The 115343-nt window shown below is 68.4% G+C and carries 98 protein-coding genes, 1 tRNA gene, 1 pseudogene and 1 riboswitch (2 of these 101 cut by a window edge); of the genes and pseudogenes, 36 read left to right on the top strand and 64 right to left on the bottom strand.

The genetic code is table 11. From position 1 onward, the window contains the following. Positions 1 to 862: the beginning of a non-ribosomal peptide synthetase gene (locus ROP_RS24245; protein WP_015888646.1), read on the bottom strand. 6968 nt of this gene lie to the left of the window's left edge; only the first 862 of its 7830 coding nucleotides appear in the window; it begins with the start codon at positions 860 to 862; its stop codon lies off the left edge, out of view. Positions 863 to 1040: 178 nt separating this feature from the next. Between ROP_RS24245 and ROP_RS24240 the strand changes: the two genes are divergently transcribed. The 3 genes from ROP_RS24240 to ROP_RS24230 are packed head-to-tail and all read left to right on the top strand — an operon-like array spanning position 1041 to position 4639. Further along, positions 1041 to 2183, top strand: coding sequence for an isochorismate synthase (locus ROP_RS24240; RefSeq protein ID WP_015888645.1), 1143 nt, complete (start codon positions 1041 to 1043; stop codon positions 2181 to 2183). Further along, on the top strand, positions 2180 to 2950 hold the full coding sequence (locus ROP_RS24235) for a 2,3-dihydro-2,3-dihydroxybenzoate dehydrogenase (RefSeq protein ID WP_015888644.1): 771 nt from the start codon (positions 2180 to 2182) through the stop codon (positions 2948 to 2950). The genes ROP_RS24240 and ROP_RS24235 overlap by 4 nt, the downstream gene beginning before the upstream one ends. Before the next feature lie 36 nt (positions 2951 to 2986). Then, complete coding sequence (locus ROP_RS24230) at positions 2987 to 4639, top strand: (2,3-dihydroxybenzoyl)adenylate synthase (RefSeq protein ID WP_015888643.1); 1653 nt, start codon at positions 2987 to 2989, stop codon at positions 4637 to 4639. Between the two features lie 10 nt (positions 4640 to 4649). Here ROP_RS24230 and ROP_RS24225 read toward each other — a convergent pair whose 3' ends face one another. The 3 genes from ROP_RS24225 to ROP_RS24215 are packed head-to-tail and all read right to left on the bottom strand — an operon-like array spanning position 4650 to position 6737. Further along, positions 4650 to 5456, bottom strand: a complete 807-nt coding sequence (locus ROP_RS24225) for an ABC transporter permease (protein WP_015888642.1) — start codon at positions 5454 to 5456, stop codon at positions 4650 to 4652. Next, a complete protein-coding gene (locus ROP_RS24220) occupies positions 5416 to 6261 on the bottom strand; it encodes an ABC transporter ATP-binding protein (protein ID WP_015888641.1) in 846 nt (281 codons plus the stop codon). Before ROP_RS24220 ends, ROP_RS24225 begins: the two co-directional genes overlap by 41 nt. Next, entirely contained in the window at positions 6258 to 6737 is a 480-nt protein-coding gene (locus ROP_RS24215; RefSeq protein WP_015888640.1) for a MarR family transcriptional regulator, read from the bottom strand. The genes ROP_RS24220 and ROP_RS24215 overlap by 4 nt, the downstream gene beginning before the upstream one ends. A gap of 92 nt (positions 6738 to 6829) precedes the next feature. On the opposite strand from ROP_RS24215, the gene ROP_RS24210 reads away from it, so the two are divergent. Beyond that, on the top strand, positions 6830 to 7579 hold the full coding sequence (locus ROP_RS24210) for an NRDE family protein (protein WP_015888639.1): 750 nt from the start codon (positions 6830 to 6832) through the stop codon (positions 7577 to 7579). Between the two features lie 28 nt (positions 7580 to 7607). Here the strand turns inward: ROP_RS24210 and ROP_RS24205 are convergent, their stop codons facing one another. The 3 genes from ROP_RS24205 to ROP_RS24195 all read right to left on the bottom strand — a co-directional run bounded on the left by ROP_RS24205 (position 7608) and on the right by ROP_RS24195 (position 10169). Continuing rightward, positions 7608 to 8021, bottom strand: coding sequence for an HIT family protein (locus tag ROP_RS24205; RefSeq protein ID WP_015888638.1), 414 nt, complete (start codon positions 8019 to 8021; stop codon positions 7608 to 7610). A gap of 74 nt (positions 8022 to 8095) precedes the next feature. Continuing rightward, the gene (gene purB / locus ROP_RS24200; RefSeq protein ID WP_015888637.1) at positions 8096 to 9517 is read right to left on the bottom strand and encodes an adenylosuccinate lyase; all 1422 of its coding nucleotides are present in this window, start codon (positions 9515 to 9517) and stop codon (positions 8096 to 8098) included. A gap of 22 nt (positions 9518 to 9539) precedes the next feature. After that, positions 9540 to 10169, bottom strand: a complete 630-nt coding sequence (locus ROP_RS24195) for a TetR/AcrR family transcriptional regulator (protein WP_015888636.1) — start codon at positions 10167 to 10169, stop codon at positions 9540 to 9542. Positions 10170 to 10434: 265 nt separating this feature from the next. Here ROP_RS24195 and ROP_RS24190 point away from each other — a divergent pair, with 265 nt between their 5' ends. Beyond that, a complete protein-coding gene (locus tag ROP_RS24190) occupies positions 10435 to 11097 on the top strand; it encodes an alpha/beta hydrolase (RefSeq protein WP_015888635.1) in 663 nt (220 codons plus the stop codon). On the opposite strand, the gene ROP_RS24185 is transcribed toward ROP_RS24190, so the two are convergent. From ROP_RS24185 to ROP_RS24160, 6 genes are all read right to left on the bottom strand, one after another. Further along, complete coding sequence (locus tag ROP_RS24185; RefSeq protein WP_015888634.1) at positions 11084 to 11764, bottom strand: DUF998 domain-containing protein; 681 nt, start codon at positions 11762 to 11764, stop codon at positions 11084 to 11086. The two genes, ROP_RS24190 and ROP_RS24185, sit on opposite strands and share 14 nt — an antisense overlap. Before the next feature lie 92 nt (positions 11765 to 11856). Continuing rightward, complete coding sequence (locus ROP_RS24180; protein WP_015888633.1) at positions 11857 to 12453, bottom strand: PepSY domain-containing protein; 597 nt, start codon at positions 12451 to 12453, stop codon at positions 11857 to 11859. A 105-nt stretch (positions 12454 to 12558) separates the two neighbouring features. Beyond that, a complete protein-coding gene (locus tag ROP_RS24175; RefSeq protein WP_015888632.1) occupies positions 12559 to 12978 on the bottom strand; it encodes a DUF1707 SHOCT-like domain-containing protein in 420 nt (139 codons plus the stop codon). Between the two features lie 56 nt (positions 12979 to 13034). Then, the gene (locus tag ROP_RS24170) at positions 13035 to 13322 is read right to left on the bottom strand and encodes a PLDc N-terminal domain-containing protein (protein ID WP_015888631.1); all 288 of its coding nucleotides are present in this window, start codon (positions 13320 to 13322) and stop codon (positions 13035 to 13037) included. A 91-nt stretch (positions 13323 to 13413) separates the two neighbouring features. Next, positions 13414 to 14580, bottom strand: a complete 1167-nt coding sequence (locus ROP_RS24165) for a pyridoxal phosphate-dependent aminotransferase (protein ID WP_015888630.1) — start codon at positions 14578 to 14580, stop codon at positions 13414 to 13416. 23 nt (positions 14581 to 14603) lie between these two features. Beyond that, positions 14604 to 15512: a LysR family transcriptional regulator gene (locus ROP_RS24160; RefSeq protein WP_015888629.1), complete on the bottom strand. Its 909-nt coding sequence runs from the start codon at positions 15510 to 15512 to the stop codon at positions 14604 to 14606. A gap of 131 nt (positions 15513 to 15643) precedes the next feature. On the opposite strand from ROP_RS24160, the gene ROP_RS24155 reads away from it, so the two are divergent. Together ROP_RS24155 and ROP_RS24150 are read left to right on the top strand one after the other, a co-directional pair. After that, a complete protein-coding gene (locus ROP_RS24155) occupies positions 15644 to 17032 on the top strand; it encodes an MFS transporter (RefSeq protein ID WP_015888628.1) in 1389 nt (462 codons plus the stop codon). Further along, positions 17029 to 17781, top strand: coding sequence for a 3-hydroxybutyrate dehydrogenase (locus ROP_RS24150; RefSeq protein ID WP_015888627.1), 753 nt, complete (start codon positions 17029 to 17031; stop codon positions 17779 to 17781). The genes ROP_RS24155 and ROP_RS24150 overlap by 4 nt, the downstream gene beginning before the upstream one ends. A gap of 68 nt (positions 17782 to 17849) precedes the next feature. On the opposite strand, the gene purD is transcribed toward ROP_RS24150, so the two are convergent. Then, a complete protein-coding gene (gene purD, locus ROP_RS24145) occupies positions 17850 to 19103 on the bottom strand; it encodes a phosphoribosylamine--glycine ligase (RefSeq protein WP_015888626.1) in 1254 nt (417 codons plus the stop codon). Positions 19104 to 19176: 73 nt separating this feature from the next. Beyond that, a complete protein-coding gene (locus ROP_RS24140) occupies positions 19177 to 20505 on the bottom strand; it encodes an FAD-dependent oxidoreductase (protein ID WP_015888625.1) in 1329 nt (442 codons plus the stop codon). Positions 20506 to 20694: 189 nt separating this feature from the next. Here ROP_RS24140 and ROP_RS24135 point away from each other — a divergent pair, with 189 nt between their 5' ends. After that, positions 20695 to 21855, top strand: a complete 1161-nt coding sequence (locus ROP_RS24135) for an ABC transporter substrate-binding protein (RefSeq protein ID WP_015888624.1) — start codon at positions 20695 to 20697, stop codon at positions 21853 to 21855. Positions 21856 to 21922: 67 nt separating this feature from the next. On the opposite strand, the gene ROP_RS24130 is transcribed toward ROP_RS24135, so the two are convergent. The 4 genes from ROP_RS24130 to ROP_RS24115 form a co-directional block, all read right to left on the bottom strand. After that, positions 21923 to 22717 (bottom strand): SDR family NAD(P)-dependent oxidoreductase, encoded by a 795-nt coding sequence (locus ROP_RS24130; RefSeq protein ID WP_015888623.1) that lies wholly within the window; start codon positions 22715 to 22717, stop codon positions 21923 to 21925. 53 nt (positions 22718 to 22770) lie between these two features. After that, complete coding sequence (locus tag ROP_RS24125; protein ID WP_015888622.1) at positions 22771 to 25308, bottom strand: branched-chain amino acid ABC transporter ATP-binding protein/permease; 2538 nt, start codon at positions 25306 to 25308, stop codon at positions 22771 to 22773. A gap of 5 nt (positions 25309 to 25313) precedes the next feature. Next, complete coding sequence (locus tag ROP_RS24120; protein WP_015888621.1) at positions 25314 to 26183, bottom strand: branched-chain amino acid ABC transporter permease; 870 nt, start codon at positions 26181 to 26183, stop codon at positions 25314 to 25316. Between the two features lie 109 nt (positions 26184 to 26292). Then, on the bottom strand, positions 26293 to 28221 hold the full coding sequence (locus ROP_RS24115) for an FAD-dependent oxidoreductase (RefSeq protein ID WP_015888620.1): 1929 nt from the start codon (positions 28219 to 28221) through the stop codon (positions 26293 to 26295). 111 nt (positions 28222 to 28332) lie between these two features. Here ROP_RS24115 and ROP_RS24110 point away from each other — a divergent pair, with 111 nt between their 5' ends. From ROP_RS24110 to ROP_RS24085, 6 genes are all read left to right on the top strand, one after another. Then, a complete protein-coding gene (locus ROP_RS24110) occupies positions 28333 to 29028 on the top strand; it encodes an alpha/beta fold hydrolase (RefSeq protein ID WP_015888619.1) in 696 nt (231 codons plus the stop codon). Positions 29029 to 29107: 79 nt separating this feature from the next. Then, positions 29108 to 30145 (top strand): ABC transporter substrate-binding protein, encoded by a 1038-nt coding sequence (locus ROP_RS24105; protein ID WP_015888618.1) that lies wholly within the window; start codon positions 29108 to 29110, stop codon positions 30143 to 30145. Next, positions 30142 to 30918 carry an SDR family NAD(P)-dependent oxidoreductase gene (locus ROP_RS24100; RefSeq protein WP_015888617.1) on the top strand — a complete coding sequence of 259 codons (777 nt, stop codon included), beginning with the start codon at positions 30142 to 30144 and terminating at the stop codon, positions 30916 to 30918. The genes ROP_RS24105 and ROP_RS24100 overlap by 4 nt, the downstream gene beginning before the upstream one ends. A 96-nt stretch (positions 30919 to 31014) precedes the next feature. Further along, positions 31015 to 32181, top strand: coding sequence for an ABC transporter ATP-binding protein (locus ROP_RS24095; protein WP_015888616.1), 1167 nt, complete (start codon positions 31015 to 31017; stop codon positions 32179 to 32181). Continuing rightward, positions 32181 to 33881 (top strand): ABC transporter permease, encoded by a 1701-nt coding sequence (locus tag ROP_RS24090; RefSeq protein ID WP_043825243.1) that lies wholly within the window; start codon positions 32181 to 32183, stop codon positions 33879 to 33881. Before ROP_RS24095 ends, ROP_RS24090 begins: the two co-directional genes overlap by 1 nt. 46 nt (positions 33882 to 33927) lie before the next feature. After that, positions 33928 to 34692 (top strand): SDR family NAD(P)-dependent oxidoreductase, encoded by a 765-nt coding sequence (locus ROP_RS24085; protein ID WP_015888614.1) that lies wholly within the window; start codon positions 33928 to 33930, stop codon positions 34690 to 34692. A gap of 81 nt (positions 34693 to 34773) precedes the next feature. On the opposite strand, the gene ROP_RS24080 is transcribed toward ROP_RS24085, so the two are convergent. From ROP_RS24080 to ROP_RS24010, 15 genes are all read right to left on the bottom strand, one after another. Beyond that, on the bottom strand, positions 34774 to 35805 hold the full coding sequence (locus ROP_RS24080) for an NADP-dependent oxidoreductase (protein ID WP_043826774.1): 1032 nt from the start codon (positions 35803 to 35805) through the stop codon (positions 34774 to 34776). Between the two features lie 15 nt (positions 35806 to 35820). Next, positions 35821 to 36837 (bottom strand): MBL fold metallo-hydrolase, encoded by a 1017-nt coding sequence (locus tag ROP_RS24075; protein ID WP_015888612.1) that lies wholly within the window; start codon positions 36835 to 36837, stop codon positions 35821 to 35823. After that, positions 36834 to 37169 carry an EthD family reductase gene (locus ROP_RS24070; RefSeq protein WP_043826773.1) on the bottom strand — a complete coding sequence of 112 codons (336 nt, stop codon included), beginning with the start codon at positions 37167 to 37169 and terminating at the stop codon, positions 36834 to 36836. Before ROP_RS24070 ends, ROP_RS24075 begins: the two co-directional genes overlap by 4 nt. Positions 37170 to 37244: 75 nt before the next feature. Next, on the bottom strand, positions 37245 to 37853 hold the full coding sequence (locus ROP_RS24065; RefSeq protein ID WP_015888610.1) for a TetR/AcrR family transcriptional regulator: 609 nt from the start codon (positions 37851 to 37853) through the stop codon (positions 37245 to 37247). A gap of 83 nt (positions 37854 to 37936) precedes the next feature. Continuing rightward, positions 37937 to 39439 carry a class I adenylate-forming enzyme family protein gene (locus ROP_RS24060; RefSeq protein WP_015888609.1) on the bottom strand — a complete coding sequence of 501 codons (1503 nt, stop codon included), beginning with the start codon at positions 39437 to 39439 and terminating at the stop codon, positions 37937 to 37939. A 72-nt stretch (positions 39440 to 39511) separates the two neighbouring features. Then, positions 39512 to 40558, bottom strand: coding sequence for an NAD(P)-dependent alcohol dehydrogenase (locus ROP_RS24055; protein WP_015888608.1), 1047 nt, complete (start codon positions 40556 to 40558; stop codon positions 39512 to 39514). 11 nt (positions 40559 to 40569) lie between these two features. Further along, the gene (locus ROP_RS24050) at positions 40570 to 41331 is read right to left on the bottom strand and encodes an SDR family NAD(P)-dependent oxidoreductase (protein ID WP_015888607.1); all 762 of its coding nucleotides are present in this window, start codon (positions 41329 to 41331) and stop codon (positions 40570 to 40572) included. 36 nt (positions 41332 to 41367) lie between these two features. Next, positions 41368 to 42129 (bottom strand): SDR family NAD(P)-dependent oxidoreductase, encoded by a 762-nt coding sequence (locus tag ROP_RS24045; RefSeq protein WP_015888606.1) that lies wholly within the window; start codon positions 42127 to 42129, stop codon positions 41368 to 41370. Further along, complete coding sequence (locus tag ROP_RS24040; RefSeq protein WP_015888605.1) at positions 42126 to 43328, bottom strand: acyl-CoA dehydrogenase family protein; 1203 nt, start codon at positions 43326 to 43328, stop codon at positions 42126 to 42128. Before ROP_RS24040 ends, ROP_RS24045 begins: the two co-directional genes overlap by 4 nt. Before the next feature lie 16 nt (positions 43329 to 43344). Next, a complete protein-coding gene (locus ROP_RS24035) occupies positions 43345 to 44307 on the bottom strand; it encodes a phosphotransferase family protein (RefSeq protein WP_015888604.1) in 963 nt (320 codons plus the stop codon). Next, entirely contained in the window at positions 44304 to 45509 is a 1206-nt protein-coding gene (locus ROP_RS24030) for an acyl-CoA dehydrogenase family protein (RefSeq protein WP_015888603.1), read from the bottom strand. Before ROP_RS24030 ends, ROP_RS24035 begins: the two co-directional genes overlap by 4 nt. A 9-nt stretch (positions 45510 to 45518) precedes the next feature. Then, a complete protein-coding gene (locus tag ROP_RS24025) occupies positions 45519 to 46667 on the bottom strand; it encodes a thiolase family protein (protein WP_015888602.1) in 1149 nt (382 codons plus the stop codon). After that, positions 46667 to 47044 carry a Zn-ribbon domain-containing OB-fold protein gene (locus ROP_RS24020; RefSeq protein WP_015888601.1) on the bottom strand — a complete coding sequence of 126 codons (378 nt, stop codon included), beginning with the start codon at positions 47042 to 47044 and terminating at the stop codon, positions 46667 to 46669. The genes ROP_RS24025 and ROP_RS24020 overlap by 1 nt, the downstream gene beginning before the upstream one ends. Before the next feature lie 37 nt (positions 47045 to 47081). After that, positions 47082 to 47870 carry an enoyl-CoA hydratase/isomerase family protein gene (locus tag ROP_RS24015; RefSeq protein ID WP_015888600.1) on the bottom strand — a complete coding sequence of 263 codons (789 nt, stop codon included), beginning with the start codon at positions 47868 to 47870 and terminating at the stop codon, positions 47082 to 47084. Between the two features lie 121 nt (positions 47871 to 47991). Further along, the gene (locus ROP_RS24010) at positions 47992 to 49131 is read right to left on the bottom strand and encodes an acyl-CoA dehydrogenase family protein (RefSeq protein WP_193384864.1); all 1140 of its coding nucleotides are present in this window, start codon (positions 49129 to 49131) and stop codon (positions 47992 to 47994) included. A 101-nt stretch (positions 49132 to 49232) separates the two neighbouring features. Here ROP_RS24010 and ROP_RS24005 point away from each other — a divergent pair, with 101 nt between their 5' ends. Further along, entirely contained in the window at positions 49233 to 49619 is a 387-nt protein-coding gene (locus tag ROP_RS24005) for a hypothetical protein (protein WP_015888598.1), read from the top strand. Continuing rightward, positions 49603 to 50001, top strand: a complete 399-nt coding sequence (locus ROP_RS24000) for a hypothetical protein (protein WP_015888597.1) — start codon at positions 49603 to 49605, stop codon at positions 49999 to 50001. Before ROP_RS24005 ends, ROP_RS24000 begins: the two co-directional genes overlap by 17 nt. A 56-nt stretch (positions 50002 to 50057) precedes the next feature. On the opposite strand, the gene ROP_RS23995 is transcribed toward ROP_RS24000, so the two are convergent. Together ROP_RS23995 and ROP_RS23990 are read right to left on the bottom strand one after the other, a co-directional pair. Further along, on the bottom strand, positions 50058 to 52166 hold the full coding sequence (locus ROP_RS23995) for an ArnT family glycosyltransferase (RefSeq protein ID WP_015888596.1): 2109 nt from the start codon (positions 52164 to 52166) through the stop codon (positions 50058 to 50060). After that, positions 52163 to 53416 carry a bifunctional glycosyltransferase family 2/GtrA family protein gene (locus ROP_RS23990; RefSeq protein WP_015888595.1) on the bottom strand — a complete coding sequence of 418 codons (1254 nt, stop codon included), beginning with the start codon at positions 53414 to 53416 and terminating at the stop codon, positions 52163 to 52165. The genes ROP_RS23995 and ROP_RS23990 overlap by 4 nt, the downstream gene beginning before the upstream one ends. A gap of 140 nt (positions 53417 to 53556) precedes the next feature. Here ROP_RS23990 and ROP_RS23985 point away from each other — a divergent pair, with 140 nt between their 5' ends. Continuing rightward, complete coding sequence (locus ROP_RS23985; protein WP_015888594.1) at positions 53557 to 53982, top strand: HIT family protein; 426 nt, start codon at positions 53557 to 53559, stop codon at positions 53980 to 53982. 3 nt (positions 53983 to 53985) lie between these two features. Here the strand turns inward: ROP_RS23985 and ROP_RS23980 are convergent, their stop codons facing one another. Both ROP_RS23980 and ROP_RS23975 read right to left on the bottom strand, forming a co-directional pair. Next, positions 53986 to 55368 carry a sensor histidine kinase gene (locus ROP_RS23980; RefSeq protein WP_043826772.1) on the bottom strand — a complete coding sequence of 461 codons (1383 nt, stop codon included), beginning with the start codon at positions 55366 to 55368 and terminating at the stop codon, positions 53986 to 53988. An 80-nt stretch (positions 55369 to 55448) separates the two neighbouring features. Then, complete coding sequence (locus ROP_RS23975; RefSeq protein ID WP_005561510.1) at positions 55449 to 56165, bottom strand: response regulator transcription factor; 717 nt, start codon at positions 56163 to 56165, stop codon at positions 55449 to 55451. 772 nt (positions 56166 to 56937) lie between these two features. Further along, a riboswitch (guanidine-III (ykkC-III) riboswitch) is annotated at positions 56938 to 56999 on the top strand. Positions 57000 to 57009: 10 nt separating this feature from the next. Here ROP_RS23975 and ROP_RS23960 point away from each other — a divergent pair. From ROP_RS23960 to ROP_RS40555, 4 genes and pseudogenes are all read left to right on the top strand, one after another. Then, complete coding sequence (locus tag ROP_RS23960; protein WP_009477809.1) at positions 57010 to 57324, top strand: DMT family transporter; 315 nt, start codon at positions 57010 to 57012, stop codon at positions 57322 to 57324. A gap of 46 nt (positions 57325 to 57370) precedes the next feature. Next, complete coding sequence (locus tag ROP_RS23955) at positions 57371 to 58177, top strand: hypothetical protein (protein ID WP_015888591.1); 807 nt, start codon at positions 57371 to 57373, stop codon at positions 58175 to 58177. 91 nt (positions 58178 to 58268) lie between these two features. Next, a complete protein-coding gene (locus tag ROP_RS23950; RefSeq protein ID WP_015888590.1) occupies positions 58269 to 58619 on the top strand; it encodes a hypothetical protein in 351 nt (116 codons plus the stop codon). A 55-nt stretch (positions 58620 to 58674) separates the two neighbouring features. Then, positions 58675 to 59818, top strand: a pseudogene (locus ROP_RS40555) (epoxide hydrolase family protein). A gap of 14 nt (positions 59819 to 59832) precedes the next feature. Here ROP_RS40555 and ROP_RS23935 read toward each other — a convergent pair. Both ROP_RS23935 and ROP_RS23930 read right to left on the bottom strand, forming a co-directional pair. Then, on the bottom strand, positions 59833 to 60063 hold the full coding sequence (locus ROP_RS23935; protein WP_015888587.1) for a hypothetical protein: 231 nt from the start codon (positions 60061 to 60063) through the stop codon (positions 59833 to 59835). Between the two features lie 255 nt (positions 60064 to 60318). Further along, complete coding sequence (locus ROP_RS23930) at positions 60319 to 60627, bottom strand: MerR family transcriptional regulator (protein WP_015888586.1); 309 nt, start codon at positions 60625 to 60627, stop codon at positions 60319 to 60321. 240 nt (positions 60628 to 60867) lie between these two features. On the opposite strand from ROP_RS23930, the gene ROP_RS23925 reads away from it, so the two are divergent. Continuing rightward, positions 60868 to 61251, top strand: a complete 384-nt coding sequence (locus tag ROP_RS23925; RefSeq protein ID WP_015888585.1) for a hypothetical protein — start codon at positions 60868 to 60870, stop codon at positions 61249 to 61251. An 11-nt stretch (positions 61252 to 61262) separates the two neighbouring features. Here the strand turns inward: ROP_RS23925 and ROP_RS23920 are convergent, their stop codons facing one another. Continuing rightward, positions 61263 to 61589 carry a MerR family transcriptional regulator gene (locus ROP_RS23920; protein WP_015888584.1) on the bottom strand — a complete coding sequence of 109 codons (327 nt, stop codon included), beginning with the start codon at positions 61587 to 61589 and terminating at the stop codon, positions 61263 to 61265. Positions 61590 to 61868: 279 nt separating this feature from the next. Between ROP_RS23920 and ROP_RS43550 the strand changes: the two genes are divergently transcribed. From ROP_RS43550 to ROP_RS23895, 6 genes are all read left to right on the top strand, one after another. Then, positions 61869 to 62012 carry a hypothetical protein gene (locus ROP_RS43550; RefSeq protein WP_043825229.1) on the top strand — a complete coding sequence of 48 codons (144 nt, stop codon included), beginning with the start codon at positions 61869 to 61871 and terminating at the stop codon, positions 62010 to 62012. Positions 62013 to 62061: 49 nt separating this feature from the next. Further along, a complete protein-coding gene (locus ROP_RS43545; protein ID WP_167315962.1) occupies positions 62062 to 62208 on the top strand; it encodes a hypothetical protein in 147 nt (48 codons plus the stop codon). 43 nt (positions 62209 to 62251) lie between these two features. After that, the gene (locus tag ROP_RS23910) at positions 62252 to 63109 is read left to right on the top strand and encodes a SigB/SigF/SigG family RNA polymerase sigma factor (protein ID WP_015888583.1); all 858 of its coding nucleotides are present in this window, start codon (positions 62252 to 62254) and stop codon (positions 63107 to 63109) included. A gap of 269 nt (positions 63110 to 63378) precedes the next feature. Beyond that, complete coding sequence (locus ROP_RS23905) at positions 63379 to 65271, top strand: glycoside hydrolase family 15 protein (protein WP_015888581.1); 1893 nt, start codon at positions 63379 to 63381, stop codon at positions 65269 to 65271. A gap of 43 nt (positions 65272 to 65314) precedes the next feature. Beyond that, the gene (locus tag ROP_RS23900) at positions 65315 to 65950 is read left to right on the top strand and encodes a TetR/AcrR family transcriptional regulator (protein ID WP_015888580.1); all 636 of its coding nucleotides are present in this window, start codon (positions 65315 to 65317) and stop codon (positions 65948 to 65950) included. A gap of 101 nt (positions 65951 to 66051) precedes the next feature. Continuing rightward, a complete protein-coding gene (locus ROP_RS23895) occupies positions 66052 to 67464 on the top strand; it encodes a lipase family protein (protein WP_015888579.1) in 1413 nt (470 codons plus the stop codon). A gap of 4 nt (positions 67465 to 67468) precedes the next feature. On the opposite strand, the gene ROP_RS23890 is transcribed toward ROP_RS23895, so the two are convergent. Together ROP_RS23890 and ROP_RS23885 are read right to left on the bottom strand one after the other, a co-directional pair. After that, complete coding sequence (locus tag ROP_RS23890; protein ID WP_015888578.1) at positions 67469 to 67675, bottom strand: RNA polymerase sigma factor; 207 nt, start codon at positions 67673 to 67675, stop codon at positions 67469 to 67471. Between the two features lie 143 nt (positions 67676 to 67818). Then, positions 67819 to 67893 (bottom strand) — tRNA-Thr (locus ROP_RS23885). 72 nt (positions 67894 to 67965) lie between these two features. Here ROP_RS23885 and ROP_RS23880 point away from each other — a divergent pair. Continuing rightward, complete coding sequence (locus ROP_RS23880; protein WP_015888577.1) at positions 67966 to 68346, top strand: nuclear transport factor 2 family protein; 381 nt, start codon at positions 67966 to 67968, stop codon at positions 68344 to 68346. 1 nt (position 68347) lies between these two features. Beyond that, complete coding sequence (locus tag ROP_RS23875; protein WP_015888576.1) at positions 68348 to 69787, top strand: threonine/serine ThrE exporter family protein; 1440 nt, start codon at positions 68348 to 68350, stop codon at positions 69785 to 69787. A gap of 109 nt (positions 69788 to 69896) precedes the next feature. Here ROP_RS23875 and ROP_RS23870 read toward each other — a convergent pair whose 3' ends face one another. The 5 genes from ROP_RS23870 to ROP_RS23850 form a co-directional block, all read right to left on the bottom strand. Further along, positions 69897 to 70148, bottom strand: coding sequence for an MbtH family protein (locus ROP_RS23870; protein WP_005244517.1), 252 nt, complete (start codon positions 70146 to 70148; stop codon positions 69897 to 69899). Continuing rightward, positions 70145 to 71491: a lysine N(6)-hydroxylase/L-ornithine N(5)-oxygenase family protein gene (locus ROP_RS23865; RefSeq protein WP_015888575.1), complete on the bottom strand. Its 1347-nt coding sequence runs from the start codon at positions 71489 to 71491 to the stop codon at positions 70145 to 70147. The genes ROP_RS23870 and ROP_RS23865 overlap by 4 nt, the downstream gene beginning before the upstream one ends. A 162-nt stretch (positions 71492 to 71653) precedes the next feature. Continuing rightward, entirely contained in the window at positions 71654 to 88408 is a 16755-nt protein-coding gene (locus ROP_RS23860) for a non-ribosomal peptide synthetase (RefSeq protein ID WP_043825226.1), read from the bottom strand. Positions 88409 to 88704: 296 nt separating this feature from the next. Next, positions 88705 to 89904 carry a sensor domain-containing diguanylate cyclase gene (locus ROP_RS23855; protein WP_015888573.1) on the bottom strand — a complete coding sequence of 400 codons (1200 nt, stop codon included), beginning with the start codon at positions 89902 to 89904 and terminating at the stop codon, positions 88705 to 88707. A gap of 40 nt (positions 89905 to 89944) precedes the next feature. After that, positions 89945 to 90748, bottom strand: coding sequence for an alpha/beta fold hydrolase (locus tag ROP_RS23850; RefSeq protein WP_015888572.1), 804 nt, complete (start codon positions 90746 to 90748; stop codon positions 89945 to 89947). Between the two features lie 110 nt (positions 90749 to 90858). Between ROP_RS23850 and ROP_RS23845 the strand changes: the two genes are divergently transcribed. After that, entirely contained in the window at positions 90859 to 91794 is a 936-nt protein-coding gene (locus tag ROP_RS23845; RefSeq protein ID WP_015888571.1) for a methionyl-tRNA formyltransferase, read from the top strand. 58 nt (positions 91795 to 91852) lie between these two features. Here the strand turns inward: ROP_RS23845 and ROP_RS23840 are convergent, their stop codons facing one another. Then, entirely contained in the window at positions 91853 to 93598 is a 1746-nt protein-coding gene (locus tag ROP_RS23840) for an ABC transporter ATP-binding protein (RefSeq protein WP_015888570.1), read from the bottom strand. After that, positions 93595 to 95298 (bottom strand): ABC transporter ATP-binding protein, encoded by a 1704-nt coding sequence (locus ROP_RS23835; protein WP_015888569.1) that lies wholly within the window; start codon positions 95296 to 95298, stop codon positions 93595 to 93597. Before ROP_RS23835 ends, ROP_RS23840 begins: the two co-directional genes overlap by 4 nt. A 167-nt stretch (positions 95299 to 95465) precedes the next feature. Here ROP_RS23835 and ROP_RS43535 point away from each other — a divergent pair, with 167 nt between their 5' ends. Both ROP_RS43535 and ROP_RS23830 read left to right on the top strand, forming a co-directional pair. Next, on the top strand, positions 95466 to 95639 hold the full coding sequence (locus ROP_RS43535) for a hypothetical protein (RefSeq protein WP_005244525.1): 174 nt from the start codon (positions 95466 to 95468) through the stop codon (positions 95637 to 95639). A 33-nt stretch (positions 95640 to 95672) separates the two neighbouring features. Then, positions 95673 to 97220 carry an alpha,alpha-trehalose-phosphate synthase (UDP-forming) gene (locus ROP_RS23830; protein ID WP_015888568.1) on the top strand — a complete coding sequence of 516 codons (1548 nt, stop codon included), beginning with the start codon at positions 95673 to 95675 and terminating at the stop codon, positions 97218 to 97220. Here ROP_RS23830 and ROP_RS23825 read toward each other — a convergent pair. The 13 genes from ROP_RS23825 to ROP_RS23765 form a co-directional block, all read right to left on the bottom strand. Beyond that, complete coding sequence (locus tag ROP_RS23825; RefSeq protein ID WP_015888567.1) at positions 97190 to 98200, bottom strand: NAD-dependent epimerase/dehydratase family protein; 1011 nt, start codon at positions 98198 to 98200, stop codon at positions 97190 to 97192. The genes ROP_RS23830 and ROP_RS23825 overlap by 31 nt on opposite strands. Positions 98201 to 98312: 112 nt before the next feature. Continuing rightward, a complete protein-coding gene (locus tag ROP_RS23820; RefSeq protein ID WP_015888566.1) occupies positions 98313 to 98831 on the bottom strand; it encodes a hypothetical protein in 519 nt (172 codons plus the stop codon). Beyond that, complete coding sequence (locus ROP_RS23815) at positions 98828 to 99571, bottom strand: hypothetical protein (RefSeq protein ID WP_015888565.1); 744 nt, start codon at positions 99569 to 99571, stop codon at positions 98828 to 98830. The genes ROP_RS23820 and ROP_RS23815 overlap by 4 nt, the downstream gene beginning before the upstream one ends. Then, entirely contained in the window at positions 99568 to 100983 is a 1416-nt protein-coding gene (locus ROP_RS23810; protein WP_015888564.1) for an MCE family protein, read from the bottom strand. Before ROP_RS23810 ends, ROP_RS23815 begins: the two co-directional genes overlap by 4 nt. Further along, positions 100980 to 102209: an MCE family protein gene (locus tag ROP_RS23805; protein WP_015888563.1), complete on the bottom strand. Its 1230-nt coding sequence runs from the start codon at positions 102207 to 102209 to the stop codon at positions 100980 to 100982. Before ROP_RS23805 ends, ROP_RS23810 begins: the two co-directional genes overlap by 4 nt. Beyond that, the gene (locus tag ROP_RS23800) at positions 102206 to 103498 is read right to left on the bottom strand and encodes an MCE family protein (RefSeq protein WP_015888562.1); all 1293 of its coding nucleotides are present in this window, start codon (positions 103496 to 103498) and stop codon (positions 102206 to 102208) included. Before ROP_RS23800 ends, ROP_RS23805 begins: the two co-directional genes overlap by 4 nt. After that, positions 103495 to 104550 (bottom strand): MCE family protein, encoded by a 1056-nt coding sequence (locus tag ROP_RS23795; RefSeq protein ID WP_015888561.1) that lies wholly within the window; start codon positions 104548 to 104550, stop codon positions 103495 to 103497. The genes ROP_RS23800 and ROP_RS23795 overlap by 4 nt, the downstream gene beginning before the upstream one ends. 2 nt (positions 104551 to 104552) lie before the next feature. After that, complete coding sequence (locus ROP_RS23790) at positions 104553 to 105575, bottom strand: MCE family protein (protein ID WP_015888560.1); 1023 nt, start codon at positions 105573 to 105575, stop codon at positions 104553 to 104555. Further along, a complete protein-coding gene (locus ROP_RS23785; protein WP_015888559.1) occupies positions 105572 to 106747 on the bottom strand; it encodes an MCE family protein in 1176 nt (391 codons plus the stop codon). Before ROP_RS23785 ends, ROP_RS23790 begins: the two co-directional genes overlap by 4 nt. A 12-nt stretch (positions 106748 to 106759) precedes the next feature. Further along, positions 106760 to 107611, bottom strand: coding sequence for an MlaE family ABC transporter permease (locus ROP_RS23780; protein WP_015888558.1), 852 nt, complete (start codon positions 107609 to 107611; stop codon positions 106760 to 106762). 20 nt (positions 107612 to 107631) lie between these two features. Beyond that, on the bottom strand, positions 107632 to 108396 hold the full coding sequence (locus tag ROP_RS23775; RefSeq protein ID WP_015888557.1) for an MlaE family ABC transporter permease: 765 nt from the start codon (positions 108394 to 108396) through the stop codon (positions 107632 to 107634). A gap of 576 nt (positions 108397 to 108972) precedes the next feature. After that, entirely contained in the window at positions 108973 to 109890 is a 918-nt protein-coding gene (locus tag ROP_RS23770) for a 3-oxoacyl-ACP reductase (RefSeq protein WP_043826769.1), read from the bottom strand. Positions 109891 to 109964: 74 nt separating this feature from the next. Then, on the bottom strand, positions 109965 to 110156 hold the full coding sequence (locus tag ROP_RS23765; protein WP_015888555.1) for a ferredoxin: 192 nt from the start codon (positions 110154 to 110156) through the stop codon (positions 109965 to 109967). Between the two features lie 247 nt (positions 110157 to 110403). Between ROP_RS23765 and ROP_RS23760 the strand changes: the two genes are divergently transcribed. From ROP_RS23760 to ROP_RS23750, 3 genes are read left to right on the top strand one after another with little or no spacing between them, the layout of a single operon-like run. Then, on the top strand, positions 110404 to 111585 hold the full coding sequence (locus ROP_RS23760; RefSeq protein WP_015888554.1) for an acyl-CoA dehydrogenase family protein: 1182 nt from the start codon (positions 110404 to 110406) through the stop codon (positions 111583 to 111585). A 10-nt stretch (positions 111586 to 111595) separates the two neighbouring features. After that, entirely contained in the window at positions 111596 to 112717 is a 1122-nt protein-coding gene (locus ROP_RS23755) for an acyl-CoA dehydrogenase family protein (protein WP_015888553.1), read from the top strand. After that, positions 112714 to 114285: a long-chain-fatty-acid--CoA ligase gene (locus ROP_RS23750; RefSeq protein ID WP_015888552.1), complete on the top strand. Its 1572-nt coding sequence runs from the start codon at positions 112714 to 112716 to the stop codon at positions 114283 to 114285. Before ROP_RS23755 ends, ROP_RS23750 begins: the two co-directional genes overlap by 4 nt. Before the next feature lie 36 nt (positions 114286 to 114321). Here the strand turns inward: ROP_RS23750 and ROP_RS23745 are convergent, their stop codons facing one another. Next, positions 114322 to 115343, bottom strand: partial view of an NAD(P)H-dependent flavin oxidoreductase gene (locus ROP_RS23745; protein ID WP_015888551.1) — the 3' portion only. Its footprint extends 94 nt past the window's final position; 1022 of the gene's 1116 nt are visible here — the last part of the coding sequence; the start codon falls outside the window, past its right edge; it ends in the stop codon at positions 114322 to 114324.

The following is a 115343-nucleotide window of genomic DNA, read 5'->3' as shown; positions in this document are numbered from 1 at the left end:
CGCTGCCGAGGCGGTTCATCACCGGGAAGCCGATGGTCAGGTCGGAACGGCCGGTGGCGGCGCGCAGGTAGGCGACGACGGTCGCGGTGACGACGTCGCCCCAACTCGCGGACATCGCCTTGCCGACCGCACTGAGACCCCGCTGCTGGTCGGCGGTGAGCGTCCACCGCACGGCGCGGGACCGGCGGGCGATCCCCCCGGACCCGTCGCTCGGGTTTTCGCTGTCCGCGCCGAGGAGAACGGCCTCGTCGACGTCGGACAGGTACCCGGACCAGAATTCGCGGTCCGCGGCGAACTCCGCGGTGTCCCGGTAGTCGAGTTCTTCCTGCACGACCGGCCCCACCGGGGTGAACTTCGACGCCGGCACGTCGTCGCCGCGCAGGTCCGCGGTGTAGCGTTCGGCGATCCGCCGGGAGAAGAGGCCGAAACCGTACGCGTCGATGACCAGATGATGGACGCAGAGATACACGACCACCCAGTCGTCGGCGAGAACGAGCAGTGCGGCACGCACACACGGGTCGGTGAGCGGATCGATGACGCCCGCGACGTCGTCGGCCATCCACTGCTGCGCGGCGGCCCACGGATCCGCGGAGTGGCTCAGATCGACGCGCACCGGTTCGGCGAGCGGGCGGGCTCCCGGATACTGGAACACCGTCCCGTCCGCTTCGACGCCGAACCCGGCGGTGAGAACCTCCGCGTCGTCGGCGGCGCCCCGCACGGCACGGGCGGCGGCGGCCAGGTCGACGGATCCGCGCAGTTCGATGCACTCCGCCGTGTTGAACACAGGGTTGTCCGGGGTCAACTGCTGGGCGAACCATACGCCCGACTGGGCGCGCGTCAAGGGCACTGCGGCGGTCGACATGAATTGACATCCTCTTCTTGGTGACGAATTCAACTGTCCGAATGGACATCACGGCCTGCAAAGCGAGCGCCGGGCGAATGGGAACAATACCAAAGGTTAGCCTTACCGTATAAGGTCTGGGTCGCGGTGCCCCCACCGCGACGAATGTCCGAGTTGTCCGTAATCGAGAGGTGATCACATGGAATCGACGGCCGTTGCCGAGTCCACAGAGACTCCGGCGGATCTACCGCCGGGCGCGCCGTTCGTCCTCTCCCGCCCGCACGGCACCGTGATCGCCGACGGCATCCGCACCGGTTTCGACTCCGCCCGCGACGCCGCCGCGGCCCTGAAGAGCGGCACCGTCACCTCGGTGGCCGGCGCGCTCGCCTTCGACCCGTCGCATCCCGCCGCCCTGGTCGCACCGCAGACGCTGCGTCATCACCCGGGACGCTGGACTCCCCGCCCGCAGACGGTTCCGCACGTGCACGCCGGTGCGTCGGTCCCCCCGGAGGACGAGCACCTCGACCGCGTCGCCGCCGCGATTTCCGTGCTGCGCGAACCCGAGGCCGCACTGCACAAGGTGGTGCTCGCCCGGTCGGTCGTACTGCACGCCGAAGAACCGCTGCACCCGCACACGCTGCTCGCCCGGCTCGTCGCGAACGACCTCGGCGGCAACGGCTTCAGCGTCGACCTGGGCGCCGCGGGCACCGGATGGTCGGGACGGCACCTCGTCGGCTCGAGCCCGGAGGTACTCATCCGCCGCCGCGGCGACACCGTGACCTGCCATCCTCTCGCCGGCTCGGCTCCCCGGCACGCCGACCCCGAGATCGACCGGCAGACAGCGGAGAATCTCGTCTCCTCGGAGAAGAACCTGCGTGAGCACGCCCTCGTCGTCGACGCACTGCGCGCGAGCCTCGAGCCGTTCTGCACCGAACTCGACATCCCCGACCGGCCCACCCTCACCAGCACACCGCAACTGTGGCACCTCGGCACACCCGTGGCGGGACGGCTGCGGGATCGCTCGGTGACCGCGCTGGATCTCGCCGTCGCCGTGCACCCGACACCGGCCGTCTGCGGCACCCCCACCGGCGCCGCGCGTGCGCTGATCGGCGAACTCGAGGGCGACCGCGGCTTCTACGCCGGCGCCGTGGGCTGGGCCGACGCCGACGGTGACGGCGAATGGATGGTCACCATCCGGTGCGCGCAGATCGACGCCGACGGCACCACCGTCACGGCCTACGCGGGCGGGGGCATCGTCGCCGCCTCCGAACCGGACGACGAACTCGCCGAGACCACAACCAAACTGGGCACCGTCCTCGCGGCACTGGGACTTCCCCGATGAGCGGCACGACACTGATCGTCGGGGCGGCGCAGGGTATCGGACGGGCCACGGCCGTCACCCTGTCGCGGTCCGGTCACCGCCTGGTGCTGCTCGATCGAGACGCCGAAGGCCTCGCCGCCACCGCCGCCCTGCTCGACACCCCTCCGCTCGGCACCGCCGTCACCGACATCCGCGATACCGCCGCGGTCACCGACACCGTCCGCCGGATCGAGGACGAGCACGGTCCCGTCACCGCCCTCGCGCACGTGGCCGGGGTGCTCGAGACCGGGTCGGTACTCGACGCCGATCCCGCGAGCTGGCAGCGCGTGTTCGACGTCAACGTCACGGGTCTGGTCAACGTGCTGCGCGCCGTCGGCACCGGAATGCGGGACCGCTCGGCCGGTTCCATAGTCGTGGTCGGCTCGAACGCCGCCGGCGTCCCCCGCACCGGGATGGGCGCGTACGGCGCGTCCAAGGCCGCCGTCGCGATGATCGTCCGGGTACTCGGCCTCGAGCTGGCCGAATACGGAATCCGCGCGAACATCGTCGCCCCCGGCTCGACGGACACCGCGATGCAGCGGTCGCTGTGGTCGGACCCCTCCGACGACACCGGGGCGCGCGGAGCGATCGACGGCGACCTGGGCTCGTTCAAGGTCGGCATCCCGCTGGGCCGCATCGCCGACGCCGCCGACATCGCCGACTCCGTCGAGTTCCTCCTGTCGGACCGGGCGCGACACATCACCATGCAGGCGCTCTACGTCGACGGCGGCGCTACCCTCCAAGCCTGACGGCCCCGAACAGCCATGCCCGTGAAAGGACTTTCGATGACCACGAGCGTTCGCGCTCCCCTGGAGACCACCACCGGCTATCCCGCCGAACTCGTCGCACGCTACCGTGCCGCCGGGTACTGGACGGACGAGACGTTCCAGCAGTTTCTGGGCGCCCGCGCCGAGCGATTCGGGGACGCGATCGCCGTGACCGGGCCGGACGCGTCCGGGTCCGACCGCGCCCTCACCTACCGCGAATTGTCCGACCGCGCCGACCGGCTCGCCGCCGGTCTGCAGTCGTCGGGGGTGCAGCCCGGCGACCGGGTGGTGGTGCAACTGCCGAACATCGTCGAGTACGTCGAGGTGATCTTCGCGGTCTTCCGGCTCGGCGCCCTGCCGGTGTTCGCGCTGCCCGCGCACCGCTCCCAGGAGATCTCCTACTTCTGCAGTTTCGCCGACGCGGCGGCCTACGTGATCACCGACACGCACGCCGGTTTCGACTACCGGGGCCTCGCCCGCGACGTAGTGTCGTCGGCGGCGAACCCGCCGCGGGTCATCGTGGCAGGCGACGCGGAGGAGTTCACCTCCCTCGACGAACTGCGGGCCTCGGAACCGATCTCGGACGCACCGGCGGCCGGTCCGGAATCCGTGGCGTTCCTGCAGCTCTCGGGCGGAACCACCGGGGTGTCGAAGCTGATCCCGCGCACCCATACCGACTACCTGTACTCGGTGCGCGAGTCGGACCGCATCTGCGGCATCGACGAAAACACCCGCCTGCTGGTCGCCCTCCCTGCGGCGCACAACTTCCCGATGAGCTCCCCGGGCATCCTCGGCGTGCTGCACGCCGGTGGCCGCGTGGTGCTCGCCCCGGATCCCAGTCCCGACACCGCGTTCGCGCTCATCGAGCGGGAGAGAGTCACGATCGCGTCGCTGGTCCCGCCGCTCGCGCTGGCGTGGCTGTCCGCCGCCGCCCGCACGGACCGGGACATCTCGAGCCTCGAGGTGCTGCAGGTCGGGGGCGCGAAGTTCAGCGCCGAGGCCGCCAAGCGGGTGCGTCCCGAACTCGGGTGCGCGCTGCAGCAGGTCTTCGGGATGGCCGAGGGACTGGTCAACTACACAAGGCTGGACGACCCGGAAGAGACGATCGTCACCACCCAGGGCAGGCCGATCAGCCCCGACGACGAGGTGCGGGTCGTCGACGACCAGGGTGCGCCCGTCCCGACCGGCACGTCCGGTCACCTGCTCACCCGCGGTCCGTACACCATCCGCGGCTACTACCGCGCCCCCGAACACAATTCGACCGCGTTCACCGAGGACGGTTTCTACCGCACCGGCGACATCGTCCGGCTCACCGACGACGGCTACCTCGTGGTCGAGGGCCGCGCGAAGGATCAGATCAACCGCGGCGGCGAGAAGGTGGCCGCCGAGGAGGTCGAGAATCACCTGCTCGCGCACCCAGCCGTCGCCGACGTCGCGGTGGTGTCGATGCCCGATCAGTATCTCGGCGAACGCAGTTGCGCGTTCGTCGTCGTCGCGGGCGAGCAGCCGAAGGCCGTCGAGCTCAAGAAGTTCGTCCGCGGCCGCGGACTCGCCGACTACAAGGTCCCCGACAAGGTCGTGTTCGTCGACGAGTTCCCGGTCACCGGTGTCGGCAAGATCAGCAAGTCGGAACTGCGCCGGGCCCTGGAGAAGACGTTCGTCACGTCCTGACCCGGCGTGATCATCGGGACAGTCTCCCGAGCAGCGCGGACGCGACGGCGATCCCGAGCACCGCGGCTGCCACGAGCACCCCGAAGTCCAGCCAGTAGTTCGTCGGCTGGCCGATGAGCAGCCCCCTGAGCGCGGACACCTCGTAGCTCAGGGGGTTCACCCGGCTGATCGCCTGGACCCACCCCGGCATGAGTTCCACCGGGTACAGCGCGTTCGACGCGAAGAACAGCGGCATGGTGATCGCCTGACCGATGCCCATCAGCCGGTCGCGTTTGAGCACCACCCCCGCGATGGCCACGGACAGGCACGAGAAGAACGCCGCCCCCAGCACCACCACCGCGACGACGCCCAGCAGGCGCAGCGGATTCCACGTCATCGCGACGCCGAGCAGCGCCGCCACGACCACCACGACCACGGCCTGGGCCACCGCGCGGACCCCGGCCGCGAACGCCTTGCCCGTCACGAGAGCCGCACGCGGAGTGGGTGTCACGAGCAATTTGGTCAGGACCCCGGCGTCGCGTTCCCAGATGATCTGGATGCCGTAGAAGATGGCGACGAACAGGGCCGACTGGGCGATGATGCCCGGGGCCAGATAGTCCAGGTAGGGGACGTCGCCGGTCGGGATCGCGCGGATGCGGCTGAACGTCTCCCCGAAGATCACGAGCCAGAGAATCGGCTGGATCGCGCGGGTCACCAACTCCGTCCGGTCGTGCCGGAGTTTCTGCAACTCGACCAGGCAGAACGTGGCGATCCGCGAGATCAGCCGGAGCGCAGGTTCACCCCAGACGACGCGCGGTGCGGCGGGTGCTACGGACATCCCGGAGTCCTCCCTTCTCGTCGGCGGTGAGACTGTCACCGGTGTGGTGGCGGAAGACGTCGTCGAGCGTCGCGTCGGGCCCGAGGTCGGCGACGAGTCCGGCCGGCGAGCCGACCGCGCGGAGTTCGCCCCGGTGCATCAGCGCGATCCGATCGCACAGTGCCTCGGCCTCTTCCATGTAGTGGGTGGTGAGCAGCACTGTCATCCCGTACTGCTTCTGCATCTCGGTGACGCGGGTCCACACCGAATCCCGCGCGACCGGATCGAGCCCGACCGTCGGTTCGTCGAGCACCAGCAGCGACGGCCGGTTCACCAGTGCCTGCGCGAGTTCGAGGCGCCGGACCATGCCGCCTGAGAAACTCGACGCCACCCGGTCGGCGACCTCGGCGAGATCCACCATCTCCAGCACCTCCTCGACCCGGCGGCGGCGTTCGGACCGCGGTACGTCGTAGAGGCGGGCGAACCAGGACACGTTCTCCCGGGCGGTGAGTGCGCCCTCGATCGACAACTGCTGCGGCACATACCCGAGGAGCCGACGAACCAACATCGCCTGGGAGCGCACGTCGTATCCGAAGACGCCGATGTCGCCGTCCTGCAGCGGAAGGAGCGTGTTGAGCAGTCGGATCGTCGTGGTCTTTCCCGCGCCGTTGGGGCCGAGCAGACCGAAGCACTCGCCCGCCTCGATCACGAGACTCAGGTCGTTCACCGCGGTGTAGTCCCCGAACCGGTAGGTCACGTGGGACAGTTCCAGCGCGTCGTGGGACGGCCGGTGTCGTGCGGCGGGCCTCTCCCTGCGAAATATCATCGGGCAACCTCCTGATCGCTGTCCTCGGCGCGATCCGGATGGAGCGCTCCGGCGAGTCGGGCGAGGGCGGGAATGGCAGATTCGATGGCCGCCCTGTCCTCGGCGCTCAGTCCGTCGAATGCGGCGGCGACCGCGAGATTGCGGCGGTCGCGCCACCGCTCGACCTGCGACCGCGCCTCGTCCGTCAGCGCCAGGCGGGCGACCCGGCGGTCGGACTCGTCCCGCACCCGTTCGATCAGCCCGGCGTCCGTGAGTTGCCGCACGAGGGTGGAAACGGTGTTCGCCGCGAGGCCCAGTGCCGCCGCCGCGTCCGCGACGGACGTCCCGGGCCTGCGGCGCAGCAGTCGCACCAACTCCACCTGCGACCCGGTCAGCGGCGTCTCCGGCCACGGCCGACCGACCCGTCGGCGGGTGTGCCTGCGCAGCAATCCGATTGCGGCGAAGAGTTGCTCGGCGGGCGCCTCGTTCTGTGCCATGCCTTCAGAATAGCTCTGTTTCAGAGGTATTGCGAGGGCGGCTACGCTCGGGCCTGCAACCGTGTAGCCGAGGGTGACGAGGAGACGTCCGTATGTGCCTGGTCCTGTTCGCCTGGCATACCCGCCCCGATCTCCCCCTCGTCGTCGCGGCCAACCGCGACGAGTTCTACGCCCGTCCCACGGAACCGCTGCGCCGATGGGACGACGGCTTCGTCGCGGGCCATGACCTGCTCGCAGGCGGAACGTGGATGGGCATCTCCGACACCCTGCGGTTCGCGGCCGTCACCAACGTCCGCGACGGCGCCCCCGCAACCGGCGCCCGGTCCCGCGGAGCCCTGCCCGTCGACTACCTCCGCGGCCGGCTCACACCCGCCGCCCACGCCGAACAGGTCGCCGCGACCGGCGCCGAGTACGGCAGCTTCAACCTGCTCGTCGGCGACCCTGCGGAACTGTGGTGGGTCACCAACCGACCCCACGGTCGCAGGCAGCGCGTCGACCCCGGCGTCCACGGGCTGTCCAACGCCGAACTCGACACCCCCTGGCCGAAGGTGACGGGCGGCACGGAGGCGTTCGCCGCCGCGCTCGCCGCCGACGACGGCAGCGCCGAATCAGATCCGGGCGCGTACTTCGACGTGCTCGCCGACAGCGACCCGGCACCGTGGGACGCGCTGCCCGACACAGGCATCGAACCCGAACTCGAACGTGCCCTGTCGTCGCGGTTCATCCGCCACGGCGGGTACGGGACGCGGGCCTCGACCGTGCTGAGGGTCCGGGCGGACGGCACCTACGACATCACCGAACGACGCTTCGACGAGGACGGCCCCCTCCCCCCACGTGAGTGACAAAGTGTGCTCCGGCACGCTTTGCCGCTCACCTGAGGGAGGAGCGGATGACCCCGGCCGTCTGATCGAGCGCGATCCGGCTCGGCGACTTCGGCATTCCGCGCAGCCCGAACCCGTCACCGGCGGTGCGGGGGACGACGTGCAGGTGGACGTGGAAGACCTCCTGGCCGGCGGCGATCCCGTCGGCGAGGAACAGGTTGACGCCCTGCGCCCGCAGCGGCTCGTGGCGCAACGCGGTCGCGATGCGCTGCCCCACCGCGAACACCGCCGCGCCGTCGCCCGGATCGAGGTCGGCGAGCCCGCTCGCGTGCCGCTTCGGGACCACCAGCAGATGTCCGGACGTCCACGGCCGGATGTCCATGAACGCCAGCACGTTCTCGTCCTCGTGCACGACGCTGGCGTCGGACCGGCCCGACACGATCTCGCAGAAAATGCAGTTCACGCAGGCACCTCCGGTGCTTGTGCGCCTTTTTGGTAGTCCCAGCTACCAAAAAGGCGCACGGGCGGCGAAGCCGCCTACAGGATCGGGGACGGCTGGTACGCGGCCGCCTCGGGGTTGGCGTCGACGAGCTTCTGCACCTGCGCCACGACCGTGGCGACCTGCGCCTCGGCGGCACCGATGAACGCCTTCTTGTCGGCGAGGGCCTCGTCGAGTGCGGCCCGGTCGAGGGGCAGCCGGTCGTCGGCGGCCAGGCGGTCCAGCAGGTCGGGCTCCTTGCCCTGCTCGCGCATCGCGAGTGCGACGGCGACGGCGTGTTCCTTGATGACCTCGTGCGCGGTCTCCCGGCCCACTCCGGCGCGCACCAGAGCCATCAGGACCTTGGTCGTGGCGAGGAACGGCAGGTACCGGGTGAGTTCCTTCTCGATGACGGCGGGGTAGGCGCCGAACTCGGCGAGCACCGTCAGGAACGTCTCGATCAGTCCGTCGATCGCGAAGAACGCGTCCGGCAGCGCGACGCGGCGCACCACCGAGCAGAACACGTCACCCTCGTTCCACTGCGCGCCGGCCAGCTCGGCGGCCATGGACGCGTATCCGCGGAGCACGACCTGCAGTCCGTTGACGCGCTCGCAGGAGCGGGTGTTCATCTTGTGCGGCATCGCCGACGACCCGACCTGGCCGGGCTGGAAGCCCTCGGTGACCAGCTCGTGGCCGGCCATCAGGCGGATGGTGTGCGCGAACGACGACGGCCCGGCCGCGACCTGCACCAGCGCCGACAGCACGTCGTGGTCCAGCGACCGCGGGTACACCTGGCCGACGCTCGTGAACACGTGGGAGAAGCCGAGGTGCTCGGCGACCTTCTGCTCCAGCGCCTCGAGCTTGGACGCGTCGCCGTCGAGGAGGTCGAGCATGTCCTGGGCGGTGCCCATGGGGCCCTTGATGCCGCGGAGCGGGTAGCGGTCGATCAGCTCGCGCAGCCGGGTGAGCGCGACGAGCAGTTCGTCGGCGGCGGACGCGAACCGCTTCCCGAGCGTGGTCGCCTGCGCCGCGACGTTGTGCGACCGGCCCGCCATGACGAGGCTGCTGTACTCGGCGGCTCGCTCGGCCAGCCGGGCCGCGACCGCGACACCGTGTGCGTGGACGTGCTCGAGCGACCGCAGGATCTGCAGCTGCTCGACGTTCTCGGTGAGGTCGCGGCTGGTCAGCCCCTTGTGGACCTGCTCGTGGCCGGCGAGGGCATTGAACTCTTCGATCCGGGCCTTCACGTCGTGGCGGGTGACGCGCTCACGGTCGGCGATGGAGTCGAGGTCCACCTGCTCGAGCACCCGTTCGTAGTCGGCGAGCGCCTCGGCCGGCACGTCGATCCCGAGTTCCGCCTGGGCCCGCAACACGGCGAGCCACAGCTGACGCTCGAGGACGATCTTGTGCTCGGGCGACCACAACTCGACGAGTTCGGGGCTGGCGTATCGGTTGGCAAGGACGTTCGGGATGCGGCTCACGAGTCCCCAGTTTACGGCGGCGCTACAGCTCGACGTGGTCCGGCCGGTCGAGGGCGGGCGCGACGACGTCGACGACGTCGAGCAGCATCGCCCGGGCGAGCGCCCGCAGGTCGGGGTCGTGCTCGCCGAGCGCGGTGACCACCGCTCCGTCGACGACGGCGACGAGCCGCCGGAGTTGCTCCTGCCGGACGTCGCGGTCGGAGCGCCTCAGGGCCTCGGTGAGAACGTCGTCCAGTTGCGCGCGCAACCGCAGTTGGACTTCGCGCAGTTCGGGGCGGCGCGCACAGGCCGTGAACCGCTCGTACCGGGAGATCAGCCTCTCGCGGCAGTCCTCACTGATGAGGGCCGGTCCGACCAGCAGGTCGAGGAGAAGATCGACGGTGGATTCGCGGCCGCGGCGCCGGTGCGTGACGTCCTCGACCCGGCCGCGCATGACCGCGAGGTCGCGGTTGCCGTTGCATTCGACGGCCTTCGCGATCAGGTCGTCCAGGGACTCGAAATAGTAGGTGGTCGACGCGAGCGGAAGGTCGGCGCGGGTGGCCACGGAGCGGTGCCGGACCGCGTCGAATCCGCCCTCGAGCAGCAGATCGGCGGCAGCCTCGACCAGCGCCTGTCGGCGCCGTTCGCCCTTCGGAGTTGCCGCGGATGACACCAATTCATCCTGCCAGCCGCGGACCCCGCACCAGGGCGGATTGGGCGACAGACCGCGAAGTATGTGGGTCGTGCCGCGCACCCGCGTAGCGTCGGGACGATGCGGGTGTCGGTGCGGATGCTGGCCCTGGGATGCGCGGTGGCAGCGCCGATGGTCCTGGCGCCGGCGTGTGCGTCCGACGGCGATCCGGAACCCGCCCCGGCGGCCGTCTTCACTGCGGCCGCGTGCGCCGCCGCCTACCCGGGCCAGCCGGTTCACCGCGACCGTGAACCGGCTGGCCGCCTCGCCGCTGACCGTCGACCTGTCCGGCAGACGCGTCGTGCTCGACGGGTACACCTTCGCCAATCTGGTCATCCAGCAGAGCCTCGCGCCGGGCAATTACGCCGGACTTCCCGCGCTCGTCCACGCGACCGCCACCGGCGACGGCGTCCCGGCGGCGACCGCACTGCTCGGCACGGTGACACCGCCCGGACTCATCGGCTACGGACTGACGTTCGGGGTGTTCTGCGGTGAGCAGACGGCGTTCACCGACCGTGAGCAGGTCCGGGCCGAAGCGAAGGCCGCGCCGCCGCAGTTCCCGGACTCCGTGCTGTCGCTCGTGCCGCAGGCCGCCCGGATCTTCGACGACTGCGGCGTCTGGGACGTGCCCGCATCCGACGCACGTGTGCACGAAACCACGAGAAGCGACGTGCCGACCCTGCTGCTCACCGGATCGCTCGACGCCGTCACCCCGCCGTCGCAGGCGCGCACCGCTGCCGACACCCTGTCGCGGTCCGAGGTGCTCGAGTTCCCCGGACTCGGCCACGACGTGCTGCAGTCCTCGGACTGCGCCCCGGCCGTCACGGTCGGCTTCCTCGAGCAGCCGACCGGCAGCTACGACACGAGTTGCCTGACGCGAGTGCAGGTGCCGGTGTTCACGACCGGATGAGTGCCGGCGGCCGGCAGGCGAGGCGACGGAGCCGCAGGGCGATCGTCACCAGTGCCGGGAACGTCACGAGGAGCAGGGTGCAGCGTTGCAGAAGTCCGGCGACGTCGTGCAGCGGGGCGCCTGCGGGCATCGCGCACCGGCCCAGCATCACGAAGCAGCCCAGGCCGATCACACCGGTGACGGCGACATAGGACACCAGGCCGCGCCACCGCGGATCGGCGGCGAATCGGCGCGACAGCACGACGAGTGCGAGGGCGCTGCTGGAGAAGAAGGTGACCCCCGAGATCACGTGAAGGCCCGGGTCGTAGGGCTCCCCCGCCGGATCCTCGCGTAACGGAAACACCGCGGCGAGGATCAGCCCGACCGCTGCCGTCCCGAGCAGAGCGGGCCCGGCCCAGCCGAATCGCGTCGCCGCGATGCCGCGGTGCAGTCCGGCCGCGAAGATCGTCAGCAGCACGGCGAACACGAGGAAGTTCAGCTGCTGGACCCAGCCGCTCGGGTCCGCCTCGAGAGCGCTGATCGGGTCGGCGATCCGGCTGTAGTCGTCCCGGCGGAATGCCTCCTGGACGAGAAATCCCGCGGTGAACAGCACCGGTCCCGCGACGCCCGCGCGGGCCGCCCACCGCTGGAAGCCGGGGTGGAACACGAGAACCGACGTGGTGACCATGACATCGACGCTAGGGCGACGTCACCGCCCCGGCATCGGGCAACGTACCCATCTTCGAGAGGCGGTCACCTGAGTCGTTCTACCTACTGCGGTCAGTTGTCGGGAAGGACGGCCCCGGTCGCCGCGTCGACGTTGACGTCGTAGTCCCAGCCCTTGGCGTCCCGGATGTGAATGTGCCACACCGTCTTACCGTCCCGTTGCTGCTGCTCCGAGTTCGCAACCGTGCCACCCGGGACCGTCGCGAGGGCGATCTGCTCCGCCTGCTGCTGTGTCACCGCGCCGGCGGGCGGTGCGGGTGCGGCTGTCGTGGTGGTCTGCCCGTCCTGGCTGTCGGACACCACCGTGCCGGTCGCCGCGTCGACGTTCACGTCGTAGTCCCAGCCCTTGGCATCGCGGATATGGACGTGCCACACCGTCTTACCGTCGCGCTGCTGCTGCTCCGAGTTCACGACCGTGCCGCCCGGGACCGTCGCGAGAGCGGTCTGCTCCGCCTGCTCCTTGGTGACCGCCGCGGCCCCTGCCGCGCTCGTGGTCATCGGCGACGAGGTCATCGCTGCCGTGGCGGACGCCGTCGCACTGGCGGAGGTCGACGGGGTGTCGCCGCTGTCGGAACCGCATCCGCCCAGTAGCAGCGCGGAGGCCGCGACTACCGGGATCAGGCTCGCACAGCGCACAATTCTGCTGGTCATCGTGGCTCCTCGATCGCTCGACAGGCGTCAAACCTGCCTGTCAGAGTACGGGAGCCACAACCGACCTCGCGGTAGTTTTCATCAGTTCCCGGCCCGGTCAGACCCTCACCACGCTCGGCACGACCGCCGCCCGAAGCTGCGCCGAGCGAGTACGAGCCAGACGATGGGCAGGAAGACGAGCGGCGGAACGCGGACCAGCGCGACCCACAGGATCGCGGCGAGGACGGCCACGACGAACACGAGTACCCGCAGTGCCGCCGCTTCCCGCCCCGGGTCGCGTCGCACGCGCATCCGCTCGGGTTCGGGCGCGAAGCGCTGCTTGTCCGGAAGGTCCGCGAAGAGCGGCACGAGGTCGGCGGCGGTCTTGGCGAGGTACGCCGCACGCACCCGCGCGTCGAACTCGTCGGTCTCGAGCCGGCCGGCTGCGAAATGTTCGGCGAGTGCCGCCGCGGCTTGCTCCCGTTCCACGGTCCCGATGCGGACTCCGCCAGGAAGGGGTGGCTGTGGATGACTGATGTCGCTCATGTCGTCGCCTCGCGCCTGGTATGTAACACTGTAATCCTAGCCACAGTGTAGGCCTCCTATTCCTGGTCGCGCCCGTGGAAACCTTGCCGCCGCTGTTCCTCCGCTCGTTCGCGGCACCGCCGCACGAACTCGGCTTCCTCCGGGTCGGCAGGCAGCCGATCGCCCGGAATCTTCTGTGGCCGCCCGGCCACGAGCCACAGCACCGAGCCGACGAGCGGAAGCAGCAGCACGATCACCAGCCAGCCCTCCTTCGAGAGGTTCCGGAACTGGTCGTCGTCGGTGGTGACGGCGTCGGCGAAGCACAGGACCCACAACACGAATGCGAACAACGCGACGTACAGCATCGCCGTTCTCCTTGCCTGGCGCGCCCGAACACGCAGTGCGCCCAAGTCCATCGAACAACTGCTGCGGCGCCGCCGCAACAGTGAATTGCGGCTACAGCCAGCGGCCCAGTCGCACCAGGGATTCCCGGACCTCCGCCGTGGATCCGGCGAACGACAGCCGGACGGTCCGGTCTCCGTGGACGGTGTCGAAATCGATGCCGGGAGCCAGCGCCAGACCGGTGTCCTGCAGCAGCCGCGAGCACCATTCGGTCGACGTCGCGCCGTGGGATCCGCCGAGCAGGTGCCCGATGTCGGCGTACACGTAGAACGCCCCGTCGGCGGGTGCCAGGTCGGTGATGCCCAGCTCGGGGAGGCCGGTGAGCAGCAGCTCCCGGTTGACGGCGTAGCGCTGCACGTGGCCGTCGAGTTCGGCTCTCGATTCCTCGGTGAACGCGGCGATCGCCGCGTGCTGGGAGATGGCGGGCGGGCACACCGTCATGTTCGAGGCCAGGCGCTGCAACGGCCGGCGCAGACCCTCGGGGACCAGCATCCAGCCCAGCCGCCAGCCCGTCATCGAGAAGTATTTGGACACCGAGCCGACGACGACGGATTCGCGCGACGTCTCCCACGAGCTGGTCATCGCCTGCTCGCCGTATCCGATGCCGTGGTAGATCTCGTCGGAGATCAGCAGCGTCCCGTGGGCGTCGCACCAGCGGGCGAGGGCGGCCAGTTCACCGGGGTCGATGACGGTGCCGGTGGGGTTGGCGGGGCTCGCGACGATCAGTCCGGCCGGCGGCTCGGGCAGGGCGTCGAGCATCGCGACCGTCGGCTGGAACCGGGTGTCCGCTCCGCAGTCGATCTCGATGACGGTGCAGCCGAGCGCGGCGAGCGTGTTCCGGTAGGCCGGGTAGCCGGGGCGGGCCACCACGACGGTGTCGCCGACGTCGAAGGCGGCGAGGAACAGCAGCGTGAACGCGCCGGACGAACCGGTGGTCACGACGACGTCCTCGGCGTCGACGTCGATTCCGGATTTGCCGGCGTGATATCCGGCGATCGCCTCCCGCAGCGGCAGGATCCCGAACGTCTCCGTGTAGCCGAGCAGGTGCCCGTCGAGCACTTCCCGCGTCGCGCGGAGTACCGGCTGCGGCGCGGGCGTGGACGGCTGCCCCGCCGCCAGGGTCAGCACGTCGCCGTGGGTGCGCTGACGTTCGGTGGCGGCCTTCCACACGTCCATCACGTGGAAGGTCTGGATGTTGGACCGCTGGGATTCGGGACGCACCCCATGACGCTAGCGTGACGCGCTCACTCCCCCGCCAATGCGTCCCGCTGCAATTCCACCGTCTCCCGGATCGCCCCCACCACCGCTGCGACCTCCGGTCGTCGCAGCGACTCGGGCCGCGCCACGAGCCAGTACGCCAGTTCGGCCTCGACCTGCCCGGGCAGCACCCGTACGAGGTCGTCGTGACGGTCGGCCATGAAGCACGGCAGCAGCCCGATGCCCGCCGACGCCCGGGTGGCCTCGACGTGCACGAACACGTTCGTCGACGTCACCGATTCGCGCATCGAGACGGTGAGGCGGCGTGCGAGGTCGAGTTCGTCGACCTGCAGCATCGAGTCGATGAAATAGACGAGTGAATGATCGGCCAGATCACTCACCCGCGTCGGAGTGCCGTGTGCGGCCAGGTACGACCGCGCACCGTACAGCCCGAGGGTGTAGTCGGCCAGCCACAGCGCCTCCGCCCGGTGCACCTGCGGTTTGCCCACAACGATTTCGATGTCGAGTCCGGAGCGGTGCTGCGAGGCCCGGCGCGTGATCGCGACGATTTCCACGGACACCTCGGGATGCCTGCTGCGGATCAGTGCGCCCGCGGGCGCCGCGATGTAGGCGCTGAACCCGTCGGTCGCCGAGACGCGGACGACGCCCTTGAGGTGATCGGCGCCGCCGGGCTCGGCGACGAGTCCGTGGACGGCGGCCTCGACGCGCTCGGCGGCGGTCAGGGCCTGCCGCCCGAGGTCGGTGAGCTCCCACCCGCCCGCGGCCTTCACGAGGACCCGGCCGCCGAGGCACTTCTCCAGACTCGCGATCCGGCGCGAGATGGTCGTGTGGTTGACCCCGAGGTCGTCGGCGGCGGTGTTGAAGCGGCCCGTCCGCCCCACCGCGAGCAGGACGAGGAGGTCGTCGGCGCTGGGCAAGGCTGTTCCGGGGGTCATTTCTGCATATTTGCACATACCCATTGCAGGTTGCGTCATTGTGTGCGCACAAATATGCATCAATACTCGACAGGACCAATGAACTGTGTCCCCAGTCACAACGGGGTACGGAGTGTAACGAGGAGCGACAGATGAGCGTCGACGAAACCGCGCACACGAAGGAAACCCCGCCGTCCGGGCTGAAGAAGGTGGTCGGCGCGTCCATGGCCGGCACCGTTGTCGAGTGGTACGAGTTCTTCCTCTACGGAACCGCTGCCACGCTCGTGTTCAGCAAGGTCTTCTTCGCGGCGGGCGACAACGAACTCGACGCGATCATCGCGGCGTTCGTGACCTACGCCGTGGGCTTCGTCGCCCGGCCGCTCGGCGGCATCGTCTTCGGGCACTTCGGCGACAAGTTCGGCCGCAAGCAACTGCTCCAGTTCAGCCTCCTGCTCGTCGGAACGGCCACGTTCCTGATGGGCTGCCTGCCCACCTACGGCCAGATCGGGTACTGGGCCCCGGCCCTGCTCGTCACCCTCCGCTTCATTCAAGGATTCGCCGTCGGCGGCGAGTGGGGTGGCGCGGTGCTGCTGGTGGCCGAGCACAGCCCCAACAAATCCCGCGGGTTCTGGGCGTCGTGGCCGCAGGCCGGCGTGCCCGCGGGCAACCTCGTCGCGACCGTCGTCCTGCTGATCCTCACGACGACGCTGTCCGACGAATCCTTCCTCAGCTGGGGCTGGCGCGTCGCGTTCTGGCTGTCGGCCGTCATCGTCCTCGTCGGCTACTACATCCGCACCAAGGTGACGGACGCCCCGATCTTCATCCAGGCGCAGAAGGAAGCGGAGCACATCAAGGAGACGTCGTTCAGCGTCTTCGAGGTCCTCAAGCGCTACCCCCGCGGCGTGCTGACGGCGATGGGCCTGCGCTTCGGTGAGAACGTCATGTACTACCTGGTGGTCACGTTCTCGATTACGTACCTCAAGGTCGTCGTCCACACCGACACCGCGCAGATCCTCTGGTGGATGCTGATCGCCCATGCCGTGCACTTCGCGGTGATCCCGCTCGTCGGGCGACTCTCCGACACGATCGGCCGCCGTCCCGTCTACATGATCGGCGCGCTCACCGCGGGCACGTGGGGCTTCTTCGCCTTCCCGATGATGAACAGCGGGCACAACGCCGTCATCCTCGGCGCGATCATCATCGGCCTGGTGTTCCACGCGTTCATGTACGCCGGCCAACCGGCGATCATGGCCGAGATGTTCCCGACGCGCATGCGGTACTCGGGTGTCTCCCTCGGCTACCAGGTGACGTCGATCGTGGCCGGTTCGCTGGCGCCGATCATCGCGGCCAGCCTGCTCAGCAAGTACGACTCGGCCGTTCCGATCGCGATCTACCTGGCGATCGCCTGCCTGATCACCGCCGTCGCCGTCGTCGTCGCCCGGGAGACCAAGGGCATCTCGCTCGAGTCGATCGACGCGGCGGACGCGCAGATCCTGGCGGACGAGAAGGCGGCGGACGCGAAGAACGAGGTCCCGGCATGACCGAGCAGAACCTGGCCGGGCGCACCGCGCTCGTCACCGGCGGCGCCAGCGGGATCGGCGCGGCGTGCGCCCGGGCGCTGGCGGCGCGCGGAGCCCACGTCACGGTCGCCGACCTCGACGACGTGGCCGCCAAGAGCCTCGCCGACGAGATCGACGGAACGGCGTGGCACGTCGACCTCCTCGACACCGATCCGCTCACCGAGTTGCGGCTCGAGACGGACATCCTCGTCAACAACGCCGGGATCCAAACCATCAGTCCCATCGAGGAATTCCGCCCCGAGGACTTCCGGCGCATCCAGACGCTCATGGTCGAGGCGCCGTTCCTGCTGATCCGTGCCGCCCTGCCGCACATGTACGCGACGGGTTTCGGGCGCATCGTCAACGTGTCGTCGGTGCACGGGCTCCGCGCCTCGGCGTTCAAGGCCGCGTACGTCACCGCCAAGCACGGGCTCGAGGGACTGTCGAAGGTGACGGCACTCGAGGGCGGTCCGCACGGGGTCACCAGCAACTGCGTCAACCCTGGCTACGTGCTGACCCCGTTGGTGCAGAAGCAGATCGCGGATCAGGCGCAGGTGCACGGCATCAGCGAGTCCGACGTGATCGAGAAGGTGATGCTCACCGAGAGCGCGATCAAACGACTGGTGGAACCGGCGGAGGTCGCGTCCCTCGTCGCGTGGCTCGCGTCCGCCGACGCAGGCATGGTCACCGGCGCCTCCTACTCGATCGACGGAGGCTGGACGGCCCGGTGACGTGCTGACGAAGCAGACGTGCACCCCTCGATGCTCCAGGGGTGCACGTCTGTTTCGATGGTTCGACCTCAGGGAATGGCGATGCGGCCCTCGACCGCAGCCAGCCCGATGTCCTTCCGGAAGTGGCTTCCCGGCAGCTTGATCGCGGAGATCTTGGAGTACGCGTCCGCGCGGGCCGCGTCGAGGTCGGCCCCGACTCCGACCACGCTGAGCACGCGTCCACCGGCGGAAACCACCTGATCGTCGACGAGCTTGGTGCCTGCGTGCAGGACGCCGTCACCGTCGGCGCCGGTGATCACGTCGCCGGTGCGCGGGGTCGCCGGGTAGTGCTCGGCCGCGACCACGACGGTCACCGCCGAGCCGTTCTGCCACTCGAGCGGCGCGACCTGATCGAGCGTTCCGGTGGCCGCCGCGTTCAACAGTTCCCCGAGCGGGCTCTTCAGCAGCGCGAGCACCGCCTGGGTCTCGGGGTCGCCGAATCGGCAGTTGAACTCCACGACGGCCGGGCCGTCCTTGCCGATCGCCAGCCCGGCGTACAGCAGGCCGCTGAAGGCGCTCCCGCGGGCGACGAGTTCGGCGGCGACCGGCTTCACGACGTCGTCGACGATCTGCGTGACGGTCTGCTCGGGCAGCCACGGGAGCGGCGTGTAGGCGCCCATGCCGCCGGTGTTGGGTCCGGTGTCGCCGTCTCCGACGCGCTTGTGATCCTGGGCAGGCAGCAGCGGCACGACGGTCTCGCCGTCGACGACGCAGAACAGCGACACCTCGGGACCGTCGAGGAAGGATTCGAGGAGAACGGGGTGACCGTTCTCGAGCAATTCGGCCGCGTGATCGCGGGCGGCGTCCCGATCGGTGGTGACCACGACGCCCTTGCCTGCGGCGAGGCCGTCGTCCTTGACCACCCAGTTGGGACCGAAGCGGTCGAGCGCCTCGTCCAGCTTGGCGGGCGAATCGACGATCTCGCTGTGCGCGGTCTTCACGCCGGCGGTGGCCATGACGTCCTTGGCGAACGCCTTGGAACCCTCGATGCGCGCGGCGTCGGCGGACGGGCCGAAGCACGCGATGCCCGCCGCACGGACGGCGTCCGCGACACCCAGCACCAGGGGAACCTCGGGGCCCACGACTACGAGGTCGGCGTCCAGCTTCTTCGCGAGGGCCGCCACCGCCTCCCCGGACGCGATGTCGACGGAGTGCTGCTCGGCGATCTTGCCGATCCCGGCATTGCCGGGCGCGCACATCAGGGCACTGACACCCGGATCGCGAGAGAGGGCGAGAAGGAGGGCATGTTCACGGGCTCCGGAGCCGATAACGAGTACGCGCACGGGTGTCAGCCTACGGCCCGCACCCGAACGTGATGTGGGCACGCCCCCGTGAGTACTTGTTAACCGCGGGCGGTTAACAAGTACTCACGGGTGTGGCGTGGTCCGCCGCGGCCAGGCCGAACACCAGAGCAGGCGCGATGCCGCCCGTGTACGCGCGGTTGTAGAGCCCGCCGGTGTCCGATCCGGCGGCGAACAGGCCGCTGATCGTGCCACCCGCCGAATCGAGGACACGGCCGTGCTCGTCGATGCGGATGCCGTGGAACGGGAAGGTCAGCGCCGGGCATGCCTCGACGAGGTAGTACGGGCCCTCGTCGAGCGGGGACGAGTCGAACCTCCGCGGAGGCTGCCCGTCCGTGCCGACCGCCTTGAGAGAGCGGATCTGATTCGCGATCGCGACGCCGTCGTAGCCCCACTCCTCGGGAAGGTATGCGAACTCGTCCAGGTTCTCGGCGATGCCGCACCGCCCGCCCCGGCGCTGCGCGAGGTCGAACTTGTCGAGCGAGGCGGCGCCTTCGACGTAGCTGCCGGTGATCCAGTCGCGGTAGACCCGCGCGTCGGCGACGAGCAATCCTCGCGACTCGGGCTGTTCGAGCAGGTCCATCGTCGTCAGGTGGTCCCCGACCGTCTCGTCCGTGAACCGGCGGTTGTCGAGATTGAACAGCAGCGCATGCTCGCTGTAGTAGAGCGACAGCGCCACGAAATCGGACGGGTCGCGAAAGCGCACACCGGTCGGTACGAGGTGGCCGTAGAAGCCGGACCGATCCGTTCCGGTCGCTGCGCCGACGGATTCGGCCAGGCGTAGTCCGTCACCCGCGCTGACCGGATTCGAGCGCAGTTGCATCTCGGATGCCGCGGGGTGGATGTGCGCGGCGGCCAGTGCGGTATTCGCCTGGAATCCACCGGTCGCAAGAATGGTTGCTCCGGATCGTATTTCACATTCCGTACCGTCCGAGAGCCGCACGCGCGCACCGACGACGACGCCGTCGGACGTGATCAGCGAGAGGGTGTCCGCGCCCGCGTGCAGTTCGCCGCCGTGACTCCGGATTCGCCGGCGACACTCGTCGATGTAGTGATTCGTGTCGAACTGATGGCCGGTTCCGTAGCGGAGAACGGTCACCGCGTCCGCGCAGGCGACGCCGAGCGACCGGATCCAGTCGATCCCGTCGGAGAACCCGTCGACGAGCGCCCGGCACAACGCCGGGTCACCGTCCGGGTTGACCTCGTCCATGACCTCGTGCGAGGGCGCGGTCCAGGCATATCCGGCGAACTGGGCGGACCCGCCGATCGCCGCGGACTTCTCGACGACGACGACCGACCGTCCGCGGGTCGCCGCCCGCGCGGCCGCAGTCAACCCGGCCATTCCGGCGCCGATGACGAGTACGTCGGTTTCGATTTCTGGCATCTGGTGTTCCTCATCCCCTTCGACCGAGCAGTGGCACTGCCCGCAACACCGTAACCCCTCAACTGAAGTCAGTTCAAGAGTTCGGTAGCTCGACGGACGCATCCAACGGCCCCCCGATCGCCATGTGATTGCCGCCACAGCATTTCCTCTATACCATCCGTTGAACTGAACTCGATTCAAGGAGCGGATGTGCGGAAAATTCTTCTCACCGTCGGCGTGGTACTCGCCACGACGTTGACAGCATGCGGGTCGCAAGCCGGCGACGGCGATCCGGGCGGGCCGATCAAACTCGGTGCATGGCTCCCCCTTTCGGGTCCGCAGGCTTCGGGAGGTCTTCCTCAGGAGGCCGGCACCCAGGCGTTCTTCGACCAGCTCAACGCCGCAGGAGGAATACACGGCCGCCCCGTCGAGTGGACTCCCGTCGACAATGCCTTCGATCCACAGCAGACGATTCAGGTGGCGCGACAACTGGTCTCACGCGACAAGGTCGTCGCCATCGTCGGCGCCAACGGCACGGCCACCACGGAGGCGACGTTCCCGTTCGTCCTCGAACAGAACAAGATCCCCATCTTCGGGACCTACGGCGGTTCGGCCGCCTGGTACGACCCGCCGAGGGACGGCCTGTTCGGCAGCCAGACGCTCTACGAGAACCAGGCGCGCGCCGCCGCACAGTGGGCCCTCGACGAGGGCGCGAAGAAGGTCACCATCATTCGCAACGATCCAGCCGCATTCGTGAACGTGGGCGCGGTCGCGACAGCCGAACTCGAGAAGGCCGGGGCGCAGGTATCGACGGTCGAGGTCAAGCTCGGGACCACAGACTACAGCCCGTTCGTGTCCCAGATCCGTTCGTCTGCACCCGATGCGGTCCTGACGATCCTGCCGATCCAGGAGGCCGCGGCCTACCTCAACGAGATGGCCCTACAGGGTGTCGAGATCCCCAGCTACGGCTACTCCCCCACGATCGGTAACAGCCTGCTCGACCTCGCGGGTGCGAACGCGGAAGGGTTCCGCGCCGTGTCGCTGACGCTGCCGCCCACCGCCGACAACCCGGAGGTCGAGGAGTACCGGCAGGCGCTCGCGAAGTACAAGCCGGGCGAGAAGCCCGACTTCTACTCGCTGGCAACGTATGGCTCGGCCAAAGCATTCGCCCAGATCCTTGCCGGCATCGACGGCGACATCACGTCGAAGTCCGTCACCGACGCGATCACCACGAGCGGCACACTCGACACCGGCGTGATGCCTCCTCTCACGTTCAGCTCCGACGAGCATCTCGGCACCGACAGTGTGGTCCGAGTCCAGGTCGAGGGTGGCAAATTCGTCCCCATCGGAGACTTCGTGTCACCGCAGTAGCACGCCGAAACGCATCCAGGTCGGAAAACCCGACCTGGATGCGTTCTTTGTTGTGGAAGGCGAGCAGTCAGACCGTGAAGCGTCCTCGGTTGCTGAGAAGCACCGCACCGACCACGTTCCTCGCCTGTTCCGAAGCGAGGAACAGCACGTTGTCCGCGATCTCGTCCGAAGTCGCATACGGCACCGGCGTGTTGTTGACCCACTGCACTTTGAGTTCTTCCGGTGTGCGCGCGGCCATGCCGGTCTCCGTCGGGCCGGGAGCGACGAGGTTGAGTCGGATGCCGAACGCCACCACTTCCTTGGCGACGGCCTGGCAGAACGCATGAACGGCGGCTTTCGACGCCGCGTAGTGCGGGTATCCGATCAAGGTGTCGAACGCCGACGACGACCCGATCACGACGATCGCGCCGCCTTTCGGCTTCATCGCCCGCACCGCGGAGCGGACCACGTGGAACGTGCCGTCGAGATTGACCGACATCACCCGGCGCCACTGCGCGTCGGTGAGATTCGCCGTCAGGTCGATCGGCGTGCCCGCGGCGGCGGCGTCCGTGATGATCTTCTTGGACTCCGGGTCGTCCACGCCGGCAGCATGGACGACGACGTCGAGCCGACCCTCGGCGGCGAGAATCTCCGCCATGACGGCGTCGACGGCCTCCGGGTCGGACACGTCGACCCGCGAGATCATCGTGGGGTCGTCGCCGTGCCGCCGGCGCACATTCTCAGCCGCGATATCCGCCACGTAGACGCGGGAAGCTCCCTCACCGACGAGCTGTGCGGCGACGGCCGCCCCGATCCCCGATCCGCCGCCGGTGACCAGGGCGACCGCCCCCTCGAACCTGCCCTGTCCTGCCGTCAGAGACATAGTCATCTTCTCCGTACTCCCCTTTCTCCGTGCCCGAACGAGGTCGGGACAATTCAGTGCAGTTCACCGGTGGAGGCTGGGATATCCGTGCCGAAGTACGCTGCCTCGGCGGTCCGGGCGAATTCCGGCGTACCACTGTTACCGCGCGCGACGACCTCACCTTGACGCAGAACGACTACCTCGCTGCAGGATTCGAGCGCGCGCGAGAGTGACTGGTCGAGCAGGATAGTTGTGATGCCGCGGCGTGCCAGAGCATTGACCTGTGAGTAGACCTCGTCGACCATCGCCGGGGACAACCCCAGTGCGGGTTCGTCGAGGATCAGGACCTCGGGGTCGGCCATCAGCGCCCGGGCGATGGCGACGAGTTGCTGTTCGCCGCCGGACAACGAGCCGGCCGGTATGTCCATGCGAGTGCGGACGCGTTCGGGGAGCCCCTGGCGCAGTTCGTCGAGCCGAGTTCGCAAGGTGCGACCGGAGATTCCTGCGGCGTACGCCGCGACCTCCAGATTCTCCCGCACCGACAGGGTGCGGAACAGCGCGCGCCCCTCGGGAACCAGGCTGAGGCGCAGTGCGTCCGTGCCGGTGACCGTGCGGGTGCCGCCGGTCGACTGCAGGTCGCCGTGCAGGATCCGCCCCAAAGTGCTCTTGCCGGCGCCGTTCGCGCCGACGATGCCGAGAATTCCGCCCGCATGCACGTCGAGATCGATGCCGGACAATGCCTGCACACCCGCGTAGTGGTGCTCGATCCCCCGCACGGAGATCAACGGAGTCGACGTCCGGTCGATCGCGGGTGCGATCAGAGTCGTGTCGATGTTTCCGAGGTACGAGTCGCGGACCTGACGGTTCTGCAGGACGGTGTCCGGGGTTCCGTCGGCGATCAGCTCGCCGAAGTCGAACGCCACCACGCGGTCTGCGACGGCGAACAAGTCGTCGAGCACGTGGTCGATGATGATCACGGACGTTCCGGCCTTCGAGAGTCGCCGGATGTGGCCGGCGAGGGTGTGCCGTTCATCCGCGTCGAGACCGCCGAACGGTTCGTCGAGCACCATCAAGCGCGGGTTGTCGGCCAGCGCGGCGATCGCACGCGCCAGGTCGACCCGTTTCTGCAGCCCGAACGGCAGTTCGTCGGGGAGTCGGTGCACGTGGTCGGACAGTCCGACACTCGAGAGGACCCGCACCGCACTGTCGCGATCGGCCCGGCGCCCCCAGCGGTTGACGACACTGACATTTTCGAGCACGGTCAGTTCCGCGAAGAGTTCGGCATGCTGAAAGGTCCGGCCGAGGCCGAGCGAGCGTCGACGAGTGGCGCGTACCCCGTGCAGGGGCCGGCCATCGAGTTCCATCGTTCCCACGACTTCGCCGCCACCGATCAGGCCGCAGAGGGCGTTGACGAAGGTCGTCTTGCCTGCGCCGTTGGGCCCGATGATCGCGAGCACCTCACCGGCACCCACGCGGAGGTCGATGTCGTGCACGGCCTGAAGACCGCCGAATCGAACACCGAGCCCCTCCGTCTTCAGCACGGCTGCCGCGGCCCCACCGGCGGGCGTGTTCGTTCCCGACTCAGCTGTGTCGAGAAGCATGGGCAACGTGGGGCGGCCGAGTACCCGCGTGGCAGGGACGAATCGGTGCAACAGCTTTCCGACCGTCGGGACGATCCCGTCGGCGAGGAACAGCAGGGTGAGAATCAGGACTCCCCCGATCAGGTACGGCTGGTCGATCGACAGCGACGACGACAACGTCGGCGCGGAGGCGAGGAACGCCCCACCCAGTACGGCGCCGATCACGCTGCCGGTCCCGCCGAGCACGGTCGCGGCAATCAGGTTGACCGCGAACACCATCGAAAAGCCTTCCGGGCTGATGAAGCCCGACAGCAGGGCAAGGAGCACACCCGCCAGACCCGCGACACCCGCGCTGATCGCGAAACCGAGGCTCGATTGCAGTTCGGGAGCGATGCCGATCGACCTGCCGGCCAGGGGGTGCGTCTTGGCCGCGACCATGCGCATGCGAATGGTGGTGCGGCGCATGAACACCGACACGGTGATGGCGAGACCGAGGACTCCGACGGCCAGGTAGGTGACGTCGTCGGACGACGGAACGAGGTCGCCGAAGGCGTCGACCGGCACGCCCTGGTCGCCGCCGGTCACGCTCTTCCACGCGCCGATGATTTCGAGCGTCACCAAGGTGAACGCCAACGTCAGGAGCGCGACGTACAGCACGGAGAAGCGGGAGCCGGCGAACCCGAGAAAGCCACCCAGCATTGCACACAGTGCAACGGCGACGACGGATGTGAAGGCCGATCCCCAGCCGTGACTGCTGCCGTAGGCCGTCGCATACGCGCCGATCGCGACCATTGCGGGATGCCCGATCGACCAGATACCCGTCCACCCGGCCAGAAGCGAGATGGACAGGACGATCAGTCCGTACACCGCGGCAAGTCCGACCGTGTAGACCTGATAGCCCGGAACGAGTCCGGCCGACAGCACCGCGATTGTCAGAAGCGCTGCGGCCGGTCCGCCGAGAAGTTGACCGGTGCTGTACAGCCGCTGGGCCCGGCGTCCTGCACCCCGACCCGAGATGTCTTGTGTGACCATGGATATCAGACCCTCTCGAAGGTTTGGCGGCCGAAGATGCCCTGGGGACGGATGAGCAGCACGAGCACCGCCACGCAGAAGACGAACGTGTCGCGGAAGCTGGCGGAGATGTAGGCCGCAGCGAGGTTGTCGAGGACACCGATGACGAGCCCACCGATGACCGCGCCGTACATGCTCGTCAGACCGCCCAGCAGGATGCCGGCGAACGCCCGGAACAACACCGGGGCAAGGATCACCGGCGACACCCCGGTCTTCGGGGCGTACAAGAAGACTCCCAGCACCGCCAGCGCCATGCCGAGAGCCCACGCGATCCGCGCGACCTTGTGCGCGTTGATGCCCATGATCTCCGCGGTCTCGGCCGATTCCGCGACCGCACGCATCGCAGATCCGACGGGCGTGCGCGTGAACAGGTATGCGATGGCCGACACGGCCAGCGCGGCGAGCAGGATTGTCACGAGGTCCTGCAGCATCAGGTTCGAGTTGCCGATCGAGATCGTGCCGTCGACGAGTTGCGGGAATCGTCGCGGTTGCTCTCCCCAGTACTGGCCGATCACATGTTCGACGATGATCGACAGCCCCATCGTGACGACGAGCGCGGCGAACAGCTTCCCCTGCCCGAGCGGACGAATCAGCGCTTCCCGCACCACGACTCCGCTGAGGGCGCCGAAGGCCACCGCGACGACCAGCGCGACGACAATGCCTACGCCGGCCCCGTACGCACTGAGGGCAACGTAGATGGCGAGGGTCGACAACGACGCCATGGCGAAATTCATGACGTCGGTGGATCGGAAGATGATGACCAATCCGAGTCCGATGAGACCGTACACGGCACCGTTGGCGATGCCGGTGGTCAAAGTGATGAACAACTGGTCCACGATGCCTCCGAGGGGCGGCCGGAATTCAAATTGAGTTGACTTCAGTTCAAGTAACGTAGACGACCGCGGGTGTGAGCGCAACCACACCCCACACCCCTGTGAGTACTTATTAACCGCCCGTGGTTAATAAGTACTCACAGGCTGCGGAGCGGCCTTCGGCGACGGCGTGGGCGACCTTGCGCGGCACGAGCGCATCGCCGATGACGTGCACGCGTGCGCTTTCCGGCACGAGGAGTGACCAGTCGAGCGAGCGCCGCTCACCGGCGACGACGATGCGGTCGACATCGAGCCGCGACCGCGCCCCCGACAGGGTGTTCTCGAACTCGACCGTGCCGCCCGAGACCGAGACGAGTGACGACAGCACACGGACGTCGACCGGCGCGCCCGACAGCCGGCGCAGGTACTGGACCCGGCCTTCGGCGGGCAGACCCGACGCGAAGGCCGCGGCCGGTGTCAGGACCGTGACCCGGTCGGCGCCGGCGGCGAGGGCGGCTTCGACCGAACTCGCCGCCGGCCAGAGCCCGAAGCCGTCGTCGACCACCAGGACGTGGCCGTGCAGCGACTCCCCGCCCCCGACCAGCGCTTGCGAGGAGAGCAGGGACTTTGTCCCCGCCGCTTCGGGAGGGAGCACTTCCCTTGCGCCGACGGCCAGGACCACCTCGTCGAAGTCCTCCAGTTCGGCGGCGCTCACCGTGTGGCCCAGACGGATCTCGACTCCCGGCATGTTGGCCGAGTAGTAGTCGAGGAGGCGACGCCAGCCGCTGCGGTGTGGCGCGTCCGCGGCAACCGCGAGCTGGCCTCCGATCCGCTCGCATTGTTCGAAGAGTGTGACGTCCCGATCGGGCCCGAGCCGCATCGCGCACTCGAGCCCGGCCGGGCCGGCGCCGACGACAGCGATCCGCCGCCGGTTCCTCGACGAGCGTGTCGGACCCAGCGTCAGCGGGTGTGCCGGACGCGCAGCATGGCCGGGCGGCGCGAGTTCGGGATTGACCGAGCAGAGCAGGACCGGGTCGAAGGCCCTGCAGTCCTCGTTGCACGACACGCACGGTCGGATCGAGGCTTCCCGGCCGGTCAGTATCTTCCTCGGGAAGTTCGGGTCCGCGATCAGCGGTCGTGCCACGCCGACGAGGTCGGCCCCCGAACGGAGCGCGCTGTCGATGGAGGCGCCGGTGCGGAACGCCTGTGACACCAGCAGCGGTGCCGCCGCAGCGGCACGCAACCGACCGACCGCGTCGAGGAGCGGTGGGTCGGTGACGGCCATGTCGCGGACGTACGTGGTGCGGACGCCGACCGTGACGTTGACGTAGTCGAAACCGGCGAGGTGCGGAAGTACCTCGCAGAGCCCGTCCATGCTCAGGCCGGCCTCGTCGTCGCCTTCCGCGGAGACCCGCACACCGAGGACGACGCCAGGGCAGGCGTCGCGAACCACAGAAGCGATGCGGTCGAGAATTCGCACCCGCCGGGACACCGTCGCGGCGTCTCGGCCGACATTGGTGATCGGCGAGAGGAATTGCGCCAGGAGATATCCGTGGGCCGCGTGCAGTTCGACGACCGGGAATCCGGCGGACCACGCGTGGACGGCGGACGTGCGGAAGGCGTCGACGATGTCGTCGACGTCGGCGGGAGAGAGGGCGCGAGGACGTGTCGGTTCGCGCGGCGAGCGGACTGCGGACGGCGCGACGGGATGGCTCCACAGCTCGGCGCCGAGCGTCTCGCGCCCGAGGTGCACCAGTTGACATGCTGCGACGACCCCCTCTTCCGTGATCGCCCGCGCCCGCGCCTCCAGGCCGGCGAGGACCTCGGGGCGCCAGGCCTCGGTGATGTTGCCGTTGCGGTTGGTCGAACCGGGTGACACCACCGTGCCGCCGACGATGAGCATCGCGGCACCGCCGGCCGCGCAGCGCCGCCAATAGTCGTCGTCGCCGCGTGCGGGGATGCCGCCGGCGACGGCTCCCGAGGCGTGCGGCGTCCCGACGAGGCGGTTTGCCAGCTGTAGCGAGCCGATCTGCAGCGGCTGCGCTGCGCGTGGTGTCGTCATCCCGATCTCCTAACTGAACTGGATTCACTTCATACGCTAACAGGTGATTGACATCACAGGGGCACTTCTTTAGATTCAAACTGATATCAGTTCAATTTCGCGAGGAGCAACATGTCGTTCGTTCTCGTCCACGGCGCAGGAATGGGCGCCTCCTGCTGGGAGCCACTCCTCCCCCTGCTCGAACAGGACACTCTCGCAGTCGATCTCCCCGGACGGGGACGACGACACTCCGTCGACCCGCGGTCCGTCACCCTCGACGACTGCGCCGCCGCCGTCATCGACGACGTGGAGGCGGCCGACCTCGTCGACGTCGTCCTCGTCGCGCACTCCTTCGGGGGCGTGACGGCCCCTCGGGTCATGCAGGCACTCGCTCCCCGACTACGGCATGTCGTCTATCTCTCCGCCGTCGTCCCGCCCGACGGCACAAGGGTGATCGACCAGATCGACCCGGACGTCCGCACCGCCGTGGAAGCCTCGATAGAAGACGGTGTGTACCGCCAGGATCCGACGGGGGCCGCCGCGATGCTCTGTAACGACATGGATGCCGAGCAGACGGGCTGGACGATCGATCAACTGGTCGACGACTGCGGCGCGCTCCTCACCGAGTCGGTCGATCTGTCCGGTCTCCGCGCCGACATACCCCGCACATACGTACGGTTGACCAAGGACGTCTGCTACCCACCGGAACTGCAGGAGCGTTCGGCAGCCGTCGTCGGCGGCGACACCGTATTTCTCGAATCCGGCCACATGGCCATGGTCACGATCCCCGATCGCGTTGCTGCGCTGCTCAATGCTCTCGCGTCGTAGGCCCGTTCCACTCCCCGATCCGTCACCGAACACCCCAGGTTCGCACTCGCCGAACCGATTCCGGAAGGACATTCCTGCCATGAGAAGAGTGCCGATCAAGCTGATGTCCGTCGCGGTGGTCGCCGCGTTCGCCTCCGCCGCGTGCGGTTCCGGCGGTTCCGGCGTCAACCAGCCCGTGTCGGGCACATGGGACGACGTCGTCGCGGCCGCCAAGGGCGAAGGCAGCGTGCTGCTGTACTCGAGCCAGAACCCAGCCAATCTCGAGGCGCTCAAAGTCGCATTCCAGCAGGAGTACCCCGAGATCTCGCTCGAGTACGTTCGCGGAACCGACGCCGACATCAACCCGAAGGTCGAGGTCGAGAATCAGACGAAACGCGGCACGGCCGACGTCCACATGCTTACCGACGCTGCCTGGATCGAGACGGCCGCGGAGTCGGGAACCTACTCGACGAATCTCCTCGGACCGGCTTTCGATGCGCCGGAGTACGAACCACAGAAGAGCATCGTTTCCGACAAGTTCTTCCTGACGAGTGCGGCGGTGTTCTCCCTCGGATGGAACACGACAGCGCTTCCCGGCGGTCTGCAGAAGCCGGCAGACCTTCTCGATCCCGCGCTGAAGGGCAAGATCGGCATCGTCAACCCGTCGGGCATTGCCTCCTACGTCGACTTCTACCGATTCTTCGAGAAGAACTTCGGCGCCGACTATCTACAGAAGCTCGCCGACCTGGAACCGCGCATCTACCCGAGCGCGCTGGGCGTGGCTCAGGCCCTGACCTCCGGTGAGATCGTCGCCACCCCGGTGGTGCAGCCCCTGGTGCGCGAGAAGGAATCCGGCGCACCGGTCGACTGGGCGCTGCCCTCGCCGCCCTGGGGAACGCCCTGGTTCACGCACGCCCTCTCCGCGGCGCCGCACCCGAACGCGGCTCAGGTGCTGGCGAATTTCATGGTGACCCCGGCCGGCCAGAAGGCGTTGTCGCTCGGCTACGCGAGCGCCCTCCCCGGCATCGAGGGTGCCGTCGCACGCGCCCAGGACATCACCCTGCCCAACCCGTCCGATCTGACCCCCGAATCGCTCACCGAATACCAGTCCGACTGGGAAAAGCGATTCATCCAGTGACGACGCACGACGCGCGACTGCGTGACAAGTGTGCTCTCGTCACCGGTGCGGCACGAGGGATCGGCGCCGCGACAGCGGAACTCTTCCACGCCCACGGGGCGACGGTGTACCTGTGTGATGTCGACGACGAGACGGGCACGAGTGTCGCGGCGAAACTCGGTGCGGGAGCGCACTATCTACACCTGGACGTCACCGACGAGGCCCAGTGGACGCGGGCGACCACCGAGATGGCCGATCGCGACCATCCGATGAGCATTCTCGTCAACTCCGCGGGCGCCGCGTCCAAAGCGTCGATCATGCAGACCTCGCTCGCCGAGTTGCGGCGCATGATCGACCTCAATCTGGTGGGCACGTTCCTCGGACTGCAGGCGGCGGGCGCCGCGATGACCACCGGCGGATCGGTCGTCAACCTGTCTTCGCTGCGCGGGGTCCTCGCCACCGCCGAACTCGGCGCGTACGGCGCGTCCAAGTTCGGCGTTCGTGCACTGACCCGGGTTGCGGCGCTGGAGTTCGCCGAATCGAACATCCGGGTCAACGCGGTCTGCCCGGGCAGCATCGACACGGCGATCACCGCAGGCGCCGATTTCGCGAACGACGACATGGACGCCTACGTGAAAAGCATTCCGTTGCAACGACGCGGCCTGCCACTCGAGGTGGCGAAGGCGATCCTCTTCCTCGCGAGCGACGACAGCAGCTACGTCACCGGCACCGATCTCATGATCGACGGTGGAACTTCCGCGGGCGCCCGGACTCCGAAGCGCTCGTCACCGTGACCGGGACCCTTGCCGGTCATCGACACCACAGCTATCGTGACATGAACTGAATTCACTTTATTTCCGACCACCCATTCGCAACCAGGCAGGTGCCAGGTGACATCGCAATTCCGGGTTTCCAACCTGACCAAGACCTTCGGGTCCAACACCATCGTCGACCAACTCGACCTCGACATCGAGGACGGTGAATTCCTCGTCCTGCTCGGCCCCAGCGGTTGCGGGAAAACGACCACACTCCGCTGTATCGCCGGTCTCGAGACTCCCGAGGGCGGGTCGATCACCTTCAAGGACCACACCGTCTTCGACGCGTCGGCCCGGATCAATGTTCCGGCCTACAAGCGCAACATCGGCATGGTCTTCCAGTCCTACGCGTTGTGGCCCAACATGACGGTGCGCGAGAACATCCGATACCCGCTGAAGGTGCGGCGGATGAAGAGCGCCATCGCCGCCGGCCAGGTCGAGACCGCAGCGGGGATGGTGGACTGTGGAGCCCTGCTCGACCGCTACCCCTCCCAGCTCAGCGGCGGGCAGCAGCAGCGTGTGGCGGTGGCTCGCGGTCTGGCCGCGCAACCCGATCTGGTGCTGTTCGACGAACCGCTGAGCAATCTCGATGCACGACTGCGCGATCAGGTCCGCTCCCAGATTCATCAACTCCACCAACGTCTGGGCTTCACCGCCGTATTCGTCACCCATGATCAGGCGGAGGCGTTCGCGCTCGGCGACCGGCTCGCCATCATGAAGGCGGGCAAGATCGAGCAGTACGACACCCCTGAGCGGGTGTACGAGGCCCCGTCGTCCGACTACGTCGCCGCCTTCATCGGCATGGCGAATCGACTCGAACTCGTTCGGCGACACGAGGGGTGGACGACGCGAGCGGGCACTCCGGTCGACCTCGGTGCCGCCGTCATCCGTGGCGGGCACGTCGACGGCGACGCGGCACTGGGCAGAATGCGTCCCGACGACCTCGCACTTCATCGTTCACTCGACGAGGTCGCCCCGGGCGACGTCGGTCTCACCGGCGAACTCGTCACCTCGGAGTACGGGGGCCGCTATTTCGACGTGACGGTCGACGCCGGTGGTGAGCGGTTGTACCTCCGTGCGGATGCCTGCCGGCACGGAACCTGGTTGCGTGGCGCCGCCTCGGGAGCCTCGCTGGTGGTCAGCTTCTCCCCCAGCGCACTGCGGGTGTTCCCGCACCCCGACGGGCACGTCGATCTGCAGGTTCCCGAGCTCGCCACCGCCACTGCTCGATCGGAGGCGTGATGGCTACGGTTGCCCTGAACCGCGGCGTGCATCCGCTCGTCGTCAGTGCGGTGTGGCGAACCCGGATCGGGTACGGCGCGCTGATGGCGGTCCTCGCCTACCTCATCGTGCTCCCGCTCTTCCGGCTGCAGTCGCTGGCGTTCGAGGACGGCGCGCGCGGGTATCAGGCCCAGTACGGGCGATACGACATCGCGCAGACCATCCGGACGACCATCGCCCTCGCCGTCACGTCCCTCGCCATCGCAATGGTGCTGGGGACGGTACTCGCGTTCGCCGCCACCAGGCTGCCCCGCCGGCTGAGTTTCCTCCGGATCGTCCCCATCCTGCCCATCGTGATGCCCGCGGTCGCCAATGTCGTCGGCTGGGCGTTCCTTCTCTCTCCGGGTCCCGGATACCTCAACGCACTCCTGCGGAATCTCCCCTGGTGGAGCACCGTGGACTCCGGACCGATCGATGTCTACAGCACGCCGTGGATCATCATTCTGACCGGTTTCGGACTCACCTCGTTCGTCTACCTCTTCGTCAGCGCGGGAATGCAGAACATCAGTTCCGAGCACCTCGAGGCAGCGCAGATCAGCGGTTCGTCGACGCTCGGGGTGTTCTTCCGCGTGGTTCTCCCCCTGCTTCGCCCCTCCCTGGTGTACGGCGGCGGAATCGCGCTACTTCTCGGATTGGGCCAGTTCACCGGACCGCTCCTGCTGGGGCAGAACACCGGCGTGAAGGTGCTCACCACCGAAATGTATCGCCGTGTGTCGGAGTCGCCGGCGGATTTCGCGGCCGCGGCGGCGGCGGGTTCACCGCTCGTCATCTTCGGAATCGTCGTCGTGCTCGCGCAGAAGATGCTGCTCGGCAATCAGAAGCGTTTCGTCACGCACGGGGGGAAGGCGTTCGCACCGAACACCGGGCGCTCGGTCTGGGCCGCCACGTTGATCTCCGTCTATGCGTTTCTCGCGCTCGTCGTTCCGTTGATCGGGCTCGCTATCGTGGCCCTGTCTCCGTACTGGTCGGAAACACTGTCCTGGAATCTGTTCACGCTCGACAACTTCCGGGCACTGTTCCAGACGGCGAGCATCGTCGACTCGGTGTCCACCAGCCTTCTCACCTCCGTCGTCGCGGTCGTGATCTGCGTGCCGATCGGCTACCTCACCGCCACGCTGCTCGTGCGCGGTCGGCGACACCGGGTCCTCGGGACCATCGGTGACGTCATCACCGCTCTGCCCCTGGGCATTCCCGCGGTGATCTTCGGCGTCGGGTTCCTGCTGACCTACACCCAGCCTCCGCTGATCCTGTACGGCACCAAAGCGGTCATCATCCTCGTGTACGTCGTGCTCATGGTGCCGTTCTCCACCCGAATGCAGATGACGGCGATGCTCTCCCTCGGGGAGACGTACGCCGAGGCGTCGGCGACCAGTGGTGCGAGCCCGTTCGTCACCAACATCCGGGTGATCCTGCCTTTGATGCGACCGACCGTGCTCAGTGCCGTCGCCCTGATGTTCATCCTGCTGACCCACGAATTCGCCGCCTCGCTGCTCGTGCGGGCCGCCACGACACAGGTGATGGGTACGCTGCTGTTCGACCTGTGGGAGAACGGTTCCTACCCGCTGGTGGCGGCGATGGCGCTGCTCATGACGGCGGTGACCAGCATCGGTGTCGTCATCGCGATGCTGGTCGGCGGCCGGAACGTGTTGAGCAATCTGTGATGCCGCGAAGCCCTGCCAGATCGAAAACGAATGACAAGGAGTCACGATGAGTGTCGGCCCTGACCGACTTCGGGACAAGGTCGTCCTGGTGACGGGTGCGACCGGTGGAATCGGCGTCGAGATAGTCCGCAGACTCGCCGACGAGGGCGCTCACGTCGTCGCGACCGATCTCGACCAATCCGCCTGCCACGACCTCCTGCGAACCCTCGCCCGACCGGAGCGACATGCCGCACATGCCCTGGACGTCTCCTCGGAGGAACAGTGGGAGGCGGTCGTCGCCGCAACCGAGTCGGGTTTCGGCGCACTCCACGCCCTGGTCAACAACGCCGCCATCGGCAGCGTCGCCACGGCCGAGGACGAAACCCGTGCCCACTGGGACCGTGTGATCGGGATCGGCCAGACCGGCACGTGGCTGGGCATGAAACATGGCGGCCCCCTGATCGAGCGCAGCGGCGGCGGATCGATCGTGAACATGTGCTCGATTCTGGGCACCGTGGGCGGTCTGGGAAACAGCGTCGCCTACGCGGCCGCGAAAGGTGCCGTCCGCACGATGACCAAGAACGCCGCCCTGCACTGGGCGAAAGCGGGCGTGCGGGTCAATTCGCTGCACCCGGGCTTCATCGGCACGGCCCCGTTGCTCGAGCGCTGGGAAGGGAGCGAGCGCCATCGCGAGATGCTCGCCGGGACGCCGATGGGACGGCTCGGGCGCGGTGAGGAGATCGCGGCCGCGGTCGCCTTCCTCGCCGGCGACGATTCCGGCTTCGTCACCGGTTCGGAGATCTACGCCGACGGTGGGTGGACCGCGGCCTGAGCCGCGCACACGAACATGGCCTCCGCGCAACGCGGAGGCCATGTTTCTGTGCCGGACGGGTTTCCGTGCCGGAGGGCGGCGTCATCCCAGACGGCACAGCGTCTTTCCCACGGTGCGTCCTCCCAGCATCGCGACGATGGCGTCCGGCGCCGACTCGAGACCGTCGAACACAGTTTCCGTGGCCACGAGCCGGCCGTCGCGGAGGTAGCTCCCGACCTCGGCCCGCATGTCGCCGAGCAGATGGTCGTACGCACCGGCCCGGAACCCCTTCACCGTGAGGTTCTTGGCCACGATCTGAAAGAGGTTGTTCGGACCTGCATTCGCCGTCTCCCCGTCATAGGAGGCGACGGCGCCCGCCATGGCAACCCGGCCTCCACGCCGAAGGTGGGACAGGGCGGCCTGGAGATGCATTCCGCCGACGTTGTCGAAGTACAGATCGATGCCGTCCGGCGCTGCGCCGGCGAGTGCGTCGGCGAGGTCCGGGGTGTGGTAATCGAACGCGGCGTCGAGACGCAGTTCCTCCGACAGGAACCGGACCTTCTCGGCGGATCCGGTACTGCCGACCACGTAATGGCCTCTGAGCCGGGCAATCTGCGCAGCGAGGCTGCCGACCGCTCCCGCCGCCGACGAGACCCAGACGATATCTCCGCCCGTGAGTTCACCGATACACTGCAAGCCCACATAGGCGGTGAGCCCGGAACTGCCCAGCGCGCCGAGATACGCCTGCGGAGGGTGCTCGCTCGTGTCCAGTTTCGTCACGCCGCCTGCCCCGGCCAGGGTGTCACCGTCCTCCCGGATCACAGCGAACTCGCGAAAGCCGTTGATGTGCAGCACCGTGTCGCCCGGTTCGAAACCGTCGTCGCGGGATCGGATCACCTCACCGACGGCCAACCCCGCCAGCGTGTCCCCGATGCGGAACGGCGGTAGGTAGCCGGCGGGTCCGGTGGGCCCGAGACGCATCCGGACGGACGGGTCGATCGACAGCCAGGAGTTGCGCACGAGGATGTCGCCGGGCCCCAGGTCTTCCGGAACGGTCACGACGTCGAGAGAGAGGTCGTCCGGCCGAACCTTTCCCCGGGGATGACGCGCCAGTTTCAGCTCACGACTCTGCACGGGAATCCTTTCCACTCAGACCACGGAGAAGACGTCGTGGCCGTCTCGTCTTCGGACGGTGAGCCGGCCGCGGTCGACCAGGGTGTCGAGGTGCGCGAGGGTCTCACACGTGGCGATCATTTGGTTGAACGGGTCGAGCGTGGTGAACGGCCTGCCGCGGCGAGTCCACGTCACCGTGTGCGCCACGGCAGTTGCGGTCCCCTGTCCGAGCGAGATCAGCGCGTTGCGCATGGCATCGAATCGCCGGTCATGGTGCGCGAGAAGCTCTTCTACTCGACTGTGCACGGTCGGCGTCGGATCTCCGTGCGCCGGCAGGAGCTGCGAATCGGGACGGTCGAGCAGTCGGGACAGCGAGTCGAGGTAGCGCCCCAGGGGCAGGTCCCACTCGCCGAGTTCGAAGCCGATCGACGGCGTGATCGAGGGCAGGACGTGGTCACCGCTGAACAGCAGGCCGTTCTGCGTGTCGTGAAACACCATGTGCCCCTTGGTGTGGCCGGGTGTGTGCACGACGTCCACGGCATGCTCCCCGATCCGGAGCGAACCCGCGGCGAGCCAGTGGTCAGGCTTTTCCCAGTCCGAGGGGTGGAAAGGTTCCGCGGCGGTCAGAGCCTCGACAGCGTCCGCGAGGACGGGGGCCCCGGCGCGGCGGAGTTCGTGGAGCGAATCCGTGGGCACGTTGCTGCCGAGCGCACTGACCGCCGCCAGCCCGTCGGCCTCGGCGACACCGAGGTGGACGCGGGCGCCGTGACGGCGGCGGAGTTCGACGGCGAACGTGTAGTGATCGCGATGCACGTGGGTGACGTAGATGTCGTGAATCTGCGTGGTACTGCGCCCGATCCGGCGCAGTGCGCGCTCCATCTCCGCGAAGGTGGTGTCGACTCGCCAGCCGCCGTCGACGAGGGCCAGGCCGTCGGGAGTCTCGAGGGCGTAGACGTTCACGGCTCCGAGACCGTCGCCCGGCATGCGGAGGGGAATGCGATGGACACCGGGCGCCACCTCGTAGCAGCCCGGCTCCATCCACCCTGCCCTCATGATTCGCCGCTGCCCACTTCGACCATCGTCTTCTCCTCGCCCATGACGAGGATGCGTTTTCCGCGCATCTGGCCGACGTTGTCCACTGCCGCTTGCCATTGCGGGCTGGCGAGCGCGGCGTCGAGGTCCTCGCGGGAGTCGAAGCTCAGGATCGACACGCCATCCCATTCCCGGGACCGGTCGTCCATCGCGTCGAGCACCTCCGTGTGCTGCCATCGCCGCAGGCCGGGAAGCGGATAGGTGACGTCGGCGTGCTCACCGCGCCACCACTCGATGAACTGCTCGTGGCTCCAGTCGTGGGGGCGGGCGGCCAGGACGATCAAGTTGTACATCTTCACTCCATAACTGACATGAATTAAGTTCACTTACTGAGGGTGTGCGAAAGCCGCCCCGCGAACGTAACGCTTTTATGCGCCGACGATACGCAGAGTGGCGTCGCGAACGTACTGGTTGAGCTGGTCGAGACTCATGTCGCCGCCGGGGCGGTACCACCGCCACACACTGACGAGCAGCCCGAGGACCAGCCGTGCCATCAACCGCGGATCGGCGTCGGCGAATACTCCGGCTCCCATCCCCCGGGCGATGAGGAGGGACCACGCCTCCTCGATCGAATTCACCAGCGCACGTGAGGTCTGACGCTCGGCTTCTTCCTTCTCGGACTGCCGGGGGGTGGCGAGCAGATCCATGTGACTGTGGAGGATGCGTCGCTGCAGTGCGTCCCGGGGCGTCGCCTCCAGGGCGCTGGTGACCGCGGCACCGAGCGCCTCCACCGGGTCGTCGACGCCGTCGATGGCGGCCGTGAAGCGTTCGAGCGACTCCGCCAACTCCAGGCGCATGATGGTCAGCAGGCAGTGCGCCTTGGACTCGAAATAGTGATACAGCGCCGTCTGGCCGATACCGACCTCGTCGGCGATCGACGCCCACTTCGTGTGCTCGAAGCCCACTTCCCCGAAGCGTTCGATCGCGGCCGTGAGGATGAGCCCGCGCTTGGAACGCGGACCGTCGCGGAGCGTCATGGCTTCTACGGACACGGGATCCCCATCTGTTGTCGGGTCGGTACCGGTAAGAGTACCTGAACTGAGGTCGGGTCGGGTCGAGATCAGGAGCTCTCGGCACCGGCGAGCAGGCGTGTTGCGAGGCTCACCGCATCCGGTCGAGACAGTTTCCCGACCCGGTTCTGCGGCAGATCGTCGATCGTGAAGACGAACTCAGGCCACTTGAACTTCGGGAACTCGTCGTCCCCGAGGTGCGCGGTCACGTCGGCGAGGGTGATCGGTGCACCCGTGCTCACGACCAGGGCCGCGGCGCGTTCACCGAGCAGTTCGTCCGGCACCGGGACCACACACACCTGGGACACGGTCGGGATGCGCGCAATGGCCGCCTCGACCTCGTTGATGTCGATATTGCGGCCCCCGCGAATGATGATCTGCTTCTGCCGCCCCATGACCCGGATGCTCCCGTCCTCCGCGACTTCGACGAGGTCGCCGGTGGGAAGGAACCCGTCCGCGGTGAGTTCGGGCGGTGCGGGGACCCCGGCCCGGGCATAGCCGACGAAGAGGGAGGGTCCGCTGACCTGGGCATCGCCGACCCGCCCCGGCGGCAGTGGAGCGCCGTGCTCGTCGACCGCTCGGACGACGGTCCCGGGGAAGGGACGGCCGTCCCGCCCCAGGCGCACGGCCGGCTCGTCCGAGGGCAGCGGGGTGGTGTGCCCGAGGCATTCGGACATGCCGAACACCCGCAGGAACGTCGTCCCGAGGGTCTGTTCGGCGCGACCGAGCGCGCCGGCGTCCATCGGGCCGCCGCCGACGGTCATCGCTCGCAGCGAGGCCAGTGCCCCCGCCGCGTCCGGCGCGACCGCCAGTTGCAGCGCCATGGTCGGGACGAGCATCGTCCACGCAACCTGGTGTTTCCTCACCACCTCGAGGGCGGCGACGGGCTTCCAGCCGTCCATACAGACCATCGGCGCGGCCAGCATCGCCGGGAGATAGAGCCCGAAGCAGAATGCGGCCACCGACGAGAGCGGAACGAACGCGGCGACCGGATCTCCGGGTTCGAGACCGACCGCGTCGATCGTGCACCGGCAGGCGTACCGGATCGCGGGTTCCGACTGCACGACGCACTTGGGGTGTCCCGTCGACCCGGACGTCATCGCGATCGCGATCCCGCCGTTCCATCGCGCGACATCACTGACCGGTGATCGCGACCAGCGCATCGACCAGCCGCCCAGCGCGGTCTCCTCTTCGGAGAAGTGATCGTCCGAGGCGCCCCAGTGCGCCAGCGACTCCCGATCGGCGATCACCACGTCCGGTGCGATGTCGTGCAGCGCCACGGCGAACTCCGACGGCGTCGCGTGCCTGCTGAACACTGCGACGACGCCGCCCCGCAGACCCACCGCGAGCGCCGCGGCCAATGTCCGCCAAGTGTTGTCCGCCTGGACGAGCACGGTGGGCGATCCGCCGGGTCCGGTGTCCAGCAATGCGGCGAGTTCGGTCGCCGCCGCGACGATGCGCGAGGCGGTGTGCTCGCCCGACGCGTCGACGACCACGATCTCATCCGGCGAACTCTGTGCGCGAGCAACGAATTCGCGAGCCAACTCCCACATCCCGCAGACCTCCTGTTTACCGAACCATTGTCATTCTCGGTCATCATGTGCAGCAACGCGCCGCTTCGCCGGTCACGGCACGAGGACGGCGCGCCCGGTGATCGCTCCGCGGCGCAGGCGGTCGTAGACGTCGAGGGCGTCGTCCAATCGGTATGCGGCCGACTCGACGCTCAACTGCCCTCGATGCGCGAGGTCGACCACCGCCTCGAGATCCGTGCGCGTTCCCCAGAACGGGGCGCTGACCTGCCAGCCGTTGGGTAGTCCGAGGTTCTTGCCGACCGTGAGCCGGCCTCCGCCGCTGCCCACCGCGACCAGACGGCCGCCGGGACCGAGCAACTGCGCAGCCGGGTCCATCGTGGCCGGCGAGCCGACGAAGTCGAAGACCACATCGGCGACGGTCGACTCACCGATCCGGGCGAGGTCGGCGAATGCCGCGTCGGCTCCCAGCCGCAGCGCAAGCGCGCGGGAATCCGCACGCGGATCGACGGCGAACACGGTGCCTGCCCCGAGAGCGCGCAGGATCTGGACGGCGAGATGGCCCAGTCCCCCGACCCCCACCACCACGGCGACGGAGTGACTGTCGACGAGTTCCCGGTTCGTGCGGATCGCGTGGTACGCCGTCAGGGCAGCGTCGGCGAGCGGGGCGGCACTCTCGGGGGCAAGCCCCCGGGTGCGCACCACGAACCGCTCCGAGGGGACGATCATGGCGTCGGCCAGACCGCCGTCGTAGCCGAGACCGCTGCCGATGGCCGGGAGCAGACCGTCCGCCCCCGGCCGCAGGGCGTGGCAGTAGTTCTCCCTGCCCCGCCTGCAGTTGCGGCACTCCCCGCAGGACCAGACGCCGTGGACCACCACGGACTCGCCGATCCACGAACTGTCGGCGTCGGGGCCCGCGCCGACGACGATTCCGGCCACCTCGTGCCCCAGCGTGAGCGGCAGCGGGTAGTCGAAGACGCCCGCGGGTGCGTCCATCACATGCAGGTCGGATCGGCAGAGCCCGGCCGCCCGGACCTCGATCAGCAGTTCGGCGCGCTGTGGTTCGGGAACGCGCACGCGCAGGACCTGCGCGGGTTCACCCCAGACGGTCATGCGCACGGCGCGCATCGTGTCGATGGTCATCGTCGCGTCGCCTACCTGGCCGTCCAGCCGCCGTCGACGACGAGCGTCTGTCCGGTGACGTACGAGGACGCGTCGGATGCGAGGAACAGCACCGCACCGTCCACTTCGCCCGCCCGGCCGCCGCGGCCGAGCATCGTGTTGCGGCGCACCCAGTCGGCCGAACGCTGATTGCTGAACAGTCCGTCGGTCATTTCGGTATCGAACCATCCGGGCACGACGGCGTTGACACGGACGCCCCGCCTGCCCCACTGACCCGCCAGTTCGCGGGTCAGACCGAGGATGCCCGCCTTCGACGCCGCGTAGCTCGCACCGCCGATGGGGGCGGTGGACACCAACCCGATCACCGAGGAGATGTTGATGATCGAGGTCGCCGCGTCCTCCGGAACGTCCGACGTGGCGTACGTGGCGAGGTGGAAGCCCGCGGCGAGGTTCACATCGAGAATCGACGAAAACCCGTCGGCGGTTTCGTCCTCCGCGTTAGGAGGTCCGGGCGTACCGGCATTGTTGACCAGGACGTCGACGTGACCGGTCCGCTCGCGGGCGCGGTCGACGAGCCGGCGGCGGTCGGCGTCGACGGTGATGTCGCATTCGACCGGGACCACGGTGCCGACCTCCTCGGCCAGCGCCGCGAGCCGATCGACCCGGCGGGCGGCCGCGAAGACCGTCGCGCCGGCCGAGGCCAGCGTCCGCGCGAATCCCATTCCCAGCCCGGACGACGCACCGGTGACGACAGCGACGCGACCGCTCAGCCGGAACAGCTCGGGTACGTGCATGTGGTTGCTCCTACTCGTGTTCGTGGCACGCGCGCGTCAGTAGACGGCGGTGCGTCCGCCGTCGACCGGGATGACGGCGCCCGTGGTGTAGCCGGCGCGGTCACCGGCCAGATGCACGACGAGGCCGGCGATCTCATCCGGATGCCCCAGCCGTCCGGCGGGGAGGCGGTCGACGATCTTCCCGACGAACTCGTCGTCCCAGTCCGCCGCCATGTCGGTCGCGAATCCGCCGGGCATGATGCAGTTCACCCGCACCGTGGGTGCGTATTCCTGCGCGAACGCCATCGTCAGCGCGTTGAGGCCATTCTTCGACGCCGCATACATCGCCTCGGGCGGGCTGGGCCGCAGCGCACCGATGCTCGAAATGTTGATGATCGAACCGCCTCCGGCCGCGCTCATCCTGGCACCGGCCACCGCCATCAACCGGAACGGTCCCTTGAGGTTGACTTCGATCGTCTTGTCGAACAGCGACTCCGACACCGACTCCAGTGTCGGTGACAGGGGCGCGATTCCGGCGTTGTTCACGACGACGTCGAGCGTCCCGAACTTCGCGAGAATGTGGTCTACCGCCAGTTCGATCGCGTCCCACTTCCCGACGTGCAGCGCGAGCGGTTCGGCGATTCCGCCGGTGTCCCGGGTGATCGCGTGGGCCGCGGAGACGCACGCGTCCTCCTTGCGGCTCGACACGATCACGGTGGCCCCGGCGGCGGCCAGCCCACTCGCGATCGCATACCCGAGCCCGCGGGTGGCCCCCGTGACGAGTGCGACCTTGCCCGTCAACTCCTGTGTCGTGGTCATGCGTACTTCTTCAGTTCGAGGCGCGCGATCGTGCGCAGGTGGACTTCGTTCGGGCCGTCGGCGATCTGCAGTGCCCGGGTGATCGCGTACAGCCGGGCCAGGATCGTGTCGTCACTCACCCCGGCGGCGCCGTGCGCCTGGACGGCGTGGTCGACCACCCGATGGGCGATCTCCATGGCGGCCACCTTGATCGCGGCGACTTCCGAGCGGGCGGCGGCGTTGCCGCGGGTGTCCATCAGCCACGACGCCTTCAGGACCAGCAGCCGGATCTGGTCGATCTCCATCCGGCTCCGCGCGATCCACTCGCGTACCACACCACGGTCGGCGAGCGGTCCACCGAATGCGTTGCGCTGCAGTACTCGTCGGCACATCAGCTCGAGGGCGCGTTCGGCCATGCCGATCGCCCGCATCGCGTAGTGCATGCGTCCCGGCCCGAGCCGGCCCTGCGCGATCGCGAACCCGTCGCCCTCGGCGCCGAGCATGTGGTCGGCCGGCACCCGGACGTCCGTGAACTGGACCTCGCCGTGGCCGAGCCGGTCGTGGTAGCCGAACATGGGCAGATCGCGGAGCACCTCGATACCGGGGGCGTCCGCGGGCACCAGGATCATGCTCTGCTGCCGGTACGTCGGAGCGTCGGGGTCGGACTTGCCCATGAAGATGACGAGCTTGCAGTCGGGGTCGAGAATGCCCGAGGTGTACCACTTCCGGCCGTTGAGGACGTACTCGTCGCCTTCACGGCGGATGGTCGAGGTGATGTTGGTGGCGTCCGAACTCGCGACGTCCGGCTCCGTCATCGCGAACGCCGACCTGATCGTGCAGTCGAGGAGCGGCCGGAGCCAGCGTGCCTGCTGCTGCGGGGTGCCGTACATGGCGAGGATTTCCATGTTGCCGGTGTCGGGTGCCGAGCAATTGATCGCTTCGTTGCCGATCACCGAGCGTCCGATAATCTCGGCGAGAGGGGCGTACTCGAGGTTGGTGAGCCCGGCACCCCACTCGCCGTGCGTCATGAAGAGGTTCCACAATCCGAGTTCGCGTGCCTTCGCCTGCAGGTCCAGCATGACCTTCGGCTGCTCGTGCGGGTTGTCGTTGGAGCTGATCTGCTCGTCGTACACGGCCTCGGCCGGATAGACGTGTTCGTCCAAGAAGGTGCGCAACTGTTCGAGCAGTCGCTCGGTGCGTGCGGAGTATTCGAAGTCCACGTGTCGTCCTTTCTGATCAGGCAAGTAGCGCGGTGCCACCGCGAATGAGCTGGGAGATGGTGTCGGGCAGCCGTTCCTGATCGGGGTCGTGGTGGCGGCCTTCCCGGTGCCGGCGCAGGTTGTGACCCATGATGGCCGCCATCTTCAATCGGCCGAGTGCGTTGAACCAGTTCATGTCCCGCAGTTCCGGGCCGTCCCCGGTGTAGAGGGCGATCAGTTCGTCCTCGGACGGCAGACCCGGCACCACGCGGCCCACGCCCGGAAAGTTCGCGCCGTCGGCGAAGACGAGGAACCAGCCCAGCTCGACCCGCGGATCGCCGAGACTCCAGATCTCCCAGTCGATCAGTGCGGCCGGCTCCGTGTCCTGCGCGAGGATGTTGCCGAGCCGGTAGTCGCCGTGCACCAGCGTCGGCGGCAGGGCTTCGGGGAGATCGGCGGCGAGGAGACGGAGCAGTTCGTCGCCCCCGCCCACGAGTTCGGGGGGAACGGCGCCCAGGGTGCGTTGCCACCGCGCCAGTTCCGCGCCGGGCGACAGCGGATCCCCGGCGGCCGGGATGGTGTCGACGGGCACGGCGTGCAGCAGCGGCAGCACCTCGGCGGCCCGGCGCATCCGCGCGGCCGCGACCGCCGGTTCGACGGGGGGTGTGTCGAGCACCGGCTCGAGTGATTCCCCGGCGACGCACTCCATCGCGAACCAGGCGGGCCCGCTCTCGTCGACGGCGACGATGCGGGGAACGGGAACCTCTGTCGTCCGGAGGGTGTCCATGATCCGGGCCTGGCGCAGCATGTCGTGCCGCCCGACGGGACGTTGGCCTTCGGGCACCGCCTTCACGACGAGGTCGCCGTCCCCGGTCCGGACCTTGTAGGTCAGCCCGGAATGTCCTCCGAGCAACGGCTCGAGCGGGCCGACGTCCAGTCCCGGGTTCTGCTCGCGCAGCCGCCGCGCCACTCGGTCGTCGAGGGTGATCGTCGCAGTCACGGGCGGGGCTCCCTCGGCAGGCCGAGCACGCGCTCGGCGAGGATGTTGCGCTGGATCTCGTCGGTGCCGCCGGCGATGCGGTATCCGGGCGCGCCGAGCACGTGCTCGGTCCACGCGAACGTTCCCCACTCACCCGAGTCGGCGATCAGATCGCGACCCAGCAGCAGCCGCACGACTTCCGACGTACGTGCCATGGTGTCGGTGGCGAGCAGCTTGCCCACCGATGCCTCCGGGCCCGGGTCCTTGTCGGCGACCACGGCGGCGGCCACCCGCATTCCGGTCACTCGCTGGACGTAGCTGCGCGTCACGAGGTCTGCGACCTTGTCGCGCTCGATCTCCGTCAGTTCACGGCCCAGGTTCCGGGCGAGTTCGACGGCGTGGTCCGCGTTGGCCAGGCCGAGGTTCCCGGCGTCGAGGCGCTCGGCCGCCAGCACGGTCAACGCGACCGGCCAGCCCTGGCCCACCGGCCCCAGCCGGTAGTCGTCCGACAGCTCGACGCCGTCGAGGTACACCTCGTTGAACGAACTGCCGCCGGTCATCTGGCGGATCGGCCGGACGGTGACTCCGGGAGCGTCCATCGGGATCAGGAAGACGGTGAGACCCGAGTGTTTGGCTGCGTCCGGGTCGGTGCGGCACACCGCGACACCCACGTCGGCGACCCGGGCACCGGACGTCCAGACCTTGTGCCCGGTGATCGTCCACCGGCCGTCGCGTTCGACGGCCCTCGTGCGGACCGCCGCCAGGTCGGATCCGGCTTCGGTTTCGGAAAAGAGCTGGCAGGCAATGAGGTCGGTGCGGAGCATCGCCCGCACGTACCGCTCGCGCTGGTCCGGGGTTCCCCACTGCGCGATGGCGGGTGCGACCAGTTGCTGGGTGACCGAGAACATTTCGGTGCGGCGGGGGACGTCGAACGCGTTCTCCTCCCGCCGGAACGCGAGCACGTAGGACATCGGCAGGCCGCGGCCGCCATATTCGACCGGCCAGTTCATCGAGCCCCAGCCGGCGTCGAACTTCGTCTGTTCGTACGCGCGGATGTGGTCGGTCTCTTCGCGCTCCTGCTCCGCGGTCCAATTCTCGAAGACCGCGACCGAGTCGGATCCCACTCCCCATTTGATCTGGGTGCGCGGTTCGGCGACGGTCCTCAGCCACGCCCGCGCGTCGTCCGCGAACTTGTCCAGGTCGGGCATCGTTGCTTGATTCATGGCTCTTCCTCAGACTGACAGGACGGTGCAGGCGCTGATCCCGGGGGCACCGTAGACGTGGGTGAATCCGATGCGCGGGTGTCCGGCGACCTGGCGGGCACCGGCCTCCCCGCGCAACTGCGTGACGATTTCGTGGATCTGCCGGAGACCGGACGCGCCGATCGGTTCCCCGTTCGCGATGCAGCCGCCGTCGGTGTTGATCGGGATCCGTCCGCCGATCTCCGTTTCGCCTGCGGCGATGAGCTTTTCCTGTTCGCCGTGCTCGCAGAATCCGCATTCGGCCATGTGCATGATCTCGGCGCCGCTCTCCGTGTCCTGGAGCTGCGCCACGTGCACATCGGACGGGCCGAGGCCGGCCTGCTCGAACGCCGCGGTTGCGACGGACGTGCTCACGCTGGGTGGGGTTCCCTCGCCCTGAATCGCCGGACCGAACACTTCGAAGGAGCCGAACCGGCGCGTGCCGGCCGCAATCCCCCGCAGTTGCACGGGTCGTCCGCCGAGGCGCCGGACCGCGGCCTCACTCGCCACGACCACGGCCGCACCGCCCTCGCCGGGCGAGCAGAACATGTACCGCGTCAGTGGGTCGTTGACCATGTCCGCTGCGGCGATCGCCGCAGCGGACATGGGTTCACGCCGCCAGGCGTTCGGGTTCAGGGACCCGTTGCGATATGCCTTCTCCGCCACGGCGGCCAAAGTGGGTGCGGTGATCCCGTGTTCGCGCATGTACCGCGCGATCTTGATGCCGAAGAACTGGGTGGTCACCATGAGACCTGCCTCGCCGTACCCGACGGGCAGACCCCAATCCTCCGGTGTGGGATCGAAGGCGCCGCGCGGATGTTTGTCGAAGCCGACCGCAAGTGCGATGTCGGCGGCGCCCGCACGTATGGCGTTGACGGCCGACACCAGTGCGCTACCGCCGGTCGCGCACCCGTTCTTGACGTTGGTGAACGGGATTCCGGTGAGTCCGAGTTCGGACACCAGGGTGTCGGCGAGCCCGGAACCGTCGCTGCCCCCGAACGCGACCTCGACATCGGTCCACCCGATGCCGGCGTCCGCCACGGCGGACGCGATCGCGTCCAGGGCCAGCCCGCGACCGGTCGTGTCCGGTTGCCGCCCGAATTTCGAGAGTCCGGCCCCGATGATCGACACGGTGGACATCAGCGGGTCTCCTTCGAATAGGCGTCGGTGGCGAACCGGGGCACCGGTGCCGTGGCGACCAAGGTCACCGGCGCCCCGTCGTCCAACTCGGCGAAGTCGTGGCATTCGAGCACGGCTTCAATCCTGATTCCCTCGGGGAGCTCGACGTAACCGACGGCGAACGGCGAGAACCCGTCCGGCGGCGGAACATACGGTGGGGATTTCGGGGCGAACCGCTGAACGGTGTACGCCCAGACCGTTCCGCGTGCACTTACCGGAAACGGCATCATCGACGTCCCGGCGCACCTCGAGCACACGCGGGTGGCCGGGAACGCGACCGCGCCGCAGTCCGAACAGCGGCGTGCGTCGAGCGCCGGCGCGGTGTGTGTCTCGCCCATCCTCATCCTCTCCTCGGGATTCGTATTCGCGGTCGGATCAGCGACCGACCCACTTCGGTTCACGCTTTTCGAGGAACGCGTTCACGCCTTCTCGCGCGTCCTCCGACTGCAGTGCGTTGCCGACGGCGAGGTGCTCCATCACCATGAGCGACTGGATGTCCGCGTCGAGACCGCGGTCGATGCACATCTTGGTGAGCTTCATCATGAACGGGCTCTTGTCGACGATCGGTGCGATGAATTCGGCGAGGAGCTTGTCCAGATCGTCGGCCGGCGCCGACGCGTTGATCAGGTCGAAGGCCTCCGCTTCCTTACCGGTGAGGAGCTTGCCGGTGAGCATGAGCTCCTTGGTCTTGCGCACGCCGATCATGCGCGGCAGGCGGTAGATCGGGCCCGCTCCACCGAACAGCGCACGCCGGATGTGGAAGTCGCCGATACGGGCGTCCTCGGCGGCGATCGCGAAGTCGCACGAGATCATCAGCTCGAAACCGCCTGCGGTGACAAAGCCTTCGAGTACCGCGACGGACGGGGTGTTCATCGAGTACAGGCGGTCGCACACCCGGGCAGACAGCACCGCGACATCCATCGCGGTGGTGGAGCCGACGTACTTCTCCCGCAGCTCGTCGAGGTCGAACCCCGAGCAGAACGTGCCCTCACGCCCACGCAGGACCAGGACCTTCAGGTTGGGGTCGCTGTCGACCTCCACGATGATCTCGTCGAGGCGGTGCAGCAGTTCGACGGTGACCGCATTCTTCTTGTGCGGGCGGTTGAGCCATACACGGGCGACGTCGCCGTCCTTCTCGAGCACGATGTGGTCGGTGTCCACCATGTCGGTGTCCTTTCAGGGAATGAAACTGAACTGGATTCACTTCAGTTGTACTGGGTAGAGGGGTGCCCGTCAATAGCGGGGAAAGAGTTTTCGTTTTCGGCCGCCGGCAGGCGGCCCGGTGTCAGAGTCCGACGAGATCCGCGATGCGGCTGCGGTGCGCCCGCGAATCCCCCAGCAGCGGTTCGTCGCCGAGCGCGCGGCGCACGTAGGAATGCGCCGCATGTTCCCAGGTGAAGCCGACTCCCCCGTGCAATTGCACGGCCTCCGAGGCGGTGGCAATCACGGCCTCGGTGCACACCGCTCCCGCGACAGCGGCCGGAAGGGCCGCGGCGCCAGGATCTTCCGAGAACGCGGCCGCGGCGTACCGCGCCGCCGATCGGGCCTTCTCCAGCTCGACGAGAGTGTTCGCCAGTCGATGCTTGACGGCCTGGAACGATCCGATCGCCCGGCCGAACTGGCGGCGCTGCATGGCGTATTCCACTGTGCCGTCGAGTAATCGCTCGATCATCCCGACATGTTCGCAGGCCAACCCGATCACTGCGAGGCTGTGCAATTCCTCGACCGCGCGCGGTGCCTCGCCGGGTCCGACGAGACGTACCGCCTCCACGTCGTCGAAGAGCAAAGTCGCCTGCCGCCGACTGGGATCGACCACCGGAAGTTCCGACCTCCGCACCGACGCGGTCCGCAGATCGACCGCGTAGAGACCGGGGCCGTCTTCGGACCGCCCGAGGAGCACGACCACATCGGCCGCCCCACCCTGCACGACGTTCGTTGCGCGACCGGACACCGACCATCGGTCGCCGACCCGGGTGGCGTCGACGAAGTCGGTCTGCTCGGTCAGGGCGGTCACCGTGGCGACGAGTTCGCCCTGGACCACTCGATCGAGCACTTCCTCGACCCGGGGCGATCGCTCGGCCGCGAGCAGGGCGTGAACTCCCAGGGTCGCGGACGTGAGCACGGGTTCGCTCACCAGCGCGCGGCCGCACTCCTCCAGAACGATCCCGAGTTCGACCACGCCGTACCCCAGCCCGCCGCGATCCTCGGGCACCGCCAGCGCGGCGACGTTCATCTCCTTGACGAGCAGCGACCACAATTCGGGGGAATACCCGATCTCGGATTCGGCGGCGAGGCGGCTGTCCTCGAGCGTCGAATGCCGGTCGAGCAACCGGCGAAGGACGTCCCGGATGTCGTCGTGCTCGGCGACGGGGGTCATCGCCAAGGGTTCGGTCTCGGGCCAGGGGCGGGCATGGGAGGACGGCATTGAACTCTCCTTGAAATTGACGTGAGTTCAGTTTAGTTTCGCGGAACCCCAGACGGCAAGAACTCTCGACAGACCCACCGCTGTTGAACTAAGTTCATTTCATGACCGATGCACTCGTGATCGAGCAGTATTACGCGATCCTCGACAGCGGCCGGATCGACGACGCAGTGGCCCTGCTCGACGAGCAGATCCAGTTCGCCATAGTCCTCCCCGGTACCGTCCGCCGCGGCCACAGCCGCGCCGACATGCTCAGCTACCTGCGGGGACGTCCCCCGGTCGACCGCCGGCACGTACTGCTCCGCACGAGCAGGGCCGGCGACGTCCAGTTCGCGTACGGCTCCGTCGTCGAAAACGAGACGAAGACAACCGGCTACTTCCTCGCCGCCATGCACCTCGACGCCGACGGTGGCATCGACGCCTATGAGGTGTCCTTCGACACGGAATTCAGCATTCTCTCGAAGGAGTTGGCCCATGACACACGCGACTGACCTGGATCGGGAGACCTCACCGACCCCCACACTGGTCGCGTGGTTCGCGATCATGGATTCGGACGACCCCGACCGCGTCCTGGGCATGATCACCGACGATTTCCGGATGTCGATCCAATTCTCCACCGGCGGCGGCAATGCCGCCGAGTTCGTCGGCGATCGAGCAGGCCTCGTCGGCTACCTGCAGCAGCGCGAGAAGAGCGTGCTGGTGCACGAGGTCCTGGCGGGTGCTCGGGTGGGAGACGTCGAGCTTGCGCTGGGACGCACCACGCGGAACGGCGAATTCGAGGCCTCGTTCAACACCTCGGCGCAACTCGACGAGTCGGGTCTCGTGCGGAGATTGCTCATCTGCCGCACACCCGAAATGTCGTTCGACCTCTGAACCCCCTGTGAGTACTTGTTAACCGCGGGCGGTTAACAAGTACTCACAGGGGGTTTCTATGACGTGAGGTCGTACAGCGTCACGCCGTCGACGGTGACGGCGGTGAAGTTCGCCTGCACCCAGGTCGAGATTTCCGACGCCGTGCCGTCGCCCCCCATGCCGCCGCCGCGGCCGCCGGAGATGAAGTAGTGGATCCGACCGTCGGCCACGTACTGCTGGAACTGCTCGATCGTCGGTGACGGGTCACTGCCGTTGAACCCGCCGATCGGCATGACCGGATCCTCGGTGGCCAGCTGGTAGCCGGACGCACTGTTGGATCCGATGGCCGCGGCCACCCAGGTGTAGTTGCCGGAATCCTGCTCCAGCAGCGACACCAGTTCCGCGCCGGGGTTGCTGCCGGAGAGCAGTCCCCCGGCAGCGCCGCCGCCCATGGCTCCCATGCCGCCCATGCCGTCGGTGGCACCTGCCGTCGCGCCGTTCGTCGCGCCCGGTGCGGTACCACCCGGCATGGCGGGCATCGCTCCGCCTGCCGCGCCTGCCGCGCCGTCGGTCCGACCGCCCATGCGTCCGGCACCGTCCGTGCCGCCGGGTCCACCCATTCCGCCGGGGCCGCCGCGCCCGCCTTCGACGGTGGGTCCCGCCGAGACGATCGAACCGGTGTGTGGCGTCGCCATGGTGTTCACGGCGTACGCCGTCGGTCCGGCGAGCCCGGTGAACATCGCGGCCAGCGTGACGACGGCCGCGATCCGGCCCCGGGTCAGGGCCGGGATCAGCACCGCCACCGCAGCGAGAACGCCGACGACGACCACCGCCCACTTCAGCCACGGCACGAACGACGCGCTGCGTCCGAGCAGCACCCAGGACATGGCCGCGGTGGCCAGGAGTGTCGCGGCGAGAACCGCACGCACCCACAGCATGTCCCGTCGTCGCCACAGCGTCACCGAGCCGATCGCCACCAGCGCGGCAACGGCCGGCGCAAGCGCGACGGTGTAGTACGCGTGGAAGATTCCGGCCATGAAGCTGAACGTCAGTCCGGTGACGAGCAGCCACAGACCCCACACGAGGAACGACGCACGTTGCGTGTCGACGCGGGGCGCCCTGCCACGCAGTGCGAGACCAGCGACGAGCAGGATCAGCGCGGCCGGGATCAGCCAGGCGATCTGACCGCCCTGGGCCGATTCGAACATGCGCGTGATGCCGGTGCTTCCCCACATTCCGCCGCCCCCGCCGGGACCGCCCGCGGGCATGCCTGCGCCCGCAATGGCCTCGCCTGCACCGCCCATCGCCGCCGCGGCATCTCCGCGACCGCCGCCGGGCGTGACGCTGCCGGTCTCCTCACCGTTCAACCGGCCGAGGCCGTTGTAGCCCAGGGTGAGTTCGAGGATCGAGTTGTTCTGCGAACCGCCGATCCAGGGCCGCGACGACGCCGGCCAGAGTTCGACGGTCAGCAACCACCAGCCCGCGGAGACGATCATCGCGCCGAGCGCGGCGAAGCACTGGGCGAGACGTTTGCCGAACTTCGGCGGTCCCGCGAAGAGGTACGTCAGGGCGAGCGGCGGGACGACGAGCATCACCTGAAGCTGTTTGGTCAGGAACCCCAACCCGACGAACACGCCGGTCAGCACCATCCACCGGGTGCGTCCGCCCTCGACGGCGCGCAGCAGCGCCCACACGGACGCGATCATCAACAGCACCAGCAGGGCGTCCGGGTTGTTGAACCGGAACATCAGCACGGCGATCGGCGTCAGCGCGAGCACCAGTCCCGCGAGCAGACCGGCCGGAGCGCCGAACCACCGCTTCACCGTGGCATACAGCAGGGCGACGGAACCGACGCCGAGCAGGGCCTGCGGCACGAGCATCGCCCAGGAGCTGAGGCCGAAGATCCGGACCGACAGCGACATCAGCCATAGCGACATCGGCGGCTTGTCGACGGTGATGGAGTTTGCGGCGTCGGAGGAGCCGAAGAAGAACGCCTTCCACGACTCCGACCCCGCCTGGACCGCGGCGGCGTAGAACGAGTTGGCCCAGCCGGAGGCGCCGAGCCCCCAGATGTACGCGACCGCGGTCCCGACGAGCAGTGCGGCGAGCGCCCAGGGCTCCCACCGCCTCCGGGCAGGAGGAGGTTCGGCCGCGTCGACCTTCGGTTCTTCGAGGGTCGTGGTCATGCGTGAACTCCTTCGGGACGAGCGTTCCGAAACACCCAGCGAAGGGCTATGAAACGGCTGATGGTGGCAACGAGGTTGGCGAGGACGAGGACGGCGAGTTCGACGTGCTTGGACGCGTCCGGGGCCGCCGAGTGCAGGACGTACAGGGAACCGCTCGTGAGGAACAGTCCGAACGCGAACACGAGCAGGCCCTGCATCTGATGCCGGGCGGCGCCCTCGGATCCGCGGACCCCGAACGTGAACGCGCGGTTCGCGGCCGTGTTGAGCACGGCCGTGACGAGCAGTGAGACGGCGTTGGCCCACTGCGCGCCCAGGACCGGATGCAGAACCAGGTAGAGCAGCGCATACGCGACGGTCGAGGCGACCCCGATCACGGCGAACCGGGCCATCTGCCCGACCATTCCGCGGGGAACTCCGGGCACCAGCGGCTCGCGCCCGAAGCTGTCACGCAGGCTGCCGATCGGCAGCGATCCGGTGGACAGCGCCCGGCCCACCCGCCACACCCCCTTGAGGTCGGCGACCGCGGTCGCGACGATGTCGACGCGACTGTCCGGGTCGTCGACCCAGTCGACGGGGACCTCGTGGATACGCAGGCCGGCGCGTTCCGCGAGCACCAGCAGCTCCGTGTCGAAGAACCATCCGGTGTCCTCGACCAGCGGCAGCAGGCGCTGCGCGACGTCGGCGCGCATCGCCTTGAAGCCGCACTGCGCGTCGGAGAATCGCGCATGCAAGGCGCTGCGGAGGATGAGGTTGTAGCTGCGGGAGATGAACTCCCGCTTCGGGCCCCGGACCACCCGCGACGAGCGGGCGAGGCGGGATCCGATGGCCAGGTCCGAATGCCCCGACAGCAGCGGGGCGATCAGCGGCATCAGGGCGTTGAGGTCCGTCGACAGGTCGACGTCCATGTACGCCACCACCTCGGCGTCGGAGGTACTCCACACCGCACGCAGGGCGCGGCCGCGCCCCTTCTCGTCGAGGTGCACGACGCGGACGCCGTCGATCTCGGCGGCCAGGCGGTGGGCCACGGCGAGGGTGGCGTCGACGCTGGCGTTGTCGGCGATGGTGATGCGGGCGGAGTAGGGAACGTTCTCGTCGAGGTGCCGCCGCAGCCGGCGCACGCAACGTTCGAGTCCTGCTTCCTCGTTGTAGACCGGCACGACAACGTCGAGCACGGGCGCGGTCTCGGAGGTTCCGGAAGTCTCGAGTCGTCCCATGGCGCCCGGTGCGCGGGAGAGGGAATTCGTCGTCATGCGTCCAAGATTCGGCCCGTACGCTCCGACCACTCTGGACGGAGGCTGGGAGTTTCCTGTGCGCTTCGCCCCCGTGAGTACTTATCAACCGCGGGAGGTTGATAAGTACTCACGGGGGGCGAAGCCGCATAATGGCGGCCATGGGATCTGTATTCAGCGCCATCATCAACGGAGATCTGCCCGGACGGTTCGTGTGGGAGGACGAGGACGTCGTCGCGTTCCTCACCATCGCCCCCGTCACGCAGGGCCACACCCTGGTCGTACCTCGCAAGGAGGTGGACCAGTGGCAGGACGTCGACGGTGTGATCTGGAACAAGGTCATGGACGTCGCCCGCACGATCGGGCAGGCCGTCCGCCCGGCCTTCGACGCGCCGCGCGCGGGACTGCTGATCGCCGGGCTCGAGGTGCCCCACCTGCACCTGCACGTGTTCCCCGCCTACGACCTCGGCGATTTCAACATCAGCAATGCCGAGCAGAACCCGTCCCAGGAGTCGCTCGAGGAGGCGCAGGCGAAGCTCAAGGCGGCGCTGCGCGAACTCGGCCACGGGGACAACGTCCCCGACTGACGGTCAGCTCGACCGCGGCAGTTCCACCCGGAACGTGGCACCTTCGCCGGGTCTGCTGTCGACGGTCACGGCCCCTCGGTGGGCGGCGACCAGGGCCGCGACGATCGACAGGCCCAGCCCGCTGCCCCCGCTCTCCCGGGTACGGGACGCGTCGGTGCGGTAGAACCTCTCGAACACCCGGGCCGCGTCTTCCTCGGTCAGTCCGGGTCCGGTGTCGGCCACCTCGAGCACGACGCTGTGCTCGGTGGTGCCGAGCCGCACCGTCACGTCCGCGGTGGCGGGGGTGTGTTTGACGGCGTTGGCGAGCAGGTTGCCGAGGACCTGCCGCAGCCGGGCCTCGTCACCGATCACCTCCGGTGTGCCGGGACCGGGGCGGACGTCGAGGGTGATGGACCGCTCGGGGGCGACGGCACGTGCCCCGTGCACGGCGTCGGACGCCACCGACAGCAGGTCGACGGGCCGGGTCTCGAGGGGACGCTGGGCATCGAGCCGGGCGAGCATCAGCAGATCCTCCACCAGGAGACCCATCCGCGACGCCTCCCCCTCGATGCGGTTCATCAGGGTTTCGGTGTCGGTCATCGCGCCCTGCCGATACAGTTCGGCGAAGCCGCGGATCGTGGTGAGCGGGGTGCGCAGTTCGTGACTCGCGTCTGCGACGAATCGCCGCATCTTCTCCTCGGACCGCCGCGCCGACTCCTCCGACGCTTCGGTGGCGGCGAACGCGTGCTGGATCTGGGCGAGCATTCCGTTGAGCGCCACGGACAGTCGCCCGATCTCGGTACGGTCGTCCCGTTCCGGGACGCGCCGGTGCAGGTCTCCCGACGCGATCGCCGCGGCGGTCTCCTCCACTTCGACGAGGGGACGCAGACTGCGCCGGACCACGAAGTACGCGACCACGCCCAGGGCGATCAGCACGACCACCCCGATGATGAGTTGCAGCACGACCAGGCGGTTCACCGTTTCGTCGTTCTCGGTGAGCGTCATCGCGACGGTGGTCTCGGTTCCGTCCGGCGCGGTCGTGGTCAGCACCCGCCACCGCACGTCGGAGTTGTCGGTGGAACCGACCGTCACGGGCACCGATGCCGGGTCCGCCGGCAGTGCGGGCGAGACGGATTCGTCGTTGATCTCGCGCAGAACCGTTCCGTTCGCCAGTGTCGTGCGGACGTAGAACGGGCTCGGCGGGCGACCGGGATTCGGTTCGTCCGGCGGCGGCAGCGGCCGCGACTTGCCGGGCTTGGCCCACCCCTGGGCCGCGTCGTGCAACTGGTGATCGACGCGGTTGGTCAGCGAATTCTCGAGCGCCGACGTCACCGCGACACCGGATGCGAGCAGGCCGAGCGCCGACAGAAGTAGCACGGCGCCGACGAGGGTGATCCGCAGCGGCATCGCCCGGATCCACCGTCGCGCAGGCCTGTTCGGGACGGCGGCGACCACCTCGGCCGACTCCCGGGGAGCCGCGGGCGCGGTCATCGCCGCGGTTCTCGCATCACATAGCCGACGCCGCGGAGGGTGTGGATCAGCGGCGTCTCGCCGGTGTCGACCTTCCGGCGGAGGTAGGACACGTACGACTCGACCACCCCGACCTCGCCACCGAAGTCGTAGTTCCAGACGTGGTCGAGGATCCTCGGCTTGCTCAGTACCGTGCCGGCGTTGACCATGAAGTACCGCAGCAGCGTGAACTCCGTCGGAGACAGCGACACCAGATCGCCCGCCTTCCAGACCTCCCGCGTGTCGTCGTCGAGTTCGATGTCCGCGAACTTGATGCGGGCCGACTGCTCCTCCACCGACACCTTGCCGGCGCGCCGCAGGATGACGCGAAGCCGTGTCACCACTTCTTCGAGGCTGAACGGTTTGGTGACGTAGTCGTCCGCACCGAGGGTGAGGCCGCTGATCTTGTCCTCTACCGCGTCCTTCGCGGTGAGGAACAGCACCGGCGCGTCCACACCGTCGGCGCGCAACCTCTTGAGCAGACCGAACCCGTCCATTCCCGGCATCATGACGTCGAGAATGACGGCGTCCGGGCGGAAGGTGCGCGCCGTGTCGAGTCCCTCGGCCCCGGTCGACGCCGTCGCCACCTCGAATCCCTGGAATCGGAGACTCACGGAGAGCAACTCGAGGATGTTCGGTTCGTCGTCGACGACGAGGACGCGGGCTTCGACAGGCTTCTCATTCACGCAACCCATCATCACTCTTGACGCTGGATCGTCGCTGTAGGTTTCCTGGGAGGTTCCTGTGAGCCGGTAGCGCGGGCCGGGTCGGACTGATTCCGATCGTCAGTTGACGACGATATTGAGGTTCAACACTACCCCGCCGAACGTCAGGATCGTGTTGGCCAATCCGAGTGTGACACCACTGTTGAGCGCCCCGAGCAGTCCCAGCATCATGACCTCCATCGTCGCCCCTGCGAAGGGGTGTGTGCGCGCTGTCCGTGCGCGTTGCGGATGACACTAAGTCACGTTCGAAGAATTCGTGGCGACACGCGCACGCAATTTCCCTGAATAAAATCACCTATTCTTCTCGAGCGAAAAAGGGTGAAATTCCGGGCGCATGAGCGAGGATGGGACAGTTGCGCTCCGGCGCCCCGGCCCTCACGGTCGCCGCACACAGAACAACCCCGCCGTCGAGCCGACAGCGGGGTTGCTGGAGTGGAGTTGTCTTGACAGGCAGTAAGTTCAGGCGACGACGTTCAGGTTGAGCACCACTCCACCGAACGTTCCGATCGTGTTGGCGAGTCCGAGGGTGAATGCGCTGTTGATTGCGGCGAGCAGTCCGAGCATCATGATGCGCCTCGTTATCTTCCGTGGTATATGCACAGAATTCACTGTTTCGCTCGACAATAAATGAGGCGACATCGATCTGCGAGATATTCGGCGCATTCGCGCCCCGTGCGCGCCTGAGGAGTGTGTGTACTCGCTCACCACTCACGGGCGCGGAGCGCCCCGTTGGGTACCGTGGAAATCGTCGACACGACATCCGGACGAGCGCACCGTACCCGGCCAGCGACAAGACGGTGCCCGGAGGTTTGTCATGGCGTGGATCGTGCTCGTGCTGTCGGGGATCCTGGAGGCCGTCTGGGCCACCGCCCTCGGCCGGTCGGAAGGCTTCACCAAACTCGGGCCCAGCGTCGTCTTCGGCGTCGCACTGATTCTCAGCATGGCGGGCCTGGCCTTCGCGATGCGCAGTCTTCCTATCGGAACGTCGTACGCGGTGTGGGTGGGCATCGGTGCGGCCCTGACCGTCGGGTTCGCGATGGTGACCGGTGCCGAAAGTTCGTCACTGGTGAAGATCCTGCTGATCCTGGGCATCGTGGGATGCGTCGTCGGGCTGAAGGTTCTGCACTGACCGGATCGAGCCTCGATGATTGTGTGCCGCGGGTTACAGTAATTTCATGAACCTGGTGTCGTTGATGACCCTCCCGGTGCGCGTCGGTCTCGCGGCCGCCGATGTCGGCCTCGGTATCGCAGAGGCCAGCCTGGTGACCGTCCGGACCGCAGTCGCCGGGACCGGCGTGGTCACCGGCATGAACAGCCAGGGCAGCCCGCTGCAGGTGATCAGCCAACTGTCCTCGCTGGCGGCCAACGACCGGCCGCTGGGGCAGGCGCTCCAGCCGGGCGGTCCGCTCGACCGTCTCCTCGCTCCGGGCGGTCCCGTCGACCGTCTCACCTCGGAGGGCGGCACCCTCGAACGACTGCTCGAGCCGGGCGGCCCGCTCGAGCGGGTTCTCGCGAAGGACGGCCCGCTCGACCGGGTGCTCGCCGAGGACGGCACCCTCGAGCGTCTGCTCGCCAAGGACGGTCTGCTCGACCGTCTCACCGCCGAGCAGGGACCGCTCGAACGGCTGACAGCGAAGGACGGTGCGGTCGAGCGGCTCACGGCCCCGGACGGTCTCGTGGATCGGGCGCTCGCCGAGAACGGCATCCTCGACACCCTGCTGTCGGAGGGCGGCGCGTTCGAACGCCTCATCGCCGAGGGCGGCCCGCTCGATCAGATCGTGGCGCTGTCCGAGACGTTGACTGCTCTGGCGCCCAACCTGGAGCGGATGAGCGCCAGCATCGACTTGCTGCAGGAGACGGTGGGCATTCTCAGCGCGGCCGTCGGTCCGCTCGGCGAACTGGCAGGCAAGTTGCCGGGGCGCTGGCTCAACAAGGGCAAGGGCGATCGTCCGGGCGTCGACTACACCCTCGGCCCCGCCTGACCGCGGCGACGCTGCCGCCAGTGCCCACACGGGACGGTCTCGGAGCGACCGGCCGACACTGACCGACACCTGCCTCTGGTATGTATTTCGCATGACACGAACCATCGTTGCGCTGTTGATCCCGGCCGCCCTGCTGCTCGGGGCGTGCAGTTCCGAATCGACCACCACCGAGGCCGAGTCCCCGGCGAGCGCAACGACCGAGGCCACCGAGGCGTCCTCCGCAGACCTGCCCGCGGTCGCGGACCTGTGCAAGGGCCTCCTCCAGTACGCGAACGGTGCGGAAGCCCGTGCGCAGCAGACCGGGGAGACGTTCGACCGCACGAAGGCCCTCGACGACCTCTTCACCCAGTCGGCCGAGACGGCGGAGTGGAAGGACGCCCCGCAGGAGCGCAAGGATCAGATGATCCAGGCCTACGACGCCGCCAAGACCGGGGCCTGCTGACTCACTCCCCGATCGAGGACCGGACCTGTCCTCAATCCTTCGTAGCGTCGTCTGTATGACCGACACGACGAAGTCCATCCGACCGTTTCACATCGACATCGCGCAGGCGCGCAGCTCGACGATCTCGCCGATCGGCTCGCGCGGACCCGGTTCGGCACCCCGCTCCCGGGTGACGACTGGGAAACCGGTGTGCCCACGTCCTACCTGGTCGAACTCGTCGAGTACTGGCGCGACGAGTTCGACTGGCGGGCGCAGGAGAAAGCACTCAACTCGATCCCGCAGTTCGTGACCGAGATCGACGGGCAGAACATCCACTTCCTGCACGTGCGCTCCCCCGAGCCGGACGCCCTGCCCCTCGTCCTCACCCACGGCTGGCCGGGTTCGTTCGTCGAGTTCCTCGACGTGATCGGGCCCCTCACCGACCCCGCGGCGCACGGCGGCAACCCCGCGGACGCATTCGATGTAGCCGTGCCGTCGCTGCCCGGATTCGGCTTCTCCGGGCCGGTCCGTGAATCGGGCTGGAACGCCGAGGCGTGGGCGGAACTGATGAGCCGGCTCGGATACGACCGTTACGGGGTCCAGGGCGGCGACATCGGCGCGGGCGTGTCGCCCGCATCGCCCGGGACGCGGTGGTCGGGGTGCACCTCAACGGCAACGTCGGCGTTCCGTTCCACGAGTTGGACGAGGCGGAACGGGCGAGCCTGACACCGCTGGAGCAGGACCGCCTGGACCGGGTGTCGCGGTTCATGACCGACGAGTTCGGCTACATCTCCATTCAATCCACGCGACCCGCGACTCTCGGCGCCGCGCTCGCCGATTCACCGGTCGGTCAGCTCGCCTGGATCGTCGACAAGTTCCGTGAGTGGACGTATCCGCGGGAGGTGCTCCCCCACGACGTCGTCGGCATCGACCGCCTGCTCGCCAACGTCATGCTGTACTGGCTCACCGACACCGCATCCTCGGCCGCGTATGTCGGGTACATGCAGGAATATTCTTGGGGCGCCGACAATTCCGTGTCCGGCGTCCCGACCGCCGTCATCGTCTTCGCCCACGACGTCGGCATCCGCCGCTACGCGGAGCAGGAGCATGCAATTACGCGATGGACCGACGTCGAGGATCGCGGCGGCCACTTCGCCGCACTCGAGGAGCCCGAGACACTGACCGCGGACATCCGGGAGTTCTTCGCCGGACTCCGCTGACCGATCCGGAGCGGTCAGATCAGGCTCGAGATGAGGAATGCGGCGAGCAGCACGCCGACGAGAACGGATCCGGCGGTCGTGGCCGCGAGGACCACCGACCCGGTCACGGTCATCGCAGGCACGGCGGCGACGAGCGCGGCGATGAGTGCGGTCCCGAGCGAGAAGTGGCGGTCGGGCTCGACGTGCTCATTCTTCGCGTGCCGGGGAGTACGTGTGCGGAGCGCATTGTGGGTGGCAAGGGTCATGGTTCGATTTCCCGTCTGGAGTCGACATTCGGACCAGTGGCCGGGGTACACGAGGGGCGGTGACCGGGCCGACGCTGTCGGCGGTGTCGTGCGGGCCCGTGCTGTTCGCGATCTACAGCGGTCGCGCGCCGACGACGCAAGGTGTGTTTCGTTCGGCTATTGCACTTGTTCTCTCCCTACCGCGACCGGGGAAATATTCTTCCGTCGCAACCTGTCCGGGTCGTCAACTTATCTGTCGTCCGCGACCCGGGATCGTCACTCGGCGGAGATGCGTCCGCCGGACCCCTCGAGCCGGGAGGCGAGGTCTGCGTTCTCGGATTCCAGCGCAAGGATGCGCTGAATCCCGGCCAGGTTCACTCCGTCCTCCATGAGCTGCGCGATGCGCGCCAGCCTGACCAGATCGTCGTCGCTGTATCTGCGAGTGCCACCACTGGTTCGGGCGGGTGTGAGCAATCCACGGCGTTCGTAGAGTCGCAAGGTCTGCGGACCTATGCCCGTCAGCTCGGACGTCACCGCGATTCCATATACCCCGCGGTGCGATTGGGGCAGTGTTTCGATCGTCACGACAAGCTCCCTTCTGCTCAAGGAACACCTGATGTTATCAAATGGGTGAAATGAATCTGAACTTCGCGGTATAGATTTTGCGTCCCGCGATCATCACGAGCAGGCCGCTGCCGCGGAGCGAGGGGACGCGTGCCGTAATCTCGGACTCGAACCGAACACGAACCGACGCGGCCCTCGCAGGGTTCGTGGAGGTGTCGTGGCCACGAGTGCCACGGCCCCTGCGCCAGAGACGAGAGAACTGTGCCCCGCACACAGGAACACGCCGACCGTTACCGCGACGCCCTGACCGCACTCGCCGCCGCCACCCAACGGCCGGCAAATGTGGTCAATACCGGTGCGGGCTATGCGATCCGGGTCGATTTCGAGTTCAACCGGTACCTTCTCGCGTCCAACGCAATCGACGGACTCACCGACAGCACCGAGGACGCATCCGAGTGGCGGGTCAGCCTGTTCCAGGGTGCGGCCGACGGCACGTCCGACGAATTGCTGGCCACCGCCGGGCACGCGTGGCTGGTGGACGCATTCGACCTCGCGTTCGCCGACATTCGGGCCGCAGGTAAATGGCAGTCGGCCGACGCGTCGTTCGACGAGTTCAACCCCACCAACGACCAGTCCGCGAGCTGAGCGGGCGCCGCTCAGGCGCGATCCGGGACCTCGGATCGGACGAGTTGCTCGAGTTCGGCGTTCCTCGCCGCGAGGACCGCGTTCTCGGCCTCGAGCCGAAGAATCTGGCCGATGCCGATGAGATTGACTCCGGCGGCGACGAGTTCGGTGATCTTGTGGAGGCGCGCGACGTCGTCCTCGCTGTAGCGGCGGGTTCCACCGCCCGTGCGAGTCGGTGTGATCAACCCGCGCCGCTCGTACAGGCGCAGCGTCTGCGGTCCGATACCCGTCAGCTCCGACGTTACCGAGATCCCGTACACACCCCGCTGCGAACGAAGCGGTACATGAGAGGACGTCACAGGATCTCCCTTCTTCTCAGGGCGCATCAATCCTAGCAAGGCCCGGGGAACACAATGTGCCGCGGGGCGCACAGGTTCGATCCGAGAATTGTGCGCCGCCGTTCCACCGGCGTCACATCGTTCTGAGCGACATCCCGTACTCGACGCGAGTCGAGGCTACCTGGCCGGACCAGCAATCTTGCCGATTCGGCTTGAACTTCCCGTCCGACCGCTGTAGAACAAATCTATATTCTTCAACGCAGATTAGTTCTCACGACGAGGTCGCACGAAGGAGAACCGATGACCACGCACAACGCGGAGAACACGCCCCACGACGGGGAAGTCCTGGTCCTGGGCGCAGGCAGCGGCGGAGCGATCGCCGGTGGCCTGATCGCCACGCTGGCCCTCAGCGCACTGACCCTCCTCTCGTCGCTGCCGACCTGACCGGCCACGCTCCCCCCGACCATTCCCCTCACGACAGGACATCGCGCTCATGCCCGCCCACTCCGCATCCCACGCCTCCGTCAGCAGCACTGCCGCGCGAGGCGGAGCAACGATGAGCACCGAGGAAATCAAGGCCCGGATCGAGGCGATGTTCGCCGACGAGGCCACCGACGCATCCCCCGCACTCGTCGAATAGCGGCGCCTGAGCCGATGACGGCCGATCAGAGAAGGGCAGAGCCATGACTGCGACCACCCAGCTCGTCGAACCGTCGTGCGAAATCCGACGCATTCCCGCGCGGACGAAGCCGACACATCGCACCGCCTCCCGCGAGCGGGACCAGTACCGTGACGTGCCCGCGCAATGCGCGGCCATCGGCCGGCTCGCCGCCTCCGACCCCCGCCGCGAATTGCTGCGACAGCGACTGATCGAGCGGTGCCTGCCGCTCGCCGAACACATAGCCCGGCGATTCCTGGGTCGCGGAGAACCCCTCGACGACCTGATCCAGGTCGCCCGCCTCGGCCTGGTCAAGGCCGTCGACCGCTTTGATGCCCGCTGCGGGGCGAGCTTCGTGTCCTACGCAGTCCCGACGATCACCGGCGAAGTGCGCAGGCACTTCCGCGACACCGGCTGGGCGATGCATGTCCCGCGCAGCATGCAGGAACTGCACCTGTCCCTCACGAACGCGACAACCGAACTCACCACCACCCTCGGCCGGGCGCCGACCGCGAGCGAATTGGCCGAGGCCCTGGGAATCGACAAAGACGAGGTGGCACGGGGACTGCGGGTCTCCGACGCCTACAGCACCCTGTCCGTCGATTTCCCGCTCGGCGAGGACGAGCGCCCGCTGTCGGAGACGATCGGCGACGTCGACCCGTCCCTCGCCCACGTCGAGGACCATGTCGTCCTCGAACCGCTGCTGGGATCCCTGCCCGACCTCGAACGCACCGTCCTCGTCCTGCGATTCTTCGGCAACATGACCCAGTCGCAGATCGCCGCGCGGGTGGGTGTCTCGCAGATGCAGGTGTCCCGGCTGCTGTCCAAGACCCTGGCGGACCTGCGCGGGAAGCTCGCGGATGCCTCCGTTCAGACGTCCTGACCGGCCAAGAACTCCTCACACGTCCGCTTGCCGGTAGTGCCGCCCGCAGCAGTGGGACGACCCGACATCCGCCGGCGGCGACGACCCCGGCGTTCACGATCGTCGACGGAAAGATCACCGAGATCGACGTCATCGCGGAGCCGGATCGCGTTCGCCGACACTATCTCGCCGTCCTCGGGGACTGACCGGTCACCCGAACCGGGTGATGACCGCCGGCGCCGCGACCCGCAGCATGGAGGTAGTCGACACTCCGGGAGAGGGACGCGAACGTGACTACTGCCTCGGACGACGATGCCCCACCCCAGAGCGCGGCTGCGCCGTCGCCGTTCCCGCCGATCGCCGACTATGCCTTCCTGTCGAACTGTCACACCGGGGCGCTGATCGCGCCGGACGGTTCCGTCGACTGGCTGTGCGTGCCCCGGTTCGACTCGCCCAGCGTGTTCGGCTCCCTCCTCGACCGCGAGGCCGGGATGTTCCGGATCGGCCCGTTCGGCCTCAACGTACCGGCGTCCCGCCAGTACGAGCCGGGAACCAACACCATCTCGGCGGTGTGGAACACCCCGACCGGGTGGGTGAACGTGCGCAGTGCGCTGACGATGGGCCCGACCCGCGGTGAGGACACCGTCACTCCGCACACGAGGCCGCCGGCGGACGACGACGCCGACCACATGCTGGTCCGCACGGTCACCTGCCTCGACGGCAGCGTGGAGGTGGAGTTGGTGTGCGAGCCCGTGTTCGACTACGGACGTGCACCGGCGGAGTGGGTTCTCGTCGACGGCGATCGGCACACCGCCGACGCGAGCGGAGCGGGGCTCATGCTGCGCCTGAAGACGGACATGGCGCTCGGCATCGAGGGTGGCCGGGTTCGCGCGCGCCACATGCTCGAGAAGGGCGAAACGCTGTACTGCGCGCTGACCTGGGCGGCGGAACTCGTCGCGCCGGAGACGACGGAAGAGGCTGTCGCACAACTCGATGCGACTTCCGCGTTCTGGCGGCGCTGGTTCAGTCACGCCCGTTTCCCAGACCACCGGTGGCGTGAGGCGATCCAGCGATCCGCCCTGACCATAAAGGGCCTGACATACATGCCGACCGGCGCCACCGTCGCGGCCCTCACGACGTCGCTACCGGAAACTCCGGGCGGCGAACGCAATTGGGACTACCGGTACACGTGGATGCGGGATTCCACGTTCACGCTGCAGGCCCTGCACTACCTGAATCTGGACTGGGAGGCCGACGAGTTCATGCAGTTCATCGCCGACCTCGAGTCGAACGGCGACGGCGCGCTGCAGATCATGTACGGAATCGACGGCACCCGCGACCTGACCGAGTCGACCCGCGACGACCTGTCCGGCTACGCGGGCGCGCGTCCGGTGCGGATCGGCAACGGCGCGTTCGATCAGCGGCAGAACGACGTGTTCGGCGCCGCCCTCGACTCGATCCTGCTGCACACGGTGCGCAGCAAGCGCCTTCCCCGGCGGCTGTGGCCACTCGTGCAGCAGCAGGCGGCATGCGCCTCGGCGGTGTGGCGCAACCCCGATCAGGGGATCTGGGAGGCTCGCGGCGCACCGCAGCACTATGTGTCGTCGAAGCTGATGTGCTGGGTGGCGCTCGACCGGGCGTCGAAGATCGCGGGCATCCGCGGCGACCGGGCGGCCGAGGACACCTGGCGTGCCACCGCCGAGGAGATCCGCGCCGACATCCTCGCGCACGGGGTGAAGGAGCGGGTGCTGCGCCAGCACTACGACACCGAGGCGCTGGACGCGTCGACGCTGCTCGCCGCGGTCTTCGGATTTCTTCCCCGCGGGGACGACCGGCTGCGCGCCACCGTCGACGCCATCGCGAACGATCTCACCGAGGACGGGTTCGTCCTGCGCTACCGCACCGGCGAAACCGACGACGGGTTGTCGGGCCGGGAAGGCAGTTTCCTGATCTGCTCGTTCTGGCTGGTGTCGGCCCTGACCGTGGTCGAACAGGTTCAGGAGGCAACCGATTTGATGGAGCGACTGGTCAGCGTGTCGTCTCCGCTGGGTCTGTACGCCGAAGAGTTCGACACGAGCACCGGTCGTCACCTCGGCAATTTTCCGCAGGCGTTCTCGCATCTCGCGCTGATCGAGGCCGCGGGGCGCATCATCCTGCACGAGCGGATGCGGGAACTGATGTGAGCCGAGGCGCGGATCGCGACGTCCGTGACCGTACGCTGATCCCGTGTCCAGAGCAGAATCGAGTCGGACGTACAGCGGCCTGCCGGTTGCCGAACGTCGCGCAGCCCGCCGGGCGCGGTTCCTCGACTCCGCTCTGTCGGTCTTCGCGGAGAAGACGTACGCCCACAGTTCGATCAGCGACATCTGCGCCCACGCCGGACTGTCGCGGCGCCAGTTCTATGAGGAGTTCGGCAGCCGCGAGGACATCCTCCTGGCCGTCTACGACACGATTCAGGACGACGCCCGGGACGCCGTGCTCGCCGCGAACGAGGCGGCGCCGTCCCGCGATCCGCGGACCGTCGCCGGCTCGGTGATGACGGCCTATATCGAATCGGTCGGCACCGACGAGCGGCGCGCCAGGATCATCTTCGTGGAAGTGGTCGGGGCGGGCCCCCGGGTCGAGCAGTACCGCCTCGAGCGCCGCAGGCAGTGGGCGCAACTCTTCGAGGCGGTCGCCCGCACGATCGACGGTGGCGTCATCGACCCACCCGGGCGGTTCGAGATGGTGTCGATCGCCTTCATCGGCGCGGTCAACGACCTCGCCCACCACTGGAGCACCGCGGCCCCTCGGCCGTCCGCGTCGGTGCTGGTGGACGTGCTGAGCACGATGCTCATCGCGCTGGTCACCGACCAGTCCTGACCCGAACTTACTCGCGAGTATTGCGATACCCGTCACACCTGATCTATGGTCTGCACTCAAAGTGAGACATGGGCGTCTCACTTCGGCCCGGGGAGGACCACATGATCAGATCTAGAGCGCTGCGACACCGAATGCTGCTGGTGGGGGCGATGATGGTGGGCGCACAACTCGCCGTCGCCGCGCCGTCGGTCGGGGCGCCCGCCGGCCAGGGAACGCCGGTGGACGTGCAACCGGCCCCGGCCGTCCCCGCCTGGCCCGAGGCCGACCGCGGGTTCTACGAACCGCCGGCCGACGTGGTCGCCGCCGCCGAGCCCGGCGAGATCATCGCCGCCCGCGAAGTGCGCCTGGCGAACCTGTCCGTGCTTCCGGTGAACGTCGACGCGTGGCAACTGTCCTACCGCTCCAACAATTCGCGGGACGAGGCCATCCCGGCGGTCGCGACGGTGATCAAACCACGGGGGACGATCACCGGCGTCCGCAATCTGCTGTCGCTCCAGCCGGCGGAAGACTCCCTCGGCAAGTACTGCGCCGCCTCGTACGCGCTGCAGCAGTGGTCCGTGCCCGCGCCGCTGACCGGTCAGGTCGTCGCGCCGCTGCAGTTCCTCGAGGCCCAGGCCGCGCTCGCCCAGGGATGGGCCGTCGTGCTGCCGGATCACCAGGGCCCGAACGCCGCCTACGCGGCCGGGCCGCTCGCCGGCCGCATCACCCTGGACGGGATCCGGGCGGCGGAGAACTTCGGCCCCCTCGGCCTGTCCGGCAGGCAGACCCCGGTCGGACTGATGGGGTACTCCGGAGGCGCGATCGCGACGGGGCACGCCGCCGAACTCCACGCGACCTACGCGCCGGACCTGAACATCGTCGGCGCGGCCGAGGGCGGCATCCCCGCAGACCTCGGCGCCCTCGTCGATCTCGCGGACAACGACCTGGGCGCGGGGATCGTGCTGGGCGGCGTGTTCGGCGTGAGCCGGGACTATCCCGAACTCGCGGAGTATCTCGACACCCACCTGAATCCGCTCGGCAGGCAACTCCTCGACGCCAAGGGCAACCTGTGCGTCAGTTACCAGTCCGCGCTGCTGCCGTTCGCGAACCTGCGGGGACTGTTCGACAGTCCGAGCGGCGACCCGCTGCGCGATCCTGTGGTCGAATCGGTCCTCGACCGGACGAGGATGGGCCATCGGGTGCCGGAGGTCCCGATGTACATGTACCAGGCGAACCCGGACTGGCTGGTGCCGGTCGGCCCGGTCGACCGGCTCGTCGACACGTACTGCCAGGACCCGGACGCCCGCGTCACCTACACCCGCGACCACGCCAGCGAGCACCTGTCGCTCGAACCGATCGCCGCGGCGAGCGCCCTGATGTGGATGCGGGACCGTTTCGACGGGATCCCGGTCGACGCCGGGTGCGCCACCCACGACGTGGGGTCGATGGCCCTCGACGAGAAGACGTGGCCCATGTGGTCGTCGATCGTCGGCGACACACTCGCGAGCCTGCTCGGTCGACCGATCGGCACGTGACGGTTCAGAGTCTGCCGCCGACACCGGCGAGCAGTGTGCGCGCACCCACGTGGAGCCGGTCCCGGACGACGTCGACGGTGGTCTTCATCGTCGCCGCCACCTCGTCACAGGACATGCCCCGGTAGAACACGAGTGCGAGCGTCTCCCTTTCGAGAGCGGGCAGCGCTTCGACCGCCTCCAACACGGCCGACCTGCACGAATCCACTTGCATGAACCCATAGTCAACGACCGGTGGGCTCGGAGACAGGGACCCCAGGGTGACGATCGCACCACCCAGGGGTGAGCGTGCGGGAAACGACGGAGGGCCACCTTCCGGAAGAAGGTGGCCCTCTGTCTGCGGAGTCGATTCCGCGGTGGAGCCCCCTGTCAGGATTGAACTGACGACCGCTCGCTTACAAGGCGAGTGCTCTACCACTGAGCTAAGGAGGCGGACACGCGCGCCCATCATATCCATTGCAGGAACGTCGGCTACTTCCGCCCACATTGGCTAGCGTTGGAGCCATGAGTACCTCGGAGATCGCCACCGTCCTCGCTTGGCACGACGCCCTCAACTCCGGCGACATCGACACTCTGCTGTCGCTGTCGAGCGACGACATCGAGATGGGTGGGCCGAAAGGCGCCACGCAGGGCCTGGCGGCGTTGCGGGAATGGGCGTCCACCGCGGGCATCACGCTGAATCCGAAGCGAATGTATTACTACGACGGAGTGCTGGTGGTCGAACAGCAGGCCACGTGGTCCACGGACCCGGCGGAGACGCGTACCCTGGCCTCTGCATTCCGTGTCGTCCACGATCAGGTCATCTCCACGTTCCGCCACGAGACACTCGAGTCTGCACTCTCCGCTACCGATTTGACCGAGAAAGACCTTGTCTCCGACACGTAGTATGTCCAAGCTCACAGAATCCCTCCAACGTCTCACAGGCGACCGTCGCGCAACGGTCGATGCGGTCACCGCTGCACCTACACCACTGCAGCCGATCGACCTCACCGACGATGCGGTCGTCGCCGAAGTGCTCGACCTCGCCGTGCGCGTCGGTGAAGTGCTCCTCGCGTCCGGCACCGGGGCGATGGACACCGCCGAGCAGGTGCAGTTCATCGCCGCCACGTACGGCCTCGCCCAGTGCGATGTGGATGTCACGTACAACTCCATCGTCCTGTCGGCGTACCGCGGGCCCACTCTCCCGCCGGCGAGCACCATGCGGATCGTGCACTACCGCTCGATGGACTTCACCCGGCTCGCGGCGGTCGACCGGCTCACCCGGCGCATCCGCCGGGAAGCGGTCACCCCCGGCGAGGCGCACGAGGCCCTCACCGCGGTCACCACGGCGCCGCACCCGTACAACCGCTGGATCGCGACGCTCGCCTGGGCGTCGATGGCCGCGTCGGTGTCCGTGTTGATGGGCGGTGGGGTGCTGGTTGCCTCCGTCGCGTTTCTGACGACGATGGTGATCTACCGGGTCAACCGCGTCCTCAACCGCATCGGTCTGCCGTTCTTCTTCCAGCAGGTGGCGGGCGGTCTGGTGGCCGCGACGCCGGCGGCGACGCTCTACACGTTCCAGGATCAGCTGGGCGTCGAGATCAGACCCTCGCAGATCATTTCGGCCGGTGTGGTGGTGCTGTTGTCCGGGCTGTCGCTGGTCGGTTCGGTGCAGGACGCCATCACGGGCGCACCGATCACGGCGGCGGCGCGATTCTTCGAAGTGGTCATGATGACCGGCGGCATCATCGCCGGTGTGGCCATCTCGTTGCGTCTGACCGGCGTGCTGGGTTCGACCCTGCCCCCGGTCAACGTCGAGATCACCGAACTCGTGCAACTCCCCGTGCTGGTGATGTCGGGCGCTTTCGCGTCGATGTTCTATGCCCTGGCCTGTTACGCCGAGCAGCGGGCCCTCACCGCCGCGTGGTTCGGTGGGGCGGCGGGCGCGCTCGTGTACATGGTGGCGCACCAGTTCGGTATCGGCCCGATCATCGGTTCGGCACTCGCCGCCACCGTGGTCGGCTTCGCCGGTGGTCTGATGGCGCGTCGTGCGCTCACGCCACCGCTCGTCGTCGTGGTGGCAGGTATCACACCACTGCTGCCGGGTCTGTCTCTGTACCGGGGTCTGTACGCCCTGCTCAACAACGAGGTCGTGATCGGACTCAGCTCGCTGCTGGCGGCGTTCGGTATCGGTTGCGCGCTCGCGGCCGGGGTCACACTCGGCGAATGGATCGCCCGGACCTTGCGGAGGCCGCGGATCCTGCGCCGCACAGACGACATCCGCCGCCCCGTTTTCAAGACGAGGCGGCGGAAGCCGGTCGAAACACACACACAGAAGGCGGCCTGAGGCAGTTTCAGGTGACGGCCTCTCGACCGTCGGCCGGGGGCGACCGCCGGTGTCTCACCGGACGGTCGTCCCGGCCCGAGGCGGCGCCGAAACGCGGGCGCCGGGGCGGTCAGCTCTTGTCGACGCTGTGCCGTCCGCCCGACTTCTCGTCGGCCTCCATGGCCTCACGCAGGCTCTTCGGCCGCATGTCGGTCCAGTTCTTCTCCACGTACTCGAGGCAGGCTGCCCGGCTTTCCTCGCCGAAAACCACGCGCCAGCCTGCCGGCACCTCAGAGAACGTGGGCCACAGTGAGTGCTGGTCCTCGTCGTTCACCAGCACGTAGAAGCGGCCTTCTTCGTCATCGAATGGATTGGTGCTCATCTCGCCTCGCTTGTCGCATACGTGTCCTGTGCGTTCACACTAGCAAGCGCGCCGTTGCGGCTACGCCTTGTTACGACAGATGTAACGATCTCTCCCGCCCGCACGGCCACGTTCGACAGGAGCGACGACGTGATTCCGTGCGTTTTCTCCGTGCCGCCCTGCAGATAGATTCCCGCTGTGACGTCCGGTGAAACCGCCAATCGATAATCTCGGCCGACTTCCCGCGGCGGGTGGGTTTTCGGCGCCAGATCGCCGAGCAGCGGCTCGAGGGGGGCGGGGGTGAATCCGGTGGCCAGAATCAGTGCGTCGCAGGCAAGAGTGTCGGTGAGGCCGTCCACACCGCTGCGCACCGCCACCTCGATTCCGTCCGAAGTCTCGTCGACGGCAATGATCTCCGACGCGCGGCGCATGAACAGCCGGCGGCGTCCGCGCACGCGTTCCTGGTACTCGGTCGCGTAGAGCTCGTTGATGAGCTCGATGTCGACCACCGAATAGTTAGTACTCCTATGGACATCCAGCAATCGCAGACGCTCCTCCTCCGGGGCTCCGTGCAGGTCGTCCACGGCCTCCGGATCGAAGATGCGGTTGGCGTACGGACTGTCGTCGGCCGGGCTGTAGCCGTAACGCGAGAAGACGCTGTGGACTTCGGCTTCGGGGTAGTTCTCGTGCAGGTACTGCACGATCTCGGCGGCGCTCTGGCCCGCACCGAGGACGACGAAGCGCTGGTGGACCGGGGCCGGCATCTCACCGAGCCGGAACAGGAATTGATGGTTGTGGAAGCACCGCGCAGAGGGGTTGGCCCACTCGGGGATTCGCTCCCGCAGGCCGGCCCCCATCACGACGTTGCGTGCGATGACCGCGGAACCGTCGGCGGCACGGACCTCGAAACGGTCGATCACCCCGTCGTCGCCACGGATTCCGCGTACTGTCTCCACCGCGGTGCCGTACCGCACGTCGGCGTCCACTCGGCGTGCCGCCCACTGCAGATAGTCGTGGAACTCGTGCCGAGTCGGGAAGAAGGTCTGGTGGTTGACGAAGTCGACGAGGCGACCCTGATCGAAGAGGTAATTGAAGAAGGTGAATGCGCTACGCGGATTCCGGAACGTCACCAGGTCCTTGGGAAACGCGATCTGCATGGTCGCGCCGTCGAGCAGCATCCCGGGATGCCACCCGAATCGATCCTGCTTCTCGAAGAACTGCGCGCTGATCCGCTCGCGCGGGGGGCACTCCGCATTGTGTTCCTCGATGGCAATGGCCAGTGCGAGGTTGGCGGGACCGAATCCGACACCCACGACATCTCGCACCGGGAGATCTGTACCGGCCGTTTCCGGCGATTCACTCATAGCTCGTTGTCCGTCCTCGACGCCGCGCCGCACCCGACCCAGCCGCCGTCCGTCTTCCGGAAAGATAGTGAAGCCTATCCTTATTTCGAGCACAGTACCAAGTACTTCCGGCCCTCGCGGCGGCGAACTCCGCCCCGAAACTGCGATCTAGATCACTCTTGATCATCGGGCTCCTTCCGCCCATGCGGTGACCAGCGTCGACAACTCCGACGCCCAGCCACGGACCTCTTCGGCATCCAGCACATCCGAGGAGAAAGAGAAATATGCGTGGACGGGTCCGTCGCCGATCGGCTCGTAGAAGCTCAGCGTCAGATCCGAATCCGGCACACCCACCGGCACCGGCATGAAGCCGCCCAGAGCGTCGAGGTGACCGAGTCTGGCCTGCTCGTGATGCACGATCATGACCTGCGGACGAAGCACCGGCGTGTCGCCGAGCGCCTCCGCGACGTCGGCGAACGCCACGTCCTGGTTGTCCAGCGCGTCGAGATTCGCGGCGCGGATACGCTGCAGCAACTGCACGGGATCGGGATCGCCGCTCGTATCCGTTCGCAGCAGAACGATATTGAAGAAGCAGCCGACCAGCGCGTCCAGCGCCTCCTCCGTGCGTCCCGCGACGAGCGACCCCAGCGGGATGTCCGTGCCTGCGCCGTGCCGTGTCAGCACGGTCGCGAGTGCCGCCTGCAACACCATGAACAGGCTGGTGCCCGTGTCGCCCGCGAACTTCTGGGCCGCACTGTGCAGTTCCGCGTCGATCTCGACCGGCACGATCTCCGCCGTCCGCGGTCCGCGAACCGCTGGAGCGGGAAGTTCGAGGCGGGACGGCATCCCGTCCAGCGTCTCGCGCCAGTACGCGAGCTGGCGGGACCGGCGGCTGTCCGGGTCCCCGGGAGCGCCGGCGAGTGCCTGCGACCACACGACGTAGTCGGCGTATCCGACGGGCAGCGGTTCCCATTCGGGTTCCTCGCCCTGTGACCGGGCGGCGTATGCGCCCATCAGGTCACCGAGCAGCGGCACCACGGACCACTCGTCGACGGCGATGTAGTGCATCGCGAGGAGCAGCGCCTGGGTGCCGTCGGCACCGGTCACCAGATGCACCCGCAGCGGTGCGTGCCCGGTGAGGTCGAGGGGCTGCTGCGCCAACTCGAACACCGTGCGGTGCACGTCCTCGAACACCGTGCGGTGCACGTCCTCGAACACCGTGCGGTGCACGTCGCCGTCCCCGACGTCGACGAGTTCGAGCCTGGGCCGCACTGCCTCCTGGGCGAAGACGGTGTCGCCGACCTCCACGTACACGGTCCGCAGCGGTTCGTGCCGCGACGTGACGTCGTCGAGAGCCTGCGCCAGGATCTCGGGGTCCACAGTGTCGCGAAGCTGCAGCGACAGTGCGTGACTGGCGCGCGCGTCGGCGCCTGCCGCCCGGAACTGCTTCCAGAACCGGCGTTGCGGCCCGGACACCGGCAGCGTCTCCGGCCTCGGGTCCGCCACCGTCAGCACCGGCCTGCCGGTGGACGTGGCCGCGGCGACGATCGCGGACAGTTCCGCCACCGTGGAACTGTCGAACACGTCCCGGATGCCGATGTCGACGGCGAACCGCCCACGGATCCGGCCCACCAGCCGCATCGACGCCATGGAGTTGCCGCCGAGGTCGAAGAAGTTGTCGTGGATGCCCACCGACGGCAGGTGCAGGATCTCGGCGAACGCCGCCGCGATCTCCTTCTGCTCCGGCGTCTGCGGGGTGCCGTCCCCCGTCAGGGCCGACCAGTCCGGCAGCGGCAGTGCCCTGCGGTCGAGCTTCCCGTTGGGGGTCAACGGAAGATCGCCGTCCAGCACGACCACGAGAGTCGGCACCATGTAGTCGGGCAACCGCGCAGCGGCGTGTTCCCGTACCGCCTGCGGATCGATCTGCTCTGCCCCGTGCCCGTCGGCCGGGGTGACGTAGCCGACGAGCCGGACGATGTCGCCGGACCGATCGGCGACGACCGCCGACTGCTTCACGGCCGAGTGACTTCCGAGGGCCGCGATGATCTCGCCGAGTTCGATGCGGAACCCGCGGATCTTCACCTGGTCGTCGACGCGTCCGAGGAAGTCGATGTTGCCGTCGGCCCGCCAGCGCGCCCGGTCACCGGTCCGGTACATGCGGGTGCCCGCGCCGCCGAAGGGGCTGGGCACGAACCGGACCGACGTGAGGTCGGGCCTGCCGAGGTATCCGCGGGCCAGTCCGCGTCCGGCGATGTACAACTCGCCCGCCACACCCGGCGGCACCGGCTGCAGGAGGTCGTCGAGGACGTACGCCTGTTCGTTGGGGTCCGGGATGCCGATCGGCACAGCGGAGTTCCACCCGGGCTGCGCCTGCCACAGCGTGTTGTTGACGGTCGCCTCGGTGAGACCGTAGGCGGCCAGCAGATTGAGGCGTTCGGCCCACCGTCCGATCAGTTCCGGCGGCACGGTCTCCGTGCCCACCAGCACCGTGCATCCCTCGGGAACGTCGCATCCGGCCGGCAGCGCCGCCAGCAGGGAGGGCGGAATGATCGCATGCGTCACGGAATGCGCGGCCATGAAATCGGTGAGTTCCGATCCGGCGACGCGGGACTCGTCGGGCACGATGACCAGTCGGGAGCCCGTGCACAGTGCCATCGACAACTCGAAGACCGCCACGTCGAATCCGATCGACGCGAACTGCATCACCACCGAGCCCGGGACGAGCTTCATCCGCTGTTCGGCGGTGGCGACGAGGCTGGGAATCCCGTCGTGGGTGAGGATCGTGCCCTTCGGTTTACCGGTGGAGCCCGAGGTGTAGATGACGTACGCGGCGTGGTCCAGACCCTGCGGGGCGGGCGGCACCTGTGTGCCGTGCTCGGTGTCGAGTTCCGCGGCAACGGCGGCGTCGTCGAGGAGAACGCGGACGAGACCGTCGACCTCCGCGATGCGCGGGCTCTCCCCCGCCGTCGTCACCAGCACCCGCGCCGCGGAGTCGGCGAGCATGTAGGAGATGCGGTCGGACGGGTGGTTCAGGTCGAGCGGCAGGTACGCCGCCCCGAGCTTCAGCACCCCGAGCACGACCGCCACCATCTGCGAAGACCTCGGGACCGCCAGACCCACAACGCCTTCGGCCGAGACACCGCGGCGGTGCAGCAGCCCGGCGATGCGGTCCGCACGGGCACTCAGTTCCGCATACGTCACCGCGCCCGCGGCATCCACGACGGCCACGGCGTCGGGGGTCGCGGCGACATGGCGTGCGAACGCCTCGTAGAACGTCTCCTCCGCCACCGGTTGCGCGGTGTCGTTGAACCCGTGCACCACCAGTTCACGTTCCCCGCCGAGGAACACGTCGAGGTCGCCGACGGCGAGCCCCGAGTCGGACGCGACGGCGCCGAGCACCGCGACCTGCCTGCGCGCGATCTTCTCCGCGGTGTCCTTGTCGAACAGGTCCGAACCGTATTCGAGGCGCAGTTCCACCCGATCGTCGTCGAGGTACTCCGTGAAGTTGAACACCAGGTCGAACTTGGCTGTGCGTTCCTCGAACACCACCGGCGTGAGGGCAGATCCGGCTGCCTGCGCCGAATCGGACGTGCGGCTGTGGTAGCCGGCCATCACCTGGAACAGGGGGTTCCGGGCCAGCGTCCGCGCCGGATTCACCTTCTCCACCACGGTTTCGAACGGGACGTCCGAGTGCGCGAACGCCGCCAGGTCGGTGTCGCGGACCCGGGCCAGCAACTGGTCGAACGTGGGGTTGCCCGACACGTCCGTCCGCAGCACCACGGTGTTGACGAAGAACCCGATCAGGTCGTCGAGGCCCTGTTCGCTGCGGCCGGCGACCGGCGCCCCGATCGGCAGGTCGTCGCCCGCGCCGAGACGGTGCAGCAACGCCGCCGCCGCCGCGTGCAGCACCATGAACATGCTGGTGCCCGACGTCCGCGCGAGCGAACGCAGCGCCCGCGTCGTTTCGGCGTCGAGCGTCGTCTCGATGGCGCCGCCCGCGAAGCTGGGCCGCGCCGGACGGGTGCGGTCGGCGGGCAGCACCAGTTCTTCCGGCGCCCCGTCGAGAGTTCTCGCCCAGTAGTCGAGTTGACGGCTGACGAGGCTGGACGGGTCCTGCGGATCACCGAGGACGTCGCGCTGCCACAGTGTGTAATCGGCGTATTGCACAGCGAGCGGCGCCCAGCCCGGTGCCGAACCCTGCGCGCGAGCGGCATACGCCGTCATCAGGTCCCGCAGGAACGGCCGGTCCGACCACTCGTCGGTGGCGATGTGGTGCAGCACGATCGCCAGCACCTGCTGGTCGCCGAGCCGGATGAGGCTCGCGCGCACCGGGATCTCGGTGGCCAGGTCGAACGGCCGACCGACGGTCTCGGTGACGAGCCGGACCACATCGGCCTCGGTGCCGTCCACCACCGCGACGCCGGGGCGGACGCCGTCCAGGATCACCTGCACGGGTTCCCCGTCGTGCTCCCCGAACACGGTGCGCAGCGATTCGTGCCGCGACACCACGTCGGTCAGCGCCTGCTCGAACACCTCGGGGTCGAGTGCGTCCTGCAGTCGCAGGACGATCGGGAAATTGTAAGCAGCCGATGCGTCCTCCATCTGCTGCAGCAGCCACAGGCGTTGCTGCGCGGCGGAGAGCGGCAGGTGCTCGGGCCGTGGCCCGGCCGCCAGCACCGGACGCGTCGAGGCGGTGTCTTCGCCGATGCGGGCGGCGAGTTCGGCCACCGTCGGCGCCTCGAACAGGTCGCGCATGGTGAGGTCGGCGTCGAGCGCGGCGCGTGCCCGGCTGATCAGCCTGGTGGCGAGCAGCGAATGACCACCGAGGTCGAAGAAGTCGTCGTCGACACCCGGGACCGGAACGCCGAGGATGTCACCGAACAACTCGCACAGCACCCGTTCGGTGTCGGTGCGGGGTTCGGTGCGCACGCCACCGCTTCGGCCGAGCACGTCGTCCGCGGACGGCAGTGCCTTGACGTCGAGTTTGCCGTTGACCGTCATCGGGAGGCCGTCGACCTCGATGACCGCGGCGGGCACCATGTAGTCCGGCAACGTTGCGCGCAGCGCCCGTGAGTAATTGTTGACGTCCGGCGGTTGACAAGTACTCACGACGGCGTAGCCGACCAGCCGCTTGAACCCGCCCGGCCCCGAATCGACGACGACCGCCGCCTGGCGCACGCCGTCCAGCGCTTCGAGCGCGGAGGCGATTTCGCCGAGTTCCACGCGGTGACCGCGAATCTTCACCTGATCGTCGGTGCGGCCCAGGAAGTCGAGGTTGCCGTCCGATGCGCGGCGGACGAGGTCACCCGTCCGATACATACGTACGGATTCCCGGAACGGGTCGGCTACGAAACGCTCCGCCGTCAGCGCGAACCGGTCGAGGTAGCCGCGGGCCAACCCGACCCCCGAGATGTACAGCTCACCGGGAACGCCGTCCGGGACGGGACGCAGCCAGGCGTCCAGAACGTACGCGGACGTGTTCCAGATCGGTGTGCCGACGGTGGGCGTCGCACTGTCGGCGGTGCCGGCTCCGAGGGTGTTGATGGTGTACTCGGTGGGGCCGTACAGGTTGTACCCGCACGTTCCGTCCGTGTCCCGCAACCGGTTCCACACCGAATCGGACACCGCCTCGCCGCCGAGAAGTACCAGCGGCGGCCGGTGCCGGCCCGGGCCGTCGTCGAGCAGACCCTCCTCGATCAGGTGCTGCGCGTACGTCGGCGTCACGTTGACGACGTCGATCTCGTGGGTGTCGCAGTAGGCGACGAGCGCCTCGGCGTCACGCCGCAGGTTCTCGTCGCAGATGTGGACCTCGTGCCCCTCCACCAGCCACAGCAGTTCCTCCCACGACATGTCGAACGCGAACGACACGGTGTGGGCGATACGCAGTCGCCGCCCACCCGCCGCGGCCACGACGGGCTCGAAGATCGCCTCACGGTGGTTGAACTGCATGTTGGTCAGTCCGCGGTACGGGGTGACGACGCCCTTCGGCTTGCCGGTGGACCCGGACGTGTAGATGACGTACGCCGGATGGTCCAGGCGCCCGGGGGTTCCGGGCGCGAATCCGCCGAGTTCGGCCTCCGACAGCGGAGCGGATCCGACCGCGCCGAGGTCGAGGGTGTCGACGGCCAGCGTGTCGACGGCTGCGGCGGCGAGCGTCCCCGCGACGTCCGACGTGGTGACCAGGACCGCCGGCCGGGCGTCGTCGAGCATCGCGACGAGCCGCTCGGCCGGATGGTCCAGTTCGAGTGGCAGATAGGCGGATCCGGTGCGCAGGACGGCGAACAGCGCCACCACCATCTCGACCGTCCGCGGTAGTGCGAGCGCGACGATCCGTTCCGGTCCCGCGCCGTGGCCCAGCAGCAGCCGGGCCATCCGGTTCACGTCGGCGTCGAGTTCGGCGTAGCTCACCGCGCGGTCCCCGAACACGAGGGCCGTCTCGCCGGGACGGACGAGCGCCGCCTCGGCGAACAGGTCGGCGATGGTCGCGTCGGGCAGGGCCTTCGGCTCGGCCGGCACGGGCAGTGCGGCACCGGCGATTCCGCCGACCGGACCCGACAGGTCCGTGGACCACTCCTCGAGCACGGTCACGTACCGCGACAGCATGCGTTCGACCCGCGACGCCGGGATCTTCTCGGGGTGGAACTCGAACTTCACCTTCACGCTCGCGCCGGGTGTCACGACGACCGTGACCGGGTAGTGCGTGTGGTCGATGCTGTCGCCGCCGCTGATGTCGTGCGCCGCGTTGAGCGCCGACACCTGCTTCTCGTCCACGAAGTTCTGCAGCACGTAGAGCACGTCGAACAGTTGCCGGTGCTCCGAGACCCGCTGGATGGAGGCCAGCCCGAGATAGTCGTACGGGGTCAGCGCCAACCGCTCGGACTGGATGCGCCGCAGCAGGTCCGCGACGGTCTCGTCGGGGCGCAGTGTGGTCCGGACCGGGACGGTGTTGAGGAACATTCCCGTCACCGCGTCGATGCCGGGGACCTCGGGTGGCCGTCCGGCCACGGTCGTGCCGAACACGAGGTCGCGGCGTCCGGTCTCGATTCCGAGGACGACGGCCAGTGCGGCGTTCAGTACCGCGTTGAACGTGACACCGGCGCCGCGGGCACCGGCCCGGAGCCGTTCACTCAGGTCCTCCGGCAGCACCGCGTCCCGGCGCTGCGGCGGCTCCGGGTCCCCGGTGATCGTCGCGGCCAGCAGCGTCGGCTCGTCGAGCCCGCCGAGCGCGTCGGTCCACGCCGACTGTGCGGCGTCGGCGTCGCGGGTGGCCAGCCACTGCAGATAGTCCTCGAAGGACCCTTCCGGGGCGGGGAAGCCGGAGTCGTCGCCGCCCGACTCGTAGAGGGCGAGCAGCTGGCCGACGACGATGCCGTTGGACCAACCGTCCCACAGCAGGAACTGCCGGTTGATCACCAGGCGGTCGTGGGAATCGCCGAGCCGCAACACCATTGCCCGCCACAGCGGCGGGGAGGTCAGGTCGAACGGTGTCAGCCGGTCCTGCGCCGTCAATTGTGCGGCGTAGGAATCGCGTTCGGTCTCGTCGAGTTCCCGCAGGTCGAATTCGGAAACGGGCACGTCCAGTCCGGTGCCGAAGAACTGCACCGGCGCGGGCAGGCCCGCACTCACGAATCCCGCTCGCAGCGTGGGGTTTCGACGCTGCAGGGTCCGCAGCGCCGCGGCGAGCCGGTCGGTGTCGAGTCGATGCTCGAAGTCGAGAGAGAACTGTGCCGTGTAGATGTCGTTGCCGGAGTCGAACCCGGCCTGGAAGTACAGACCCTCCTGCAGCGGCGACAGCGGCAGCACCGTGTCGACCCCACTCGGGCTCGCCTGGACGATCTGGTCGATCTCCTCCTGCGTCAGCGTCACGAGGGGCAGGTCGGACGGCGTGAGCATCGCCGGTCCGTCGTATTCGGCGGCGGCGTCGGCGAGTTCACGCAGTGCGGCCACCCAGCCGTCGCTCAACGCGACGGTATCGGCCTCGCTCAGGTCGGCCTCAGACCAGGCGAAGACGGCCTGCAGTTCGGCGCCCTGCGCGGACTCCTCGCACAAGGCGTTGATCACCAGCCGGTAGGGGCCCCCGAGGTCGGCATCGGGATCGGTTGCCAGTGAATCCGATTCGACTGCCTGCGTCCACGGCCCGGGCGGTGTGTGCGGCATGCGGCCCAGATAGTTGAACAGCACCTGCGATTCGGACCGTGCCGCCAGGAGACCGGCGGTACGCGCGTTGACGTACCGCAGCATGCCGTAGCCGATACCCCCGTCGGGCGCGCCGCGCAACTGTTCCTTGACGTCCTTGAGCGTGTCGAGTGCGCCCGCGCGGCTGCGCAACCGGACAGGGGTGACGTTGGTGAGCCAGCCGACCGTGCGGGAGAGATCCACACCCGCGGCGAGTTCTTCGCGTCCGTGCCGCTCGAGGTCGACCAGCAGGTCGTTCGCGCGTCCGCGCTCGGCGAGCCAGCGGTCGGCCGACAGTCGCAGCGCCGCGAGCAGCACGTCGGTGACGTCCGCGCCGACGACGGCGGGCACCGTGGTCAGCAGGGCCGTCGTCAGCTGGCGGTCCAGGCACACCGTCCGCCGGGCGCCGCCGCTCACCACGGCGTGCCCCTCGGTGCCGGGCACCAGGTCGGCGCCGGGTCCGGTGACCCGCAACCAGTGGTCGAGTTCTGCCAGACGTGCCGGTTCCTGCGCCTGCTCGGTGACGACCCTCGTGAATCCGCGCAGCGACGTGGGCACCGGGTCGAGTGCCGCGTTCTCGCCGCTGTCGGCCGCCACCCACGCCATGGCGAGGTCCTCGATCAGGGTCCGCCACGATACCCCGTCGATCACCAGGTGGTGCGCGACGAGCAGGAGTCTGCCCAGTTCCCGCGGGCCGGCGTCGAACCACACCGCCGACAGCATGATGCCGTCGTCGGGGTTCAGCCGGTCGGCGGCGGCGTCGGATTCTGCTGCCACCGTCTCGCGCAGCGCGTCGGCGTCGAGTCCGGTGACGTCGACCCGGCGCAGCGTCAGATCGGCGGTGGCGGCGATCTCGAGCGACCACACACCCGGCGCGTGCCGGGTGAGCTTCTGCCGCAGGCCGTCGTGGTGGCCGATCACCGCGTGCAGGGCCGCCGTGAGCACGGTGGCGTCGGTGCCGGCCGGGGTGTGGAGGAGAACGGCCTGGTTGAAGCGGTTCTTTCCGCCACTCCACTCGGACAGCCGGTGAACGACGGGAAGGGGCAGCAGGACGCCGATCCCCGAGTCCTCCACCCGCGGGGGCTGCGCGACGGCGGGGTCCGCGACCAGACGCGCGAGCGCGGCCGGCGTCCGCTGTTCGAAGATCTGCCGCGGGGTGACGGTGATCCCCTCCCGGCGCGCGAGGTTCACCAGGCGGATGGCGAGGATGCTGTCTCCGCCGAGGGCGAAGAAGTCGTCGTCCACCCCGACCTCCCCGAGCCCGAGGACCTCGGCGTAGTGCGCCGCAAGCATTCCGGCCGTTCCGCTCTCCACGGCCGGCTCCGCCGTTGCCTGCGCTGCGAAGTCCGGCGCAGGAAGGGCTTTGCGGTTGAGCTTGCCGCTGGGGCCGAGCGGGAACTCGGCCAGGTTCACGAACGCGACGGGCACCATGAACTCCGGCAGCGCCGAGGCCAGGCGCGCGCGGACGTCGCCCGGGTCGGCGTCCCCGACGACGTAGCCCACCAGCTGCTGCTGACCGGGACGGTCCGAGCGCACGACGGCCGCGGCCTGCCGCACGCCGGGGCAGTCGGCCATCCGGGCTTCGATCTCGCCCAGTTCGATGCGGAACCCGCGCAGCTTCACCTGGTCGTCGATCCGGCCGAGGTACTCGACCGCGCCGTCCGCGTTCACCCGGGCGACGTCGCCGGTGCGGTACATGCGGGACCCGTTGCGGGAGAACGGATCGGCGACGAATCGTTCGGCGCTGAGACCGGGCCTGCCCAGGTAACCGCGGGCCAATTGCGGCCCGGACAGATAGAGCTCACCGGCGGCGCCCGCGGGCACGGGCTGCAGGTACCGGTCGAGCACGTAGAGTCCGGTGTTGGACGTCGGCAGGCCGATCGGCACGGACGGTGCGGCCGCCTCGATTCCCTGGACGGACGCGGCGTAGCTGACGTCGACCGACGCCTCGGTGGGACCGTAGAGGTTGTCGAGTTCCACTCCCGGCAGCAGTTCGGCGACGCGCCGCGCGGACGCCACGGGCAGCGCCTCGCCGCTGCAGGAGATGATCCGCAGACCGGTGCACCGGGCGGCGGCCGGGTCGGCGAGGAACACCTCGAGCATCGACGGGACGAAGTGCACGCGCGTGATCGACTGCCGCACGATGACGTCGGCGAGGTACGCCGGGTCCTTGTGACCGTCCGGCCGGGCCAGCACGAGCGTCGCGCCGGCGAGCAGTGGTCCGAAGAATTCCAGCACCGACACGTCGAAGCTCGACGGGGTTTTCTGAAACACGTTGTCCGAAGCAGTGATCGGGCGGAACCGCTGGACCCACAGCAGGCGGTTGACGATGCCGGCGTGCGGCACGACGACGCCCTTGGGCCGTCCCGTCGAACCCGATGTGTAGATCACGTAGGCCGGGTGCTGCGGTGCGAGCGCAATGCCGGTCAGCGGCTCGGGCGAGTACCGGTCGGCGTCGGCCACCCGGACCTCCGGGACGCCGGAACCAGCGAGCGGCACGGTGCCGTCGGTGAGAACGCACACCGGCTGCGCGTCGGCCAGCATGTACGCCAGCCGGTCCGCGGGGTATCCGGTGTCGAGCGGGACGTAGGCGCCGCCCGCCTTCCCGACCGCGAGCAGCGCCACCATCAGGTCCAGCGAACGGGGCAGTGCCACCGCGACCTTCGACTCGGGTGCCACCCCGCGCTCGACGAGCAGCCGGGCGAGGCGGTTGGCGCGCGCGTGCAGTTCCGCGTACGTGAGGTGGTCGTCCTCGAACACGACGGCCACCGCGTCCGGCGTCCGCTCGGCCTGCTCCTCGAGCAGGGCCGTCACGGTCGTGTCGGGGAACTCCACCTCGACATCGCGCAGTGCGGCCTCGATCGGCTCACGCGACGCCAGCGCGACGGCGGACACGGTCTGGTCGACGTCGCGGGTCAGCTCGGCGAGATAGGCGATCGTCGACTCCGCGAACCGGGCCGCGGTCGCTCTGTCGACGCGGGCGGCGTCGTACTTCAGCTCGAGGGTCAGCGCGTCGCCGGGCACCACGATCAGCGTCATCGCGTACGGCGGGTGCTCGTCGAAACGGATACCGGTCAGCTGTATCGCACCGCTGGGATCCGCGACCGCACCGTCGCCGAGGGGATAGTTCTCGAACACGACCAGCGTCTCGAAGAGGTTCTGCAGTCCCGCTTCCCGGCGCAGCTCGGCCAGTCCGAGGTACTGGTGGTCGAGCAGCGTCGACTGCTCGTGCTGCCACCGGGCGAGGGCCCCGGCCACCGTGTCGGTGGGCCGGTACCGCAGCCGGGCGGGAACGGTGTTGATGAACAGGCCCACCATGGTCTCGATGCCGGGCAGGTCGCCGCCGCGACCCGACACCGTCGAACCGAACAGCACGTCCTCGCGGCCGGTGAGGCGGCCGAGGACCAGGCCCCACGTGCCGTGCACCAGTGTGCTGAGCGTCAGTCCGCGGGCCCGGCCGACAGCGGTGAGGGCGGCGGTGGCCTCCGACGGCAGGGCCACCCGGACACTGCGGATCCCGAACTCGCCCTTCGGGGTGGGTGCCGGAAGTTCCACCGGCTCGGGAGCATCGGCGAGCGCCTCCCGCCACACCGCGAGCGAGGCCTGACGGTCCCGCGCGCCCAGCCATTCGAGGTAGTTGCGGTAGGGCGTGGGTGTCGGCAGCGCCAGCGGCTTCCCCTCGACGCTGTACAGGGCCATCAGCTCACGCAACATCACAGGCACCGACCACCCGTCGGCGACGAGGTGGTGAATCGACTGCAGCAGAAGGAACTTGGTGCCATCCAGGCGGGCGAGCGTGTAGCGCAGCAGGGGACCGCGGCCGAAGTCGAAGCCCCGCGCCCGGTCCGCCGTCAGCACTTCTTCGACGCGCTGCGCCGGATCCGCGACGCCGGTGAGATCGAGTACCTCCATCGGCACCCGAACGTCGTCGCCGATCACCTGGACCACCCGGCCGTCCGAGACCGCCCGCACCCCGGCGCGCAGGGCCGCGTGCCGGTCGACGACGGCCTGCAGTCCGCGGTGCAGCGCCGCCGCGTCGACGGGTCCGGTCAGTTCGATCACCTGTTGCACGACATACGGGTCGGCACCGGTGTCGTCGAATGCCGACTGGAAGTAGATGCCGTCCTGCAGCGGTGTCAGCGGCAGCACATCGGCCGCCCCCGCCAGCGCGTCCACGTCCGGCTGGGTCAGCGAGACGAGCGGGAAGTCCGAAGGCGTCTGTCCGCCGAGGTGGCCGACCCCGGCGAGTACCCGCAGCACCGCGGTCCATTCGTCGGCGAGGACCCGGACGGCGTCGCGGGTGAGCACACCGGGCGCCCACGTCAGTGTCGTCCGCAGCACCGGACCGTCGGCGCCGTCCTCGGCGATCACGTCGAACGCGAGGGCATGTCCGAGCGGCATCCTCGGGTCGTCGGCGCCGCCCATCGCCCGCGGCAGCCAGTCGGCGCCGGTGCCGGACGTCACCCGACCGAGGTAGTTGAACAGCACCTGCGGTGTCGGCTCCTGCCCGAATTCCGGCTCCGCGGCACCGAGGTAGCGCAGGGCGCCGTAGCCGAACCCTGCACCAGGAACGCGGCGCAACTGGTCTTTCACCATCTTGAGCGCGTCGGCGATTCCCGCTTCGTCCGCCGCGGCCCCGGGGTCGAGGACCACCGGGTAGACGGTGGTGAACCAGCCGACGGTCCGGGAGAGGTCGATGGCGGGTCCGTCGGTGCGGCGCACGAGGTCTTCCTCGCGTCCGTGCCCCTCGACGTCCAGCAGCACGGGGCCGGGTTCGCCGTTCCGCCACCTCCGCAGCGCCACTGCGGCACCGGTGAGGAGCGCGTCTTTGACGTGGCCGTGGAATGCCGCGGGCACCGTGGACAGCAGCGGTCCCGTGAACTCCGGAGGCAGTGTCACCGTGAGGGTTTCGGCGTCACCGGCGAGGTCGAGAGCCGGGTCGAGCGCACGCGAGCCGAGGAGCGGGTCGGGTGTGGCGGCCGCGTCCGACCAGAACGACAGTTCGTGGTCGAATGCGCCCGACTTCGTGTGCTCGTCCAGCAATTCGGACCAGCGGCGCAGCGAAGTCCCGACCGGAGGCAGTTCGGGGACGCCCCCGGCCGTCACGGCGGTGCCCGCGCGGGCGAGGTCTTCGAGGATGATGCGCCAGGACACCCCGTCGACCACCAGATGGTGACCGATCAGCAGCAACCGGCCGGGGCCCTCGGCGGCGGAGAAGAGGACGGCCTGCAGCATCGTGCCCGCGTCCGGGTCGAGCCGTGCGACGGCCGCCTGGGTCTCGCTGTCGAGTTGCTCGGCACTGCCGTCGAATTCGACGACCCGGAGGATTCCGTCCATGGAGGCGGGCGCCGGTTCCGGCACCGAAAGCATCCACTGTTCACCCCGGACCAGCGTCGCGCGCAGGGCGTCGTGCCGCTCGAGCACCGCCGCCAGGGCCGTCCTCGCGGCACTCTCGTCGAGGGCCGCCGGAGTCTGCACCAGCACCGACTGATGGAACGCGGCGATCTCGCCGCCCCTCGCGGCGGTGCGCGCGAGGATGGGGGTGCAGCGGACGTCACCGACCGCGATGTCGTCCGAATCCACGGCGGCCGCGGTCCGGCCGTCCTGCGCACGGGCGAGCGCCTCCGCGGTGCGGAGCTGGAAGACCTCCCGCGGGCTGATCGAGAGTCCCTCCCGCCGAGCGTGGTTGACCAGCTGGATCGCGACGATGCTGTCGCCGCCCAGCGCGAAGAAGTCGTCGGTGACACCCACCGACTCCACCCCGAGGACGCCGGCCATCAGTGCGCACAGGGTTTCCTCGGCGGCGGTGCGGGGCGCGACGTTCTCACCGGCGGCGCCCAGGTCCGGTTCGGGCAGTGCGCGCCGGTCCAGTTTTCCGTTGGGGGTGAGCGGGAACCGGTCGAGGATCACGAACGCCGACGGCACCATGTACTCCGGCAGCTTCGACGACGCCCAGGCCCGCAGCTCGGCGACGTCCGGGACCGAACCCTGCTTCGCCACGACGTACGCCGCGAGATACTTGGCACCCGAGGGCGTTTCCCGCACGACGACGGCGCTGTGCCGGACGGCGGGATGCGACACGATGCCCGCCTCGACGTCCTCGAGTTCGAGCCGCATGCCCCGGATCTTCACCTGGTTGTCCGCGCGGCCGAGGAAGTCGAGGGAGCCGTCCGGCGCCCACCGGGCAAGGTCGCCGGTCCGGTACAGCCGGGAACCGTCGGTCGCGAACGGATTGGCGACGAAGCGGGACGCCGTCAGCCCCGGTGCGTCGACGTAACCGCGTCCGAGGAGGAATCCGCCGGCGTACAGTTCACCGCCGGTGCCGAGCGGCACCGGGTTCAGGTGCTCGTCCAGCACGTACAGCTGGGTGTCGGGGTTCGGGCGCCCGATCGACGTCGCGATCCGCGCGGCGTCCTCCCGGTAGATCACGTGCGACACCCCGATCGTCGCCTCCGCCGGACCGTAACCGTGGTACATCGTGATGGCGAGTTGCGCTCGGAATCTCTCGAACAGCCGGGGTGTGAGAACCTCACCGCCGCACCACACGTGCTTCAGCGCCGACAGGTGGTCCGTACCCCGGGACAGGTCGAGCAGGACGTCCAGCATCGAGGACACGAGGTAGACGAACGTCACCGACTCGCGCGCGATCAGGTCCAGGAGATACTGCGGGTCCCGTTCCCCGCCGGGCTCGGCCACGACCAGCCTGCCACCCGACACCAGCGGCAGCAGGATCTCGTTCACGGAGATGTCGAACGACAGCGGTGCCTTGAACAGCGACGCGTCCGCCGGTCCGAATCCCAGGATTTCGTCGCGCTGCCACAGCAGTCGCGCGCAGACGGCCTCGTGCCGGATCATGGCCCCCTTGGGCCTGCCCGTCGAACCCGACGTGAAGATGACATACGCCAGCCGCGCACCCTGCACGGTCACGGTGGGCGGTTCGGTGGGCTGCTCGGCGTACGCCCACGACGCGAGGTCGACGGGCACGGCCCGCTCCCCCGCGTCGGTGACCCCGCCGGGGCCGGTGAGAACGAGGGAGGCCCCGGCGTCGGCGAGCACCGACGTCCGGCGGTCCTGCGGCCACGACGGGTCGAGCGGCACGAACGCCCCGCCCGAGCACATGACGGCGAGCAGTCCGGTCACCATTTCCGCGGATCGCGGAAGGCCGATCGCCACAACGGTTTCCGGCCCGACACCGCGATCCAGGAGGTGCCGGGTCAGCTGCGCCACCCGCTCCCCGAGGTCCCGGTAGGTGAGCCGGACGTCGCCGGCGATCAGGGCCTCGGCATCGGGTGTGCGCAACACCTGGGCGTGGAACAGTTCGGGCACCGTCGCCGATTCCCGTGCGGTCGCGGTGTCGTTGAACTCCACCAGCAACTGCCGCCGCTCCGCCTGGGTCATCGGATCGAGCGACGCGATGGGCTGCGCCGGGTCGGCGACGAACTGGCCGACGAAGTGCTCGAGCCTGCGGCGATGCGCCTCGAGCTCGGCCCCGAGACCGGCCGGCGCCCGCAGGTCGATCTGGATGGGCTCCGAATCCTGCCCACCGCGGATCGAGAAGTCGAGGTCGCGGACCGGTCCGGTCGCCGAACCCCGCACCCACGCCGGGAACCCGCCGAACGTCAGCGCATGCTCGAACATCATGGAATTGATTCCGGGACCGAAGATCTGACGGTCCGGGTCGATCGACCGCAGTTCGCGGGCGAGGTCCTCACCGCGGTAGCGCCCGTGCCGCAGCACCGAGATCAGCGTCGTGTCGATGCGGGTGGCGAGCTCACCCACCGTCATCTCGGGATCCACCTGAACCCGGAGCGGCAGGATCGTCGAGCACATCCCCGGGATGCGGCGCAGTTCGCGCCCGACCCGCGCCGTCATCGGCAGCGACAACGTGAGGTCGCGGCGGCCGGTGAGCCGGTGGATGTACGCCACGACCGCGGCGAGCGGCAGGCGGGTGCGCCGGATCCCGGCGTCGGAGGCGAACGCGTAGAGCGCGTCGGCGTCGTCCCCGTCGATCTCGACGAGGGCGGAGATCGGCGTCCCCGAGTGGTCGACGACCTGCGGCAGCAGCCGCGGCGGCTCCGGCGCGTCGACGACCTGCCGGAGCCAGAAGTCGCGGTCGGATTCGAAGCGCTTCGAGGCACGGTAGTCGCGGTCGGAGATCACGAGGGTGTCGAGGGGCCACGGCGCCGTGGACGTCGCGAGTTCCGGATGCTCGTATCGATCGACGACGTCCGCCACGAGCAGGGTGATGCCGTAGCCGTCGATGAGGCTGTGGTGGTAGCGCTGGTACCAGATCACCGACTCGTCCCCGGTGCGCAGGAGAGCGTGCCGGAACAGCGGTTCGTCGCCCTCGATGCCGACGACGGTCTCCATGTCGCGGTCCATCCACGCGCGCGCACTCGTCTCGGGATCCACGTCGCGGCGCAGGTCCACGACGCTCAGCGTCCAGTCGCCGGGCGCTGTCGGCACCTGCAGCAGTTCGTTGCCTTCGCCGCGCTCGAAACGCACGTGCAGGGCATCGGCCCGTTCGACGGTCTTCCGGATCGCCGCGACGGTCCGGTCCAGATCGATCGGGCCCGCAACCTCGACGACGAGCGAGAGGTTGAAGACCGGGCTGCCCGGGTTCAGCTGCTGCCCGACCCACACCTCGGACTGCGCGGCCGTCACCGGCAGCGCGACAGGCGTCGAACCGGTGCCGGTCGAGGAAGAAGCGCTCCCAGCCGAGTGGTGCTGAGTGCGCGCAGCCGCCGAGTGGTCCGGAGACATGGTGATCCGATCGTCCGTCGAGAGCGCCCGTCCAACGACGGGCACCCGAGGGAGTTTAGGTTAGGCTACCCACCAGCAACAAGCCGGTTGCCAGCAAGTTCACAGGCGATGGTTATCACAGCAGCGATTCCGGTTCAATCTCCCCGACCGCGTGTCCCCCGCACCGCCGACAGAATTCCCCGCGCCGAAGCGGTCACCACGTCGGGTTTTACCTCACAAACATACTGCGCGTTCGCTCACCCGGGAGGCCCCGAAATGACGGCTCTCCGTGGCAGCCGGTCCAGCAAACCCGCAACCTATTCGTGCCAGACCGCGGTGTTCCCACCACGACGCTTGGCGGCGTAGAGGGCGATGTCGGCGTGGTGGAGCAACTCGTCGACTGTGCGCGCCGACGTGCTGTGCGCCATCCCGACACTGAGAGTCACGACGAGCAGTTCGTCGCCGACGTCGATCGGCGTCGTGATCGAGGCGAGCATCCGGGCGACCACGTCGTCGACGTCCAGTTCGTCGACGTCGGGGAGGATCGCGACGAACTCGTCGCCGCCGAGCCTGCCCACCGCGGAAGGCGTCCGCATCGCGTGCCGCAGATGTTCGGACACCGCCTGCAGGATGCGGTCGCCGACCCGATGCCCCCTCGTGTCGTTGACCTCCTTGAACCCGTCCACGTCGAGGAACAACGCGACCGCCGGAGCCACACCGGGCTCGAACAGTCGCTGCAGGTGCTCGGTGATGGCCGCGCGATTGAGCAACCCGGTGAGACTGTCGTGGGTGGCCTCGTGCAGGAGCAGAGCATGCGCCTCCTCCGCCCGCTTCTGGGCGGTGACTTCCGCGGTGACGTCCCGGAAATGCACGACCAGCGCGCCCGCGTCGGCCGCGGCGGTCACCTCGATCGTCGCCCCGGGCGAATACAGCGAATCCACCCGGGTCTGCTGCTGTGTGCCGGTGGCGAGAACCTTGCGGCACAGTGCGTCGAAGTAGCTGCCCTGCGTCTCGGGAAGAACCTCGGTGACGACGCGGCCGAGCAACTCCTCCCGCGACCGTCGCACGTGCCGCACGCACACCGAGTTGACGTAGATGATCCGAAGGTCCTCGTCGAGCGCCACGAACCCCAGGCCCACCCGGTCGAGCAGCGAAGCGAGTTGCGAGTCCCGGCCGGCCACGTGTCCGAGTTCGATGACGACCCCCGTCAATTCGACGGGGTCGCCGGACGCATCGGTGGTGACGTCGATGCTGCGCGTGAGGATGTACCGGGTCGACCGATCCGTCAGCACGATGCGGAACACGCATTCCGCGCCGACCGAACCGGCGGTGTCACCGAACATGCGGCGCACCGTGCCGATGTCCTCGGAATGGATCCGCTTCCGCCACAGTTCGAGCGGCGGCAGGGACCCGTCGTCCCCGAAGATCGCGGCGGCCTTCTCGTCCCACCACAGGATTCCGTTGACGACGTCGTACCGGACGATGCCCACCCCGAGGCGCGGAATGCCCAACGCCATCAGAATCTCGCCGTCACCGTGATCGTCCCCCGGCCGCTCGTCAGTTGGCGAGGAACTCGAGCAGCACCTTGTTCACCACTTCGGGCTGTTCGAGATAGCCGTAGTGCCCGACGTCGGGAATCTCGTAGTACCGGGCCGACGGGATCGCCTCGGCCACCTCACGCGAGAGGTACGGCGGGATCATCCGGTCGTCGGCAAAACCGACGGACAGGCACGGCGCCGTGATCGCCCGGTACGCCTGCCTGCGGTCGAAGCTGCGGTCCATCTCCATCTGCGCGCGCACGCCGTCCGACGTCCGGCCGCCGCTGAACTCGAACAGGTCGAGCCAGTCGCGGGCCGTGTGCGGGTCGACGAGCGACGCGGGCGACAGATTCATCACGGCCGTCACCGCGGCCCGGTACTTCGCGGGGAGTTCGACACCGCTGTCGTGGAGGGCGCGCTCACCCTCGGTGAGGGTCTGCTGGAAGTAGTCCATTCGGGCGTGTCCGGCGAGGAAGGCCGCCTTGAGCACGAGGTCGGGGCGGGACAGGGCCAGTTCCTGCGCGACGCGGGCGCCCATCGAGGTGCCGACGACGCGGGCCGGACCACCGCCGAGGTGCTCGATCAGTCCCGCGGTGTCCGCGACGAGGTCGTCCATGGTGATCCCGTCGACGCTCTCGCCGGACGGCGCGATGCCCCGGTTGTCGAACGTGCAGACGCGGTAGCCGGCGTCGACGAGCGCGGGGGTCTGATGCAGATCCCACACCCGTCCCGGGCTTCCGGTCCCCATGATGAGCACCACTAAATCGCCGGATCCCTTGACCTGGTAATTCAGGGGGATCCCGTTGATCGTGGCGATCGTCATCTTGCCTTCCTTCCCTGGGCAGTCTCACCGAAATAGATTGGATAGCCTAAGCTGGCTCTGCCGCCGCTCAATCGCGGCACTGACCGACAAGCTCGTCCAGGAGGACCGCGTTGAGAGTCGCCACACTCGGATATCAAACCTGGGGTCACCGTACCCTGCAGGCCCTGCTCCAGTCCGACCATGAGGTCGTCCTCGCGATCACCCACCCCAAGAGCGACCACGTCTACGAACAGATGTGGGCGGACTCCGTCGCCGACCTGGCCACCGAGCACGGCGTGCCCGTGCACATCGCCACCAAGCCGGACGAGGACTTCAAGGCGGCGCTGAAGGAAGCCGACCCCGACATCGTCGTCGCCAACAACTGGCGCACGTGGCTGCCACGGGACGTCTTCGACTCTCCCCGCTACGGCACCCTCAATATTCACGATTCGCTCCTGCCCAAGTACACAGGATTCTCCCCGCTCATCTGGGCGCTCATCAACGGTGAGGAAGAAGTAGGCCTCACCGCGCACCTGATGGACGAGGAACTCGACGCCGGCGACATCGTTTTGCAGAGGTCGACGCGGGTCGGGCCGACGGACACCGTCACCGATCTGTTCCACCGCACCGTCGACATGATCGGCCCGATCACGCTCGACGCGCTCGCGCTGATCGAATCCGGTCGCACGGACTGGACGCCGCAGGATCGCTCGCAGGCCACGTTCTTCCACAAGCGCGCCCCCGAGGACAGCCTGATCGACTGGACGTGGCCCGCCGACGCCATCGAACGCCTCGTCCGCGCGCAGTCCGACCCGTACCCGAACGCCTACACCCACTTCAAGGGGCAGCGCATCCGGGTTCTGAAGGCCGCCGTATCCGAAGGAAATTACGGTGGAACGCCCGGGCGTGTCTTCATCCACGAAGGCGACGGGATGGTCATCGTCGCCGGACCCGACGCCCGCACCGGACAGAACAAGGGCCTGAAGATCCAGCGCGTCCGCCTCGACGACGGCACCGAACTCGCCGGGACCGACTTCTTCCCCCACGGCGGCGGCTACCTCAGCTGACGCCCGTGCGCCTTTTTGGTCGCGGGAGCAACCAGAAAGGCGCACGGGCCCGGAGGGCCTACCGCCCCTCCCACGCCGACCACAGCTCGGCGTAGCGTCCGCCGGCGGCGACGAGCGTTGTGTGCGGACCCTCCTCGACGATCCGGCCGTGTTCGAGGACGACCACCCGATCGGCGGCAGCCGCCTGCGTCAGCCGGTGGGCCACCACCAGCGTTGTGCGACCGCGGGTCGCGGCCTCCGCCGACGCCTCGAGTTCCCGCGCACCCGCGCTGCCCGCTTCGGCCGTCGCCTCGTCGAGGATGGCGACCGCCGGGTTCGCGAGGACGAGCCGGGCCAGGGCCAGCTGCTGCGCCTGGGCGGCGGTCAACTCGTGCCCGCCCTCCCCGACCACGGTCTGGACGCCGTCGTCCAGAGCGGTCACCCAGCCGTCGGCGCCGACGGCCTTCAACGCCATCGCCGCGTCCTCCTCGGACGCGTCGGGTGCCGCGAGCCGCAGGTCGTCGATCAGCGGTCCGGCGAACACGTGGACTTCCTGGCTGACGATCGCCACCCGGCGGCGGAGACCACCCGGCTCGAGATCCGCCAGCGCGGTTCCGCCGATGCGCACCGACCCTGCCGTCGGCACGATCGACCCGGCCGCGATCGCCGCGACCGTCGTCTTGCCCGCCCCGGTCGAGCCGACGAGGGCGACGCGTTCCCCGGATTTCACGTGCAGGCTGATGCCGTGCACCACCTCGTGGCGACCGTCGTAGGTGTGGCGGACGCCGTCGAGTTCGAGCGTCGCGTCGGTGGTCTCCCCAGTGGCGGTCCCGCCGGACGATTCTTCGTCGAGGTCGACGACGCCGACGAGCCGCGCCAGGCTCGCACCGGCCGACTGCACCTCGTCGAACGTGTACATCAGCATGCCGATCGGATTGAACAACCGGTGGAAGAGCAGCGCCGCGGTGGTGGTCTGGCCGACGGTGACGATGTCTGCGTTCACCAGCGCGAACCCGGCGGCGAGGATGGTGGCCAGGCCCACGAACTCGGCCCGGTTGCCGCGTCCCGCGAACCGGGTGAACAGCGCGAAGACGCCGACGGACAGGTCGCGGGCCTTCTCCGACGCACCGTTGATCTGGTCGAGGTGGCTGTCTTCCAGGCCGTAGGCGCGCACCGTCCGGGCACCCTGCATGCTGCTGATCAGGGCCTGCGAACGCTCACCCATAGCGACGCGTTCGGCGGCGTACACCGGCGCGGACCGCGGCAGGTACCAGCGCATCGCCAGCGCGTACATCGGCAGCGCGACCATCCCGGCGAGCCCGAGCCGCCAGTCGATGCCGAGCATCGTGACCATGCTGAGCACCACCAGCAGGACCGCCGTGACGAGGTTGGGGACCACGTCGGTGACGGCCTTGCCGATCACCGCGACGTCGTCGCCGACACGCGACAGCAGGTCGCCCTTGCCGACGCGTTCGACCGTCTGGATCGGCAGCCGGAGCGCGCGGTCGACGGTGCGCTCGCGCAGGTCCGCCAGGATTCCCTCGCCGAGACTGCGGATCAGGTACGACGCGAACCCGGCGCACACTCCGCCGACCACCGCGGCGGACGCGATCACCGCGACCACCCAGCCGATGGTGGACGGCGGCGCGCCGTCCTGGACGCGGTCGACGAGGACGCCGAACACGTAGACGGGGATCAGTGCCATGCCGGCCGCGACAGCCGCCACCAGCAGGGTGAAGACGCTCCGGCCGCGGCGCCGTCCCAGCTCGGATCTCAGCCACCCCCAGGTGTCGCGCGCGTTCGCGATGGGAAGCAGTTCACTCATCGCAGGACCGCCTGACGGTAGTTCGCGTTCTCGGTGGCCAGCTGCGGGTGGGTGCCCTCACCGACCACCGTTCCGTCGTCGAGCACGACGACGCGGTCGGTGACGGACAGCAGCGCAGGGCTGCTCGTGATGAGGATCGTGGTCTGACCGTGCGCTCCGGAGCGGTGCCGCAGGTCCGCGATTCCGCCTGCGATCGTGTGTTCGGTGACGGCGTCCACCGCCGTCGTCGGATCGTGCAGCACCATCACCGGCGACTGCGCCACCAGGGCGCGTGCCAGGGCGACGCGCTGCCGTTGACCGCCGGACAGCGAGGACCCGCGGTCGGCGACCTCGTGATCGAGTCCCTCGGGGTGGGCTTCGACGACGTCGACCGCCGCGGACGCCGACAGCGCCGCGTGCACCTCCGCCGCCGGCGCGCCGGGCCTGCCCGCGGTCACGTTCGACGCGACGGTTCCGGAGAACAGGTCGCCGTTGTGCGGTTCGACGAGCAGTGTTCGGCGGGCGTGCGCGAGATCCGCGTCCGACAGCCGGACCCCGCCCACCGTCAGTTCGCCGTCGTACCGGTCCGGCGGGACCTGCCCGGACAGCAGCGCGGCGAGCGCCTCCGCGTCCTGGGGGCGGTACGCGACGACGCCGAGCAGTTCGCCGGGGGTGACCCGGAGATCGAGTCCGCTCAGCGATCGGTAGGACACCCCGGTGAGGCTGAGTTCGCTGCCGTCGAGGGTCCGGCCCGCGCCGGCGGGCAGCAGGGGTTCCGCGTCCAGGACCAGGGCGAGGCGGTCCGCCGACGCGCGGGCGAGGGCGAGGAATCCGGGCAGGCCGGCGAGAACACCGAGCGGTTCGATGAAGAACTGGGACAGTCCGACGACGGTGATCAGCTCGCCGATGGTGATGCGGCCCTCGAGGGCGAACCAGCCCGCGAATCCCGCGACCCCGACGGCGAGGAGTGCGCTGACCGTCATCGACACCCCGGCGAACACGGCGGAACTCTTCGCCGTGTGCAGGGTGGCGCCGAGCGCGTCGCGGCTGGCCGCCCGGTATCGGCGCGACGCCGACACCTCGGCGCCGATCCCGCGCAGGGGGCGCAGCCCGCTCACGAGGTCGGTGGCCATCGCGGACGCCCGCGCGACCGCCGCCTGCTGGTCGGTGGCGCGGCGGGTGATCAGCGGCGCCGCGAGTTGGAGAAGGCCGAGGATGACGGGGGTGCCGATCAGGACGGCGAGGCCGAGGGGCACGTCGATCAGCAGCAGGGCGATGGCGGATCCGATCGCCGCGGTGAGGGCCGCGGCGGCGCGCGGGGTGATGTCCGCGATCCAGGCCGCGCGGTCGGCGTCCGACGTCGAGACGGACAGCAGCTCACCGGCACGCAGGTCGGTGCGCACTCCCCGCGGGTCGAGGATGCGGTGCGCGACCTCCATCCGCAGCTGGTGGGCCTCGTTCTGCATCGCCACGACGATGAAACGCGCACCGTAGCGCCAGGCGGCGGTGAGCACCAGGAACAGCAGTGCGAGCGCGCACAGCCACACCGCGAGAGCGAGCAGGTCGCCGGTCGCGACGGCCCGGTCGACGATCACGCCGATCGAGATCGGGACCAGCGTCTCCGCTACCTGATGCAGGCAGACGAGTACGGTGCCGATTCCCAGTCGACCCCGATTTCGCACCAGCGTGCGACGCAGGATTGCGGTGCCACCAGTCTTCACGCGCGTAACTCCCAACGCCGGCGCTTCGCCCACCCACCACAAAGTAAGCGGACCCTAACTAGAGGAACCCTAATCGATGGGCAACTAGCGTTGACATGCCCGGTTCTCATAGAGTCGCCGATACGAACTACTGCGCGTGACGCAGCAGCAAGCCCGAGAGGACAAAGATGGCCGCGAAGACGACCGCCGAAAACGACATCGCGGACGAGGATCTCGAACCCCTAGCCGACGAGACCGCCCGCCAGGCGCAGCGCGTAGTCGCTGCATACGCCGAAGATGCCGACGAGTGCAGGATGCTGCTCTCCATGCTCGGAATCGGCCCCACCACCAAGCTCGACTGAGAATTTCATCCACTTCGACTGCGAAGGAAGCCCGTGGCTGCCAGTTCGGAATCGTCAGCATCGTCATCACGCTCGACTTCTGATCCGGTTTCCGGGCAAGCCGACTTCGTCGTCGTCGCGAACCGGCTCCCCGTCGATCTCGAACGCCTTCCGGACGGCACCACCCGCTGGAAGCGCAGCCCCGGTGGCCTCGTCACCGCGCTCGAGCCGATCCTGCGCCGCAACAAGGGCGCGTGGGTCGGCTGGGCGGGGGTCCCGGACGCGGAGCTCGATCCCGTGGTGGAGGACGATCTCGAGCTGTACCCCGTTCCGCTGAGCGCCGCGGAGATCGCCGACTACTACGAGGGCTTCTCCAACGCCACCCTCTGGCCGCTGTACCACGACGTCATCGTCAAGCCCGAGTACAACCGCGCCTGGTGGAACGCCTACGTCGAGGTCAACCGGCGGTTCGCGGAGGCCACGTCGAAGGCTGCCGCGCAGGGCGCCACCGTGTGGATCCAGGACTATCAGCTGCAGCTCGTTCCGAAGATGCTGCGCATGCTCCGCCCCGACCTCACCATCGGGTTCTTCCTGCACATTCCGTTCCCGCCGGTGGAACTGTTCATGCAGATGCCGTGGCGCACCGAGATCATCGAGGGCCTGCTGGGTGCCGACCTGATCGGGTTCCACCTCCCGGGCGGCGCCCAGAACTTCCTCTACCTGGCCCGCAAACTCGCCGGCCAGCAGACGTCCCGCGGCAACGTGGGCGTCCGCTCCAAGCTGGGCGTCGTGCAGGTGGGTTTCCGCACGGTCCGCGTCGGCGCGTTCCCGATCTCCATCGACTCGGGACAGCTGGACGAGCAGTCCCGGTCCAAGTCGATCCGGGACCGCGCCAGGAAGATCCGCAAGGAACTGGGCAATCCCCGACACATCATGCTCGGCGTCGACCGCCTCGATTACACGAAGGGCATCGACGTCCGCCTCGCCGCGTTGCACGAGCTGCTCGACGAGAAGCGCGTCGACCCCGCCGACACCGTGCTCGTGCAACTTGCGACACCCAGCCGGGAACGCGTCGAGAGCTACGTCCACATGCGCGGCGAGATCGAGCAGTCGGTGTCGCGGATCAACGGCGAGTACGGCGAGGTCGGCAGGCCCGTCGTGCACTACATTCACCGGCCCATCCCCCGCGACGAGCTGATCGCGTTCTTCGTCGCCGCCGACGTGATGCTGGTGACCCCGCTGCGCGACGGCATGAATCTGGTCGCGAAGGAGTACGTGGCGTGCCGGAGCGATCTCGGCGGCGCGCTGCTGCTGAGTGAATTCACCGGTGCGGCCGCCGAACTGCGCCAGGCGTTCCTGTGCAACCCGCACGATCTCGACAGCGTCAAGGACGCGATGGAGCAGGCCCTGAATCAGCAGAAGGAGGACGGCCGACGCCACATGCGGGCCCTGCGCAGGCAGGTCCTCGCGCACGACGTCGACCGGTGGGCCCGGTCCTTCCTCGACGCCCTCGCGCACGGCGGCGCCGCGGGCCCCGCGCTGATCGCCCCCGCCGAGGCCTCCGAGTCCGACTACACCGAGGACGCGACCGGGGACAACTGACGTCCCCGGTTCAGCTGACCGGACGTCACCAGGAAGCCGACGAAGTCGCGGATCGTCTCGTCGGCGGGCCGCGGGGCGTACCCGAGTTCGGACCGCGCCTTGCCGCCGTCGACGACCGGGGCCGCGAGCAGCGCCGACATCGCCGACCGCGACAGCACGTCCGACCCGAACCGGGTCCCGATCGGTTCGGCGATCGGCAGCACGCGTTCGACGACGCTGAGCGGGAACGAGTACAGCGGCCCCCGACGGCCCGCCGCACGCGCTGCCCTCCTCACGACATCATGCATGCCGAGCATGTGCCCCGAGATCAGGTAGTTCTCCCCGGTGCGGCCCTTCTCGCCCGCGGCGACCAGCCCCGCGGCGACGTCGCGGACGTCGACGAAGTCGAACCCGCCCTGCACCGCCGCGGGCACCCGGCCCCGAGCGGCGTTGCGCAGCAACGCGTTCACCCGCGACAGCCCGTAGTCGGCGGGCCCGTACACCCCGGTGGGGTTGCAGATCACCGCGTCCAGACCGGCGTCGACCACCTCGCGGAGTTCGATCTCGCCGGCCCATTTCGACCTGTCGTAGACGGGGATCGACGCGTCGACCGACCGCGGCGAGTGCTCGTCGAGCGTTCCGCCGCAACTGCTCTGGTCGAAGGAGTGCACCGAACTGCAGTGCACCATCCGCCGAACCCCCACTGCGAGAGCGGCTTCGGCGACGGTGCGAACTCCCTTCGTGTTGACGGTCCACGCCAGGTCGTCCTGCTGGGCGAGGGTGATCATCGCGACCAGATGGTAGACCACCTCGGCGCCGTCCAGCGCCTGCTTCATGGATTCGACATCGAGTACGTCGGCGTTCACCCACGTGACCCCGTATTCGGGTGCGTATCGGGAGCGCACGCGGTCGATGGCGGTCACCTCGTGTCCCGCCTCGACCAGCAGATTCAGCAGATTGTTGCCCACGAATCCCGCGGCGCCGGTTACTGCAACCTTCATCGACGACTCCCCGTTCGGTTGTGGCCGTGCAACGCGGCACCGCGCGTCGGCACTCGGCCAGGAGACCCCGAGACTACTAGAACATGTTTCATTTTGTGAAGGGGTGGCACTGCTACACCGGGGTCAGCTGATCGACGAGCCAGCGGTCGTCGACCTTCTGCAGCGACACCCGCACCCGACTGCCCGACGTCCGGGCGTCGGGAGCGTCGGCGCTCGTCGTCGTCTGGTTCAGGTACAGCAGAACCACCGCCTCGTCGGGTGTGGTCGACACCGGCGCGGCGGCCTGCACCGACACCTGCACGGTGAGTTGCTTCTCCTTGGCGCCCGGCGCGATGGTTTCCTGCACGAGCGTGGTGTAGTCCTCGCGGAACGAGCCGGTGAGTCCGTCTGCGGCAGCCGCCAACTGGTTGTCGACGTCGGCGAAATCGTACGCCAGCATCGCCACCGCCTGCTTGCCCGCGGCGTCGACGGCGTCGATGCGGGCCTGCTCGGAGAGTTGGTCCTGCCGGTGCCCGTACCAGAGGAAGCCCACCCCGACGGCGAGCGCGACCACCACGACCGCGGCCGCGATCTTCAGCGCTGCGCCCTTGTTGACGGCGAACTTTCGCTTTTCTTCGTTGTTGTCGCTCATGGCACGAACTCCACCTTCGATGCGGTCAACTTGCCGTCGACATCGCTGATCGTCACCCGCATCCGGAAGTCGCGCGGCGAGGGTTCCGGCTGTTCCTTGCTGCTCACCATCGTCCGCGCGGCCACCAGGACGTTCGCGGAGATCGACGTCTCGGTCCCGTTCTCGATTCCGGCCTCGACGACCTCGCCCTCGGTGGTCACGTTCGCGTCCTGCACGACACCGACGAACGGGTCCTCCCGGCCCTGGAACTCTTCGAGGAATTGGCCGGAAGCGCCGGCGACGATCCGGGCGACGTCGTCCTTCGCGGTCTCGGGGTGGATGGTCGTCAGGTTGAGCACCGTCTGCCGGGCCGTGTCGACGAAGGCCTGGCGGCGGTCGTCCCGTTCGCGTGCGGACCGTTGGTCGAGCAGCAGCACCACCGCCGCGACGACCAGTGCGACGATGACGACCGCGGTAATGCCCCACGCGAGCAACGACTTCAGGGGTCGGCGTGTCTTCGGCGCGCTGGGAGCCGGAGCTTCCGACGGGGCGGCGGACTTCGTCGTCCCGACCTTCTCCGGCTCGGGCGCGGCCTGCGGATCCGACGGCTTGGCGAGGACCACCGGCTTCGGGGCCGCGGCCTCCCCCGCCGGCGGGCCCGCATGCCGGACGGCTCGTCGCCTGCTCCGTTCCTTCCCGGCGGGCGTCTGGGGTGCCTGCTCCGCGGAGTCGGTCGCGCGTTCGTCTGTGCCGGAACTCAAATCTGCTGACCTGTCATCATCGTCTGCCACGTCGAGTCCTTTCCCTGCACCGCCAGATCCGGTTGGGTGTACGTCTTTCCATCCGAACCAATGAAGCTACCGGTGGCCGGGTCGTAGGGCACGGCCGCGACCGGTGCACCCGCGGAGCCTTCGTAGGAACTCGGGACGGCTGTGTACGAGGGTACATCCGGCGGCATGATCGGCCCGTACGGCGGGTTGTTGCCCGTCGCCTCCCAGCCCTCGCGGCACGCCTCGACCGTCGGCGCGCGACGGCCGGGGAACTCCATGCACGGCAGGTTCCGCGCGCCGCGCACGACGGACGGGTCGTCCGGAGCGGCCTTGCAGTACAGGTCGTTCGGTGTCGCGATCGGGTCGGTCTGATCTCCCGACCGGCGTTGCTCGGGGGGCAGGAATCCCGTCGTGCACGCCGGGGGGTCGTGCAGTTGCAGGGCGAAGTCGACGATCGCACCGTCCTCCACGGGCCCGCCCGTCGCCGCCGTCACGAGCGCGGCCGTCAGCGGCGGGTAGATGACCAGAACCTGCTCGATGCTCTTGTTGTAGATCACCCCGACCTGGCCGACGCTCACCAGATTCCGCAGCAGGATCGGCAGAGTCGGCTGCAGGTCCTGGAACAGCTGGGTGGCTTCCTGCGCCGCCCCCGGGCCCTTCTCCAGCACCGACCGCAGGCTCGGGTCGCTCGCCCGCAACTGGTCGGTGAACGTCACGAGGTCCTGGGTCCAGGAGCGGATGGCGTCGCTGCTGACGGTCTGGGTGTCGAGCAGTGGACCGACCTGATCGATCAGGGCCTTCGTCGCGTCGCTGTTCGCGTCGGCTTCCTCGACGAACAGGCGGGCAGAGTCGATCAGCCGCTGCAGGTCGGGGCCGGATCCGTTGAACGCCGTGAACGCCTCGTCGATCACCGTCTGCAGCCGGGTGTCCGAAATGCTGGCGAGCAGTTCGTCGGCCTGGTCGAGCATCTCGCCGACGTCCTGCGGAATGGTGGCCCGATCCTCCGGGATCACGTCGCCGTTCGCGAGGTACGGGCCGTCGGCGTCGGCGGCGCCGTCCCGCGGAATCAGGTCGACGTACTGCTCGCCGACGGCCGACACGCTCTTGACCGCCGCGTCGACGTCGGCCGGGATCTTGTAGTCGCTGTCGAGCGACATCTTCGCCTCCACCCCGTCGCCGGTGAGCGTCACGTTCTCGACGACACCGATGTTGGTGCCGCGGTACGCAACGTTGGCGTGGGAGTAGAGCCCGCCGGTCGACGGCAGCCGGACACCTACCTCGTAGCGTCCGACGCCGAACAGCACCGGCACCTTCACGTACTGGATGGACATCACGACGAGCCCGATGACGGTGAGGATCGAGAAGATGATCAGCTGAATACGAACGAATCTCGTCATTCTCATGGAGTCGGCGCCCCTCCCAGTTGCGGCGGAAGGCCCGGTATCGGCGGCAGTCCCGGTATCTGCGGGAGCCCGGGAATCACCGGTGGTGCGGGTGCCGGTTTCGGAGCGGGCTGCAGGGGCGCCTGCAGCGGATCGCCCGACTGCCCGGCCACCCCGGCGAGCGATCCCACGGCGCCCTCGACGCCGCCGAGTGATCCGCCGAGTCCGGTTCCGGTGAGGAAGTTGCTGTCGACGCGTTCGTTGGTCATGTCGATCGTCATCATGAGGTTCGCGTAGTCGCCCTGGATCGCCTTGTCCATCGTTTTCATCGGGAAGGGGTACGTCAGCATCAGGGTCAGCACCTCCGTCAGCGCGCTCCCCGAGTTGGCGAGTTCACGCAGCACCGGAGTGAGGTTGCGCAGGTTCGCCTTCAGGTCCTCGCCGCTGCTCTCGACGAGACGGGTGGCGGTGTCGCTGAGCTTGCCCACCTCGACCAGTGCGGTGGTGAGATTCTGCCGCTGGGTGACGAGCACTTCCAGCGCGGGCGGGATGCCGTCCAGCGCCGCGTCCAGGGTGGCCTTCTGCTCGTTGACGGTGCCCGACAACCGGTCGAGCCCCTCCATCGCACCGATGATGTCGCCTCGCTGCCGGTCGAGGCTCGTGACGAGCTGGTCGAGTTGCGGAAGGAGGTCCCGGATCGACTCCTCCCGTCCGCCCAGTGCGGCGTTGAGTTCCTGGGTGATGTCGCGGATCTGGGCGATGCCGCCGCCGTTGAGCACCACCGACAGTGAAGACAGGGTCTGCTCGGTGGTCGGGTAGGCGCCCGCCCGCTCGATGGGGATCACGTCGCCGTTCTCGAGGGTGCCTTCGGGCTCGGCGTCGGTCGGCGGAGCGAGCTCCAGGTGCTGCGAGCCGAGGAGGCTGGTCTGGCCGATCTTGGCGGTCGCGTTGGCGGGCAACCGGACGTCGCCGTTGATCGACACGGTGACCAGTGCGTGCCAGTCCTGCACCTCGATGCCCGTCACCGAGCCGACCGTCACGTCGTTCACGCGGACGGGCGAGTTCTGCGACAGCGTGGTCACATTGGGCATCTGGATCTCGACGGTGTAGGCGTCGTCGCCCTGCCCCTCGGTGCCCGGCAGCGGAAGCGAATTCAGCCCTTCCCACTCGCATCCGGTCAGTGTCAGCGACAGTGTGATCGCCACCGCGGCGATGCCGCCGCGACGCACCCGCGCGTGCTTCGTCATCGCCCACCTCCCGGCTGCAGCAGATCGTTCAGGTTCCTGGGCACGTCCACCGTCGGCATCCCGGCGAGGGTGCCGGTCACCGGGGGCGCGGACCGCGGCGGCACGGAGGCCCCCAGACTCGGCGGGGTGAACTCGATCTGATCCGGGAACGCATTCACTCCCGTGGTGGGGTTGCTCAGGATCGGCAGATAATTCATCGTCAGCGAGTTCAGCACCGGCGACAGGTACTGGGTGCACAGGTCGGCACTGCGGTTCGCCTCGTTGGCCTGCAGGCTCTGGATGGCGCCGCACATGAAGTTCACAGGGTTCCCGAGGTTCGCAAACGCGACCGCACCGACCAGTGACCCCTGCGCCGGCTTGTAGATGTTGCTGAAGTTCGCCAGCGCCGTGGGCGCCACGTGGAGCACCTGCTCGATCTGCGGCCTCTTGTCGGCGAGCACCTGGGTGGCGTCTGCCAGTCGCCCGACCTGCTCGCTGAGGGCGGCCCGGTTCTCCACCACGAATCGATTGACGTCGCCGAGGGCGAGGTCGAGATCGTTCAGCGCGGTTCCGAGTTCGTCGGAATTGGTGGCGAGCATGTTCGACACAGATGCGAGCCTGCCCTCGAACTGGACGATCTGTTCGTTGCTCGACGACAGCGCGGCCACGAACGTCTGCAGGTTGCGGATGGTGGAGAAGAGGTCGGTGCGGCCGTCGGACAGCGTCCGCATGGTCTCCGACAGCTCGCGCAACGTGTTCCGCAACGACTCGCCGTTGCCGTCGAGATTGTTCGCGGCGGTGTCGATGAACGTGCCGAGCGAGCCCTGCGGGTCGGCCCCCTGCGGCCCGAGCGCCTCCGACAACTTGTTCAGCTCGGTCTTGATCTCGTCCCACTCCACCGGCACCGCAGTGCGCTCCACCGGGATGCTCGCACCGTCGCCCATCGTCGGCCCGCCCGAGTACACCGGCGTCAGCTGGACGAACCGTCCCGACACCAGGCTGGGGGCGACGATGACGGCCTTGGCGTCGGCAGGAATCTCGACGCTCTTGTTCACGTTCATGGTGACGCGGGCGAAGTCGGCACCGGGCTCGATCGAGTCGATCGTGCCCACCTTCACGCCGAGGACGCGGACGTCGTCACCCGAATACAGTCCGGTCGTCGTCGGGAAGTACGCGGTGATCGTGTTCTGGAACAGCTTGGGCACGAACATCACTGCCGCGCCGACGATCAGCACGACCACGACCGCGGCGATGCCGACACGGATCAGCCACTTCTTCCGCGTGTTGGTGATTTCCGGGTTCGTCGTCATCGCGGCGGTTCCCTCAACTCGATGGACGGCCCCGTCTGCAGGTACGCCTGGAGGTCGTTGGGTAGATGCTCCGGCCACGTCACCGCGTCACTGAGCCCCTGGAACAGGTTGCCGATGCCGATGTTGTAGACGTACGCCATGAAGAACGGGCCGCTTCCCACCGACTCGCCGAGCTGAGTCGCGTACGGCGCGAGGCCGTCGAGAGCCTGCGAGATGTTGTCCTTGTTCCGCTGCAGGATGTCGACCACCGAGTTCAGCTTGTCGAGCGTCGGTTTCATCTGCTCCTCGTTGTCCTGGACCAGCCCCGTGAGCTGCCGGGACACCTCGGAGATGTTCACGATCAGCTGGCTGATCGCCGCGCGGCGACGGTCGAGCTCCCCGAACAGCTGGTTTCCGTCGACGATCAGCGAGTTGATCTGCCCGCTGCGCTCGGCGAGGATTCCGGTCACGTTCTCCGCCCGCGAGAGCAGCTGCCGCAGGCTCTCGTCGCGCGAGTTGATGCTCTCCGACAACCGGGTCAGGCCGTCCAGTGCGGTGCGCAGCTCGGGCGGCGTGTTCTCGAGAGCGCCGGACATCGCGTTCAACGCGTTGTTGACCTCGTCGGTGTCGAGTTCGGAGACGGTGGTCGACAGATCGCCGAGCGCGTCGTTGAGGGAGTACGGAGAGTTGGTGCGCTCCAACGGAATAGTCGATCCCACCCGCATCGTGTCGTGCCCGAGCGGGATGACCGCCAGCGACTTGCGTCCGAGCACGGTGTTGGTCTTGATGTTCGCCTCGGTGGCGTCGCCGAGGGCGATGCCGTCCTGGATGGTGAACGTGACGAGCACGTTCTGATCGTCGAGTTCCACCTCGGCGACCTTGCCGACGTCGACACCGGCGAGGGTCACCGTGTCGCCGGTCATCAGGCCACCCGCGTCCTCGAAGTAGGCGGAGTACTGCGTGCCGCCCGAAAGGAATTGCAGCTGATCGTATTGCAGGGTCGCGATCACGATCATGCTCGCGATGGCGACACCGATGATTCCGACCTGTACGGGATTACGTTCGGTCTTCATGGCTACGGTGCACACCTCCCTGCCGTCTGACCGCCCGGCATGTTGAGGAGCAGATCCGACCCGTCCGGGCCGGAGAACTTGAACTTGACCGTGCAGACGTACATCTGGAAGAAGCTGCCGTACGTGCCGATGCGGATGAGCCTGCGGTATGCGTCGGGCAGATTCTGGAACACCCAGTCGAGGTCGTCCTCCCCCGCCTGGAGTTGGGTGGCGGTCCGGTTGGCCTCCGCGATCGTGCTCTGCAGCGGCGGCCGCGCACCTTCGAGCAGCCCCGCGAGATCGCCCGTCGCCCCGGCGATGCGGGGAATGGCGTCACCGATCTGGTCGCGGTCCTGGGAGAGCCCGCTCACCAGCTGCTGCAACTGGTCGAGCGTCGACCGGAACTGGTCGCCCCGGTCGTTGATGGTGCCGAGCACCTGGTTGAGGTTCGTGATCACCTCGCCGATCAACTGGTCCCGGTCGGCGAGGGTGTTCGTGAACGAACTCGTGCTGCCGAGAAGCGAGACGAGCGTGCCGCCCTGCCCCTGGAAGACCTGGACCAGCGCCTGGGACAGGTCGTTGACCTGCTGCGGGTCCAGCGCCCGCAGCAGGGGCTTGAACCCGCCCAGCAGGAGGTCGAGATCGAGTGCGGGAGAAGTGTTCTCGACGGGAATCGAGCCGCCGTCCGGCAGCGGCTGCACCGATCCGGCGCCCTCGAGGAGCTCCATGTACCGGTCACCGACGAGGTTCTCGTACCGCACCGTGGCCTTCGTCCCGTCGAACAGCGAATACTTGGTGTCGACGGTGAAGTCGACGTCCGCGAGGTTGTCGTCGTCGATGCTCACCTTCTCGACGGCGCCGACGGGAACGCCGGCGATGCGGACCTTGTCGCCGGGCTTGAGCCCGGAGACGTCGGTGAACGTGGCGTGGTAGCCGTCGGAGCTGCTGAAACGGTACTGGCTGAACACCAGGGCGAGTCCGGCGAAGATCACCGACATCACCGTCGCGAAGATCAGCAGCTTGACCGTGGTCGCTCGCACAGTCACTGCCCACCCTGCTCGGGGTACACACCCGCGAACAACAGCTGGAACACCTTCGGCAGATGCACCTGGACTTCCGTCGACGGGACGAACGGCACCGTGCCGGTGTCGGCCACGACGAAGTTCGCGTGCTTGCTGAGATCGGGGTTGGGAAGACCGTGGCAGTTCGGCCCACCTGTCGCGTTCACTTTCGGCAGGTCCTTCGGATAGGTGTACGGCTCCTGCCCGTACATGAAGCTGGCGCTCAGCGCGATACCTGGCTGATTGCCGCCGATGAGCTGTTCGGCGAGGGGGATCACGTTGTTCAGGCCGACGATGAAGCAGGAGATCTCGGGCGAGTACTCGGCCAGCAGATCCGTCGTCGGGAGCAGGAGGCCGAGAGCGGAGTCCAGGTTCTGCTCGTTCTCGGTCAGGACGGTGTTCGCCGTGTCGGCCAGCCCGGTGACGTTGAGCAGCACGGCATCCAGGTTGTCCTGTTCGTCGACGACGGTGCCGCTGGTGGCTGTCGCGTTGTCGAGCACCCGCAGCAGATCGGGCGCGGTGTCCGCGTACACGTCGGTGACCTGCGCCGCCTTCGCCAGGTCTTCCTGCAGCTGAGGCAGACTCGGGTTCATCTCCGCCAGGTAGCTGTCGCTCTGCTCGAGCAGGGCGCCGAGTTCCTCGCCCCGCCCGTGCAGCGCCGAGGAGATGGCACCGAGGGTGGCGTTGAGTTTCTCCGGCTGCACCTGGGCCAGCACGTCGGACAGGTGCTGGAAGACCGTGTTGAACTCGACGGTGACGTTGTCGGACGCGATGACGTCCCCCGCCTGGAGGGGGGTCGGCGACGGGTTCTCCGGCATCACGAAGTTGACGTACTTCGCACCGAACACGGTGGTGGACTTGATCTCCACGGTGGCGTTCGACGGAATCAGCGACATCATGTCGGGGTACATCGCCAGTTTCAGCTCGGCGCCGTCGGTCACGTGTTCGATGGAGCCGACGCGGCCGACCTCGACACCGAGGAGCTTGACCTTGGCGTCGGGTTCCATCACCAGGCCGGAGCGATCCGACGTGACGGTGACGGGCGTGGTCTCGCTGAACGTGCCGTTGAACATGGCCAGTGACACACCGATGATCGCGAGAAGACCCACCACCAGAACGAGTGCCGCGAGCTTCTTCTTCCCACCCGAATCAGTCATCTACCGGCACTCCTATCCCGAAAGGTTGAAGTTGCCGGACCCGCCGTAGATGGCGAGCGAGATGAGCAGGGTGACGGTGACGACGGCGATCAGCGAGGACCGCACCGCGTTGCCGACGGCCACACCGACGCCGACCGGACCGCCCGAGGCGTTGAAACCGTAGTAGGTGTGGATGAGCATGATCGCGATCGCCATGACGATGGCCTGGGCGAACGACCACAGGATGTCCGTGGGTATCAGGAACGTCGAGAAGTAGTGGTCGTAGACGCCGGACGACTGGTCGTACAGCACCACGGTCGCGAACCGGCTCGCCATGAACGACGCGATCACCGCCAGGGCGTAGAGCGGGATGATCGCGATCATCCCCGCCATCACCCGGGTGCTGACCAGGTACGGGATCGAGGGGATCGCCATCGTCTCCAGCGCGTCGATCTCCTCCGAGACGCGCATCGCGCCGAGTTGGGCGGTGGAGCCGGCGCCGATGGTGGCCGCCAGCCCGATGCCCGCGATGACCGGCGCCGCGATGCGCACGTTGATGAAAGCCGCGAAGAAGCCGGTGAGCGCCTCGACACCGATGTTGCCGAGCGAGCTGTACCCCTGCACCGCGATGGTGCCGCCCGTGAACAGGGTCAGGAAGCCGACGATCACGACCGTTCCGCCGATCACCGCGAGCGCACCGGTGCCCATGCTGATCTCGGCGATGAGCCGCAGCGTCTCCCTGCGGTAGTGCACCAGGGCGCGGGGCGCCGAGCCGATGGCGCGCGCGAAGAACAGGGCCTGCTCACCGAGCCGGTCGATCGAGCGGGACGCCGACGCGAACCGTCTGCGAGTTCGGGGAAAGCGCCCGGCCGCCGCTAGTGCCATTTACTCCACCACCAAGTCGATCACCCTGCCGTCAATTTGATGCCGACAGCGGTGACGAGAACGTTGACCACGAACAGGGCCATGAACGAGAACACGACGGTCTGGTTGACGGCGTCACCGACGCTCTTCGCGCCACCCTTGACGTTGAGGCCGAGGTAGGCGGCGACGAGGCCGGCGATCATGCCGAACAGACCGGCTTTGACTTCCGAGATCACGAGCTCCCCGAAACCGGTGAGCAGCGTGATGCCGTTGACGAACGCACCCGGGTTCACGTCCTGGATGTAGACCGAGAAGACGAAACCGCCGAGGATGCCGATGGTGCAGACCAGCCCGTTGAGCAGGAGCGCCACGACGGTCGAGGCCAGCACTCGCGGCACGACCAGGCGGTGGATCGGATTGATGCCCAGCACGCGCATCGCGTCGATCTCTTCGCGGATGGTGCGGGCGGAGAGGTCCGCGCAGATGGCGGTGGCACCCGCGCCCGCCACGATGAGCACGGTGACGATGGGACCGACCTGGGTCACGGTGCCGAGAGCGGCGCCCGCGCCGCTGAGGTCGGCCGCGCCGATCTCGCGCAGGAGGATGTTGATCGTGAAGCTCACCAGCACCGTGAACGGAATGGCCACCAGCACGGTGGGCACCATCGAGACCCGGGCGACGAACCACGCCTGGTCGACGAACTCACGACGCTGGAAGGGCCTCGAAAAGACTGCCCTCAACGTTTCGCCCGACATCGTGAAGAACCCGCCGACCGCGCGCAACGGCACCTCGAGGAGGTCTACCATCCGCCCTCCTCGTCCATGATCGCGTCCAGCACCGACTGTCAGTTCGAGCCCAGCCCCCCAGCGGTCTGTGACTCAGGTCATATTAACTAGAACGTGTTCACCTGTCAAAGGTGGTCGTTCATCAGCAAGAATCGTCCCACATTCAGCACACCCCGAGGGCCGAATTCGACCGGAAATCCGGGCGTGTCGCCCCGTGGTGGACTCCGGTGGTTGGTGCTGATCGAATGCGCGGAGTTCTCACGCTAAACTGTTATAGCACAGGAACTTTGGATGAGTTTTCCGATGCGCGAGCAGGCATGCGAATCGCCGTCCTGACCCGATTCCACCGGCCGCACGGGTCCGCCGGGCGCCGGCGCCGCGGAGCCTGACGGGCAAGGGGGATCGAACCGGTCGACGACGGAAAACTAGAACACGATCTAGTCAAATCCGGCACGCGTTCCCCAGCCCCTCCCACGTCACCCGGCCCCGGTCCGCCGCTGTTCGGTTGCCTTCAGTATCGCCCATCGCGGGGGCATTACCTGCGGAAACGATACGCAAACACGGTTCGTGTCGATTCGTCGACCCGCAGGACGCGGATCAGCCCAGTTCGCGCAGCGCCGCCGAGGCCGAGAACATGGCGGCCGGATCCCGATCCTCGAAGTAGGTCCCGAGTTCCGCGGCGAGCGCACCCGGTGTCCAGCCGCCGTCCGCGGCATCGAAGCGCCGCTCCACGACCGGCGCCGCCATCAACGCCACCATCGGGCCGTAGACGACGAAGACCTGACCGTTCACGGAGTCGGCGGCGGGAGACGCCAGGTAGGCGACCAGCGCGGCCACGTGCTCGGGCGACAACGGATCGACCCCCTCGGCGGGCGCCTCCCCGAAGACGTTCTCCGTCATCGACGTGCGGGCCCGCGGGCAGATCGCGTTGGCCCGGACGCCGTACCGGGAGAGCCCGCGGGCCGCCGACAGCGTGAGCGCGGTGATGCCGGCCTTGGCGGCACCGTAGTTCGCCTGCCCCTCGGGGCCGAGCAGTCCCGCCTCGGACGAGGTGTTGACGATGCGCCCGTACACCGGCCCGCCGGCCTCCTTCGACCTGCCCCGCCAATACGACGCGGCGGCGCGGCACAGCAGGAAGTGTCCGCGCAGATGAACTTTCAGCACGAGGTCCCAGTCTTCGTCGGACATGTTGAACAGCATGCGATCCCGCGTGATGCCCGCGTTGTTCACCAGAATGTCGAGGCCGCCGAGCCGGCTCTGCGCCGCCTCCATGATCGCGTCGGCGGTGGACCGTTCCCCGATGTCGCCTGCCACGAACTCGACCTTCGCGCCCAGGCCCCGGATCTCCTCCAGAGTTGCCTCGACGGCCTCGTTCGCGACCAGGTCGTTGACGACGACCGACGCACCCGCGCGGGCCAGTGCGATCGCCTCGAACTTTCCGAGACCGGATCCGGCGCCGGTCACGACGGCGACCCTGCCGTCCACGCTCACATCACGGTCGCTCGCAGCATTCATGAACACGCTCTCCTGGTTCTCTGCACTCACGGAAACGTCACTGTAGAACGTGTTCTCATTCCGGGCAACAATCCTCAGGGATGCTCGGTGAGCGCAGCCCGCGGACACTGGGCGATGGCCGTACGCACGTCTTCCTCCCGGTCAGCGGGGGGAACGGCGGTCGTGATGTGCAGCTGATCGTCGTCGTCGAGCTCGAAGATGTCGGGTGCGATCCCCACGCACACACCATTGGCCTCGCAACGGTCGAAATCGACTCTGACCTCCATGGCAACCCTCATTTCTCCTCGTCTCGTCACTCGCGGATCCGGGTGCCGCCGGGCTGTGGCGCACGCCGTTCCTGCGATAACACTAGAACCTGTTCCAGTCGTGTGCAATGATTCGTTCCACGACTGCGGGCACGCCTACCGGGCGCGCTCCGGGGCCGGTACGAGCCGGCTCCGCCGATGCACCGCAGAGACTGGAACCTGTGCCAGATTTCAGCTGATTTCGCTCTCGGACCGGAGAGGTATTTCGATGCACATCACCTACACACCGCAGCAGCAACAGCTGCGGGAAGAGCTGCGCGCGTACTTCGCGAAGCTGATGACGCCGGAGCGTCGAGAGGCACTGGCCGCCACCACCGGCGAATACGGCGAGGGCACCGTCTACCGCGACGTCGTCGCCCAGATGGGCAAGGACGGCTGGCTGACACTCGGGTGGCCCAAGGAATACGGCGGCCAGGAACGGTCGGCGATGGAGCAGCTGATCTTCACCGACGAGGCGGCCATCGCAGGCGCCCCCGTCCCCTTCCTCACCATCAACTCGGTGGCGCCGACGATCATGCACTTCGGCACCCCCGAGCAGAAATCGTTCTTCCTGCCCAAGATCTCGGCCGGCGAACTGCACTTCTCCATCGGCTACTCCGAGCCCGAAGCGGGCACCGACCTCGCAAGCCTGCGCACCACCGCCGTCAAGGACGGCGACGACTACGTCATCAACGGCCAGAAGATGTGGACGAGCCTCATCGCGTACGCCGACTACGTGTGGCTGGCGTGCCGCACCGACCCCGAAGCGAAGAAGCACAAGGGCATCAGCATGCTGATCGTCCCGACCACCGCCGACGGCTTCTCGTACACACCGGTGCACACGATGGCCGGCCCGGACACGAGCGCCACCTACTACCAGGACGTGCGGGTGCCCTCGTCCGCACTGGTCGGCCCCGAACACGGCGGCTGGGCGCTGATCACCAATCAGCTCAACCACGAGCGCGTCGCGCTGACGTCCGCCGGTCCGGTCCTCACCGCCCAGCGTGAGGTGCGCGAATGGGCGCAGAACACCAAGCTGCCGGACGGCCGCCGCGTCATCGACCAGGAGTGGGTGCAGATCAATCTCGCGCGCGTCCACGCGAAGGCCGAATACCTGAAGTTGATGAACTGGGAAATCGCCTCGTCCACCGATCACGCTCCCGGCCCGGAGGCGGCGTCGGCCAACAAGGTCTACGGCACCGAGTTCGCAACGGAGGCGTACCGGCTGCTGATGGAGATCCTCGGACCGTCGGCCACGCTGCGGCAGAACTCCCCCGGCGTCCTGCTGCGCGGGCGGCTCGAGCGGATGCACCGGTCGTCGCTGATCCTCACGTTCGGCGGCGGAACCAACGAGGTGCAGCGCGACATCATCGCCATGACCGCCCTCGGCCTGCCCCCCGCGAAGCGTTAGGACTGGAATTATGGACTTCACTCCCACCGAGGCCCAGCAGGATCTTGCCGGCCTCACCCGAGGAATCGTCTCGGATCTCGTCACCAACGACCGGCTGCGCGAACTCGACGCGGCGGAGGACCGTCTCGATCGCCGGCTGTGGTCCGCGCTCGCGTCGTCGGACGTACTGAGTGCCGCGCTGCCGGGGTCGGTGGGCGGCGACGGTTTCGGCGTCCTCGAGCAGTGCAGCATCCTCGTCGAACTGGGCCGTGCCGTGGCGGCGGTGCCCTATCTGTCGTCGATCGTGATGGCGGCCGGGGCGCTCGCGAAGTACGGAAGCGAGCAGCAGCGTGCCGACTGGGCCGCTCCGGCCGCGCGGGGCGAGAAGATCCTCACCGTGGCCCTCGACGAGGAACTGGGCGACAACCCTGCCGCGCCCGTCACACGTGCCGAACCCGGCGCGGACGGCTGGACGCTCGACGGCACCAAGATCGTGGTGGACGCGGCCCCGTCCGCCGACCTCTTCCTGGTCCCGGCGACCACCCCGGACGGGGTCGCGGTCTTCCTCGTCCGCCCCGACGACGCCGGGGTGACCGTCACCCGTCAGCAGACCGTCGACCTGGCCAGCACCGGTGAGGTGGCCCTCCGCGGAGTGTCGCTGTCCGGGGACCGCCTCCTCGGCACCGTCGAGGAGGGAAGCGAGATCGTGGACTGGATCGTCGAGCACGGCACGCTCGGCGCGTGCGCGTATCAGTACGGCGTTCTCGACGAGGCTCTGAAACTCACCGCCGCGTATGCCCGCGAGCGGGTGCAGTTCGGGCGGCCCATCGGCAGTTTCCAGGCCGTCGCTCAGCGCCTTGCCGACGGGTACATCGACGTGAAGGGCGTCCGGCTCACACTGTGGCAGGCGGCGTGGCGGATCGGCGAGGGACTGCCCAGCGAAGGCGACGTCCAGACCGCCAACTTCTGGGCGTCCGACGCCGGCCACCGGGTTGCCCATACCCTCGTCCACGTCCACGGCGGCGTCGGACTCGACGAGGACCACCCCGTACACCGGTACTTCCTCGCCGCGAAGGCGCTCGAATTCCGGCTCGGTTCGGCCACGCAGCAGCTGCGGGTCCTCGGCGCCGAACTGGCCACCGTCCCGGCATGACCGCCACGCTCGCCCGGACGGTGGCGGACCTGCTGCTCGGTGTCGCAGAGTCCGACGCCCAGGGGCTGTACTTCGAGGACCGGTTCCTGTCGTGGTCCGAACACGTGCGAGCGAGCCTGCGGCGCGCCGCGATTCTCGACGACCTCCTCGACGCGCAGCGGCCCCGGCACTTCGGGGTCCTGATGGACAACGTCCCCGAGTTCTCCCTCCTCGCCGGGGCGGCGGCGCTGTCCGGCGCCGTGCTGGTGGGGCTCAACACCACCCGGCGCGGGGAGGCGCTGGCCCGCGACATCGCACTGGCGGACTGCCAGGTCGTCTTCACCGAATCGGGGCGCTCCGCATTGCTGGACGATCTCGACCCGGGTGTCCCGGTCGTCGACGTGGATTCGGCGGCATGGTCCGCCCTGCTCGCCGAGACGCGCGCTGACTTCACGCCGAAGACCGCTCACGCCGAAGACCTGTTCATGCTCATCTTCACGTCGGGCACGAGCGGTGATCCGAAGGCGGTCCGCTGCACGCACGCGAAGATCACCGGTCCCGGCGTCATGCTCGCCGAGCGCTTCGCGCTGACCCCTGACGACGTCGTGTACATGTCGATGCCGATGTTCCATTCCAATGCCATGATGGCGGCGTGGTCCGTGGCGCTCGCCGGGCACAGTTCGATTGCGCTGCGGCGCAGGTTCTCCGCGTCGAACTTCCTGTCCGACGTGCGGAGGTTCGGCGTCACGTACGCCAACTACGTCGGAAAGCCGCTGTCGTATGTGCTGGCGACTCCCGAAATGCCCGACGACGCCGACAACACCCTGCGGGTGATGTACGGCAACGAGGGGTCGGCGCCCGCGGTCGCGGCGTTCGCGTCTCGCTTCGGCACCGCGGTGATCGACGGGTTCGGTTCCACCGAGGGCGGCATCGCCATTTCCTCGACCCCGGGGGCACCATCCGGCTCGCTGGGCAGGCTCCCCGAGGGCGTCGCGATCCTCGATCCCGAGACCGGCAATCCCTGTCCGCCCGCCGAATTCGATTCCGCAGGCCGGGTGCTCAACGCCGAGGCCGCGACGGGTGAACTCGTCAACCTGGCGGGATCGGGGGCCTTCGCCGGCTACTACAACAATCCCGAGGCGGACGCCGAGCGGATCCGCGACGGCCGGTACTGGAGCGGCGACCTCGCCTACCGGGACGCGGACGGGTTCGTCTACTTCGCGGGTCGCAGTTCCGGGTGGTTGCGCGTCGACGGCGAGAACCTGGGTGCGGCGCCCATCGAACGCATCCTGCTGCGGTACGACGGGTTCGCCCAGGTGACGGTGTACGGGGTGCCCGATGTCGAGGTCGGGGACCGGGTGATGGCGGCCGTCGTGCCGACGCGGGATTTCGACCCCGAGGCGTTCGCGGGCTTCCTCGACGCGCAATCGGATCTGAGTCCGAAGCAGCGTCCGGGCCTGATCCGGGTGTGTGCCGAGTTCCCGCGGACGGCCACGTTCAAGGTGCTCACCCGGGTGCTGAGCGCCGAGGCCGCGAACTGCCCCGACCCGGTGTGGGTCCTCACCGGAGACCGCTACTCCCCCAGGTGAGTGGCAAAGTGTGCTGGCGCACGCTTTGCCACTCACCTACCGGAAGCTGTCGAGGCGGGAGATCGCCGTGTCGAAGCCCTTGATCAGTTCGTCCATCACCTCGGCCACCGGCCTGATCTCGTTCATCCGGCCGACGATCTGGCCCACCGGCATCGCCACGACATCCGGGTTCTCGGACGCGGCGATCCGCTGATGCGCCTCGCTGACCAGCAGATTCTGCAGCGGCATCGGCAGCGGTGCCGGCGCCTCCGGCTTCGACCAGGCGTCGGTCCACTTGGTCTTGAGCAGGCGCGCGGGCTTGCCCGAGTAGATCCGGGACCGCACCGTGTCCGCCGACGTCGCCCCGAGGAGGGCACGCTGGATCGCGGACGGTCCCTCGGCCGAGGCGCTGCCGAGTTTGTACTCGGACGTGGTGAGCCAGTACGACCCCATCCACACTCCGCCCGCCCCCAGCGACAGCGCCGCGGCGACCTGACGTCCGCTGCCGATACCACCGGCCGCGAGCACGGCGGCGGAATCGCCGACGGCATCGACGATCTCGGGCACCAGCACCATCGACGCGATCTCGCCGGTGTGCCCGCCGGCCTCGTAGCCCTGCGCGATGACGATGTCGACACCGTTCGCGACGTGCCTGCGCGCGTGCTCCACGGCACCGGCCAGCGCGGCCACGGGAACACCTTTCTCGTGCGCCTGGTCGATGACGTCCTTCGGGGGTGAACCGAGGGCGTTGGCGATCAACGCAATTCGATGATTCAGCGCGACGTCCACGTGCGACCGCGCCACCGAATGCAGCCAGCCGAGCACACCGGTCGCGTGTTCGGCACCCGAATCCAGCGGCGGCACCCCCAGTTCGGACAGGGTGCGGTCGACGAACGCGCGGTGTTCCGCGGGGATCAGCGACTCGAGGTCCACCGACGTGCCCTCGGTGGGAATCTTGGCGGGCATCACGATGTCGACGCCGTACGGCTTGCCGTCGGTGTTCTCGTCCATCCACGACAGGACGGCCTCGAGTTCCTCGGGATCGTTGAACCGGACGCAGCCGAGCACACCCAGACCGC

Source organism: Rhodococcus opacus B4, from assembly GCF_000010805.1.
GTDB classification, from domain to species: Bacteria; Actinomycetota; Actinomycetes; order Mycobacteriales; family Mycobacteriaceae; genus Rhodococcus_F; species Rhodococcus_F opacus_C.
The sequence above is the reverse complement of the archived record's forward strand: the minus strand, read 5'-3'. Positions and strand labels throughout refer to the sequence as shown.

Bases quoted from the DNA above. Each gene is read 5' to 3' on its own strand.
- ROP_RS24170 (WP_015888631.1), bottom strand. From the start codon at position 13,322: ATGCTGTACGTCGCGTTGTTCGCATTCGTGTTGTGGGTCCTGTGCTTC.
- ROP_RS24020 (WP_015888601.1), bottom strand. From the start codon at position 47,044: ATGGGCGAGACACACACCGCGCCGGCGCTCGACGCACGCCGCTGTTCG.
- ROP_RS23810 (WP_015888564.1), bottom strand. From the start codon at position 100,983: ATGAGAATGACGAGATTCGTTCGTATTCAGCTGATCATCTTCTCGATC.
- ROP_RS23855 (WP_015888573.1), bottom strand. From the start codon at position 89,904: ATGGCGTTGGGCATTCCGCGCCTCGGGGTGGGCATCGTCCGGTACGAC.
- ROP_RS24085 (WP_015888614.1), top strand. From the start codon at position 33,928: ATGAGTGTCGGCCCTGACCGACTTCGGGACAAGGTCGTCCTGGTGACG.
- ROP_RS43545 (WP_167315962.1), top strand. From the start codon at position 62,062: ATGCCCGCCCACTCCGCATCCCACGCCTCCGTCAGCAGCACTGCCGCG.
- ROP_RS23825 (WP_015888567.1), bottom strand. From the start codon at position 98,200: ATGAAGGTTGCAGTAACCGGCGCCGCGGGATTCGTGGGCAACAATCTG.
- ROP_RS24180 (WP_015888633.1), bottom strand. From the start codon at position 12,453: ATGACCAGCAGAATTGTGCGCTGTGCGAGCCTGATCCCGGTAGTCGCG.
- ROP_RS23865 (WP_015888575.1), bottom strand. From the start codon at position 71,491: ATGAGTGAATCGCCGGAAACGGCCGGTACAGATCTCCCGGTGCGAGAT.
- ROP_RS24185 (WP_015888634.1), bottom strand. From the start codon at position 11,764: ATGGTCACCACGTCGGTTCTCGTGTTCCACCCCGGCTTCCAGCGGTGG.
- ROP_RS24110 (WP_015888619.1), top strand. From the start codon at position 28,333: ATGTCGTTCGTTCTCGTCCACGGCGCAGGAATGGGCGCCTCCTGCTGG.
- ROP_RS23875 (WP_015888576.1), top strand. From the start codon at position 68,348: ATGTCCAAGCTCACAGAATCCCTCCAACGTCTCACAGGCGACCGTCGC.
- ROP_RS24150 (WP_015888627.1), top strand. From the start codon at position 17,029: ATGACCGAGCAGAACCTGGCCGGGCGCACCGCGCTCGTCACCGGCGGC.
- ROP_RS23850 (WP_015888572.1), bottom strand. From the start codon at position 90,748: ATGACGATCGCCACGATCAACGGGATCCCCCTGAATTACCAGGTCAAG.
- ROP_RS24175 (WP_015888632.1), bottom strand. From the start codon at position 12,978: ATGAGCGACATCAGTCATCCACAGCCACCCCTTCCTGGCGGAGTCCGC.
- ROP_RS23960 (WP_009477809.1), top strand. From the start codon at position 57,010: ATGGCGTGGATCGTGCTCGTGCTGTCGGGGATCCTGGAGGCCGTCTGG.
- ROP_RS23775 (WP_015888557.1), bottom strand. From the start codon at position 108,396: ATGGTAGACCTCCTCGAGGTGCCGTTGCGCGCGGTCGGCGGGTTCTTC.
- ROP_RS23955 (WP_015888591.1), top strand. From the start codon at position 57,371: ATGAACCTGGTGTCGTTGATGACCCTCCCGGTGCGCGTCGGTCTCGCG.
- ROP_RS43535 (WP_005244525.1), top strand. From the start codon at position 95,466: ATGGCCGCGAAGACGACCGCCGAAAACGACATCGCGGACGAGGATCTC.
- ROP_RS24215 (WP_015888640.1), bottom strand. From the start codon at position 6,737: ATGGCACAGAACGAGGCGCCCGCCGAGCAACTCTTCGCCGCAATCGGA.
- ROP_RS24115 (WP_015888620.1), bottom strand. From the start codon at position 28,221: ATGACGACACCACGCGCAGCGCAGCCGCTGCAGATCGGCTCGCTACAG.
- ROP_RS23860 (WP_043825226.1), bottom strand. From the start codon at position 88,408: ATGTCTCCGGACCACTCGGCGGCTGCGCGCACTCAGCACCACTCGGCT.
- ROP_RS23755 (WP_015888553.1), top strand. From the start codon at position 111,596: ATGGACTTCACTCCCACCGAGGCCCAGCAGGATCTTGCCGGCCTCACC.
- ROP_RS23765 (WP_015888555.1), bottom strand. From the start codon at position 110,156: ATGGAGGTCAGAGTCGATTTCGACCGTTGCGAGGCCAATGGTGTGTGC.
- ROP_RS23820 (WP_015888566.1), bottom strand. From the start codon at position 98,831: ATGAGCGACAACAACGAAGAAAAGCGAAAGTTCGCCGTCAACAAGGGC.
- ROP_RS23910 (WP_015888583.1), top strand. From the start codon at position 62,252: ATGACTGCGACCACCCAGCTCGTCGAACCGTCGTGCGAAATCCGACGC.
- ROP_RS24230 (WP_015888643.1), top strand. From the start codon at position 2,987: ATGACCACGAGCGTTCGCGCTCCCCTGGAGACCACCACCGGCTATCCC.
- ROP_RS23950 (WP_015888590.1), top strand. From the start codon at position 58,269: ATGACACGAACCATCGTTGCGCTGTTGATCCCGGCCGCCCTGCTGCTC.
- ROP_RS23800 (WP_015888562.1), bottom strand. From the start codon at position 103,498: ATGACGACGAACCCGGAAATCACCAACACGCGGAAGAAGTGGCTGATC.
- ROP_RS23975 (WP_005561510.1), bottom strand. From the start codon at position 56,165: ATGGGTTGCGTGAATGAGAAGCCTGTCGAAGCCCGCGTCCTCGTCGTC.
- ROP_RS23990 (WP_015888595.1), bottom strand. From the start codon at position 53,416: ATGACGACGAATTCCCTCTCCCGCGCACCGGGCGCCATGGGACGACTC.
- ROP_RS24030 (WP_015888603.1), bottom strand. From the start codon at position 45,509: ATGAATCAAGCAACGATGCCCGACCTGGACAAGTTCGCGGACGACGCG.
- ROP_RS24125 (WP_015888622.1), bottom strand. From the start codon at position 25,308: ATGGTCACACAAGACATCTCGGGTCGGGGTGCAGGACGCCGGGCCCAG.
- ROP_RS23880 (WP_015888577.1), top strand. From the start codon at position 67,966: ATGAGTACCTCGGAGATCGCCACCGTCCTCGCTTGGCACGACGCCCTC.
- ROP_RS23760 (WP_015888554.1), top strand. From the start codon at position 110,404: ATGCACATCACCTACACACCGCAGCAGCAACAGCTGCGGGAAGAGCTG.
- ROP_RS23980 (WP_043826772.1), bottom strand. From the start codon at position 55,368: ATGCCGCTGCGGATCACCCTCGTCGGCGCCGTGCTACTTCTGTCGGCG.
- ROP_RS23785 (WP_015888559.1), bottom strand. From the start codon at position 106,747: ATGACTGATTCGGGTGGGAAGAAGAAGCTCGCGGCACTCGTTCTGGTG.
- ROP_RS24160 (WP_015888629.1), bottom strand. From the start codon at position 15,512: ATGACCCCCGGAACAGCCTTGCCCAGCGCCGACGACCTCCTCGTCCTG.
- ROP_RS24070 (WP_043826773.1), bottom strand. From the start codon at position 37,169: ATGTACAACTTGATCGTCCTGGCCGCCCGCCCCCACGACTGGAGCCAC.
- ROP_RS24140 (WP_015888625.1), bottom strand. From the start codon at position 20,505: ATGCCAGAAATCGAAACCGACGTACTCGTCATCGGCGCCGGAATGGCC.
- ROP_RS23795 (WP_015888561.1), bottom strand. From the start codon at position 104,550: ATGAAGACCGAACGTAATCCCGTACAGGTCGGAATCATCGGTGTCGCC.
- ROP_RS43550 (WP_043825229.1), top strand. From the start codon at position 61,869: ATGACCACGCACAACGCGGAGAACACGCCCCACGACGGGGAAGTCCTG.
- ROP_RS24060 (WP_015888609.1), bottom strand. From the start codon at position 39,439: ATGTGGGAGTTGGCTCGCGAATTCGTTGCTCGCGCACAGAGTTCGCCG.
- ROP_RS23870 (WP_005244517.1), bottom strand. From the start codon at position 70,148: ATGAGCACCAATCCATTCGATGACGAAGAAGGCCGCTTCTACGTGCTG.
- ROP_RS23985 (WP_015888594.1), top strand. From the start codon at position 53,557: ATGGGATCTGTATTCAGCGCCATCATCAACGGAGATCTGCCCGGACGG.
- ROP_RS24055 (WP_015888608.1), bottom strand. From the start codon at position 40,558: ATGACCATCGACACGATGCGCGCCGTGCGCATGACCGTCTGGGGTGAA.
- ROP_RS23890 (WP_015888578.1), bottom strand. From the start codon at position 67,675: ATGCAAGTGGATTCGTGCAGGTCGGCCGTGTTGGAGGCGGTCGAAGCG.
- ROP_RS23995 (WP_015888596.1), bottom strand. From the start codon at position 52,166: ATGACCACGACCCTCGAAGAACCGAAGGTCGACGCGGCCGAACCTCCT.
- ROP_RS24005 (WP_015888598.1), top strand. From the start codon at position 49,233: ATGACCGATGCACTCGTGATCGAGCAGTATTACGCGATCCTCGACAGC.
- ROP_RS23935 (WP_015888587.1), bottom strand. From the start codon at position 60,063: ATGACCCTTGCCACCCACAATGCGCTCCGCACACGTACTCCCCGGCAC.
- ROP_RS24045 (WP_015888606.1), bottom strand. From the start codon at position 42,129: ATGACCACGACACAGGAGTTGACGGGCAAGGTCGCACTCGTCACGGGG.
- ROP_RS24210 (WP_015888639.1), top strand. From the start codon at position 6,830: ATGTGCCTGGTCCTGTTCGCCTGGCATACCCGCCCCGATCTCCCCCTC.
- ROP_RS24025 (WP_015888602.1), bottom strand. From the start codon at position 46,667: ATGTCCACCGTGTCGATCATCGGGGCCGGACTCTCGAAATTCGGGCGG.
- ROP_RS24065 (WP_015888610.1), bottom strand. From the start codon at position 37,853: ATGACGCTCCGCGACGGTCCGCGTTCCAAGCGCGGGCTCATCCTCACG.
- ROP_RS24225 (WP_015888642.1), bottom strand. From the start codon at position 5,456: ATGTCCGTAGCACCCGCCGCACCGCGCGTCGTCTGGGGTGAACCTGCG.
- ROP_RS23805 (WP_015888563.1), bottom strand. From the start codon at position 102,209: ATGACGAAGCACGCGCGGGTGCGTCGCGGCGGCATCGCCGCGGTGGCG.
- ROP_RS23840 (WP_015888570.1), bottom strand. From the start codon at position 93,598: ATGAGTGAACTGCTTCCCATCGCGAACGCGCGCGACACCTGGGGGTGG.
- ROP_RS23780 (WP_015888558.1), bottom strand. From the start codon at position 107,611: ATGGCACTAGCGGCGGCCGGGCGCTTTCCCCGAACTCGCAGACGGTTC.
- ROP_RS24010 (WP_193384864.1), bottom strand. From the start codon at position 49,131: ATGCCGTCCTCCCATGCCCGCCCCTGGCCCGAGACCGAACCCTTGGCG.
- ROP_RS24090 (WP_043825243.1), top strand. From the start codon at position 32,181: ATGGCTACGGTTGCCCTGAACCGCGGCGTGCATCCGCTCGTCGTCAGT.
- ROP_RS24155 (WP_015888628.1), top strand. From the start codon at position 15,644: ATGAGCGTCGACGAAACCGCGCACACGAAGGAAACCCCGCCGTCCGGG.
- ROP_RS24220 (WP_015888641.1), bottom strand. From the start codon at position 6,261: ATGATATTTCGCAGGGAGAGGCCCGCCGCACGACACCGGCCGTCCCAC.
- ROP_RS24240 (WP_015888645.1), top strand. From the start codon at position 1,041: ATGGAATCGACGGCCGTTGCCGAGTCCACAGAGACTCCGGCGGATCTA.
- ROP_RS23770 (WP_043826769.1), bottom strand. From the start codon at position 109,890: ATGAATGCTGCGAGCGACCGTGATGTGAGCGTGGACGGCAGGGTCGCC.
- ROP_RS24000 (WP_015888597.1), top strand. From the start codon at position 49,603: ATGACACACGCGACTGACCTGGATCGGGAGACCTCACCGACCCCCACA.
- ROP_RS24050 (WP_015888607.1), bottom strand. From the start codon at position 41,331: ATGCACGTACCCGAGCTGTTCCGGCTGAGCGGTCGCGTCGCTGTCGTC.
- ROP_RS24130 (WP_015888623.1), bottom strand. From the start codon at position 22,717: ATGTCTCTGACGGCAGGACAGGGCAGGTTCGAGGGGGCGGTCGCCCTG.
- ROP_RS24075 (WP_015888612.1), bottom strand. From the start codon at position 36,837: ATGAGGGCAGGGTGGATGGAGCCGGGCTGCTACGAGGTGGCGCCCGGT.
- ROP_RS23750 (WP_015888552.1), top strand. From the start codon at position 112,714: ATGACCGCCACGCTCGCCCGGACGGTGGCGGACCTGCTGCTCGGTGTC.
- ROP_RS23895 (WP_015888579.1), top strand. From the start codon at position 66,052: ATGATCAGATCTAGAGCGCTGCGACACCGAATGCTGCTGGTGGGGGCG.
- ROP_RS24105 (WP_015888618.1), top strand. From the start codon at position 29,108: ATGAGAAGAGTGCCGATCAAGCTGATGTCCGTCGCGGTGGTCGCCGCG.
- ROP_RS24235 (WP_015888644.1), top strand. From the start codon at position 2,180: ATGAGCGGCACGACACTGATCGTCGGGGCGGCGCAGGGTATCGGACGG.
- ROP_RS24015 (WP_015888600.1), bottom strand. From the start codon at position 47,870: ATGGTGGACACCGACCACATCGTGCTCGAGAAGGACGGCGACGTCGCC.